This window comes from Roseateles sp. (genome assembly GCF_052436255.1).
GTDB lineage: Bacteria > Pseudomonadota > Gammaproteobacteria > Burkholderiales > Burkholderiaceae_C > Pelomonas.
The window spans coordinates 1-105,174 of record NZ_JBQVNP010000004.1; the positions used below are offsets into that span (position 1 = coordinate 1).

General features: G+C 68.8%; 97 protein-coding genes and 1 pseudogene. 59 read left to right on the forward strand and 39 right to left on the reverse strand.

What is annotated here, in order from left to right; genetic code table 11:
* The 3 genes from ACT6S0_RS01620 to ACT6S0_RS01630 form a co-directional block, all read right to left on the reverse strand.
* A partial coding sequence (locus ACT6S0_RS01620) for a transglutaminase family protein (RefSeq protein ID WP_444762170.1) occupies nt 1-1,844 on the reverse strand: 1,844 nt, incomplete at its 3' end.
* The gene (locus ACT6S0_RS01625; protein WP_444692185.1) at nt 1,841-2,827 is read right to left on the reverse strand and encodes a DUF58 domain-containing protein; all 987 of its coding nucleotides are present in this window, start codon (nt 2,825-2,827) and stop codon (nt 1,841-1,843) included. The genes ACT6S0_RS01625 and ACT6S0_RS01620, both read right to left, overlap by 4 nt.
* A 139-nt stretch (nt 2,828-2,966) precedes the next feature.
* The gene (locus tag ACT6S0_RS01630) at nt 2,967-3,914 is read right to left on the reverse strand and encodes an AAA family ATPase (protein ID WP_444762261.1); all 948 of its coding nucleotides are present in this window, start codon (nt 3,912-3,914) and stop codon (nt 2,967-2,969) included.
* Between the two features lie 10 nt (nt 3,915-3,924).
* Between ACT6S0_RS01630 and ACT6S0_RS01635 the strand changes: the two genes are divergently transcribed.
* Together ACT6S0_RS01635 and ACT6S0_RS01640 are read left to right on the forward strand one after the other, a co-directional pair.
* On the forward strand, nt 3,925-4,860 hold the full coding sequence (locus ACT6S0_RS01635) for a histone deacetylase family protein (protein WP_444762171.1): 936 nt from the start codon (nt 3,925-3,927) through the stop codon (nt 4,858-4,860).
* A 77-nt stretch (nt 4,861-4,937) separates the two neighbouring features.
* Complete coding sequence (locus ACT6S0_RS01640) at nt 4,938-6,248, forward strand: mechanosensitive ion channel family protein (protein ID WP_444762172.1); 1,311 nt, start codon at nt 4,938-4,940, stop codon at nt 6,246-6,248.
* Here the strand turns inward: ACT6S0_RS01640 and ahr are convergent.
* The 7 genes from ahr to ACT6S0_RS01675 all read right to left on the reverse strand — a co-directional run bounded on the left by ahr (nt 6,218) and on the right by ACT6S0_RS01675 (nt 15,459).
* Nucleotides 6,218-7,231 (reverse strand): NADPH-dependent aldehyde reductase Ahr, encoded by a 1,014-nt coding sequence (gene ahr, locus ACT6S0_RS01645; RefSeq protein ID WP_444762173.1) that lies wholly within the window; start codon nt 7,229-7,231, stop codon nt 6,218-6,220. The two genes, ACT6S0_RS01640 and ahr, sit on opposite strands and share 31 nt — an antisense overlap.
* Before the next feature lie 22 nt (nt 7,232-7,253).
* Complete coding sequence (locus ACT6S0_RS01650; protein ID WP_444762174.1) at nt 7,254-8,123, reverse strand: alpha/beta hydrolase family esterase; 870 nt, start codon at nt 8,121-8,123, stop codon at nt 7,254-7,256.
* Between the two features lie 79 nt (nt 8,124-8,202).
* Nucleotides 8,203-9,876, reverse strand: a complete 1,674-nt coding sequence (locus ACT6S0_RS01655; RefSeq protein ID WP_444762175.1) for an asparagine synthetase B family protein — start codon at nt 9,874-9,876, stop codon at nt 8,203-8,205.
* Between the two features lie 21 nt (nt 9,877-9,897).
* Nucleotides 9,898-12,081: a GNAT family N-acetyltransferase gene (locus ACT6S0_RS01660; RefSeq protein WP_444762176.1), complete on the reverse strand. Its 2,184-nt coding sequence runs from the start codon at nt 12,079-12,081 to the stop codon at nt 9,898-9,900.
* Nucleotides 12,078-13,025, reverse strand: a complete 948-nt coding sequence (locus ACT6S0_RS01665; protein ID WP_444762177.1) for a glycosyltransferase family 2 protein — start codon at nt 13,023-13,025, stop codon at nt 12,078-12,080. The genes ACT6S0_RS01660 and ACT6S0_RS01665 overlap by 4 nt, the downstream gene beginning before the upstream one ends.
* On the reverse strand, nt 13,022-14,482 hold the full coding sequence (locus ACT6S0_RS01670; protein ID WP_444762178.1) for a lipopolysaccharide biosynthesis protein: 1,461 nt from the start codon (nt 14,480-14,482) through the stop codon (nt 13,022-13,024). The genes ACT6S0_RS01665 and ACT6S0_RS01670 overlap by 4 nt, the downstream gene beginning before the upstream one ends.
* Entirely contained in the window at nt 14,482-15,459 is a 978-nt protein-coding gene (locus ACT6S0_RS01675; protein WP_444762179.1) for a glycosyltransferase, read from the reverse strand. Before ACT6S0_RS01675 ends, ACT6S0_RS01670 begins: the two co-directional genes overlap by 1 nt.
* Before the next feature lie 276 nt (nt 15,460-15,735).
* Here ACT6S0_RS01675 and ACT6S0_RS01680 point away from each other — a divergent pair, with 276 nt between their 5' ends.
* Genes ACT6S0_RS01680 through ACT6S0_RS01690 form a run of 3 tightly spaced genes read left to right on the forward strand, consistent with a single transcriptional unit; the run spans nt 15,736 to nt 19,327 of the window.
* Nucleotides 15,736-16,770, forward strand: a complete 1,035-nt coding sequence (locus tag ACT6S0_RS01680; protein ID WP_444762180.1) for an NAD-dependent epimerase/dehydratase family protein — start codon at nt 15,736-15,738, stop codon at nt 16,768-16,770.
* Between the two features lie 41 nt (nt 16,771-16,811).
* Nucleotides 16,812-18,203, forward strand: coding sequence for a GMC oxidoreductase (locus ACT6S0_RS01685; RefSeq protein WP_444762181.1), 1,392 nt, complete (start codon nt 16,812-16,814; stop codon nt 18,201-18,203).
* Complete coding sequence (locus ACT6S0_RS01690; protein WP_444762182.1) at nt 18,200-19,327, forward strand: glycosyltransferase family 4 protein; 1,128 nt, start codon at nt 18,200-18,202, stop codon at nt 19,325-19,327. The genes ACT6S0_RS01685 and ACT6S0_RS01690 overlap by 4 nt, the downstream gene beginning before the upstream one ends.
* Here ACT6S0_RS01690 and ACT6S0_RS01695 read toward each other — a convergent pair whose 3' ends face one another.
* The 5 genes from ACT6S0_RS01695 to ACT6S0_RS01715 are packed head-to-tail and all read right to left on the reverse strand — an operon-like array spanning nt 19,328 to nt 22,885.
* Nucleotides 19,328-20,254 carry a glycosyltransferase family 2 protein gene (locus tag ACT6S0_RS01695; protein ID WP_444762183.1) on the reverse strand — a complete coding sequence of 309 codons (927 nt, stop codon included), beginning with the start codon at nt 20,252-20,254 and terminating at the stop codon, nt 19,328-19,330. It lies immediately after the preceding gene.
* A gap of 12 nt (nt 20,255-20,266) precedes the next feature.
* Complete coding sequence (locus ACT6S0_RS01700; protein WP_444762264.1) at nt 20,267-21,016, reverse strand: tetratricopeptide repeat protein; 750 nt, start codon at nt 21,014-21,016, stop codon at nt 20,267-20,269.
* Nucleotides 20,962-21,819, reverse strand: a complete 858-nt coding sequence (locus ACT6S0_RS01705) for a hydrolase 1, exosortase A system-associated (protein ID WP_444762184.1) — start codon at nt 21,817-21,819, stop codon at nt 20,962-20,964. Before ACT6S0_RS01705 ends, ACT6S0_RS01700 begins: the two co-directional genes overlap by 55 nt.
* Nucleotides 21,816-22,631 (reverse strand): hydrolase 2, exosortase A system-associated, encoded by an 816-nt coding sequence (locus tag ACT6S0_RS01710; protein ID WP_444762185.1) that lies wholly within the window; start codon nt 22,629-22,631, stop codon nt 21,816-21,818. The genes ACT6S0_RS01705 and ACT6S0_RS01710 overlap by 4 nt, the downstream gene beginning before the upstream one ends.
* Nucleotides 22,628-22,885, reverse strand: coding sequence for an acyl carrier protein (locus ACT6S0_RS01715; RefSeq protein ID WP_444762186.1), 258 nt, complete (start codon nt 22,883-22,885; stop codon nt 22,628-22,630). Before ACT6S0_RS01715 ends, ACT6S0_RS01710 begins: the two co-directional genes overlap by 4 nt.
* 132 nt (nt 22,886-23,017) lie before the next feature.
* Here ACT6S0_RS01715 and ACT6S0_RS01720 point away from each other — a divergent pair, with 132 nt between their 5' ends.
* Nucleotides 23,018-24,607 carry an acyl-CoA ligase (AMP-forming), exosortase A system-associated gene (locus ACT6S0_RS01720; protein ID WP_444762187.1) on the forward strand — a complete coding sequence of 530 codons (1,590 nt, stop codon included), beginning with the start codon at nt 23,018-23,020 and terminating at the stop codon, nt 24,605-24,607.
* On the forward strand, nt 24,604-25,866 hold the full coding sequence (locus ACT6S0_RS01725; RefSeq protein WP_444762188.1) for a pyridoxal-dependent decarboxylase, exosortase A system-associated: 1,263 nt from the start codon (nt 24,604-24,606) through the stop codon (nt 25,864-25,866). Before ACT6S0_RS01720 ends, ACT6S0_RS01725 begins: the two co-directional genes overlap by 4 nt.
* Here ACT6S0_RS01725 and ACT6S0_RS01730 read toward each other — a convergent pair.
* On the reverse strand, nt 25,863-26,597 hold the full coding sequence (locus tag ACT6S0_RS01730) for an arginyltransferase (protein ID WP_444762189.1): 735 nt from the start codon (nt 26,595-26,597) through the stop codon (nt 25,863-25,865). The genes ACT6S0_RS01725 and ACT6S0_RS01730 overlap by 4 nt on opposite strands.
* On the reverse strand, nt 26,594-27,325 hold the full coding sequence (locus ACT6S0_RS01735) for a leucyl/phenylalanyl-tRNA--protein transferase (protein WP_444762190.1): 732 nt from the start codon (nt 27,323-27,325) through the stop codon (nt 26,594-26,596). Before ACT6S0_RS01735 ends, ACT6S0_RS01730 begins: the two co-directional genes overlap by 4 nt.
* 15 nt (nt 27,326-27,340) lie before the next feature.
* Here ACT6S0_RS01735 and ACT6S0_RS01740 point away from each other — a divergent pair, with 15 nt between their 5' ends.
* From ACT6S0_RS01740 to ACT6S0_RS01785, 10 genes are all read left to right on the forward strand, one after another.
* The gene (locus tag ACT6S0_RS01740; protein ID WP_444762191.1) at nt 27,341-27,706 is read left to right on the forward strand and encodes an arsenate reductase; all 366 of its coding nucleotides are present in this window, start codon (nt 27,341-27,343) and stop codon (nt 27,704-27,706) included.
* Nucleotides 27,706-28,410, forward strand: coding sequence for a riboflavin synthase subunit alpha (locus ACT6S0_RS01745; protein WP_444762192.1), 705 nt, complete (start codon nt 27,706-27,708; stop codon nt 28,408-28,410). The genes ACT6S0_RS01740 and ACT6S0_RS01745 overlap by 1 nt, the downstream gene beginning before the upstream one ends.
* 9 nt (nt 28,411-28,419) lie before the next feature.
* Nucleotides 28,420-29,388, forward strand: a complete 969-nt coding sequence (corA, locus tag ACT6S0_RS01750; RefSeq protein WP_444762193.1) for a magnesium/cobalt transporter CorA — start codon at nt 28,420-28,422, stop codon at nt 29,386-29,388.
* 141 nt (nt 29,389-29,529) lie between these two features.
* Nucleotides 29,530-30,081, forward strand: a complete 552-nt coding sequence (locus ACT6S0_RS01755) for a hypothetical protein (RefSeq protein ID WP_444762194.1) — start codon at nt 29,530-29,532, stop codon at nt 30,079-30,081.
* Nucleotides 30,082-30,096: 15 nt separating this feature from the next.
* Nucleotides 30,097-30,315: a DUF3820 family protein gene (locus ACT6S0_RS01760; RefSeq protein WP_444762195.1), complete on the forward strand. Its 219-nt coding sequence runs from the start codon at nt 30,097-30,099 to the stop codon at nt 30,313-30,315.
* A gap of 119 nt (nt 30,316-30,434) precedes the next feature.
* A complete protein-coding gene (locus ACT6S0_RS01765) occupies nt 30,435-31,301 on the forward strand; it encodes an ABC transporter ATP-binding protein (protein WP_444762196.1) in 867 nt (288 codons plus the stop codon).
* Nucleotides 31,298-32,878 carry a hypothetical protein gene (locus ACT6S0_RS01770; protein WP_444762197.1) on the forward strand — a complete coding sequence of 527 codons (1,581 nt, stop codon included), beginning with the start codon at nt 31,298-31,300 and terminating at the stop codon, nt 32,876-32,878. Before ACT6S0_RS01765 ends, ACT6S0_RS01770 begins: the two co-directional genes overlap by 4 nt.
* 56 nt (nt 32,879-32,934) lie before the next feature.
* Nucleotides 32,935-33,450 carry a hypothetical protein gene (locus ACT6S0_RS01775; RefSeq protein WP_444762198.1) on the forward strand — a complete coding sequence of 172 codons (516 nt, stop codon included), beginning with the start codon at nt 32,935-32,937 and terminating at the stop codon, nt 33,448-33,450.
* A 114-nt stretch (nt 33,451-33,564) separates the two neighbouring features.
* A complete protein-coding gene (gene sigJ, locus ACT6S0_RS01780) occupies nt 33,565-34,551 on the forward strand; it encodes an RNA polymerase sigma factor SigJ (protein WP_444762199.1) in 987 nt (328 codons plus the stop codon).
* 111 nt (nt 34,552-34,662) lie between these two features.
* Nucleotides 34,663-35,079 (forward strand): carboxymuconolactone decarboxylase family protein, encoded by a 417-nt coding sequence (locus ACT6S0_RS01785; protein WP_444762262.1) that lies wholly within the window; start codon nt 34,663-34,665, stop codon nt 35,077-35,079.
* Nucleotides 35,080-35,098: 19 nt separating this feature from the next.
* Here ACT6S0_RS01785 and ACT6S0_RS01790 read toward each other — a convergent pair whose 3' ends face one another.
* Together ACT6S0_RS01790 and ACT6S0_RS01795 are read right to left on the reverse strand one after the other, a co-directional pair.
* Entirely contained in the window at nt 35,099-35,770 is a 672-nt protein-coding gene (locus ACT6S0_RS01790) for a hypothetical protein (protein WP_056272553.1), read from the reverse strand.
* Between the two features lie 37 nt (nt 35,771-35,807).
* Nucleotides 35,808-36,596, reverse strand: coding sequence for a HEAT repeat domain-containing protein (locus tag ACT6S0_RS01795; protein ID WP_444762200.1), 789 nt, complete (start codon nt 36,594-36,596; stop codon nt 35,808-35,810).
* A gap of 374 nt (nt 36,597-36,970) precedes the next feature.
* Between ACT6S0_RS01795 and ACT6S0_RS01800 the strand changes: the two genes are divergently transcribed.
* The 4 genes from ACT6S0_RS01800 to ACT6S0_RS01815 all read left to right on the forward strand — a co-directional run bounded on the left by ACT6S0_RS01800 (nt 36,971) and on the right by ACT6S0_RS01815 (nt 41,528).
* A complete protein-coding gene (locus ACT6S0_RS01800) occupies nt 36,971-38,044 on the forward strand; it encodes an NAD(P)-dependent alcohol dehydrogenase (RefSeq protein WP_444762201.1) in 1,074 nt (357 codons plus the stop codon).
* Nucleotides 38,041-40,719, forward strand: coding sequence for a bifunctional acetate--CoA ligase family protein/GNAT family N-acetyltransferase (locus tag ACT6S0_RS01805; protein WP_444762202.1), 2,679 nt, complete (start codon nt 38,041-38,043; stop codon nt 40,717-40,719). Before ACT6S0_RS01800 ends, ACT6S0_RS01805 begins: the two co-directional genes overlap by 4 nt.
* 200 nt (nt 40,720-40,919) lie before the next feature.
* Nucleotides 40,920-41,270, forward strand: a complete 351-nt coding sequence (locus tag ACT6S0_RS01810; protein WP_444762203.1) for a hypothetical protein — start codon at nt 40,920-40,922, stop codon at nt 41,268-41,270.
* Nucleotides 41,271-41,279: 9 nt separating this feature from the next.
* Nucleotides 41,280-41,528, forward strand: coding sequence for a DUF2933 domain-containing protein (locus ACT6S0_RS01815; RefSeq protein WP_444762204.1), 249 nt, complete (start codon nt 41,280-41,282; stop codon nt 41,526-41,528).
* Between the two features lie 309 nt (nt 41,529-41,837).
* On the opposite strand, the gene ACT6S0_RS01820 is transcribed toward ACT6S0_RS01815, so the two are convergent.
* Complete coding sequence (locus ACT6S0_RS01820) at nt 41,838-43,310, reverse strand: hypothetical protein (protein ID WP_444762205.1); 1,473 nt, start codon at nt 43,308-43,310, stop codon at nt 41,838-41,840.
* A gap of 119 nt (nt 43,311-43,429) precedes the next feature.
* Between ACT6S0_RS01820 and ACT6S0_RS01825 the strand changes: the two genes are divergently transcribed.
* The 5 genes from ACT6S0_RS01825 to ACT6S0_RS01845 all read left to right on the forward strand — a co-directional run bounded on the left by ACT6S0_RS01825 (nt 43,430) and on the right by ACT6S0_RS01845 (nt 50,224).
* Nucleotides 43,430-45,361 (forward strand): winged helix-turn-helix domain-containing protein, encoded by a 1,932-nt coding sequence (locus ACT6S0_RS01825; protein ID WP_444762206.1) that lies wholly within the window; start codon nt 43,430-43,432, stop codon nt 45,359-45,361.
* Nucleotides 45,362-45,401: 40 nt separating this feature from the next.
* The gene (locus ACT6S0_RS01830) at nt 45,402-46,316 is read left to right on the forward strand and encodes a DUF6929 family protein (protein ID WP_444762207.1); all 915 of its coding nucleotides are present in this window, start codon (nt 45,402-45,404) and stop codon (nt 46,314-46,316) included.
* Between the two features lie 416 nt (nt 46,317-46,732).
* On the forward strand, nt 46,733-48,577 hold the full coding sequence (locus ACT6S0_RS01835) for a thiamine pyrophosphate-binding protein (RefSeq protein WP_444762208.1): 1,845 nt from the start codon (nt 46,733-46,735) through the stop codon (nt 48,575-48,577).
* The gene (locus ACT6S0_RS01840) at nt 48,574-49,368 is read left to right on the forward strand and encodes a citryl-CoA lyase (RefSeq protein WP_444762209.1); all 795 of its coding nucleotides are present in this window, start codon (nt 48,574-48,576) and stop codon (nt 49,366-49,368) included. Before ACT6S0_RS01835 ends, ACT6S0_RS01840 begins: the two co-directional genes overlap by 4 nt.
* Before the next feature lie 73 nt (nt 49,369-49,441).
* Nucleotides 49,442-50,224: a hypothetical protein gene (locus ACT6S0_RS01845; protein WP_444762210.1), complete on the forward strand. Its 783-nt coding sequence runs from the start codon at nt 49,442-49,444 to the stop codon at nt 50,222-50,224.
* Here ACT6S0_RS01845 and ACT6S0_RS01850 read toward each other — a convergent pair.
* Nucleotides 50,212-52,323, reverse strand: a complete 2,112-nt coding sequence (locus ACT6S0_RS01850) for a TonB-dependent receptor plug domain-containing protein (RefSeq protein WP_444762211.1) — start codon at nt 52,321-52,323, stop codon at nt 50,212-50,214. The two genes, ACT6S0_RS01845 and ACT6S0_RS01850, sit on opposite strands and share 13 nt — an antisense overlap.
* A 218-nt stretch (nt 52,324-52,541) precedes the next feature.
* On the opposite strand from ACT6S0_RS01850, the gene ACT6S0_RS01855 reads away from it, so the two are divergent.
* Nucleotides 52,542-53,516, forward strand: coding sequence for an ABC transporter substrate binding protein (locus ACT6S0_RS01855; RefSeq protein WP_444762212.1), 975 nt, complete (start codon nt 52,542-52,544; stop codon nt 53,514-53,516).
* A 10-nt stretch (nt 53,517-53,526) separates the two neighbouring features.
* Entirely contained in the window at nt 53,527-55,197 is a 1,671-nt protein-coding gene (locus tag ACT6S0_RS01860; RefSeq protein WP_444762213.1) for an ATP-binding protein, read from the forward strand.
* Between the two features lie 32 nt (nt 55,198-55,229).
* Here ACT6S0_RS01860 and ACT6S0_RS01865 read toward each other — a convergent pair whose 3' ends face one another.
* Nucleotides 55,230-56,483: a sensor histidine kinase gene (locus tag ACT6S0_RS01865; RefSeq protein WP_444762214.1), complete on the reverse strand. Its 1,254-nt coding sequence runs from the start codon at nt 56,481-56,483 to the stop codon at nt 55,230-55,232.
* Nucleotides 56,473-57,138 (reverse strand): response regulator, encoded by a 666-nt coding sequence (locus ACT6S0_RS01870; protein ID WP_444762215.1) that lies wholly within the window; start codon nt 57,136-57,138, stop codon nt 56,473-56,475. Before ACT6S0_RS01870 ends, ACT6S0_RS01865 begins: the two co-directional genes overlap by 11 nt.
* A 109-nt stretch (nt 57,139-57,247) precedes the next feature.
* Here ACT6S0_RS01870 and ACT6S0_RS01875 point away from each other — a divergent pair, with 109 nt between their 5' ends.
* Both ACT6S0_RS01875 and ACT6S0_RS01880 read left to right on the forward strand, forming a co-directional pair.
* On the forward strand, nt 57,248-58,891 hold the full coding sequence (locus ACT6S0_RS01875; protein ID WP_444762216.1) for a phosphoethanolamine transferase: 1,644 nt from the start codon (nt 57,248-57,250) through the stop codon (nt 58,889-58,891).
* On the forward strand, nt 58,879-59,598 hold the full coding sequence (locus ACT6S0_RS01880) for a phosphatase PAP2 family protein (RefSeq protein WP_444762217.1): 720 nt from the start codon (nt 58,879-58,881) through the stop codon (nt 59,596-59,598). The genes ACT6S0_RS01875 and ACT6S0_RS01880 overlap by 13 nt, the downstream gene beginning before the upstream one ends.
* A gap of 74 nt (nt 59,599-59,672) precedes the next feature.
* On the opposite strand, the gene ACT6S0_RS01885 is transcribed toward ACT6S0_RS01880, so the two are convergent.
* The 3 genes from ACT6S0_RS01885 to acnA all read right to left on the reverse strand — a co-directional run bounded on the left by ACT6S0_RS01885 (nt 59,673) and on the right by acnA (nt 65,629).
* A complete protein-coding gene (locus ACT6S0_RS01885; RefSeq protein ID WP_444762218.1) occupies nt 59,673-62,036 on the reverse strand; it encodes an ATP-binding cassette domain-containing protein in 2,364 nt (787 codons plus the stop codon).
* 97 nt (nt 62,037-62,133) lie between these two features.
* Nucleotides 62,134-62,865: an SDR family NAD(P)-dependent oxidoreductase gene (locus ACT6S0_RS01890; RefSeq protein WP_444762219.1), complete on the reverse strand. Its 732-nt coding sequence runs from the start codon at nt 62,863-62,865 to the stop codon at nt 62,134-62,136.
* Nucleotides 62,866-62,902: 37 nt separating this feature from the next.
* Nucleotides 62,903-65,629, reverse strand: coding sequence for an aconitate hydratase AcnA (gene acnA, locus ACT6S0_RS01895; RefSeq protein WP_444762220.1), 2,727 nt, complete (start codon nt 65,627-65,629; stop codon nt 62,903-62,905).
* A gap of 77 nt (nt 65,630-65,706) precedes the next feature.
* Between acnA and ACT6S0_RS01900 the strand changes: the two genes are divergently transcribed.
* From ACT6S0_RS01900 to dut, 12 genes are all read left to right on the forward strand, one after another.
* A complete protein-coding gene (locus ACT6S0_RS01900; protein ID WP_444762221.1) occupies nt 65,707-67,056 on the forward strand; it encodes an MATE family efflux transporter in 1,350 nt (449 codons plus the stop codon).
* 156 nt (nt 67,057-67,212) lie between these two features.
* A complete protein-coding gene (locus ACT6S0_RS01905) occupies nt 67,213-68,205 on the forward strand; it encodes a BMP family lipoprotein (RefSeq protein ID WP_444762222.1) in 993 nt (330 codons plus the stop codon).
* An 8-nt stretch (nt 68,206-68,213) separates the two neighbouring features.
* The gene (locus ACT6S0_RS01910) at nt 68,214-69,743 is read left to right on the forward strand and encodes an ABC transporter ATP-binding protein (RefSeq protein ID WP_444762223.1); all 1,530 of its coding nucleotides are present in this window, start codon (nt 68,214-68,216) and stop codon (nt 69,741-69,743) included.
* Between the two features lie 94 nt (nt 69,744-69,837).
* Nucleotides 69,838-70,941, forward strand: a complete 1,104-nt coding sequence (locus ACT6S0_RS01915) for an ABC transporter permease (protein ID WP_444762224.1) — start codon at nt 69,838-69,840, stop codon at nt 70,939-70,941.
* Nucleotides 70,941-71,915, forward strand: a complete 975-nt coding sequence (locus ACT6S0_RS01920) for an ABC transporter permease (protein ID WP_444762225.1) — start codon at nt 70,941-70,943, stop codon at nt 71,913-71,915. The genes ACT6S0_RS01915 and ACT6S0_RS01920 overlap by 1 nt, the downstream gene beginning before the upstream one ends.
* A gap of 1 nt (nt 71,916) precedes the next feature.
* Nucleotides 71,917-72,333, forward strand: coding sequence for a cytidine deaminase (cdd, locus tag ACT6S0_RS01925; protein WP_444762226.1), 417 nt, complete (start codon nt 71,917-71,919; stop codon nt 72,331-72,333).
* Nucleotides 72,334-72,341: 8 nt separating this feature from the next.
* Entirely contained in the window at nt 72,342-73,178 is an 837-nt protein-coding gene (locus ACT6S0_RS01930) for a purine-nucleoside phosphorylase (RefSeq protein ID WP_444762227.1), read from the forward strand.
* Nucleotides 73,175-73,939, forward strand: a complete 765-nt coding sequence (gene deoC / locus ACT6S0_RS01935) for a deoxyribose-phosphate aldolase (RefSeq protein ID WP_444762228.1) — start codon at nt 73,175-73,177, stop codon at nt 73,937-73,939. Before ACT6S0_RS01930 ends, deoC begins: the two co-directional genes overlap by 4 nt.
* Before the next feature lie 3 nt (nt 73,940-73,942).
* A complete protein-coding gene (gene deoA / locus ACT6S0_RS01940; RefSeq protein WP_444762229.1) occupies nt 73,943-75,253 on the forward strand; it encodes a thymidine phosphorylase in 1,311 nt (436 codons plus the stop codon).
* Nucleotides 75,253-75,951 (forward strand): tRNA (guanosine(46)-N7)-methyltransferase TrmB, encoded by a 699-nt coding sequence (gene trmB / locus ACT6S0_RS01945; protein ID WP_444762230.1) that lies wholly within the window; start codon nt 75,253-75,255, stop codon nt 75,949-75,951. Before deoA ends, trmB begins: the two co-directional genes overlap by 1 nt.
* Nucleotides 75,951-77,165, forward strand: coding sequence for a bifunctional phosphopantothenoylcysteine decarboxylase/phosphopantothenate--cysteine ligase CoaBC (coaBC, locus tag ACT6S0_RS01950; RefSeq protein WP_444762231.1), 1,215 nt, complete (start codon nt 75,951-75,953; stop codon nt 77,163-77,165). Before trmB ends, coaBC begins: the two co-directional genes overlap by 1 nt.
* Nucleotides 77,165-77,614, forward strand: coding sequence for a dUTP diphosphatase (gene dut, locus ACT6S0_RS01955; RefSeq protein ID WP_444762232.1), 450 nt, complete (start codon nt 77,165-77,167; stop codon nt 77,612-77,614). Before coaBC ends, dut begins: the two co-directional genes overlap by 1 nt.
* Nucleotides 77,615-77,641: 27 nt before the next feature.
* Here dut and ACT6S0_RS01960 read toward each other — a convergent pair whose 3' ends face one another.
* Nucleotides 77,642-78,163 (reverse strand): FKBP-type peptidyl-prolyl cis-trans isomerase, encoded by a 522-nt coding sequence (locus tag ACT6S0_RS01960; protein ID WP_444762233.1) that lies wholly within the window; start codon nt 78,161-78,163, stop codon nt 77,642-77,644.
* 40 nt (nt 78,164-78,203) lie between these two features.
* Here ACT6S0_RS01960 and ACT6S0_RS01965 point away from each other — a divergent pair, with 40 nt between their 5' ends.
* From ACT6S0_RS01965 to ACT6S0_RS01975, 3 genes are all read left to right on the forward strand, one after another.
* Complete coding sequence (locus ACT6S0_RS01965; RefSeq protein ID WP_444762234.1) at nt 78,204-79,319, forward strand: ribosomal protein uL16 3-hydroxylase; 1,116 nt, start codon at nt 78,204-78,206, stop codon at nt 79,317-79,319.
* Nucleotides 79,316-79,810 (forward strand): hypothetical protein, encoded by a 495-nt coding sequence (locus ACT6S0_RS01970; RefSeq protein WP_444762235.1) that lies wholly within the window; start codon nt 79,316-79,318, stop codon nt 79,808-79,810. The genes ACT6S0_RS01965 and ACT6S0_RS01970 overlap by 4 nt, the downstream gene beginning before the upstream one ends.
* A 163-nt stretch (nt 79,811-79,973) precedes the next feature.
* Entirely contained in the window at nt 79,974-80,171 is a 198-nt protein-coding gene (locus tag ACT6S0_RS01975; RefSeq protein ID WP_444762236.1) for a hypothetical protein, read from the forward strand.
* Between the two features lie 86 nt (nt 80,172-80,257).
* Here the strand turns inward: ACT6S0_RS01975 and ACT6S0_RS01980 are convergent, their stop codons facing one another.
* From ACT6S0_RS01980 to ACT6S0_RS02010, 7 genes are all read right to left on the reverse strand, one after another.
* The gene (locus tag ACT6S0_RS01980; protein ID WP_444762237.1) at nt 80,258-81,037 is read right to left on the reverse strand and encodes an MBL fold metallo-hydrolase; all 780 of its coding nucleotides are present in this window, start codon (nt 81,035-81,037) and stop codon (nt 80,258-80,260) included.
* A gap of 17 nt (nt 81,038-81,054) precedes the next feature.
* Nucleotides 81,055-82,254 carry an outer membrane protein assembly factor BamC gene (gene bamC, locus ACT6S0_RS01985; RefSeq protein ID WP_444762238.1) on the reverse strand — a complete coding sequence of 400 codons (1,200 nt, stop codon included), beginning with the start codon at nt 82,252-82,254 and terminating at the stop codon, nt 81,055-81,057.
* Nucleotides 82,255-82,322: 68 nt separating this feature from the next.
* Nucleotides 82,323-83,204: a 4-hydroxy-tetrahydrodipicolinate synthase gene (gene dapA / locus ACT6S0_RS01990; RefSeq protein ID WP_444762239.1), complete on the reverse strand. Its 882-nt coding sequence runs from the start codon at nt 83,202-83,204 to the stop codon at nt 82,323-82,325.
* Complete coding sequence (locus ACT6S0_RS01995; RefSeq protein WP_444762240.1) at nt 83,201-83,752, reverse strand: class I SAM-dependent methyltransferase; 552 nt, start codon at nt 83,750-83,752, stop codon at nt 83,201-83,203. Before ACT6S0_RS01995 ends, dapA begins: the two co-directional genes overlap by 4 nt.
* On the reverse strand, nt 83,749-83,874 hold the full coding sequence (locus ACT6S0_RS02000) for a hypothetical protein (RefSeq protein ID WP_444762241.1): 126 nt from the start codon (nt 83,872-83,874) through the stop codon (nt 83,749-83,751). Before ACT6S0_RS02000 ends, ACT6S0_RS01995 begins: the two co-directional genes overlap by 4 nt.
* Complete coding sequence (locus ACT6S0_RS02005; RefSeq protein WP_444762242.1) at nt 83,871-85,085, reverse strand: MFS transporter; 1,215 nt, start codon at nt 85,083-85,085, stop codon at nt 83,871-83,873. Before ACT6S0_RS02005 ends, ACT6S0_RS02000 begins: the two co-directional genes overlap by 4 nt.
* Before the next feature lie 13 nt (nt 85,086-85,098).
* Nucleotides 85,099-86,472, reverse strand: coding sequence for an amidohydrolase family protein (locus tag ACT6S0_RS02010; RefSeq protein ID WP_444762243.1), 1,374 nt, complete (start codon nt 86,470-86,472; stop codon nt 85,099-85,101).
* Between the two features lie 65 nt (nt 86,473-86,537).
* Between ACT6S0_RS02010 and ACT6S0_RS02015 the strand changes: the two genes are divergently transcribed.
* The 6 genes from ACT6S0_RS02015 to ACT6S0_RS02040 all read left to right on the forward strand — a co-directional run bounded on the left by ACT6S0_RS02015 (nt 86,538) and on the right by ACT6S0_RS02040 (nt 93,804).
* Entirely contained in the window at nt 86,538-88,520 is a 1,983-nt protein-coding gene (locus ACT6S0_RS02015; protein ID WP_444762244.1) for a DNA topoisomerase IV subunit B, read from the forward strand.
* On the forward strand, nt 88,520-89,551 hold the full coding sequence (locus ACT6S0_RS02020) for a histone deacetylase family protein (RefSeq protein WP_444762245.1): 1,032 nt from the start codon (nt 88,520-88,522) through the stop codon (nt 89,549-89,551). The genes ACT6S0_RS02015 and ACT6S0_RS02020 overlap by 1 nt, the downstream gene beginning before the upstream one ends.
* 76 nt (nt 89,552-89,627) lie before the next feature.
* Nucleotides 89,628-90,152: a GNAT family N-acetyltransferase gene (locus ACT6S0_RS02025; RefSeq protein ID WP_444762246.1), complete on the forward strand. Its 525-nt coding sequence runs from the start codon at nt 89,628-89,630 to the stop codon at nt 90,150-90,152.
* Entirely contained in the window at nt 90,149-90,802 is a 654-nt protein-coding gene (locus ACT6S0_RS02030; protein ID WP_444762247.1) for a lytic transglycosylase domain-containing protein, read from the forward strand. The genes ACT6S0_RS02025 and ACT6S0_RS02030 overlap by 4 nt, the downstream gene beginning before the upstream one ends.
* Nucleotides 90,799-93,132: a DNA topoisomerase IV subunit A gene (gene parC / locus ACT6S0_RS02035; RefSeq protein WP_444762248.1), complete on the forward strand. Its 2,334-nt coding sequence runs from the start codon at nt 90,799-90,801 to the stop codon at nt 93,130-93,132. The genes ACT6S0_RS02030 and parC overlap by 4 nt, the downstream gene beginning before the upstream one ends.
* 192 nt (nt 93,133-93,324) lie before the next feature.
* Nucleotides 93,325-93,804 carry an FxDxF family PEP-CTERM protein gene (locus tag ACT6S0_RS02040; protein ID WP_444762249.1) on the forward strand — a complete coding sequence of 160 codons (480 nt, stop codon included), beginning with the start codon at nt 93,325-93,327 and terminating at the stop codon, nt 93,802-93,804.
* 158 nt (nt 93,805-93,962) lie between these two features.
* Here ACT6S0_RS02040 and ACT6S0_RS02045 read toward each other — a convergent pair whose 3' ends face one another.
* From ACT6S0_RS02045 to ACT6S0_RS02055, 3 genes are read right to left on the reverse strand one after another with little or no spacing between them, the layout of a single operon-like run.
* Complete coding sequence (locus ACT6S0_RS02045; RefSeq protein ID WP_444762250.1) at nt 93,963-94,463, reverse strand: outer membrane protein assembly factor BamE; 501 nt, start codon at nt 94,461-94,463, stop codon at nt 93,963-93,965.
* Nucleotides 94,464-94,470: 7 nt separating this feature from the next.
* On the reverse strand, nt 94,471-95,511 hold the full coding sequence (locus ACT6S0_RS02050) for a quinone-dependent dihydroorotate dehydrogenase (protein ID WP_444762251.1): 1,041 nt from the start codon (nt 95,509-95,511) through the stop codon (nt 94,471-94,473).
* A 14-nt stretch (nt 95,512-95,525) separates the two neighbouring features.
* Nucleotides 95,526-95,804, reverse strand: a complete 279-nt coding sequence (locus tag ACT6S0_RS02055; RefSeq protein ID WP_444762252.1) for a LysR substrate-binding domain-containing protein — start codon at nt 95,802-95,804, stop codon at nt 95,526-95,528.
* A gap of 110 nt (nt 95,805-95,914) precedes the next feature.
* On the opposite strand from ACT6S0_RS02055, the gene ACT6S0_RS02060 reads away from it, so the two are divergent.
* The 8 genes from ACT6S0_RS02060 to rpiA all read left to right on the forward strand — a co-directional run bounded on the left by ACT6S0_RS02060 (nt 95,915) and on the right by rpiA (nt 103,447).
* Nucleotides 95,915-96,133 carry an EamA family transporter gene (locus ACT6S0_RS02060; protein ID WP_444762263.1) on the forward strand — a complete coding sequence of 73 codons (219 nt, stop codon included), beginning with the start codon at nt 95,915-95,917 and terminating at the stop codon, nt 96,131-96,133.
* Nucleotides 96,134-96,161: 28 nt separating this feature from the next.
* The gene (locus ACT6S0_RS02065; RefSeq protein WP_444762253.1) at nt 96,162-97,283 is read left to right on the forward strand and encodes a 3-deoxy-7-phosphoheptulonate synthase; all 1,122 of its coding nucleotides are present in this window, start codon (nt 96,162-96,164) and stop codon (nt 97,281-97,283) included.
* Between the two features lie 114 nt (nt 97,284-97,397).
* Nucleotides 97,398-97,829, forward strand: a complete 432-nt coding sequence (locus ACT6S0_RS02070) for a DUF2141 domain-containing protein (RefSeq protein ID WP_444762254.1) — start codon at nt 97,398-97,400, stop codon at nt 97,827-97,829.
* A gap of 84 nt (nt 97,830-97,913) precedes the next feature.
* Nucleotides 97,914-99,389, forward strand: a complete 1,476-nt coding sequence (locus tag ACT6S0_RS02075; RefSeq protein WP_444762255.1) for a carotenoid oxygenase family protein — start codon at nt 97,914-97,916, stop codon at nt 99,387-99,389.
* A gap of 250 nt (nt 99,390-99,639) precedes the next feature.
* Nucleotides 99,640-100,305, forward strand: a complete 666-nt coding sequence (locus ACT6S0_RS02080) for a PEP-CTERM sorting domain-containing protein (RefSeq protein WP_444762256.1) — start codon at nt 99,640-99,642, stop codon at nt 100,303-100,305.
* 15 nt (nt 100,306-100,320) lie between these two features.
* A complete protein-coding gene (locus tag ACT6S0_RS02085; protein WP_444762257.1) occupies nt 100,321-100,962 on the forward strand; it encodes a PEP-CTERM sorting domain-containing protein in 642 nt (213 codons plus the stop codon).
* 5 nt (nt 100,963-100,967) lie between these two features.
* Entirely contained in the window at nt 100,968-102,737 is a 1,770-nt protein-coding gene (locus tag ACT6S0_RS02090) for a glycoside hydrolase family 16 protein (RefSeq protein WP_444762258.1), read from the forward strand.
* 50 nt (nt 102,738-102,787) lie between these two features.
* A complete protein-coding gene (rpiA, locus tag ACT6S0_RS02095; protein ID WP_444762259.1) occupies nt 102,788-103,447 on the forward strand; it encodes a ribose-5-phosphate isomerase RpiA in 660 nt (219 codons plus the stop codon).
* Nucleotides 103,448-103,537: 90 nt separating this feature from the next.
* Here the strand turns inward: rpiA and ACT6S0_RS02100 are convergent, their stop codons facing one another.
* Complete coding sequence (locus tag ACT6S0_RS02100) at nt 103,538-104,887, reverse strand: methyl-accepting chemotaxis protein (RefSeq protein WP_444762260.1); 1,350 nt, start codon at nt 104,885-104,887, stop codon at nt 103,538-103,540.
* 83 nt (nt 104,888-104,970) lie between these two features.
* Nucleotides 104,971-105,174, reverse strand: a pseudogene (locus ACT6S0_RS02105) (tRNA U-34 5-methylaminomethyl-2-thiouridine biosynthesis protein); the annotation flags it as partial.

The window sequence follows — 105,174 nt, forward strand, 5'->3', positions numbered from 1 at the left end:
GCCACGCCGGCGCGCGCCAGCAGGGCCGTGATGCGCGCGCGCTGGCGGCTCCAGGCGTCGTGCGGGCGGCTGCTCCAGCGTATCCAGGCGGCGCCGGCCAGTGCGAACGCCAGGATGACGCCCGCCAGCGCCTGGCCCAGGCTCGTCCAGTCGGGCCGGGCGAAGCCGAGGCGCTTGAGCAGGTCGAACTGGTTCTGGCGCGAATAGTTCAGCACCAGCTGCTGCCAGCGGTTGTTGATGGTCTCCCAGCCGCTGCGCATGGCGCGCCACAGCGTCGGGTTGAACTGGCCCAGCACGCCGGGCTGCGGGCGCAAGGCCTGACCCTGGATGACACGGTCAGGGGCGACGGCGGCGGTCGGGTCGCTGCGCACCCAGCCACGGCCCTCGACCCAGAACTCGGCCCAGGCGTGGGCATTGGCGTTGCGCACGATGTAGTAGCCGTCCTGCGGCTCGGTGTCCCAGCCCTGGAAGCCGGTGACGATGCGCGCCGGAACGTCCATGGCACGCATCAGCACGACGAAGGCGGAGGCGAAGTGCTCGCAGAAGCCCAGGCGCCGGTCCAGCCAGAACTCGTCGATGACATGCGGCGAAGTCTCGCCATAGCGGCCGGGTGTCAGCGTGTAGGTGAAGTCCTCGGTGCGCACATGCGCCAGCAGGGCCGTGGCCAGGGCCTCGGCGCGCGGCCCCGGCGCGAGATCGGCGAAGCGCGGCTGGCTGGCCAGCTCTGCGGCCCAGGCCAGGCTGCGCGGGTTGAGGCTGGCGGGGAGCTCGCTGTCGGCCGCGCGCGCGATGCGGTCGCGGCGCACGCCGGCGGCCCAGGCAGGCTGGGCGCTGGCGTTGATCCTCAGCCGCTCGGTGATGGGGCGGGGGGAGATCCATTGCAGCTCCGGTCCGCGCACGATGTTCAGGTCGGGCAGGGCCATCTCGTCGCCGGCCGCAGGCGGGCTCATCTCCAGCAGCGGCAGTACCGACAGGCGCAGCGGCTCCAGCGTCATCTCATAGCGCAGCACCGGGCCGCTGGTGGTCACTTCGTCGCGGCTGCGCAGCCAGGTGCGGCTGGGCCGCGGGTCGGGCGTGCGCCAGGTCTTGCCGTCGAAGCGGGTCAGCACCGGGCCGCGGAAATAGCGCTGGTCCGGCGGCGGCAGGGCGCCGTCGAACTTTAGCCGCATCGCGATGCTCTCGTCGTTGGCGATCTCGTTCATCGCGCCGAACTCGAGCTGGTTGGACAGGCCGGTCTTGCCGATGGCCTCCGTCGGCACGCCCCACAGCGGCGCCACGCGCGGGAACAGCACGAACAGCAGCACCATGACCGGCAGGCCCAGCGCCGTCGTGCCGGCCGCGCGGCGGGCGGCGATGGCGATGCTGGGCACGCCCGAGGGCATCTGCGCCAGCACGACGGCCGCCAGCAGCCCCCACAGCGCGAACAGCGACCACAGGGCCGTCAGCAGCGACTGCGAGAACAGGAACTGCGTCAGCACGAGGAAGAAGCCGAGGAAGAAGACGACGAACGCGTCGCGACGCGCGCGCAGCTCCAGCGTCTTCAGCGCCATCAGCATGACCAGCAGCGTGATGCCGGCATCGCGCCCGATGACGGTGCGGTAGGTCAGCCAGGTCAGGCCGGTGTAGAGCACGATGACGGCCAGCAGCCACCAGCGGCCCGGCAGCAGGCGCTGCCGCCAGGCGAGCAGGCCGCGCCAGGCCAGCACGACGGTCGTCAGCGCCGTGCTCCACCAGGGCAGGTGGCCGGCATGCGGCGCGATGACGGCCGTGATGACGCCGAGCAGGAAGAAGCTGTCGCGCGTGTCGCGCGGCAGGCGGCCCCACCAAGTGGAGAAGGCCTTCATGCGTCGAACTCCGCCAGCAACTCCAGGCAGGCCAGCCGGTGCACCGCGCCGAGCGAAGGCGCGATCTCCCGCCCGGCCAGGCGCAGACCATAGGGCTGGCTCAGGCGCTCTGCCGCCAGCACCCAGGCGGCCAGGCGCGACAGCCGTGCCTCGACGTCGGGCCCCAAGGTGTCGCGCCAGTCCAGCCACAGGTCCTGGGCCAGCGGCGCCTCGGTCTCGCGCACCCACAGCGGCAGGCCCTGGTCCAGGGCCAGCGCCGACTTGCGCCACAGGATCTGCTTCATCGAGTCGCCACGGCGGTAGCTGCGCACGCCGGAGAAGTCGCTGCCGGTCTGCGCCAGCCGCATCGATGCGGCCTCGCCGGTGCCGGCCTCGGCCTGGGCGGGGAAGGGCGCCAGCACGTCCTCGGGTCGGGGGTAGACCCAGACCCTGGCGGCCGGCCGCCAGTAGCTCCAGGCACGGAAGAAGCCGAGCGGGAAACGCGTGGTGACGCTCAGGCGCGGCAACTCGCGCAGGCCACGCTTTTCGGCCGGCAGCCGCAGCTTGAGCACAGCATGGCCCAGCGCCGGCACATCGACCCAGGCCGGCTCGGTCGGGCCGCTGTCAAACTGGGCGCTGACGGCGATGCCGAAGCGCGCGTCGCCGCTGTTGTGCAGGCGCAGTTCCAGCACGTATTCATCACCGGCATGCACGCCATCGGGGGCGCGCAGGTCCATCTGCAGGCCGCGCAAGTTGGCGTGCGTCGTGTGCATGGAGGCCAGGCCCGCCCCCGTCAGGGCAAAGGTCAGCGCATAGCCCAGGCTGAGCTGCTCGTTGATGCTGGCCAGCAGCAGCACGGCCAGCGTGCCGCAGAAGGCCAGGCCGGCCAGCGTGGGCACGATGTAGACGTTGCGCTGCGTCGTCTGGTGGGTGTCGGCCAGGGGATGCCTGGCCTGCCACCAGGCCTGCCATCGACGAAACAATGCCGTGGTCGCAAGGCTCATCGCGGGCACCTGCCGGAGCGTGCCCATTTTCGCGATGGCGCCAGAGTGCCTTCCCAAGCGACTGCCGTGGAACCGGCTTTGCCGGGCCACTGGCGGTGCCCCCTCGAGGGGGCGGCCGCAGGCCGTAGGGGGTGGGCCATCACGGCAGGGGAATCGCCTCGATCATGGCCCGCACCTGTTCGCGCGCGCCGCGACCGGCGCCGGCCCGCGGCAGCAGGCGGTGGGCGATGGTCTGGGGCAGGATGGCCTGGATGTCGTCGGGCGACACGTAGTCGCGCCCCTGCAGCAGCGCCCGAGCCCGCGAGGCGCGCAGCACGGCCAGACCCGCGCGCGGTGACAGCCCTTCGACGAACCACTGGCCCGAACGGGTGGCGGCGATCAGGGCCTGCAGATAGTCCAGCAGCGGCGGCGCGGCGTGGATCTGGCGCACGGCCGCCTGCGCCTGGACCAGCTCAGGCGGCGTCATGACGGGCTTCAAGGCACGCAGCAGCTCGCGGCTGTCCTGGCCGGTCAGCAGCTCGCGTTCGGCGGCGGCGTCGGGGTAGCCGAGGGAAATGCACATCAGGAAACGGTCCAGCTGCGATTCCGGCAGCGGAAAGGTGCCGAGCTGCTCGCTGGGGTTCTGTGTGGCGATGACGAAGAAGGGCGCGGGCAGCGGATGGCTGACGCCCTCGATGCTGACCTGGTGCTCTTCCATGGCCTCCAGCAGCGCGCTCTGCGTCTTGGGGCCGGCGCGGTTGATCTCGTCGGCCAGCAGCACCTGGGCGAACACCGGGCCGGGGTGGAAGGCAAAGCCGTTCTTCTCGCGCTCGTAGACGGACACGCCGAGCAGGTCGCTGGGCAGCAGGTCGGCCGTGAACTGCAGGCGCGAGAACTTCAGGCCCAGCGAGATGGCCAGCGCATGGGCCAGCGTGGTCTTGCCAACGCCGGGCAGGTCTTCGATCAGCAGATGGCCGCCGGCAATCAGGCAGGCCAGGGAATCGGCGATCTGGGCGGGTTTGCCCTTGATGACCGTGCTAATCTGGTTTTGCAAGGCCTGCAGTTGCCCTGCCAGTGTTCGTGATGGCGTCGTCATGGACCTGACCATATCAAGAGACATGCCCACCGCCTACTTCAATCCCCCCGAGTGCCGCCGCCACGACATGGGCGAAGGCCACCCCGAATGCCCCGAACGCTTGGCCGCCATCGACGACTGGTTGATCGCCTCTGGCCTGAGCCAGGCGCTGGAACATTTTGACGCCCGGCCGGTGGACCTCAAGGACGTGGAGCTGGCGCACACGCATGGCTACGTCAGCGAGATCGGCACCATGCTGCGCGACTGTGCCGAGAAGGGCGAGCGCTGCGCGGTCGACCCCGACACCTCGGCCAATGCCCACACCTGGTCGGCGGCGCTGCACGCGGCGGGCGCGGCGGTGCAGGCGACCGACCTCGTCATCGACGGCCGCGCCGACAACGCCTTCTGCTCGGTGCGCCCGCCCGGCCATCACGCCACGCGTGACCAGAGCATGGGCTTTTGCTTCTTCAACAATGTGGCCATCGCGGCGCGGCATGCGCTGGATGTGCGTGGCTTGAAGCGCGTGGCCATCGTCGACTTCGACGTCCACCACGGCAACGGCACGGAAGACATCATTGCCGGCGACGACCGCGTGCTGATGGTCAGCATGTTCCAGCACCCGCTCTACCCCTACAGCGGCGCCGTTCCCAAGGGCACCAACATGGTCAACGTGCCGCTGCCCGCCTATACGCGCGGCGGCGAGGTGCGCGAGATCATCGAGGCGATGTGGCTGCCGGCGCTGGAGCGCTTCAAGCCGCAGATGATCTTCATCTCGGCCGGGTTCGACGCCCACCGCGACGACGAGCTCGGCCAGCTCGGCCTGGTCGAGGCCGACTACGAGTGGATCACCCTCAAGCTCAAGGCCATCGCCGAGCGCCATGCCCAAGGCCGCATCGTGTCGGTGCTGGAAGGCGGCTATAACCTGCATGCGTTGTCACGCAGTGTGGGCGTGCATCTGCGCGTGCTGGCGGACCTTTGAGTGCCCTTTCCTGAACCGCGGCCGCGTGCCGGCTGGCGCGTGCCTTTCCCATGAACCCGATGCGCCAACCCTTGAACATGAATGAACTGCAAGCCTTGCTGGGCCGTGCCTTCAGCGCCGATGCGCTGGCCGAATGGGCCGTGCTGCTGGGTTGCCTGCTACTGGCGGGACTGCTGAGCTGGGTGCTGTCGCGTGCGGTCAACAAGCGCGAGAGCAGCGTGCTGTTCGGCGAGCGTGTCATCGACGGCGCGCTCTTCCCGCTGCTGGCGCTGGCGCTGACCTTCGGCGCGGGCCGCCTGCTGCCGCTTTGGGGCCTGGCGCCAGCGCTGTTCAAGCTGGCTCTGCCGCTGCTGGTGTCGCTGGCGATCATCCGGGTCACCGCCCGCGTGCTGACGGCGGCCTGGCCCGATTCGGCACCGATCCGGCTCGTTGAGCGCATCGGCTCTTGGGTGGTATGGCTGGGCGCCGTGCTGTGGGTGACGGGCCTGCTGCCCATCATCCTCGACGAGCTGGACAACATCGGCTGGAAGTTCGGTGCCGTCAAGCTGACGCTGCGCAACGTCATCGAGGGCGGCCTGACGGCGGCCCTCGTGCTGGTGCTGGCCCTGTGGGTGTCGGCGGCCATCGAGGCCAGGCTGTTGCAGCGCGAGTCCATGCACCTGTCCATGCGCAAGATCGCGGCCAGCGCCATCCGCGCGCTGCTGCTTTTCGTCGGCCTGCTGTTTGCGCTGTCCGCCGCCGGCATCGACCTCACGGCGCTCGGCGTGCTGGGCGGCGCGCTTGGCGTGGGCATCGGTTTCGGCCTGCAGAAGCTGGCGGCCAACTATGTGAGCGGCTTCGTCATCCTGGCGGAGCGGTCATTGCGCATCGGCGACATGGTCAAGGTCGACGGCTTCGAGGGCCGCGTGACGGACATCAAGACGCGCTACACGGTGATTCGCTCGCTGGGCGGCCGCGAAGCCATCGTGCCCAACGAGATGCTGATCACGCAGCGGGTCGAGAACGCGTCGCTGGCGGATCCGCGCGTGCTGCTGTCCACGATCGTCCAGGTCAGCTATGGCTGCGACGTGGAACGCGTCATCGAGGCTTTGATCGCCGCCGTGACCGAGGTGCCGCGGGTGCTCAGCGACCCCGGCCCGGCAGTGCAACTGAGCAATTTCGCCAACGACGGCCTGGAGCTGACGGTGTTCTTCTGGATCATGGATCCGGAGAACGGCAGCGGCAACGTCCGCTCCATGGTCAACCTGGCGGTGCTGCGCACGCTCAATGGCCTGGGCGTGGAGATTCCATATCCGCAGCGGGTGTTGCACGGCCTCGGCCAGCCCACCGCGTCGCCAGTCGACGGCGCCGGCGATGCTCAGAAGTCCGCGTCCAGCACCACCCGGTAGCGCGCCTTGCCGCTGCGCAGGTGGTCCAGCGCCTCGTTCACGCGGCTCATGGGGAAGCGCTCCACCTGCGGCAGGATCTGGTGGCGGGCCGAGAACTCCAGCATCGTCGCCAGCACCGAGGGCGGCGGCGTGGGCGAGGCCGACAGGCCTTTCTGCCAGCTCAGCAGGCCGCCGCTCCTGACGCTCAGCGCGTCGGTCACCACGCCCACCAGGTGCATGCGGCCCTTGGGTGCCAGCGTGGCGACCAGCGCATCCCAGTTCAGCGCGGCGCCGACAGTGATGAGCAGGAAGTCCAGGCTGCCGGCGGCGGCCTTCAGTTCGGCCTTGTCGACGCTCGACAGGGTCTTGTGGGCGCCCAGCGCCAGCGCCTCGTCGCGCTTGGACGGCGACGATGTGAACGCCGTCACCTCGCAGCCCCAGGCGCGCGCGAACTTGACGGCCAGGTGGCCCAGCCCGCCGATGCCGACGACGCCCACGCGATCCGTCGGCTTCACGGCATGCAGCACGAAGGGCAGGAACACCGTGCCGCCGCCGCACATCAGTGGGCCGGCCGCGGCGGGGTCGAGCGCATCGGGCAGCGGGATGGCCCAGCTCCAGTGCGACCGCAGCCGGTCCGCAAAGCCGCCGTGGCGGCCGATCAGCGTCGGCTGGCGCTTGCCGCACAGGTGCTGCTCCCCGCCGATGCAGAAGTTGCAGTGCGTGCAGCTGCCGGTGTGCCAGCCCACGCCGACACGCTGGCCCAGCTGCCGCCCCTTGGCGCGCGGGCCCAGTGCGGTGATGCGACCGACAACCTCGTGGCCGGGCACGACCGGATAGCTGGCGGGAAACCACTCGCTGTCGATCATGGCCAGGTCGGAGTGGCAGACGCCGCAATGCTCGACGGTGATTTCCACATCCTCGTCGCCGAGCGGACCGGGGTCGAAGTCGAAGGGCTGCAAGGGGCCGCCCGCGGTATGGGCAGCGTAGGCGTGGATGTTTGACATGGGCGTGCCCTCTTGGGTGGACCTACTGCAGCGAGTGGTCCTTGAAGAACTGCCAGATTGTGTGGGTCGCGTCGATTTCTGTGCGGGGCCAGATGTGGCCCATGCCGTCGATGCGCAGCAGCCGCACTTCGGCGCCGCCCGCGCAGCCGGTGTAGCGCACGGTGTGCGAAGGTCCCGGCGGGTCTTCCTGCGCGAGCTTGGGCTGGCAGCGGTTGTGCGTGGCCCACCCGGCCAGGGCTTGCGGCACGCTGTCGACCCACTCGCCGCCGCGGTCGCCGCCGCCTTCGTAGGCGTTGGTCAGGTCGGCCAGGCCATGCACGCCGAGCACCGGCAGGGCACGCCCGGGGCAGGGACCGGTCCAGCGCAGCCCGCCGACCGGCGCAATCGCCGCGATGCGGTGGTTGAGCCGGCAGCCCAGCAGCGACGACATGCGCCCGCCGCCCGAGAAGCCGGTGGCATAGATGCGCGCGGAATCGATGCAACTGCGGCTGGCGATGTGGTCGAGGACGTCGGACACGTATTGCACGTCGTCGGCGCGCCCGGCCGTGACGGGTACGTTCCAGCGCGAGCCCTCGGCCTGCAGCGAGGCGACGGCAAAGCCTTCGCGGGCCGCCAGCGCCTCGAAGCCGCTGGTCCTGGCCTGACCGGCGGCGTCGCCGCCCGAGCCATGCAGGTCGAGGACCAAGGGCAGTGTGGCCCGGCGGCCGACGAGGGGCGGGACGAAGAGCCGATAGGTGCGCGTGCGGCCGCCCGAGGTCAGCTCACGCATCTCGCTGGCGACGGGCGACAGCGAACAGGCGCTTGCCGGTGCCTCGGTGTTGGCGTTGGCGTTGGCCAGTGGTGGCAGGGCGCACAGCGCCAGCAGGAGGGGCGTCAAGGAGGACAGGCGCATGGTCTTTTTGTTGGGGCGGGCGGCTTCTTGCGCAGCGACGATGTCGCCCAGGTGGTGATCGTGGCGAAAGCGCCGTGGTTCAGGCGAAGCGGTAGTCCGGCGCATGCCTGCGCAGCCACTGCTCCAGCATCATCAGGATCCAGACCATCTCGCCGTAGTAGCCGGCGTGCTCCTTGAGGCGCTGCGTCAGCAGGCGCTCGACGAAGTCGGCGCGCACGAGGCCGCGCGCTACCACGCCGCGCAAGGACTCCGCAGCCAGCGCGTTCAGCGCCGCATCCTTGACCGCCCAGGGACCGAAGGGCAGGCCGAAGCCGTGCTTCTTCTTCGTCAGGATTTCGTCCGGCAGGAAACCGCGCAGCGCCTCCTTGAAGAACCAGCGCAGCTTCAGGCCCTTGAGCTTGTAGCTGGTTGGCAGCTTGAGCGAGAAGTCCAGCAACCGCGTGTCCAGCAGCGGGAAGCCGACGTCGACGCCGGCCAGCGCCGTCGTGCCGACGACCTTGGGCAGGTCGTTCTCGGCCAGCGTGTAGCGCCAGTCGAAGGCCAGCATCTGGTTGACGAGGCTGGCCTCGTGCGGGCCAGCGGCCCAGGTGGCGCGCTGGTGCTCGCGCGGTACACCGGTGTCGACGGCGGCCAGGAAGGCAGGCGTCAGCACCTCGGCCATGCCGAGACGGTCCAGCAGGTTGTAGCTCTGCATGCGGTCGGGCATGGGCACCCGCGCCTGGCGGATGTAGCTGGTGCCCTTTTTCAGCAGCGGGATGTTGCCGGTGACCGGGTTCATGAACAGCGGGTTCAGCACGCCGCTGCGCAGCGGCGACGGGATCTGGCTGTAGACATGGAAGACGCGTTCCTTGGCGTAGCGCGTGTTGCCACCGAAGAGCTCGTCGCCGCCGTCGCCGGCCAGCATGCGGGTGTAGCCGTCGTCATGCGCCTTGCGGGCGCAATAGAAGGCCGGCACCGCCGAGGAGTTGCCGAAGGGCTGGTCGTAGTGCGCGGCGACGTCGGGGATGGCCTTGACGAGGTCGGCCGGCGTCACGTAGTACTCGTGATGGTCGGCGCCATAGGCCTTGGCGGCGATGCGCGCGTAGTCCATCTCGTCATAGCCCTCGGCCTCGAAGCCGATGGAATAACTCGCCGGCGCCTTGCCGGTGACCTCGCCGAGCAGGCCGGCCACGGTGGAGCTGTCGGTGCCACCGCTGAGGAAGCAGGCGGTGCGGCCGTCGGCATCCAGGCGGTCGCGCACGGCTGCGCGCAGGATGCCGCGAAACTCGTCGCGCAGCGCGTCGAAGCTGGGGCTGGCCTGCTCGTCGAAGCGCGCAACCCAGTAGGGCGCGACGGTCAGCTGGCCGTTCTCGAACAACGCATAGTGCGCCGGGGGCAGGCGGTGGATGCCGGCGTAGATGGTGCGCGGCGACGGGATGCAGTGATGGAACAGGTAGTTGAACAGCGCCTGCGGATCGAGCTCGCGAATGCCGAGCTGGCGGGCCAGCACGTCGGCGCGCGTCGCGAAGTGCAGGCGGCCGTCGCGCACGGCGTAGCACAGGCTGTGTATGGCAAAACGGTCGACGGCCAGGTAGGTCGCGCCGCTGGGCAGGTTCAGCGCGACGGCGAACTCGCCACCCACACCAGCGGCACAGGCGGCGCCGCGCGCGGCGTAGGCCTGCTGCCAGGCGGCGAGCGCATCGGTGGCCGGGGCGGCGAAACGGGGAGCGCCAGAGGCGAAGGGCGTGTCGGCAGGCAGGTCGTGGGCGTGCATCTCTTCTTGTCGCTCAGGGCTTCAGGCGGGCGGATTGTCGATGGGCGGCCCGGGATTGGGGCGCAGACGGCGCCACGCCGCGCCAATGGCTTGGCGCGCCAGGCCCAACAGGCCACGCAAGGTCAGCGGGTCGTAGGCCACGAGGCCGAAGCGCTCGCGGCGGTGGCTCATCCAGGTCTTCTTGTAGACGTCGTCGCCGATCAGGTAGTCCACTTCTGCGACCTTGTCGCGCTCGATGGCCTCCTCGAGCAGCAAGGCCGTGACCAGCGTGCCCGGTGCAATCGCCTTGAAGGCCTCGTCGTAGGCGACCTTGTAGATATGGGCGCGCCCGGCGTTGACGATCCACAACTGGGCGGCAATCGGCTTGTCGCCGATCCACGCCAGGCCCAGCCGCAGCCAGCCGCGCCGCGCGCACAGCCGGATCAGGCCTGGAATGAAATCGACATACGGCTCGGGCACCTTCCAGCTGGCGCCGTACACCGCCTCGTAGGCCGCGATGCCGCGCTCCGCGTCGGCTTCGTCGCGGATGATTTCCAGGCGGCCGCCGTCCTCGGCCGCCAGGCGCTTGGTCATGCGCTTGATGGTGCTGCGCAGCTGGCCGCTGCGGTTCTTGAGATAGCTCGCCCAGTCGCTGTCGACCTGCAGATACCAGTTGCCGAAGGCGAAGTACTCATGCGGCCGCAGCCCGGCCAGGCGCAGTGCGTCGCGCAGCAGTGCGAACTCGCGCGCCTTCGGGTCCATCGGCCAGAAGCGATACGCAGGCGCGCCGCGCTGGCCTTGACGCAGCGCCAGCATCAGCGGCAACAGGTCCTCGGGCGCGAGGTCGTCCGCCAGCGCCGGGGCGTAGAGCGTGGTGTAGTAGTTGGCCAGCGCGCCGACCTCCACGCCGGTGTCACCGGGCTGGATGCCGATGGGCAGCACCGCCAGCACGCGGCCTTGGCGGCGCAAGACGTAGAAGGCCGCCTGCGCCGCGTCGCGGAACACCGTGTCGGCCAGCAGCCCGAACCAGTCGGCGCCGAACTCCACATAGGCCTGCTCGCGCTGGCCCAGCAGGGCGAGCGCGTCATTGGGCATCTCGCGCGGGTGACTGAAGCGCTCCACCACCGCACCGCTGCGCTGCGCCATGACGCTGGCGTCGACCCGCGGGCGCTGCTGCGCACGTGCGCGCCACCCACGGCCGCGCCTGAGCAGGCCATAGACGGCGGCCACGCCCGGATGGCGGTAGACGCTGACATGGTTGATCCAGCGCTGGGAGGTCGACCAGGCCAGCAGGTCGGCGTCGGCGTTGGTGTAGAACTCGACGACGCCGCCTGGCAGACGCTTGAACAGGTCCTCAAGCGTGAGCTGCAGCAGAATCCGCCCGGGCGCGAGACGCTCGAACTGCTCGTCGAAGGCCGTCTTGAGCATCACGACCATGCCTCCTCGGGCCAGCAGCATGCGTGACGCAACCAACTGCTCGCCTAACCACAGCTCGTAGACGAGGGCTTCGCCGCGCGCGGCGAACGCACGCATGACCTCAGCGTAAAAACGTCCCTGTGGATTGCCGTTGCCCACAGCGGTGCCCTCGCGGCCCTTCCAGCCGCTACTTTCCAGCACCGCATATCGGTCCACGGCAGCCGCAATAGCGGCCGAATCACTGACCACATCCAAACGGGCGGCGCCAGCCTCCGACTGCAGGCGGCGCAGATAGCGGCGCATGTTCTGAATCAGCTTGCGCGGGCGTTGGGCCCAGTAGTCGTCGAAGCTTCCCTTGAGGCTGACGTTCATCGTCAACGCATGGGGCAAGGATTGCAGCGGCACGCGGGGCAGTTCGCGCAAGTCTCCGAAGCGCGGGTCATTGCACAGTAGGTCCAACTCGCTGGCGTAGCCTGGCAGCGCCGCCAGCAGGCCACCGACGTCCAGCTCTGTCGGTAGCAGGGATGGGCCGATCTGGCTCTGCGAGGGCAGGTAACTGGACCAAACGCCCAGGCCGCGCGGCTGTGCGGTGAGCAGTAGCATGGCCATGGGCGCGTCGCCTTGCCGCGCAAATGCGAGCCGCGCGCCGCCCGCGTCGAAATGACGCAGCAGCGCATCAACGAATATGCCGTCCAGCATCGGGTGCCTGCCCATCAACCGGTGGTTGAGCCGATCCCAAGATTGGCGATGCACGCCGAGACCTTGCTGTGCGTCGAGGAGGTCGACCTGCCAGTGCAGGTTGGATCTCATGGCGCGTCGAGATTCAGGAAATGCGCGCCGGGGCGAGCGCAGAGGCGGGTGTGCTGCCTGATGACGCCGAACTCGCCCAGGACGCGCAGGCTGGCCAGTAAGTGCGCCATGAACAGCTGGAGATCGTGGTTGGCGAGCAGGTCGGCCAGGGGATGCAGGATGCCGGTTGACAACAGCCGCAGCACCTGGCCCGACAAGCTGCCCCCGGGACGCTTCAGTTCTAGCAGCAGCGCCGAACGCAGCCGCTCGCTGCGGGCGTGGAGCTGCTGGCGCCAGGTTTGCTGTGGTCTCGGTGGTTTCGCGCGCAGGTGCACGATGCGCGCCGCCGGCAGCAGTGCTGTGCGTAGGCCGTGGTGCGCAAAGCGTTCGATCAGGTCGTCGTCTTCGCCGTACATGAAGAACAGCGGGTCGAAGCCGCCTACCCGGCGGAACACGTCGGCACGCAACAGCCAGGCGGCCGCGTTGATGCCGCGGATGGGGTAGTAGGACTGCACACGGCCCAGGCAGGCATCCGACAGATAGCTGGGCGCATGGCGTTGCAGGTAGGCGCTTTGCGTATTGGGATCGACGCGGCTCAGGTCGGGGCTGCAGTGCAGCGGACTGACAACGTCGAAATCTGGCTGCGCCTGCAGAAACGTGGCCAATTGGCCGACGGCCTCAGGAGTGACGTAGGCGTCCTGGTTCAGCAGCAGCACGGCGTCGGCGCCGGCTCGCAGTGCATGCGCAATTCCAAGGTTGTTGCCACGTCCGAAGCCGAAATTGGCGCCAGCCTCGATGAGCACGGCGTCAGGGAAGTCGCGGCGGACGATCGCACAGGTGTCGTCGCTGGACGCGTTGTCGACCACGATGGCTGTGCAGGCGTGGTTGCTGTCACGCAGCGACTGCAACGCACGGGCAATCCAGGTGGCACCGTTGTACGTGACGATGATGGAGAAGACGCTCATGAGCTCACCGCTGCGGCGCGACGCCGCCGAATGAAGCCGAGGATCTCGGCGTAAAGCGGATGGCCGAGCAGTCTCAGGCCGGCCAGCCAGAACAGCACCGTCAGGCCCGCGCAGGTCAGCCAGATGGGCAGGGCGAGTGCCCCGCCGGCCGGGCGCAGCCAGGCTGCGATGAGGGCGCTGGGCAGCAGGCAGACCAGCGCCAGCAGTGTGTTGCGCACCAGCTCGCGGGCAATGCCGCGGAAATCGCTTGGCAAGCAGCGCTGCTTGAAGGCGTAGAAGTAGGGCACGGCAACGATTGCCATCGCCAGCACGCCGAGGGCCAGCGGCTCCAGCGCACGCCAATGCCAGATGACGGCGACGAGCAACAGCGCCTTTACCGGCTGGATGATGAGATCAGCCAGCGCGACGAGCTGCGCGTGGCCAGCTGCAAGCATCAGCGTCGGGATGAGACTGTTCAGCACACTGACTGCACCGGCAGCGCAGAAGATGGGCACCAGTGGCGCCGAGGCGTCCCACTGGGGGCCGAACATCAGCCGCAATACCTCAAGAGCGAACAGACTGACGAAGCCGTAAAACGGCCATGCCACGGCGCTGGCGGCGGCCAGGCTTTGCACATAGCGCTGTTCAAGCTGGCTGCCCTCGCGGTGTGCCTGCGCAAAGGCCGGGTAGGCGACCGAGCGCACGGTGCCCATGATGTCGCGATGGAAGAGGTTCATCAGCCCCTGGGCGCGGCTGGCGATGGCGACCTGGCTGAAGTCCAGCAACTTGCCGACAGCGAGGTCGTTGATGTCCATGGACACAGACGTGACGACATTCGCCGCCGTGACCGGGCCGCCGAAATGCAGAATCTCACGCCAGCGCTTCAGCTGCGGGCGCGTCAAGCGGCCCCAAGCGCCTGCCAGGCTGACGCTCAGCGCGGTCGCCAGGCTGCCGGCGAGATCACCCCAGGCCAGGCTTGCCGCTCCGACGCCGGCCCAGGCCAAGGCCAGCGACGTAAAAGTGCCGACGACGGCGGCCGCCACGTTGACGCGCATCAGCACGTCGAAACGCATGTCACGGCGCAGCAGCGCGATGGAGATCGAGTTGAAGGGCAAGATCAGGAAGTTGAACGAGATGACGCGCACGATTTGGACGAGGCTGGCATCGCCGTAGAAATCGCCGATCCAGGGCGCCGCAGCTTGAGCGAGCACGAACAGGCCGCCGCCCAGCAGCAGCGAGGTGCCCAGCGCGCTGCCGATGTCGTCTGGACCGAGGTCCTTTCGCTGGATCAAATAGTTCGCAAGTCCGAAGTCCCGCACGACCTGAGCGATGCTGATCAGAGCCATCGACACCGAGTAAAGGCCGATCTGCGCCGGTGTCAACAAGCGCGCGAGCAGCGTGAACGACAGCAACTGCAACGCGATCAACAGATAGCGCTCCAGGAATGCGAAACCAAGCGAGCGGCGGACGGTGGCCATCAGTAGATGTTTTGCCTCTTCTGCGACCGCCGTTTCACCCAGGCGGGATACGCGGCAGGCCGCAGCTTCGACATCCAGCGGCTAGCGACGGTTCCCCAGGCGCGCCAGATTCGAAGTTCTCGGAGGAAGCGGGCCGCCGAATTTTCGCCACGGGCCGGCGCCACCAGCCAGGCAAGCATGTCCTGCAAAAGCTGTCGATACAGCCATGCCGGCACGCACGCGATGTGCCGGACGCCTGGCTGCATGTCCTGCCATGGCGAGATGCCGGCCTTCAAGGACCAGCGCCTGAAATAGCGCTTAGTCAACAGGTGCGGATCGACAGGCGCCCTGACGACCCAGTCGGCTTCGTAGACGACGTGCACGCCACGGCGCATGCAACGCTGGCCGAACTCGTAGTCCATGTGGCGAAAGTGAGTCTCGGAGAAGCCGCCCACTAGATCGAAAAGCTCAGCGCGTGCGGCCATGTTGGAGCCCGCCGGCGCGTAGGTTGGGTCCGGGCGGTCCAGCCGCGCGTCGCCCAGGTCTACGCCTGCCAGGATGGCGCTCATGTTGCGATGGAACCAGACAGGCGGACCAGCCGGGGACCAGTCGAGCAGGGTCTTCCCACCGACGAGCATGACAGTAGGGTCGGCAAAGAACCGCGCCGACTGCTGGCACCAGTGCGCCGGGAACAGAATGTCATCGTCCGAGAACAGCAGCAGGCTGCAGCCCAGTGATCGTGCAAATGAGATGCCGCTGTTCAGCGCGAACTGCTTGCCTTGGCGGTCTTCGAACCTGTAGTGAAGACGGCCGACAGGCCACGTTGCTTGGGCTGCTTCGACGGTCTGCCTTGTTGAGTCCGCCGAGTTGTTGTCCATGACGATGAACTCGACATCCGTGCCGGCGGCGAGTTCCTGACCGCGCAATGACTGCAATGTCACACCGAGACTTTCGGCGCGGTTCCAGGTACAGATGATGACGGCGATGTGAACAGGCATGGCGAATGGTTCGATAGGCCCCGGAATGCCGCGCTGCAGGAGAAGCGCCGTTGGCGGCACCGCCGACCGGCGGGCCCGGCAGTGTAGTGCGCGTGTTGTCGCGTAGCAGGGACTGGACAACCCCGCGATTGAGCAGCCCGTCACGCTGGATTGCCCCTGGACCGCCGATATGATCGCGCCCGACCCGACGGTCAGCGGTGGAGCGGAAGATCCTCGACGCTTGTGAGCACAATGCATCAGACCGCCTACTCTTCCCCCATTCCTCGAGTCAACAAGATGCCTACGCTCGTTTCGCGTCCGTCGCGCTGCCTGATCACTGGTGCTGCCGGCTTCATCGGTTCTCGGCTGCGCCAGCACTTCGACCAGGCCGAGCATTCCTATGTAGCCATGCTCAGAAGTGCTGCGGCTGCAGCTAGGCTGCAGGCACAAGGCAGTCAGACGGTCGTCGCCGACCTGCTCCAGGCAGCCGCCGTGACAGAGGCGCTCCAAGGTTGCGACGCCGTCGTCCACCTCGCCCACGGTGACCGCGGGCCCGAGGCGACACGGCGCCTCGTCGACGCGGCCGTGGCGCAGAAGGTGCGCCGTTTCGTGCATATCAGCACGATGTCGGTCCATGGGCCTCGACCCGGCGCCGAGGCGGCGCGCGAAGACACCGCGCGCATTGGGCGGTACGGTGAGGGCTACTCTGACTCCAAGGCCGAGCAGGAGGAGATCGTCCAGGCGGCCATCAACCGTGGCGACCTGCATGCGGTCATCCTGCGCCCCACCGTCGTCTATGGCTTGGGCGGTCATTTCGAACGCCAGGTCATCCGCCAGGCCCAGGCCGGCGAAGTGACGCTGTTTGACGAGGGTCGCGGGGTCTGCAACGTCGTGTTCGTCGACGATGTCTGCGACGCCATCGAAGCCGCCCTGGTGAGCGACGCGGCTCTGGGGCAGGCGATGTTCATCAATGCGGATCGACCGGTGAGCTGGGGCGAGTTCATCCGTGGATTTGCCTCAATGGTGGAGCCGGCGCCCCGGTTTGTCAGCCTGTCGTCTGCAGATGCCGAGGCTTACTGGGCCGCGCATCCCCCCGAGCCGGTCGGCGGGTTGCCGACGCGCCTGTTCCGCAAGCTGCGGCGCTTGGCCGGCTGGCGGTCGCCGGTAGCGCCTTGGCCGCCGCTGGGTCGTGTGCAGCGCGAAACCTTCCCGATCACTTTTGCCAATGAAAAGGCCAAGCGCCTGCTGGACTGGTCGCCACGCGTCGATTTCGCCCAGGGCTTGCGCCTGAGCCGGGACTGGCTGTGCGCCGAGGGTGTCCTGCCGCGATGAGGCCCAGGGCGGTCATCGTCGGCGCCGGCCTAGGCGGGTGCGTGCTGGCACATGCATTGTTGGATTCGCATGAGGTCGTGCTGGTGGAGCGTGGCCGGGAGGCGGATGACCGCCGCTATCCCGTCGTCGACGCGGGCCTGCCGGCCGGCACCGATCCCCATGTCGGCGCCGGCCTCGGCGGCACGACGCAGCTCTGGCACAACGGCCTGATCGAGATCGACGAAGAGATCTTCGCCGCGCACTGGCCGTTCCCAAAGGCGACGCTGGACGCTTACTACGAGCAGGCGTTCTTGCTGCTGGCCGGCGTCGGCCTGGCGCCGGTCCAGGCGGCCATTGAAGAACTGCGCCGCAAGTATCGCCAGCTTGGCCTTCCGGAGGGCTTGCTCCAGGGCCTTTACTACCCACGCTGGCCGCGCAATGTCTGGGACAGTCTCGGGCTGCAGGGGCGGGTGCAACTGGTTTCGGGCGATGTCGTCGACTTCGCATTGAACGATTCGACGTCGCGCATCGCCAGCATCACCGTGGCGGACGGCACCCAGCGCAGCCAGATCGAGGGCGACGTCTTTGTGCTGTGTGCTGGCGGGCTTGGTTCTCCCGTGCTGCTGCAGAAGTTGCGTCACCGCGTACCGCTTCCGGCGCTGCGCCATGCCGGCGCTCATTACGAGGACCATCCGATGGGCTTCGTCGGCGAGGTCGAGGTGACCGTGCCGCTGTATCGGCTGTGGAACTACCGTGTGCCGGGGACGGATGGCAATCTGCGCCTGCCCATGGTGGTGAAGCGGGCCGGGCTGCACATGTCGTTTCAGTTGCGGCCGGCGGCCAACTACTACCGCAACAGCCGCCGCGAGCGTGTCGGCAGCGTGCTCAACGAGCTGCGCCGCAACCTCTGGAACCCGCTTCACTACCTCAGGCTGCTCAGGCACTGGGACGACATCCTGGACATCCTGTCGTTCAAGTTCGGCATTCACCTGCCGACCAAGCACTACACGCTGTTGATGTGTGCCCAGATGCCGACGGCAGCCGACCTGTCGATCTGGAATGAGCTGGATGCACAAACCGGCGCCGACGTCCGGGTGCGCCGCTGGCAACTGTCCGAGGCGTTCTTGAAGGAGCTCGATGCATCCGTGGAGGACGTGCTGGCCTGGCTTGCGCCGGTGACCAAGCGGGCCCGCGTGTTCAGTGGCTGGCAGAGCGACCTGCGCTCCGCGGCCCACCATTCAGGTACCGCCCGCCTGTCGGTCGATGCGCATAGCGGGGTCTGCGACATCAATGCACGCGTTCACGGCCTGTCCAACCTGCATGTCTGCGACGGGTCCTTGATCCCGGCCAGCGGCATCGCCAATACCGGCCTGACGATCGCGGCCCTGGCCTTGCGCTTGGCCGCTCATCTTCGGCAGCCCCTCACTTCAGACCCTCGACCGACGATCTCATGAACCTGCATGTCGCCATGGCCGCCCGCACCTTGAACGTACCGCACCTGCGCGGTACCGGGCGCTATGTGCAGGAGTTGCTGCGCAATACCCGCACCAGCGACGACCTGAGCTGGACCGCTTACGGGCACAACCCGGCACTGCCCTTCCGTGTGCCTGAGAAGTTGTTGGGGCGCACCGACGTTTTCGAGTTCCGCGGTGACCGCTTCCACCTGTGGGAGCAGTTGGGGCTGCCGATGAAGCTGCGGCAGCAGGGCGGGCCGCAGTTGCTGCATTGCGCCGAGAACACCGCCCCCATCTGGCAGCCGGTACCCACCATCGTGACCATCCATGACACGGTGCCGTGGGATGAGCCCACCCAGGGGCTGGAGCGCTTCCATCTTCATGACGTGCAGCGGGTGGCGCTGCGGCGTTGTGCGGCCGTCATCACAATCAGCGAGTCATCACGGCGAGACATCGTCAAGCGTTGGCCGTTCTTGGCCGACCGGCTGACGATCATCCCGCACGGGATCGCGGATGAATTCTTCAGCGCGGCGCGCGCGCCGCTGCCGCCAGCCTTGGAGCAGGCGCTGGCCGGCTCGCCCTATCTGCTGTACCTGGGAGGTGCGCAGGCGCGCAAGCGTTTCGACTGGGCGCTGGAATTGCTGGCTCGCTGCGGGCGCGACGATCTGCACCTCGTGGGTTGCGGCTTTGGCGCGGGGACGGCGCCGTTGGAGCGCATTCCCGAAAGCCTGCGTGGCCGCGTGCATTTCGCGCCCTTCCTGGAAGACAGCGAACTGGTCACGCTGTACCGTGGGGCCGAAGCAGCGATCTATCCGACGCTCTACGAGGGCTTCGGCTTTCCGGCCGTTGAGGCACAGGCGGCCGGCACGCCGGTGCTTTTCAGCCCCGTGAGCAGCTTGGTCGACCTTGTCGGCCCGCTAACCTGGACCAATGAACCGCAGGACTTTGATGCCTGGCTGGGCGCCTTGCGGGAGGTGCTGATGCTGCCGGCCGAGGCGCGCGCGCAGCGCGCGGCAGAAGCTGCAGCCTGGGCGCGGCAGTTTTCCTGGCGGCGCAGCGTGGAGCGGCACTTCGAGGTCTACCGCGATGTGGTCGAACGCAGCCGGCATCGCTTGCCGGCCTGACTAGCGTGGGCTGTCGGCCTTCGGAATCCAGCGGCGCACCAGGGACTTGCCCATCTTGGCGAGCGTGCGCCCGCGGTAGGGGCCACGGGCGAGCAGGCCGGCGAATGTCTTGAGCCCCAATCCGAGGTCGCCCTTGGCGCAATGCGTATCGGCGAAGTTGCACCAGCCGCGGTGCTGGAAGCCTTCCAGCGCCTTGAGGTCGATCGCGTGACCTGCCGGTGAGCTTAGGCCGAAGCGCCGGATCAGGTCGGCCCGCATCAGCTCGGTCGTATTGGTGGCCGGAATGCGCCGCGACAGCGAGACCGGATGCTGCCGGTAGAGCACGAAGGGCTCGGCCAGGCGCACGAAGCGGTGCTGCGTGCTTGCGCGCACCAGATATTCCCAGTCATCCGTCTGCTGGTTGTCCGTCACGAAACCACCCATGCTGTCCCAGGCGCTGCGTCGCCACAGCACCGAGGAGGGCAGCGCATGGTTGTCCAGGATGAGGCGGGGGTAGATCCAGCCGGACAGCGTCTCGTCGATCCGCCCGCTGCGCGGCTCGTCGAAAAACCCCGGGCGGGGCTCGCCGTGCCAGACCTGGAAGCCCGTGTAGCAAAAGTCGTGGTCGGGGCGGCTCTGCAGCGCTTCGAGTTGGAGGCGCAGCTTCTCGGGGTGCCACAAATCGTCCGCATCGAGCAGAGCGACGAACTCCGAATCTACCTCCGCCATGCCGCGATTGCGCGAGCGCGACATGCCACGGTTCTCCTGCGAGATGACGCGCACGCGGGCGTCATCCAACGCGGCGTTTGCCGCGGTGGCGTCCTTGGAGCCGTCGTCGATGACGGTGAGTTGCAGATCGGGGAAGGACTGGTTCAGCGCCGAGCGGAGCGTGTCGGCAATGAAGGCTTCGGCGTTGTAGGCAGGGATGACGATGTTGACGCGCGGCATGGGGCGTCAAAGTCAGCGCGGGGTCGACGAGGCCGTGTCCGAAGCTGCAGCCGCGGCTGCTTCGATCTCGGGCTCAGTCCACCGACCGGCGGACTCAAGGCGCTTTCGCAGCTCCGTTCGCGTCATGCCCATGGCCATCACGCGGTGTGCCTGGGCAAGGGCCTTGGCGTAATCCTTCATGTCGGCGTACAGCATGCCCGCATTGAAATGCGTCAACGGGTTGTCGCCAGCTTGCGTAACCACATAGTCCAGAAAGCGCTGCGCGTCGCTGAGCCGGTTGCGGCGGATCAGGGAGTCGACGTACAGCATCCGGAACACCAGGTCGTCCGGTGCGAACGCCATGCCTCGGGCGAAATAGCATTCGATGGTCATGTCGGCCCCCTTCGGAGGGTCGGATTTTTCTTTCTGTGTGAGGCGGTCCATCGAAATGATGGCGCGTGCATGGTTGGGAAACACGGCCAGCGTGTAGCCGATGTCGCCGCCGAACGGCCCGGTCTCGCCCTTGGTCAGCGTTTCCACGCCGCGCGTGAAGTGGGCGTTCTCGACGATGGAGCGCTGCTGGGCGTTGGCGGTCCGGTAGTCAAACGGGCCGTAGACGTTGCGTGTTTCACCGCAGCCCTCCGGCGAAGGCGCCCGCCGCCCCTGCGCGTCGGCAGGCATGGCCACGAGCGCCATGCTGAAAGCCAGTGCCAAGGTGGCTCGTTTCATCAGGTGTACTTCGCTAGGCATCGTGTCCTCAACCAATCCAAACAGATGCGGCATTGGGCGTCATGGTCCGGCAGGGCCGAAAACGTGTGATCGGCTGTCGGGATCTCGTGCAGGTCCAGCGCGGGCCGCTTCAGCAGCCCTGCCCAGGCGGGCGAGGCTGCGGCGCAACTTGCGAACTCGCTGGCAGTGTAGTCATCGCCACTCAGCACCAGCAGCGTCGGCCCGCCGAAGCCGCGCAGCCCCGCCGCCATGCGGTCCTGGAAGCTGCGGGAGTCGGTCTTATGGCCAGCGCCGCGCGCCAGCCGCAGATTGCTCGCCAGCCCGCGCAAGGCCGCGCCGCCCACGCCGCCCTTCAGCAACTTCAGCCAGAACCCACGCTCCCGCAGGCGGCGCCAGTAGTAGTGCTTGACGTGGGTCTGCGCCAGCGTAGCGGCGGACCGAACCCAGGGGTTGAGAAGTGCGACCCCGGCCACGCGGTCGTCACGGGTCGATTCAAGGTAGAGCAGGGCGGCCGAGGCGGCGTCGCACAGACCCCAGAGCGCGACGCGTTTGAGCGTGGGGCGGGCCGCCAGCAGCGCGCTGATGGCGGCGGCGATGTCGGCCTCGACACCGAGGAAGTCACGCGCTTCGCCCGGGCTGTCGCCCATGCCCCGGTAGTCGAAGCGCAATGCGGCGAAGCCGTTGGCCGCGAGGTGGCGGGCCAGCAGCGTGAACTGGCGGTGGCTGCCGGCGCGGTATTGGGGGCCGCCGACGATGATGAGCAGGCCCACTTCGGCAGCCGCACCGTCGGACGGCTCGGCCAGGATGCCCACCAGCGGTGTGCCCTCGCAAGCCAAGCGCAGTACCGACTCTTTCACGACAGTGCCTCCAACGTGCGGGCAATCAGCGCTGGCGCCAGTTCGATCTCGCTGGTCGACCAGAAGCCCGGCCCTGAAACGATCTGCGGCCGCACCGCCCAGCCGGCCTCCTGCCAGCCCTTGATGGCCTGCGCGCTGACGGGCGTCAGCGCGGCGTCGTCGCGCGTGCTGACCTCCAGCCATTCGACGCGGCCCGCCGCGCCCGTGGGCGCAAGCTTCGCTGCCTCCAGGCCCGACGCCAGCCCGGCACCCAGGCGGTAGCCGGCGATCTCGACCGGCCGGCCGGCCGCCAGTTCGGCCTTCATTTGCTCCATCAGCCCCTTGCTGGCACCGCTGACCATCTCGGCGGCCAGCTTCAGGCGCAGGAACTGCTGCAGCGCGACCTTGCCGCTCGTCATCGGCTGCCAGAACAGGTGGTTGACCGGCCGGCCCCAGTCCGCCGGCGCCAGCAGGCAGCCAGCGCGCAGGCCCCAGAGCCACAGCGGCGCATCGGGTACATGGGCGTCCAGCCATTCAAGGCCCAGGCGCACATCGGCCCGCCAGTCGGCCCAGCTCGCGTCGCCGAAGTCGGCCGACGAATCGCCGCAACCGCGCAGGTCGATCTGCAACACCGCATGCCCGGCCTCGGCCAGCGCGCGGCAGGCCAGCGCCGCCATGCGGCGCGACTTGTTCATTTCCTCTGCAAACGGGTGCAGGTAGAGGACTTTGCTGCGCGCCGCGCCCCGAGACGCTGACGACGGGGCGTGGAACAGGCAGAGCCGCTGCTCGCCGCCAGCGGCGGGCAGGAAGAAGACGTCGGCGTGAGGGATCAATCCAGACGGGCGGCGACAAAGTCCGCCAGCGAGCCCACGGTGGCGAACGTGTCGCCGTCGATGTCGTCGTCATCGACGACAAGGCCGAGTTGCTCTTCCATTGCGGTGATCAGGCTGACCACGGCCATCGAGTCCAGCTCCGGCAATGCGCCGAGCAGGGCGGTGTCGCGGTTGAAGGTTTGGGCGCGGCCGTTGAGGCTCAGCACGTCGTCGAGAAGCCTCAGCACATGGCCGAGGACCTGATCTTTTTCCATTCGCGGGCGTCCAAAAATGCAGCCGCGCAGTTTAGCGGGCCGCCCCCTCGGCCCAGGGGCGGCCACCCCTTGGCCTCGGGGGCGCATGCGATACTTTTTTCCCGCTTATTGACCTCCTGCCGGCCGCGCTTCATGCCCGAATCGACCCTGTTGAACGAGTTGGTGGCCGTTGCCGCCGAGCGCACGCCTGAGGCGCCGGCCCTGACCTATGGCGGCGTGACCCTCGGTTATGGCGAACTCGACACGGCCGTGCGGGGCTTTGCCAGCGGACTGATGCAACTGGGTCTGGCGCGTGGCGAGCGGGTTGCCATCTACCTGGAAAAGCGTTTCGAGACCGTCGTCGCCAGCTTCGGTGCCCCGGCGGCAGGCGGCGTCTTCGTGCCGCTGAACCCGCTGCTCAAGCCGGAGCAGGTCGGCTTCATCCTCCAGGACTGCGATGTGCGCGTGCTGGTCACCTCGCCCGAGCGCCTGGCGCAGCTGGGTGACGTGCTGACGCAGTGCCCGTCGCTGCGCCATGTTGTGCTGACCCGCGGCTCGGGCGGTGCGCCGGTGCCGGTGCACGACTGGCTCGAACTGCTGGCTTCGCCGGCGCGGGCTGGCCACCGCGTCATCGATACCGACATGACGGCCATCCTATACACCTCGGGCTCGACCGGCCGGCCCAAGGGCGTCGTGCTGTCCCACCGCAACATGGTGGCCGGCGGCAAGAGCGTGGCGAGCTACCTGGGCAACCGCGCCAGCGACACGCTGCTGGCTGCCTTGCCACTGTCTTTCGATGCCGGCTTCAGCCAGTTGACGACGGCCTTCCACAGCGGCGCGCGCGTCGTGCTGCTGAACTACCTGCTGCCCAAGGACGTGCTCAAGGCCATGGAGCGTGAGAAGGTCACAGGCCTGACCGCCGTGCCGCCGCTCTACATCCAGCTGACGCAACTGGAATGGCCGGCCGCCATCGATGCCAACTTGCGCTATTTCGCCAACACCGGCGGCCGCATGCCGCGCGCGACGCTGGACCTGCTGCGCGCCAAGGCGCCGTCGGCCCAGCCCTTCCTGATGTATGGCCTGACCGAAGCCTTTCGCTCGACCTATCTGCCGCCCGAGGAGGTGGACCGCCGCCCCGACTCCATCGGCAAGGCCGTCCCCAACGCCGAGATCCTGGTACTGCGCGAGGACGGCAGTGAATGTGGCCCGGACGAGCCGGGCGAGCTGGTGCACCGGGGCGCCCTCGTCGGCCTGGGCTACTGGAACGATGCCGAGAAGACGGCTGAGCGCTACAAGCCCTTGCCCGTGGGCGTGGGCGGGCGCGAGGGCGGGCTGCAGTTGCCGGAGTTCGCCGTGTTCTCGGGCGACACGGTCAGGCGCGATGCCGAGGGCTTTCTCTACTTCGTCGGCCGCCGTGACGAGATGATGAAGACCTCGGGCTATCGGGTCAGCCCGACCGAGGTCGAGGAAGTCCTGTACGCCACCGGCCTGGTGGGTGAATGCGTGGCCTTCGGCGTCTATCACGACGCGCTCGGCCAGGCCATCCAGGTCATCGCGACGCCGCCCGAAGGTGCCGCCGAGCTGGACCTGGCCGCGCTGACCGCTGCCTGCAAGGCGCGCATGCCGGCCTACATGGTGCCGCACGGCATCCTCGCCCGCCAGGGCCCGCTGCCGCGCAATCCGAATGGCAAGATCGACCGCAAGACCCTTTCGACCGACTGGCTTGAGCGCAATGCTGCATGACTGATTCCGTCCCGACCAAGCGCGTCCTCGGGCATGCGCCCGTGCTTTTTCCCCGCGACGCCAACGGCGAGCTGCTGGTCGGCGGGCAGCGCCTGTCGGTGCTGGCGGAGCGGGTCGGCCAGACCCCCTTCTATGCCTATGACCGCGGGCTGTTGAAGGCCCGCGTGGCCGAGTTGCGCGCAGCGCTGCCGCAAGGCGTCGAGCTGCATTACGCGATGAAGGCCAACCCGATGCCGGCCCTGGTCGGGTTGATGGCCGAGTTGGTGGATGGCATAGACGTGGCCTCGGCCGGCGAGTTGCAGGTCGCCTTGAACTGCGGCGCGGACCCGCACGAGATCAGCTTCGCCGGCCCCGGCAAGCGCGACATCGAGCTGGGCCAGGCCGTGGCCGCCGGCGTGCTGGTCAACGTGGAATCGGCGCGTGAGCTGGTTCCCCTGGCGCGTGCTTCGCAGCGCCTGGGCCTGCCCGCGCGGGTGGCGCTGCGCGTGAACCCGGACTTCGAGCTCAAGGGCTCGGGCATGCGCATGAGCGGTGGCCCCAAGCAGTTCGGCATCGACGCCGAGACCGTGCCCGAGGTGCTGGCCGAGGTCGGCCGCCTGGCGGGCGACGGCATTGCCTTCGAGGGCTTCCACCTGTTCGCCGGCTCGCAGAATTTGAAGGCCGAGGCCATCTGCGAGGCGCAGCTCAAGAGCTTCGAGCTGGCCCTGCGGCTGGCCGAAGGCGCACCGTCGCCGGTTCGGTTCCTGAACCTGGGCGGCGGTTTTGGCATTCCCTATTTCCCGGGTGAGTCGCGGCTGGAGCTGTCCGCCATCGCCGACAACCTGGGCGCCTTGCAGGCGCGTGCCAAGGCGGATCTGCCGCTGGCCAAGCTGGTCATCGAGCTGGGCCGTTATTTCGTCGGCGAGGCGGGCATCTACGTCAGCCGCATCGTCGACCGCAAGCTCTCGCGCGGCCAGGTCTTCCTGGTCGCCGATGGCGGCCTGCACCATCACCTGTCGGCGTCCGGCAACTTCGGCCAAGTGCTGCGCAAGAACTACCCGGCGTCCATCGAGCCGCAGGGCCGCCGGGAAGCAGCGACCGAAGCCGCCAGCGTCGTCGGCCCCTTGTGCACTCCGCTTGACCTGCTCGCCGACCGCATGGAGATGGCGCGGGGCGAGATCGGCGACCTGGCCGTCGTCTATCAAAGCGGCGCCTACGGCCGCAGCGCCAGCCCGGAGGGCTTTCTGGGGCACCCGGCCTGCGTCGAGGTGCTGGTTTAGGCCGCGTCTTCCCAGGCGCCGTTCTGCAGGATCTGGTAGGGCCTGAACCCGGCCTTGTAGGCCATCTTCGGGCTCTCCGCGATCCAGTAACCCAGGTAGAGGTGGCTGAGCTTGAGCTCGCGCGCCTGGCCGATCTGCCACAGCACGCCGTAGGTCCCGAAGCTGCCCGGCACATCCGGGTCGTAGAAGGTGTAGACCGCCGACAGGCCGTCGTTGAGGATGTCGAGGATCGACACCATGCGCAATGGCGCGCTGCCGTCGGGCAGGGTTTCGCGGAACTCCACCAGGCGGGAGTTGATGCGCGACTGCAGCAGGAACTGCGTGTACTGGTCGACGCTGTCATGGTCCATGCCGCCGCCGGAATGCCGGCCCGCCTGATAGCGCAGGTAGAGCGCATAGTGCTCGGGCGAATAGCCCAGGCGCATGACCTTGGCCTGCAGGTGCTGGTGGGTCTTCCAGGCGCGGCGCTGGGACCGCGTCGGCTTGAAGCGTGTCACCGGCACGCGCAGCGCGATGCAGGCGCGGCACTGGTCGCAATAGGGGCGGTAGGTGAACAGGCCGCTGCGGCGGAAACCCGCGGCGACGAGGTTGGAATAGGCGTCGGCGTGGATCAGGTGGCTGGGCGTGGCGACCTGGGAGCGCGCCTGGCGGCCCGCCACATAACTGCACGGATAGGCGGCCGTGGCATAGAACTGGATCTGCGCAAGGGGCAGTTCTTTGGGGTGGGTCACGTGGTGTGCAGGAGCCGGTGCCAGTAGCCTGGATGATAGGTCCACGCTTGCGGCGAGGGCTCGCTGACATGGGCCGCAAGATGGGCTTCGAACACGTTTCGCGGCACTTCGGCGGCGCCCAGCGAGGCCAGGTGGGGGGTGTTCTGCTGGCAGTCGATCCACGGGATGCCGAACTCGCGACACAGGCAGACCAGCGCGCACAGCGCGATCTTGGAGGCGTCGGTGCGGCGCATGAACATGGACTCGCCATAGAACATGCGCCCGAGGTTGACGCCATAGAGCCCGCCCGCGAGTTCGCCGTCCACCCAGGTCTCGACGCTGTGCATGGCGCCCCAAGCCAGGTAGGCGGCCTGCAGCTCGGGCACGATCCAGGTGCCCGACTGCCCCTCGCGCGGCGCGCTGGCGCAGGCCTGCAGCACCGCCGCGCGGTCATGGTCGATGCGGATCTCGCAGCCGGGCGCGGCGGCGAAGCGCTGCACCGCCTTGCGCAGCGAGCGCGACAGCTTGAAGTCGGCCGTCTGCAGCACCATGCGCGGGTCGGGCGCCCACCACAGCGGCGGCTGGCCGGGGCCGTACCAGGGAAAGATGCCGCGGCTGTAGGCCGCCTGCAGGCGCTGCGGTGTCAGCGTGCCGCCGGCAGCGAGCAGACCCGGTGCGTCGGTGTCGGCGCCGAGCGCCCGGTGGCTGGGCGGGAAGTCGAGGGTCGCGTCGTCGAGCCAGTCGATCATGGCCGTCAACTTAACATGGCGCCCATGATCACCGTCTACGGCATCCCCAACTGCGACACCGTCAAGCGCGCCCGCGCCTGGCTGGCCGAACAAGGCCTGCCAACCGTCTTCCACGACTTCAAGAAGCAGGGCGTTCCCGCGCACCAGCTGCCCGAGTGGCTGAAGGCCTTCGGCCGCGACAAGCTGGTCAACCGCGCCGGCACGACCTGGCGCAAGCTCGATGAGGCCACCAGGGCGGCCGTCGTCGACGATGCCTCGGCCACCGCGCTGATGCTGGCCGAGCCCAGCGTCATCAAGCGCCCGGTGGTGCGCTGGGCGGATGGCAGCCTGAGCCTGAGCTTCACGCCGGAGGCCTTTGCGGCCAGGAAGGAGGCGCGCTGATGTTCACCGGCATCGTCCAAGGCGTGGCTCGCGTGCAGGCCATTGAAGCGCGCGAGGGCTTGCACACGCTGCACCTGAAGTTTCCGGAAGGTTTCGACGCGGAACTGGCCGTTGGCGCCAGCGTGTCCTGCGACGGCGTCTGCCTGACGGTCACGGAGCGGCCGGAGCCCGGGGTCGCGCGGTTCGACGTGATGGGTCAGACGATGAGCCTGACGACGCTGGGCGGGCTGCAGCCGGGCTCGGGCCTGAACGTCGAGCGCGCCGCCAGGGACGGCGCCGAGATTGGCGGCCATCCGCTGTCCGGCCATGTCGACGTGTCCGCCCGCATCGCCGAGATCCGCCGGCCCGACAACAACCACGTCATCCGCTTCGCCGTGCCGGCGCCGTGGATGCGCTATGTGTTCGCCAAGGGCTATATCGGCGTCAACGGCTGCAGCCTGACCGTGGCAGAAGCCCAGCGCGAACGCGATGGCTCGGGCTGGTTCGAGGTCTGGCTGATTCCCGAGACATTGCGCGTGACGACCTTTGGCGACAAGGGGGTGGGCGACGCCATCCACATCGAGATCGACCGCAGCACGCAGGTCGTCGTCGACACGGTGCGCGACGCGCTGGACGAGAAGCTGGGCCCGCTGCTGCCGGTGCTGGAAGCCATCGCGCGGGAGCGTGGCATCGACATCACCCAGCTTGCGCTGCCGCGCAGCTGAGAGCGCGCCATGCTGATCAACAGCGCGGTCTATGAAGATGGCCGCATCGTGGCCGAGCCGGCGCTGGAGGGTGTCTCCGAAGCCCTTGAGACGACGTCCGGCTTCATCTGGATCGCCTTGCGCGACCCGGGCGATGAGGAGCTCGACCTGCTGCAGTACGAGCTGGACCTGCCGCCTCTGGCTGTCGAGGACGCCCGCAAGGGCCTGCAGCGGCCCAAGCTGGAGGAGTACGGCGACATCCTGTTCGCCGCCATGCACCTGTTGGAGGCCGGCCCCGACGGCCTGGAGGTCGGCGAGGTGCATGTGTTCGTCGGCAACCGCTTCGTGGTGTCGGTGCGGCACCGCAGCGCCCAGGGTTTTCTTGGCGTGCGCGACCGCGCCGAGCGCGAGCCCGAGCTGCTGCGCCAGGGGCCGGGTTTTGTCTTTTATGCCTTGATGGACGCGGTGGTGGACCGCTACTTCCCGCTCATCGAGGCCATCGAGGCCGAGCTGGACCAACTGGAAGAGACGATGTTCCAGCCGCGTCAGGACCGCCAGGCCGTCGTCGAGCGGCTGTTCGGCCTCAAGCAGCGGCTCACCACACTGCGCCACGCCGTCACGCCGCTGCTGGACGTGGCCTCCAAGCTGCACGGTGGGCGCGTGCCGGTGGTCTGCAAGTCCATGCAGGACTATTTCCGTGACGTCTACGACCACCTGCTGCGCATCCAGGCCAGCATCGACGCCGCGCGCGAAACCATCATTGCGGCCACCCAGGTCAACCTGACGCTGGTCTCCATCGACGAGTCGCTGGTCACCAAGCGGCTGGCCGCCTGGGCCGCCATCTTTGCGGCGTCCACAGCGCTGGCCGGCATCTGGGGCATGAACTTCGAGAGGATGCCCGAGCTGAGATGGGCCTTCGGCTACCCGATGGCGCTGGGCATCATCGCCGTTGTCAGCGGGGCGTTGTACTGGCGCTTCAAGCGCCTGAAATGGCTTTGAAGTGAAAAGAGCGTCCGGCCCCACAGACACAGGCGCGCGGCGAGAGGAGCGTCACCTGACGACCATCGGGTTGGCCTTGCTGCAGGGCGTGGGTTGCCGGCTCAGGGCCTGATGCGCTGGCGGCCTTCGCGTGCCGCGGGCATGTTGCTGGTGCTGGCGGTGCACGGCCTGGCGGTCTGGCTCATCTGGCGCTCGCTGGCCAGCCGTGAGCCGGCGCACGCGCAGCGATGGACGGTGATTCGATGGCTGCCGCTGCCATTGCAGCCCGCTGCCGAGAAACCCGCGCCGCCGGTGGCGCGACGCGCCGATGTCAGGCCCGCGATCACGGGGGCAGCGCCGGCGCCGGTCTCGCAGGGCGAGGCGGCGCAAGGTGACGCGCCGGCCCAGCCGAGCGTTGGCGCGGGCGCAGCGCGCGCCGGTGCGCCGGTCGCGGTGCCGCTGGTGTTGCTGCCCTCCAAGGAGGTATTGCGCGGCGCGCTGGCCAATCCGGCGACGCAGGATCCCCGCGCCAACTCGCCGCGACCGACGGCCGAGGAGCGCATGGCCATGGCCATCGACAACCAACTGTGTGTGCGCGAGGAGCGCTTGCCCGACGGCTCGGTGCGCCGCTGGATGGGGCGCCTCAAGCGCACGGCCAGCGCCATCGAGACGCGGACGGGGCACCGGGGGATCGACCTCTCCGTGTGCGAGTAGGCGGACACTGCCGCGATGAACCCGGAAGACCTCCTCAAGCTCGTCACCACCGAGATGCCCTTCGGCAAGCACCAGGGAACGCAGATCGCCGATTTGCCCGCCAACTACCTCCACTGGTTCGCCCGCGAAGGATTCCCCAAGGGCGAAATCGGGCGGCTGCTGGCGCTGATGCAGGAGATCGATCACAACGGCCTGGGCGAGCTGCTCAAGCCCCTGCGCGGCCGGCGCTGCTGAACCGGCTCAAGCCGCGCTTCCTTCCGTTTAAGGCGCCGCCTCTGCGGCCCGTCGGATGGCCGTTTGAATCGGCAAGGACCCTCCCTAGCCTGCGAGCCATCACAGATCAGGAGGCGGCCATGCTGCAGATACAGGACGTCGTCAAGACCTTCGGAAAACTCAAGGCCGTCGATGGCGTGTCGCTCGACCTTCAGCCCGGTGTCGTCGGTCTCATCGGCCACAACGGCGCGGGCAAGAGCACGCTGATGCAGATGCTGGCCACGCTGTGCAAGCCCAGCAGCGGCCGCATCCTGCTCGACGGCCAGGACATCGTCGCGAGACCTGAGCTGATGCGCCGCCGCCTGGGCTATCTGCCGCAGGACTTCGGCGTCTACCCGCACCTGACGGCGCTGGAGTTCCTGCAGTACTTCGCCGCGCTCAAGGGCGTGCGCGACCCGCGCCGCCTGCAGGCCCTGCTGCAGCTCGTCAACCTGCATGAACAGGCCCACCGCCCCGCTGCGGGTTTCTCGGGCGGCATGCGTCAGCGCCTGGGCATTGCGCAGGCGCTGCTGAACGACCCCGATGTGCTCATCGTCGACGAGCCCACCGCCGGTCTGGACCCCGAGGAGAGGCTGCGCTTTCGGCATCTGCTCGGCGACCTGGGGCGCCAGCGCCTGGTCATCGTGTCGACCCACATCGTCTCGGATGTGGAGAACATGGCCTCCCACCTGGCCGTCATGCGCAATGGCCGGCTGGTGGCGTTCGAGACACCCGACGCCGTGCTGGCGCGTGCGGCGGGCCAGGTGTGGACGGCGCTGCTCGAGCCCGCCGACTACGAGGCGCTGCGCGCCCATCTGCATGTGCTGCAGGCCCAGCCCCAGGGCGGGCGCATGCAGGTGCGCATTGCCCACCCGACGCGGCCGTTCGCCGAGGCGCAGCCGGCGCAGGCCAGCCTGGAAGAAGCGCTGATGGCGCAGCGCTATGCCGATGCGCGGGTGGCCGCATGAACTGGGGGTTGCACAACGCGCTGGTGCTCAATGAATGGCGGCTGCGCAGCCGCCGTGTCAGCAGCCTGGTGATCCTGCTTGCCGTCGTGGCCTTGAGCTGGCTGATGGTGCTGGACCCGCAAAGCGGCATGGCCATGATGGTCACGGGCAAGCAGCGCGTGGCCTACGAAAGCGAAGCGCTGGCCTTCGCCACCACGCTGATCGCATCGCTGCTGTTCGGGCTGGCCGGCTTTTATCTGGCGCGCGGGCGCAGCCAGGAGGACCTGCGTACCGGCACCGCCGCCGTGCTGGCCGCCACGCCGGTGTCCAACGCGCAGTGGCTGGGCGCGCGCTGGCTGGGCGCCTTCGGTTTTTTGATGACGCTGGGCATCGTCGTCATGCTGACCATCTGGGTGCTGCAGCTGGTGCGTGGCGAAGGTCCGCTGCAGCCGCTGCCCTATCTGCAGATGCTGGTGCTGGGTCTGGCGCCGGGGTTGATGCTGTGCGCCAGCCTGGCCGTGCTGTCGGACGCCTGGGCGCCGCTGATGGGCAAGCGCGGTGACGCGCTGTACTGGGTCCTGTGGATGCTGCAGTTCGCCTTCATCCCGGTCTTCTTGGGGCCGGGTGGCGCGGTGGGCTTGAGCGGCTGGCAGCTGTTCGACATCAACGGCGTGTCGCCGCTGCTGGTGAGCATCAGCCGGTTGATGGAGGTCAGCAGCATGAGCGTGGGCGGCGGGCCTTTCGATGCCTCGCTGCCGCTTCTGCACATGCCCGAGGGGCTGTGGACCCGGGAACTGGTGGCGCTGCGACTGGGCTCGATGCTGCTGGCGCTGCTGCCGCTGTGGCCCGCAGCGCTGCTGTTCCACCGTTATGCGCCCGACCGCGTCAGGTTGCGCCAGGCCGGCGGTCGCTGGCAACTGGTGCGGGCCCTGCTGTGGTTGCTGCAGCCGGTGATGCGGCCCTTCAGCCGCGTACTGGGGCGCCTGATGCGCGTTGCCGCGCGGCTGCCGGGCTGGCCCGGCCGCTGGCTGGCGGACGTCGGCCTGGTGCTGCTCAGCCAGCCCCTGCTGGCGCTGGGGATGCTGGGCTGCGCGGTGGCGTCGGCCTTCGTGCCTGTTGAGGATCTGCCCGGCCTGCTGGCGGTGGTGCTTTGCGCCTGGGGCATGGCGATGGCGGACGTCAGCTCACGGGACCCGCAGAGCGGCACGCTAGCCCTGGCCAGTGCTACGCCGGGCGGTGCGCTGGAGCGCGGCTGGCGGCAGGCGCTAGTGGCCTTCGGCTTGGGGCTGCTGGTGGCGGCACCCGCCATGCTGCGCTGGTCCGCCGAGGCCCCGCTGCGCGCGCTGGCCTGCGGCACCGGCCTGCTGTTCCTCAGCGCGGCGGCCGCGCTGTTGGGCCGGCTGACGCAGGGGTCGCGCACCTTCCTGGCCCTGTTCCTGTTCGGGCTCTACCTGAACCTGCAGAAGACCGGCATCGGCGCGCTGGACCTGCTGGGGCTCAGCGGCGACGCTCACTGGGGCAGCGTGGCCGGCTTTGCACTCGCGGGCTTGCTGGGCTTTGCCAGCCTGCTGGTGCTGCCCCGGTGGCGTCGGACCTGAGGCGCAGGCGGTGACCTACAGCAGCACCGCGCCGGCTGGCGCACCATTGGCTGGCCATGACCGCACGTTTGAACGTCCTCTCCCTGCTGGTGGCCGGCCTGCTCGGCATGCCCGCCAGCGCCGAGGAACTGCCGCGCTCGCCCGGTTGCCGCACGGCGTTGCAAGCGCTGGAGCAGGCCGAGGAGGCCATCGCCGCCACGGCCGCAGCCTCGGCCGCCACCGTGCCCGATCGTGAGCGCCAGCGCAGCGTGGCCGCGCGTCTGCAACCGCTGCGCCAACGTGTGGCCGACGCCTGCCTGGGCGGGCTGACCACGTCGCCGCCGCCGTCGCAGCGCACCTGGACGCCGCCCTCGCCGGCCCGGCCCTCGGCAGCGGTACCGCGACCGCCAGCCTCACCGCCGCCCTTGCCACCCGTGCACATCCCGCGCGTCGAGGCGCCGGTGACCGTCAGCAACTGCAATGCCGCCACCTGCATCGCCAGCGATGGCTCGACGCTGACCCGGGTGGGCCCCAACCTTGTCGGCCCGCGCGGGCTGTGCACCGTCCAGGGCAACTTCCTGCACTGCCCCTGAGGTCTTGCCCTGACGCCTTCCCCCGGCGCATGCCGCAGCGGCGCCGTGACGCATGGCAACATCGGCCGGCGCCGGGCGATGTCACAAAGACCGGGGCTGTTTCGTCTGTCGGGCATGAACGCCGAAAACCCTCTCGCCGCGGCAACGACCGCCCCCGCCGACCTGTCGCCGCCCGCCCGCGCGCGCCGTTTCGACCAGGAGCACGCCCGCCGCCTGCGCGCGCTGGCCTATCGCATGCTCGGCTCGCGTGCCGAGGCCGAGGACATCGTGCAGGAGGCCTGGCTGCGCTGGGCCGACGTGGACGAAGCCACCGTCGAGCACGCCGGCGCTTTCCTGTCCCGGCTGGTCACCCACCTCTGCCTGGACAAGCTGCGTTCCGCCGCCCATCAGCGCGAGCACTACGTGGGCGTCTGGCTGCCCGAGCCGCTGCTGGAGGACGAAACCCTGTTCGGCTGGGCGCCGGGCCCCGACAAGCAGGCCGAGTTCGCGCAGGACGTGTCCATCGCCTTCATGCTGGCGCTGGAGCGCCTGTCGCCGCTGGAGCGTGCGGCCTTCCTGCTGCACGACGTGTTCGACCTGGACTACGACGAGATCGCGCGGCATCTGGACCGCAGCGAGCCCGCCTGCCGCCAGCTCATCAGCCGCGCGCGCAAGAACGTCAAGGTCGACTACGCGCGCCGTGAAGTGGCGAAAGAGGAGGGCGAGCGACTGGTGGCCGCCTTCATGCACGCGGTGCGCAGCCAGGACGTGTCGGCGCTGGCGCAACTGCTGGCCGAGGACGCCGTGATGCTGGCGGACGGTGGCGGCAAGGTCAGCGCCGTGCCGCGGCCGCTGCACGGCGGTGCGCAGATCGCGCGCGTCTTCATCGGCTTTGCGCAGATGCCCACCAGCCGCGCCTGGCGCATGGTGCCGGCACTCGTCAACGGCCTGCCCGGGTTGCTCATCATCGACACCGCCGCAGGCGGGCGCCTGGTGCAGACGATTGCGCTCGCGCCGGCACAGGCCGACGGCCAGGTCGGCGCGCTCTACATCCAGCGCAACCCCGAAAAGCTGGCCGCCCTCGCAGCGCGTGTCACAAGCGCCACGGCTGATCCGTCTTGAGGATGAGGCCGGCAATCTCGCAGGCCGCCACAGCCCAAGGACATCGCCATGAGCACACACGCCCCCCGCCTCGACTACTTCCGCCAGTCCGCCGACCTGTCCAGGAAGTACATGGACTTCGGCATGGCCTTCCGCATGGACAAGACGCTGGCCCTGCTGGTGGACATCCGCGCCTCCCAGCTCAACGGCTGCGCCTTCTGCCTGGACATGCACGTCAAGCAGGCCAAGATCCACGGCGAGCGCGAGCTGCGCCTGCACCACGTGGCCATCTGGCACGAGTCGCCGCTGTTCACGCCCAAGGAGCGTGCCGGGCTGGCCTGGACGGAACTGCTGACGCACATCCCGCGCGAAGGCATCTCCGACGCCGCCTATGCCGAGGTGCGCGAGCACTTCCCCGACGAGGAGCTGTCGGAGCTGACCTGGCGCGTTGCCGCCATCAACGGCTGGAACCGCATGAATGTGGCCTTCCGCAACGTGCCCGGCTCGCTGGACAAGATGTTCGGGTTGGAGAAGGCCGGACTGAGCTGACGCGGCGCACCGCGCCGGCTCAGATGCTGTAGCCGGGGTGGGTGGCGAAGGCGTTGTCGATGACGAGGTTGCCGCGCTGGCGGGCGCGTTCACGCATTGCCGAGGTGGTGCGCGCGCCGGCGGCATAGAACCACCACAGGTAGAGCGCGCCATACATCCACGCGCCTTCGTGGCCCCAGCTGGAGTCGGCGCCATCCTTGCCCGCACCGAACACGGAGCCGGCCGGGAACTTGGCGTTGTGCGACTTGCCGCCGGCGTGACGCGCCTCGTGGATCAGCGTCTCGGCACGGCCGGGCACGTCCTTGGTGTAGAAGAAGCCGAGGTAGACCTCGACCGTGTCGCCGCTCGCTCGCGCAATGGCCGAACCGTCGCCGCATTTGCTGCGCAGGTCGTCGATGTTGTTGCGCACATAGCGCCGGCCCCAGTTGAGGATGGGCGAGTTCCAGCTTTCGTTCTGGTAGTCCTGGGCCGAGTAGGTGAGCAAATAGCAGCCGTTGAAGGCGCGCGCCAGCGGCTTGCTGGTATTGCAGGGGTCTTCCCAGCCGAAGCCGTCGTCCCAGTAATTCTTGTTGCCCTGGAAGCCGTAGGCGTTCCAGAAGTAGTCGATGTAGGCCTGGTTGCAGATGACGGCACCGTAGAGGTTGTCGCCGGAGGCATTCTTGTCAGGCACAGAGTAGGTGCACGTGGCCATGGAGGGCTCCTGTTGCGGGGTCAGAGGGCGGCTGCTGTCAGTGCTTGCAGTCGCAATCGCCGTCACCGTCCTTGCCGCCGCCATTGCCCTCGGTGCCGCAGCCGCTGCTGGGGTTGAGGTCATGGGCCGGCACATCGCGCTCTTTGGCCTTGAGATACAGGCCGCCCTGCGCCTGCGGCGCCTGGCGCACGTCGATGCGGCGGATGCCGAGGATGAAGTGGTCGCGCTCGGGCAGGGTCTGGCGCAGCGTCTCTTCGGCCTTCTCGCCGCCGTGTGTCAGATAGCCCTGGACGGCGGCGCGCCGCACGGAGAAGTTCTCGTGACCTGTGTGGCGCAGCAGCAGTTCGCAGGCGCGCTGGCTGCCGTCGGCGGCCAGCCGCGTCACGGCCTCGACCGCAGTGGTGCGGATCATGACCTCCTCGCCCGCCGTGGTGAAGCCGTGCGGGTCGGCCGAGCGCTCTTCAGGGATGCGGCTGCTGAGCAGCCGGTCCAGTGGGTCGAGCGCGCTTTCGTGCTTGAGCTCGGCCATCAGCTGCACCAGCGCCCAGCGGTCGAGGTAGCGGTCCTCGGCCAGGCGGCCGACCTCTTCGGCCAGGGCGTGCACGACTTCCTTGCCGCGCCGCGCCAGCCCGTCGAGCGCCTGCTGGTAGCAGCGCTCGGCAACCTCGCCCGCGCCGCCCATGCGGTTGATGGTTTCGACGATGCGCGCCGCTAATTCGGCATCGACGCTGCGTTCGAAGTGGAAGGGGTTGGCCATCGCCTGCACCTCCAGCCGGTCGTCGGCCGTGAGGCCTGGAGTATCTGCGGCGCGCAGTGTCGGTTCCATCGCGGTCCCTTCTGTGCCATCAGGCTGGCACGGGCATGCATTGCTTCGCTGCAAAACGCAGCGAATGACCCCGGGGCCCACCCGTCGGGCAAGTCCTCCAAGGTGTGGTCCGGGTGAAGCCAATTTAGTAGGCATACCGCGCCAAGTCTTCCTTTCGATAGGGGACGCGGTGGGTTCTAGGGGCAGGGTCCACCTGCCCTGTTGCAACTGACACAGCCATGCGCGTCCTTTGAGCTAGCGCAAGCTGCAACGCGGCGTGGGGGCCTACCCTCTCGCGGCGCTTCCACCCTCGATACCCCGGCAAGCCTGGGGCTGGGGGCGGGCCGACGTCATGGAACCCTTCCAGGCGCGCTGCGCCTTTTGGAGAACTCACCATGGCCATGATGAAAGCCGCCGTCTTCGTCGAACCCGGCCGCATCGTGCTCGACGACAAGCGCATCCCCGATGTCGGCCCTCAGGACGCGCTGATCCGCATCACGACGACGACCATCTGCGGCACCGACATCCACATCCTCAAGGGCGAGTACCCGGTCGAGCGCGGCCTGACCATCGGCCACGAGCCGGTGGGCGTCATCGAGAAGCTCGGCTCGGGCGTGCGCGGCTACCGCGAAGGCCAGCGCGTCATTGCCGGCGCCATCACGCCCAGCGGCTGGAGCGCGGCCTGCCTGTGCGGCTGCGGCTCGCAGGACGGCGCCGGCACGGTGCATGGCTGGAAGGCCATGGGCGGCTGGCGCTTCGGCAACACCATCGACGGCTGCCAGGCCGAGTACGTGCTGGTGCCCGACGCCATGGTCAACCTGGCACCCGTGCCCGACTCGCTGAGCGACGAGCAGGTGCTGATGTGCCCCGACATCATGTCCACCGGCTTCAGCGGCGCCGAGAGCGCGGGCGTGCGCATCGGCGACACGGTGGCCGTGTTCGCGCAAGGCCCCATCGGCCTGTGCGCGACGGCCGGCGCCAAGCTCAGCGGCGCCTCGATGGTGATCGGCGTCGACCGCCTCGCCAACCGCCTGCACATCGCCACGCAGATGGGCGCGGACCATGTCATCGACGCCAGCAAGGCCGACCCCATCGAGGAAATCATGCGGCTCACCGACGGCCGGGGCGTGGACGTCGCCATCGAGGCGCTGGGCACGCAGCAGACCTTCGAGGCCTGTTTGCGCGTGCTGCGGCCGGGCGGCACGCTGTCCAGCCTGGGCGTCTATTCCACCGACCTGACCATCCCACTGGGCGCCTTTGCGGCCGGCCTGGGCGACCACCGGATCGTCACCACCCTCTGCCCCGGCGGCAAGGAGCGCATGCGTCGGCTGATGGCCATGATCGCCTCGCGGCGCGTCAACCTGGAGGCGATGGTGACCCACCGCTTCAAGCTCGACGACATCGAGACCGCCTACGAGCTCTTCGGCCACCAGCGCGACGGCGTGCTGAAAGTGGCCATCACGCCGTGAGCATCCGCCACCTCGACCAACTTCTCTCGCCGCGCTCGGTCGTCGTGGTCGGCGCCTCCAACCGCCCCGGCAGCGTCGGTGCGACCGTCTGGCGCAACCTGTGCGCCGGCACGTTTGCCGGCCCCGTTTTCGGCGTGAATCGCAAGCACGCTGAGCTGGACGGCGTGGCGCTGGCCGCCCGTGTCGGCGACCTGCCCGAGGCGCCCGACCTGGCCGTGCTGTGCACCCCGCCCGACACCGTGGCCGGCCTCATCGCCGAGCTGGGCGAACTGGGCACGCGCGCCGCCATCGTCATGACTGCCGGCCTGAGCGTCGCGCAGAAGCAGGCCGCGCTCGACGCTGCACGGCCGCACCTGCTGCGCCTGCTCGGCCCCAACTGCCTGGGCCTGCTGTCGCCGCGCATTGGGCTGAACGCCAGCTTCGCCCACATTGATGCGCTGCCCGGCGACATCGCCTTCGTGTCGCAGTCGGGCGCGTTGGTCACGGCAGTGCTGGACTGGGCGCGCTCGCGGCACATCGGCTTCTCGCACATGGTGTCGCTCGGCGAGCGCGCCGACGTCGATTTCGGCGACCTGCTGGACCATTTCGCCAGCGACCCCCATACCCGCGCCATCCTGCTCTACATGGAATCCATCGAGCACCCGCGCAAGTTCATGTCGGCGGCGCGTGCGGCGGCACGTAACAAGCCGGTCATCGTGGTGAAGGCCGGCCGCGCCGGCAACGGCTTGCAGGCGGCCGCGTCGCACACCGGCGCACTCGCGGGGTCGGACGTCGTCATCGACGCTGCCATCCGCCGTGCCGGCATGCTGCGCGTGGAGACGCTGCAGGACCTGTTCATGGCAGCCGAGACGCTGGCGCATTTCCGAGGCAGCCCGCAGAAGGGGCTCACGCTGATGACCAATGGCGGCGGTGCCGGCGTCATGGCGGCGGACGCAGCGGCGCTCGCCGGCGTCGAGCTGCCGCCCCTGAGCCAGGCGTTGCACACCAGGCTCGACGCCGTGCTGCCGCCCACCTGGTCGCGCGGCAACCCCGTCGACATCATTGGCGACGCGCCGGTCGAGCGCTACACGGCGACGCTGCGTGCGCTGCTTGACGCCCCCGACGCCGGCGCGGTGCTGTTCATGCACGCGCCGACGGCCATCGTGCGCAGCGAGGACATCGCTCGCGCCTGCGCCCCGCTGGCGCGCGAGGCGGCGGGCCGGCTGATGAGCTGCTGGCTCGGCGACGCCGGCGTGGCCGAGGCGCGGCGCGTCTTCAAGGCCGCAGGTGTGGCCACCTACGACACGCCCGAGGAAGCCGTGCGCGCCTTCGCCATGCTGGCCCGCTACGCCAGCAACCAGGCCCTGCTCACCGAGGCGCCCACCGCCAGCGAGGCCGGACCCGCGGACCGCGCGGCGGCCCGCGCCGTCGTGGAGGCCGCACTCGCCGACGGCCGCGACATGCTGGACGAGCTGGAGGCCAAGGCGGTGCTGCAGGCCTATGGCATGCCGGTCGTGCCGACGGTCGCGGTCGGCGCCTCGGCCGATGAAGCGGTCGCGGCCGCGGTCGCCATCGGGTATCCCGTCGCGCTGAAGATCCTGTCGCCCGACATCAGCCACAAGTCCGATGTCGGTGGCGTCGTGCTGGCGCTGGCGGACGCCGCGGCGCTGCGGCTGGCCGCCGCGCAGATGCTGGCGCGTGTCCGCTCGGTCAGGCCGTCAGCCCGCGTCACCGGCTTCACCGTGCAGGCCATGGTGCGCCGCCCGCATGCGCAGGAGCTGATCGTCGGCGCCAGCGTGGACCCGGTGTTCGGCCCGGTCATCCTGTTCGGGCAGGGCGGCACGGCCGTCGAGGTGGTGGTCGACCGCGCCATCGGCCTGCCGCCGCTGAACCGCGTGCTGGCGCGCGAGCTGGTGGCCACCACGCGTGTGTCCAGGCTGCTGGCCGGCTACCGCGACCATGCGCCCGCACGCATGGACGCCATCTGCGATGTGCTCGTGAGCGTGTCGCAGATGCTGGCCGACCTGCCCGAGCTCGCTGAGCTGGACATCAACCCGCTGCTGGCCGACGGCGACGGCGTCATCGCGCTGGACGCCCGCCTGCGCGTCACCCCCGCGGCCAGCGCGGGCACTGCGCGCTTCGCCATTCAGCCTTATCCGGCCGAACTCGCCGAGACCTGGGCCTGGCAGGGCCGGCAGCTGCTGGTGCGGCCGATCCGCCCCGATGACGAGGCGCGCCACCTCGCGTTTGCCGGGCAGCTCGCGCCCGAAGACATCCGCCTGCGCTTCTTCAGCACGCGGCGCGAATTGCCGCGCAGCGAGCTGGCCCGGCTGGTGCAGATCGACTACGACCGCGAGATGGCCTTCGTCGTCATCGAGACGCAGCCCGATGGCACGCAGCGCACGCTGGGCGTCGTGCGGGCCATGGCCGACCCCGACAACATCGAGGCCGAGTTCGCCATCATCCTGGCCACCGAGTTGCAGGGGCAGGGCCTGGGCCAGCGGCTGCTGGACAAGATGGTGGCCTACCTGCGCGGCCACGGCACGCAGCGCCTGGTGGCGCTGGTGCTGCGCGAGAACACGGGCATGCGCGAGCTGGCAATGCAGGGCGGCTTCGCTCTGGACACGGCGGGGTCGGATCGCGACGCCTTTCGCTATGTGCTGGACCTGAAATTGACAACCAAACAAGGCCACTGAGGCACCGAGGGAGCGGGATGAAGGCGCCGCTGATCTCTGTGTCTCAGAGGCCGTGTGAGGCCTCACCGCTGCTGGTGCTGTGGGTGCTGTGGGTGCTACCACAGGGCCGGTGCGGTGCGGTGTGGGTGTTCCATTGATTTGCATCAAGCATTGGCCCGTCTGCCAGTGCAATGCTCTGTCCATCCCAACAGGAGGTTCTGATGCATACCGTGTTCGCCCTGATGACTGCCGCTGTGCTGGCGGCTTCCGCGTCCCTCGCCATCGCCCAGTCGGACAAGGACCACGCCGCCCACCATGCTGAGGGCGCGTCCGCCCCGTCCCCCGCAGGGAAGAATCTCACCGCTCCTGCCTTGGCGCCCAAAGCCAAGCCGCGGGCCGCCGTTGCGGCAGCGTCTGCCGCTTCCGGCGCGAAGGGCATGGGCATGGGCGGCTCGGACAAGAAGCAGATGCACGCCGACATGCACAAAGAAGGTGGCATGCATGATCAGATGCATGGCAAGGGCGGCAAGAAGATGAGCGCCATGCCGGCCGCATCTGCGGCGAGCAGGTGATGACCGGTCATGAATGACCTCGTCGCCACTCCATCGCGCTGGCGCTCTCCCCTGGGTGCCTTCATGCTCGTTGCCGGCGCAGTCGGCCTGTACTACCTGTTGACGGAACACGTCGCCCACTTCCGTCAGGCGCTGCCGTTCTTGTTCCTGCTGGCCTGTCCGCTGATGCACCTGTTCCATGGGCATGGGCACGATGGCCATCATGGCCACGGGCAAGGCAAGAGCGGCGCCCAGCCTGAGGATGGCTCTGAGCGCTGATGAAGCGACAAGCTCCCTCGCCGGTCGGTCACGGCGACGGGGCTGAGCGTCGGCCTGGGCGCATCGCGGCCGGCGCCGCGAAGGCTGCAGCGCCAGCAGTGCGACGCCTGCCTTGGGCACTGGCCTGCGTTGTCCGAGCCGGCTCGGCAGTCCTGGTTGGGTTGGCGCTGCGCGGCCGGCCGCTCGGTGCGGGCGGCGCAGCCGCGGTTCGTGATTGCCAATGACAAGCAGGCGCTGGCAATCCGACGGCCTCCTGGCGCTGGCCCGTCTGCCACCCTGGCCGGCCTGTTCGCAGGCCACCTGCCGGCCTCACAGCTTGCGCAGATAGGCCAGCAGCGCCGGCGTCTCGGCGTCGGTGAACGGCCGGTCGATGACCGGTGGCGTGACGCCCGGCTGCGTGGTTAGCAGCGGCGCTGCGGGGTTCTGCACCTGCACGCGCTTGTAGAACTGCTTGTAGTGCTCCAGCATCTCTTCCAGCGTGGCGGCGGTGTTGTTCGAGAAGTAGGGCGCCGTCTGGGCGATGCCGCGCAGGCTGGGGATGTCCATCTTCTGGATGTCTCCCGGCCCGCCCGCCGCGGGGTAGCCGGTGAGCAGCAGCCGGCCGGGGTCGGAGGTGGTGACGCGGGTCACGCACGCGGGCTGCGGTGCGGGGCCGCCGCAAGGGGTGCCCGAGGGCGCGGTGCCGCTGTTGGTGATCTGGTAGGTGCGCACATTGCGCATCTGGCTGGGGCTGCAGGCCGCGAACAGGAAGCGCGCCGGGCTCACGCTGTCCACCGGGCGCGGGCAGGCGGTGATGATGTCGTGATACCGCACCAGCGCGGTGGGTGTACCCATGATGCCCTGGCGTATGGGAGCGCTGCCGCTGGGGTGCGCGCCCAGGTTGCCGTGGCACTGGGCACACGCGCGGTTGAAGACGGTTTTGCCGACGCGCTCCAGATCGCTGAGCACGGGGTCGGGGTCGGGCAGCGCGCTGGCCCCCGCGCTCATGGCCTGGGCAAGCAGCTTCACGCCGGGGCTGGAGAACATCGCGTTCTGGAATGCCGCGAGGTCGTCCAGAAACGAGGTTGGCGCATCCACCGCGGTGGACGCATGGCTGCGCAGCGCGCTTTGGGCCTGGTTCTGCAGCGTGTCGATGCGGCCGTCCAGTTGGTAGCCGCCGCTCGGGTTGGCGCCGCGCGGCCAGGCCGGCGCCTGGCCGTCGGGGCCGGTCAGGCGGGCGTCCAGGATGGAGGGCACGGCGCGCCAGACGTCGACCTGCGTCTCGTCGGTGGCCCGTGCCGAGGCCGGGCAGGGTACGCTGGCGCCGCAGTCCAGCAGCTTGATGTTGGCCGGCAGCGGCAAGGTCACCCGCACCAGGCCATTGACGGTGAGATTGGTGAAATCGCGCGCGGCGGCGCCCAGCACCCGGAAATCGTCCGCGTCGATGGCGCGGAACAAGGGGTCGTCGACGCCGCTGGCGAGCATGGCGGCCAGGCGCTCCTGGGCCCTGGCCGGGCTGAGCTGGAAGCGCTCGGTGGGTGAATGGCAATCGGCGCAGGCCCGGCCATTGCCGGCCATGCCCACCAGCTGGCGGTCGTTGAAGTTGGCCTTGCCGCGGCAGACGGCGCTGGTCTGGTGGGAGGCCAGCGTGGCCGCAGGCGTGAGCAGGCAGCCGTCTTCATCCAGGGCGGCGACGTCGCCCCCGCCACCGCCGCCGCAGGCGGACAGCGTGATCGCCGCCAGCAGCAGCGCCTTCAACGGGTGGCGGTGGCGGGTGAGGAGGGCAGGGCGGATGTCGTTCATGGGGGTGCGGCTCCGTGGGGTCCGCAAGGCGTGGACCGGCACGCCACAATCGCCGGCACCCCGCCGCGCTGTCTTGAACGGCAGTTGAATAATCCCTGAAACCTCCCTGAAGCCGCGCCATGCCCGCGCCCGAACTGCTTGCGTTTGGCGAATTCGTGTTGCAACGCTCCCAGCAGCGGGTGCTGCGGCATGACGGCAGCGAGCTCAGCCTGACGCCGCGCCTGTTCGACGCACTGCTGCTGTTCGTCGACAACCCCGACACGCTGCTGGACAAGGACCGGCTGATGCGCGCGCTGTGGCCGGGCCTGGTGGTCGAGGAGAACAACCTCAGCCAGACCGTGTCCAGCCTGAGGCGCGCGCTGGGCGACGAGCCGGCGGGCAGCCGCTACATCCAGACCGTGCCGCGGCGCGGCTTTCGCTTCATTGCGCCGGTGACGGTGCCCGGCGAGACAGCGCCGCCGGCCGAGCCGGTACCCGAGCCGGTACCCGAGCCGGTGATGACGCCACCCACGCGCGCCACGGCCAGCCACCCGGGCCGGCGCTGGGCCCTGGTCGGCGGCGCTGCCGTGGCGCTGGGCGGCGCATGGCTGTGGCTGCGCAAGCCGGAACCGGCCGCCGACAGCCCGCCCGGCAGCGTCACGCTGGCCGTGCTGCCCTTCAAACCGCTGGCCGCCGAGGGCCGCGACGAATTGCTGGAGCTGGGCATGGCCGACAGCCTCATCACGCGGCTGTCGCTGGTGCCGGGGCTGGTGGTGCGCTCGGTGGGATCGGTGCGGCGCTACGCCGGCAGTGACCAGGACCCGGTGCGCGCCGCGCGCGAGCTGGACGTGGACTGGATCGTCGACGGCTCGCTGCAGCGGCGTGGCGACCAGCTGCGCGTCAGCGCGCGCCTGCTGCGCACCAGTGACGGCAGCGCGGGCTGGAGTGACAGCTTCGATGCGCAGTTCACCGGCGTCTTCGACATGCAGGACCAGATCTCGGCACGGGTGCTGCAGGCGCTGGCGCCGCGCCTGCAGGCCAGCGGCGGCGCGGCCACCGGCCTGCCCGGAAAACCGCTGGGCGGCACGCGCAATACCGACGCCTACGAGTTCTACCTGGCCGCCACCCGCCATGCCCAGGCCCGGCGCGGCGACAGCCTGCGCAAGAGCATCGCGCTGTTCCGCCAGGCGCTGGACGCCGACCCCGGCTACGCGCTGGCCCACGTCGGTCTGGCCGAGGCGCTGCGCGAAACCCTGCTGGCCGCCGACGCCCCGGCCAGCGACGTCTTCCAGCCCGCCAAGCAGGCCGTGCAGCGTGCGCTGGCACTGGCGCCCGACCTGGCCGCCGCGCTGTCGGAGCAGGGCTTCAGCCTCTATTACTTCGACTTCGACTGGCCGGGCGCCGAGCGCGGCTTTCGGCGCGCGCTGGCGGTCAACCCCAATGTGGCGATGGCGCACTTCGGCCTGGCCCAGCTGCTGCTGACGCAGGACCGGCCCGACGAGGGCATGCAGCACCTGCGCCTGGCGCGCGAGCTGGACCCGATGTCGCCCTTCCTCAACACGCTGGAGGCTGGCTACCTGCTGGCGCGCGGCCAGCGCGAGGCGGCCCGCCTGCGGCTGCAAAGGGCCTTCGACATCACGCCGGATTTCTACCTCGCCCACCGCACGCAGGCGCTGCTGCACCTGGCCGACGGCCAGCCCGACCTGGCGCTGGCGGCATTGCGGCGCACGGTGGAACAGGCCGGCGGCAACAGCCGGCCGCAGGCGCTGCTGGGCATGCACCTGGCCCGGCTGGGCCACCAGGCCGAGGCCCGCGCGATCCTTGACCGGTTGCTGCAACGCTCCCAACAGCAATTCGTGCCGCCCATCTCCCTGGCCGTGCTGCACAACGCACTCGGGGAAACGACACAGGCGCTCGACGCGCTGGAGCGCGCCCATGTGGCGCGGGACACCCAGCTGGTGTTTCTGAAAGACGACCCGCGCTGGGCCGGCCTGCGCGAGCAGCCGCGCTTTGTGGCGCTGCTGCGCCAACTCAAGCTCGACCGCTACGGGCCGGGGCTGTCGCCCAGCTGAAGCGGGCGGCTCGCATCATCCGCACCTTTGAAGGATTGGCATGCTCGACGTCAGGGTCCTTCGCACACTGCAGGTGCAAACCGACGGTGGACTGGCTCCCCTGAGCGCCGCCAGCGGACTGGTCAGGGTGGGGCAGCGGCTGTATGTCATTGCCGACGACGAACAGCAGCTCGCCCTGTTCAATCGGGAAGACGACCGCCCCGGCCGCCTGCATCGCCTCTTCAACGGCGAGCTGCCGGCCGCGCCCGAGCCGCGCAAAGCCGCCAAGCCCGACCTGGAGGCGCTGGTGCAGTTGCCGGCGTTGCGGGGTTGCCCCGGCGGAGCGCTGCTGGCGCTGGGCTCCGGCTCGCGCGCGCAGCGACAACGCGCGGCGTTGATGGGCCTGGGCAAGGGCGGCGCGCTGGCGGGGCCGGTCCGGGAGGTCGACCTGTCGCCGCTGTACGGACCGCTGCAGGCCCGGCATGAGCGCTTGAACATCGAGGGCGCCTTTGTCGGCGCTGGTCAGCTTCACCTGCTGCAGCGCGGGAACCAGGCCACGCCCGTCAATGAGCGCATCGGTTTCGATTGGGCCGCGGTGCAAGGCTGGTTGGATGGCGCAGCGCAGACGCCCGAACCGGTATCGAGCACGCGCTACGAACTCGGCGACATCGACGGCGTGCCGCTGTGCTTCACCGACGGCGCCACGCTGCCGGACGGCGGCTGGGTGTTCTGTGCAGCGGCGGAGGCAACCGACGACAACTATGCGGACGGGCCCTGCCGCGGCTCGGCTGTCGGCATCGTGGCCGCCGACGGCCGGCTGCGCGCCATGCTGCCGCTGTCGCTGCGGTGCAAGGCCGAGGGCATTGCCGTGACTGTGGAGAACGGCGCGCTGCAGCTGCTGCTGGTGACCGACCCGGACGATCGCGTCCAGCCGGCCTTGCTGCTGTCGGCATGCCTGGCGGAACCGCGCGCCTAGGATGCGTGGCACCCGGACTTCACGCTCCCACGCTGGCCGCCGTGGGGAAGCTCGCTGGCGCGCCAGGCAAGCCCTGACCCCATCGACCTGCGCAGTAGTTCACGAACTGCACACCACGATCCCGTGTTTTCCCGCATTCGCGGGGATGTGGGCAAGTTTCACTTCGATACAGTTGCGTCCACTGCGCGGTGCTAACGGCTTCATGCGCAGGCCAGAGATGACGCGGGGCTAGTCAGGCCCACAGCGCACGCAGGGGGAGCAAGGCCGTCGGGCAGGGTGTCCCGCGGTGTTCAAGGGTCCACCTTTTTTCGGTGGGCCTATCCAGTTCCCGATGCCGTGCGGACCCGCAGGTGCCCTTGCCCACGCAAGGGTTCCGCAGCCCGCTGCGGTGTCCTATTGCCTGCCGCTGCCGCACCGTGGAATCAAACACTGCTCTTGCCCCGTTCTATGCCGCCGCGCCCGACCCGGCGCGCGAGCCCGCCACCCGTGACGCCGCCGACATGCTCGTCGAAGCGCTGGAGGCGCTGGGGGTGGAGTACGTCTTCGGCGTGCCCGGCGGCGCCATTGAGCCGCTGTACAACGCCCTGGCGCGCAGCGGCCGGCGCGGCGGCCCGCAGGCCGTCGTGGCGCGCAACGAGCAAGGTGCCGCCTACATGGCCGACGGCTATGCCCGCGAGACCGGCAAGATCGGCGTGTGCATCGCCACCTCGGGGCCGGGCGCCACCAACCTGATCACCGGCGTGGCCTGCGCCTATGACAACAACGTGCCCATGCTGGTGATCACCGGCCAGCCGCCGATCAAGAACTTCGGCAAGGGCGCGTTGCAGGAGTCGAGCTGCACGGGCATCAACACGATGGCGATGTTCCGCCCCTGCACGCGCTACAACTCGCTCGTCTCGCATGCCGAGCAGCTGCCGATCAAGCTGTTCAACGCGCTGATGCACGCCCAGCGCGCGCCGAGCGGGCCGAGCCACCTGTCCATCCCGGTCGACATCCTGCGCCAGCCATTGCCGCATGACCTGGAGACGCCCGATTTCTCGGGCTTGCTGCGCCGTGCGCCAGCCCTGGTGGACCTGCCTGCCGTGCGCCAACTGGCCCGCCTGCTGTTCTCGGCGCGCGCGCCCGTCTGGCTGATCGGCGACGGTTGCGGCGATGCCGCCAACGAGCTGATGCAACTGGTGCAGCTCACCGACGGCCACTTCATTGCCACGCCCGATGGCAAGGGCTTCATCAACCCGCGCCACCCGCGCTTTCGCGGCGTGTTCGGCTTTGGCGGCCATGCCAGCGCGGCCGAGCTGCTTTCCAGCGAGCCCGATTTTGTCGTCGCGCTGGGCACGGGCTTCGGCGAGTTCAACAGCGGTGGCTGGTCCACGAACCTGCTGAACAGCCGCCTCGTGCACGTGGACGACAGCGACGAGAACCTGATGCGCTCGCCCACGGCGCGGCTGCATGTGCGCGGCCATATCAAGTCGGTGTGCGAGCAGCTGATCGCGCTGCTGACGCCTTCGAACCACGGGCAGGACGCGACCGTGTTGCCCTTCCAGCATCCGCAGCTGGCACGCCAGGCCTATGAGGCCATGGTGGACAGCCCGGCCGCCATCCACAGCGACAGCGCACCGGTGAAGCCGCAGCGCCTGCTCGCCACGCTGTCCGAGCGCTGCCCGCCGCAGACGCGCTTCGTTGCCGACGCCGGCAACAGCGCTGCCTGGGCCGTGCATTACCTCGCGCCGCACGATCAGCGCGGCGGCCGCCTGCCCGGCGGTCCCTTCCTGCCGGCGGGGCAGGAGCGGCGCACGCGCCCGTCGAGCTGGCTGCGCGTGACGATGGACTTCGCGCCCATGGGCTGGGCCATCGGCTCGGCCGTGGGCATCGCGCTGGCCAACCGCCGCTGCCCGGTCGTGTGCCTGACGGGCGACGGCAGCTATCTGATGAACGGGCAGGAGATCACCGTGGCGGCCGAACTCGGCCTGCCGGTGCTCTACATCGTGCTCAACGATGGCGCGCTCGGCATGGTCAAGCACGGCCAGCGCCTGGCCGGCGCGGAGCCCATCGGCTTTGCACTGCCCAAGGTGGACTTCGCCATGATGGCCGCCGCCATGGGCATTCCCGGCCACGTGATCCGCTCGCCCAAGGACCTGGATGCGCTGGACTTCAACGCGATCCTGTCGCGTGCCGGGCCGTCGCTGCTGGACGTGCGCATCGACGGCGAGGAGGTGCCGCCGATGAATCTGCGCATGAAGACGCTGGGCACGGCGCGATGAGCAGCCAGGTCCACACTCGCATCTGGCTGGAGGAGGCCGAACCTGGCAACGCCTTCGCCCCGCAGGCGGCCTTCTGCCATGGCTACGACGTGTATGGCGACATGCTGGGCCGCGCGCGCTGGGTGGACATGCTCTTTCTGCTGTTCCGCGGCGAGGCGCCCAGCGCGGCCCAGGCGGCGGCGCTGGAAGACCTGGCGCTGGCGCTGGCCAACCCCGGGCCGCGTGACCCCAGCGTGCATGCGGCCATGTGCGCGGGCACCGGCGGCTCCACGGCCGCGGCCGCGCTGATGGCCGCGCTGGCCGTGGGCGCGGGCGGGCAGGGCGGGGCGCGCGAGGTTTTCCATGCGATGGGCCTGTGGCAACGCTGCGGGACCGACATGCAGCGCTGGACCGACGCCGTCGAGCCTGCCCGCGCCGGCGTGGCCGGCATCTGGCCGGCGTGCGATCACGCCCCGGGCTTCGACCCGCAGGCCGATCGCATCGCGCCGCTGGCCGGCCGCTTGCTCGCTCACCTGGAAAGCCACCCCGAAAGCCACCTGCTGGCCTGGCTGGCCCAGCGGCGCGCCGAACTGGAGGCCCTGGCCGGCATGCCGCTGGCGCTGACCGGCATCGTCGCTGCCGCGCTGGCCGACCTGGGCTTCACGCCCGAGCAGGGCGAGATGCTCTGCCTGCTGCTGCGCCTGCCGGGCGCCGCCGCGCATGCGCTGGAGCAGCGCGCGCTCGGGCCCAAACACTTTCCCTTCTTCGAGCTGGAACTGTTGAACGATCCGGCCGCGCGGGAGGCGGCATGAGCGCAGCGCTGGGCCGCCCCAAGCAAGCTCGCTCCCGCTTGGCGGGACAGGCCGCAGGCCGAAGGGTGCAGTCATGATCGCAGCGCCGCTGCCCACCCGCGCCGGCAAGGCCTTTGTCGGCACGCGCGCGGTCTTCCTCGGCCATGACCTGCATGCCGACCTGCGCCATGCCGACTGGGTCGAGCTCTACCTGCTGTCCATCACCGGCCGGCGCTTCGCGGCGAACCAGCTCAAGCTGCTGCATGCGATGTGGGTCTGCACCAGCTATCCGGATGCGCGGCTGTGGAACAACCGTGTCGCCGCGCTGGCCGGCAGCGCGCGCAGCACGCCGGCGCTGGGCATTGCCGCCGCCCTTGGCATGTCCGAGGCCACCGTCTACGGCGGCCACCCCTGCGTGCGCGCGATCGACTTCCTCATCGCCACGCAGCGTCGCGTCGCCGGCGGCGCGGTGCTGGCGGAACTCGTCGAGCAGGAGCTGGCCGAGCGCCGCATCTACGGCTACGGCCGGCCCATCCACTCGACCGATGAGCGCCTGCCCTGGCTGCTGGGCATCGCCCGCGAGCACGGGCTGGACGGCGGGCCGCACGTGGCGCTGGCGCATGCGGTCGAGGTCCTGCTGGTGGCGCGCGATGCGCGGCTGAAGATGAACTACGCGGCGCTCACGGCCGGCCTGGCCGCCGACCTGGGCCTGTCGGTGACGGAGTTCCACCACTTCCAGGTGCCGATGCTGCTGGCCGGCATGACGCCCTGCTTCATCGTGGCGGCCGAGCGGCCGGCGGGCCGCCTCTTCCCGCTGTCCTGCGATGACATCGCCTACGCGGGTGCACCCAAGCGGCGCTGGGTTCAGAACCGGTAGCTGGCCTGGGCCGACAACGAGCGCCCCGCCATCGGCAGGTCGTTGGCGATGCCGGCGCTGGGCACGCTGGGCTCGCGCACATCGGCGTCGAAGGCGTTCAGCAGCGCGAAGGCCAACTCCCAGCCGGTGGCGGCCAGGGTCGTGCGCAGGCTGAGGTCCAGCGTTGTGTAGTCGGCCACGGCCGGGCGGTTGTCACCGAAGGCGCGCTGCCGGCCGGCCACGTGGTTGAGCTTGCCGCTGAGCATGGCGCCGTTGGTGAAGGACCAGTCCAGCCGCGCGTTCAGCTGGCGGCGCGGCGCGTAGCCGGCGTCGCTGCGGTTGGTTTGGTCGGTTGAACGCTGGTAGGCATAGCTCCCGGTCAGGCGCAGGTCGCGCCGCGGGTCCCAGATCCACTCGACCTCGGCGCCGCTGCCGTGCTGCGAGCCGGCGTTGCGGAAGGTCGCACCGGGCGCGGGCGCCGGGTTGGGCGTGGTCTTGATGATGTCGTCCATCGCGTAGCGGAAGACATTGAAGTTCAGCTGCAGCGCCTTGCCGGCATGCCATTGCAGGGCGGCCTCGACGGTGCGGATGGTCTCGGGCTGAATGCCGGCATTGCCGCTGGCCACCGGGTTGACGCCGTACTGCTCGTTGAAGGACGGTGCCCGGAAGGCGCTGCCGTAGAGCAGCTTGGCGGTGAGGTCGAGGCTGGCGTCCCACACCAGCGCGACGCGCGGGTTGGTGGTCGAGCCGAAGTCGGCATAGCGGTCGTGCCGCACGCCGGCGGTCAGCGTCCAGTCGCGCGCAAAGCTCCACGCATCCTGCACATAGGCGTAGTCGACGCGGCGCCGGTGCGGCGCGAGGAAGGAGTCGGCCACCGGCGCCTCGATCAGCTGACCGCCGGGCGTGGGCACCGGCACGCCGGTGAGGGGGCCGGACGTGATGACGTTGAAATTGCGGAGCTCGCGAGTGCGGTAGAGGTCGAGGTCGTCATGGCCGATGCCGATGCGCCATTGGTGGCCGGCCCAGCCGCTGTAGGTGAGGGCGGCAGACAGGCGCAGCTGACGCTCCCAGGTGTTGGGCGAGCCGATCGCGCCGTTCGGGAAGGCGCCGCCGAAGGCGCCCGGCGGGAACAGCTGGACCGGCACCGACAGCTCTTGCACATAGCCCAGGTGGCTGACGTTGGCGTTGAGCCGCCATCCCGGTGCGAGGTTGACATCGTTGACGCTGGCGTCCAGCACCGTGCGTCGCGAGCCCAGGCGGCCCACGGGATCGAGCGCGCCGGCGATGCCCGCGCCCGCGCCGACGTCGCGGCGGTCCTTGTAGCCGGCATGCAGGCGCCAGGGGCCCCAGCCCAGCGTCAGGCCGCCGTCGACGGCGCGATGGCCGGTGTTGACCGGCCCTGGCGCCAGGCTGGCGCGGGTGCCGAAGACGGCGTCCAGGCCGGTCTGGGCGTCCGACGCGATGATCTCCCGAAAGCCGTCGCTGCGCCCGGCGCGCAGGAAGGCGGCCACGGTCAGCGGGCCCACCTTGCCGCCGTGCTGCAGCCAGGCCTCGTGCGTGTTGAACGAGGCGGCGCGCACGCCGACCTCGGTGCCCGCGATGTCCTGCGCGCCCTTGGTGACGATGTTGATCACGGCCGCATAGGCATCGGCGCCGTACAACGCCGAGCCGGGCCCGCGGATGACCTCGATGCGCGCGATGTTCTGCACCGGCAGCCCGCCCCAGACGACCCCCCGGCTGCCGACATACAGCGTCGTCATCGGCACGCCGTTTTGCAGCATCAGCACCTGCGGGTTGAAGTCGCTGGCGACGCCGCGGATGAAGTACTGCGGCGTGTAGGCGCCGTGGCTGCGGCTGACGTGCAGGCCGGGCACGGTCTCCAGCACCTCGTCGAGGTCGGCCGCGCCCATGTTGGCGATGTCCTGCGCCGTGATCACCGTGGCCACCGCGGGTGCGCGGCGCAGCGACTGCGAGGCGCCGGTGGCGATGCTGATGGTGGTCTTGTCGCCGTAGATCTGCGCGAGCTCCTCCTCCTCGCTCGGCGCTTGTGCGAAGGCAGTCGATGCGCCCGCGGCCCAGCAAAGGCCGCTCAGAATCACCAAGCCAAAGAAAGGTCGCATTGCTGGCTTCTCCGAGGTGGAAGGTGGTGGGCGCGTATTGTGCTGTCGCCGCCGTGGTGCGCGAGGAAGGTGGCGGCGCGACTGCGGCGCCGTCGTGAACTCCGTCCGGGCAGCCTTCGCATTTCAGACACCACGTTGCGAACCGCCGTTAGGCGGCCTGGCGCCTTTGCATAATGCCGCCCACCCTTGCAGACCCTGCCATCCAGCGCGCCTTCCACTTGACCGAGCCCCGTAGCCCCGCCCAAGCCACGCGCCGCGCTGCATTGCGACAGGGCCTGGGCGCCGCCGTGGCGCTGGCCGCCGGCGCCGCGCCGGCGGCGGAGCTGGGGCGTTCGGTGATGGTCGTCTACCCGGAGCTGGGCGAACCCTTCCGGCAGATCTTCACTGCCATCATCGGCGGCATCGAGGACAAGCTCGGCGGTGCGGTGACCAGCCTGGCCGTCACCAACAATGCCAACCCGGCGCAGATTGCCGACGACATGCGCAAGCGCGAGGCCAAGGTGCTGATCGGCCTGGGCCGCGGCGGCATGCGCGTCGCGGCGGCGCTGGCCGACGAGTTGGCGGTGCTGGTCGGCTGCGTCGTGTCGGTGCAGGAGTCCGAGGCCCGCAGCTTCCCCATCCATACACTGGCGCCCGACCCGGCCCTGCTGCTGGCGCGCCTGAAGCGGCTCAAGCCGGGCACCCGACGCGTGCATCTGGTCTACGACCCCAAGCTCAATGCCTGGCTCGTGAAGCTGGCGCGCGAGGCTGCCCGTGCCGAGGGGCTGGAGCTGCTGGCCCAGGAGGCCGCCAGCCAGGCCGAAGCCCTGCGCGCCTACACCCAGCTGCTGGCCGCGGCCGACCCCGCGCGCGACGCGCTGTGGCTGCCACAGGACCTGACTTCGGTAGACGACAACGCCGTGCTGCCGCTGGTGCTCAAGGAGGGCTGGAACCGCAACATGGCCGTGTTCTCCAGCCACCTGGCCCATGTAAGGCGCGGTGCGTTGTTCTCGCTCTACCCCGACAACCACGAGCTCGGCCGCACGCTGGCCCTGTCTGCGCAACGCCTGGCCGCCGGTGCCAGGGGCAGCGCCGGCGGCGTGCTGCCGCTGCGCCAGGCCCGGGCCGCCATCAACATCCGCACTGCCGCGCATCTGGGCATCGATGTCGCGGCGGTGCAGTCCGGGTTCGACCTGGTCTACCCCACAAGCTAAGGGTTCAAGAGTGACGCCACCGCTTCCACTGGACTCCCAGCCGCCCGCACTGCTGCGCGACGAGCGCACCGTGCCCGTGGCGCGGCAACGCCCCTGGCCACTGAGCGTGTATGCCCGCTGGCTGCGTGAATCCTCCTTCCGTCGCCATCTCAGCATGGCCGTCACGCTGGGTGCGCTGTGCCTGGCCCTGCTCGTGGCCGCCGTCAACGCCTGGCAGGGCGGCCGGCAAGTGCGGGCGATGCTGATGGACCAGGGTGGGCGCGTGGCGGCCAACCTCGCATCCAACAGCTCGCTGGCCCTGCTGTACGCGGCGGCCGACAACGCCGAGGAAGCCGTGCGCGCCTCGCTGGCTTTTCCGGACGTGATGGCCATCGAGATCCGTGACACCGCCGGCCGCCTGCTGCTGGCGCTCGGTGCCGAGCGCGACCGCCTGCCCGTGACCGGCGCGGCCGCCGCGGCGGTGGACCCGGCAGCCAGCGAGCCCTGGCTGGCCGAGGAGACCGAAGCCAGCTGGGCCTTCGCCGCGCCGGTCTGGACGCGCCCCGAAGCGTCGCCCTTCGACGCGACATTGCGTCCGCCGCAACTGCTGGGGCATGTGCGCGTCATCCTGAGCAAGGCGACGTTGCACCGTACCCAGACCTCGCTCTTCCTTGCCAACTTCGGCGTGGCCCTGCTGTTCGCGACGCTGTTCCTGTTCGCGGTGCGCTTCCTGGCGCTGCGGCTGACGCGCCCGCTGGTCGCGCTGTCCGACGCGATGGAGCGGGTCGAGCGCGGCGAGGTCGACGTGCGCGCGCCCGCCGGCGGCCCGCGCGACATCGCCGCCATGGCCCACAGCTTCAACCGCATGCTCGCGGTGCTGCAGGACCGCGAGACCGAGCTGGGGGCCCACCGCGACCACCTGGAAGACCTGGTGCGCGAGCGCACGCTGGAACTCAGCCATGCCAAGGAGCGCGCCGAGATAGCCAACCGCGCCAAGAGCCAGTTCCTGGCGCGCATGAGCCACGAGTTGCGCACGCCGCTGAACGCCGTCATGGGCTATGCGCAGATCCTGAAGCTCGACGACAGCCTCAGCCCCAAGCAGCGCAACGGGCTGGACATCATCCACAGCAGCGGCCAGCACCTGCTGACGCTGATCGTCGACATCCTGGACCTGTCGCGCATCGAGGCCGGCAAGGCCGAGCTGCGCGTCGGCCCCGTCGACTTGGTCACGCGGCTGCAGGCGGTCGTGGACATCGTGCGCGTGATGGCCGAGGACAAGCACATCACACTCGACCTGCAGCTCGACCCGCAGCTGCCGGCCGTCGTGCTGGCCGACGAGAAGCGCCTGAACCAGATCCTGCTCAACTTGCTGGGCAATGCGGTCAAGTTCACTCACGTGGGCGGCGTGACCCTGCGTGCGCGCACCTTGCCTTCAGCCGGCGAGGCGGGGGCTCATGTCAGGCTGTGCTTCGAGGTGCAGGACACCGGTGTCGGTATCGCCGAAGACCAGGTGGCGCGCCTGTTCGAGCCCTTCGAGCAGGCTGGCAATGCCGAGCAGCGCGTCGGCGGTACCGGCCTGGGCCTGACCATCAGCCGGCAGCTGGTTCGCATGATGGGCGGCGAGATCCAGCTGGAGAGCCGGCTGGCGCAAGGCAGCCGCTTCTGGTTCGAGATCAGCGTGGCGCTGCCGCACTCGGTCTGAAGTCTCTTTGAGCCCTGGCGCGGTGCGTGGGCTCACGCCATCAGGTGGAGTTCGATCGCAAAGCCCGGTTCAACGCGCGCGATTTCGATCCGGCCGCCATGGGCGCTTGCGACCAGCAGCGCCAGCCGCAGGCCGAGGCCGGGCGCCTGCTGGTTGGGCTGCAGGCTCGCCCGCAGCGCTTCCAGTTGTTCGGGCGCCAGGCCCTGGCCGTTGTCGGCGAGGCGCAGCCCCCCGGGTATGGCCGTCAAGCTCAGACGCGTCGCGCCGTGGCGCTGCGCGTTGTCCACCAAATTCAGCAGTGCCGCAGCCAGCAGTTCCGCGTCGGCATCCAGCAGGCAGGGCGGGCCAGCGTCGAGTTGCAGGTCGCCGAGCGGCAGGCCGGCGAGCAGCGACCGCACCTCCACGGGCTTGCGCCGCAGCTCCGGCTCGGGGCGGAACAGCCGCAGCAGCGCGACCACCAGATGCTGCAGGCGCTGGTTGGCCTGACGCACGCGTTGCAGGCGCAACTGCTGGGGCTGCTCGCGCAGCGCGACCGCGAGCTGCGCGTCCATGCCGGCCAACGGCGTGCGCAGCAGATGCGCCGCCTGGGCGCTGAACTCGCGTTCGAAATCCAAGCGCTCGCCGAGCCGCTGGGCGATGGTGGCCAGCGCCTCGTGCACGGGCAACAGCTCGCCGCGCTGCGCCGCGCCGAGCGCCGCCGGCAGGCCGCGCGGATCGGCCCGGTCGGCATCGAAGCTCGCCAGCCGTTCGCCCAGGCGCTGCAGAGGTTGCAACTCCTGCTGGGCACGCCAGGCCAGCAGCGGCAGGCCAAGCAAAGTCAGGGCCATCGCCGCGAGCAGCGCGTGGCTGATGACCTCGCGCCGTGCTTCACTGCGCTCTGCGCGCGTCTGCGCGACCACCAGCAGGCCCAGCTCGCCGCGCAGCGGCAGGCCGTAGAGCCGCCAATGAGCACGGTCGGCAAAGCCGCTGCCGGCCCCTTGCCAGGCCGCCGGCTCTGCGCCGGGGCTGGCGCGCACGGTGCGCCCGGCGCTGTCGTACCAGGCCCAGGCGAAACGCACTTCGCCTTCCGGGTCGGGTGGCGGGGTATGGGGCGCAGCGCCGGATTGGAGCAGCAAAGGCGCGAGCTGGGCGGCACTGGCCTGCAGGACGTCATCCAGCAACTCATCCACTTCGGCGTCGACCGTCAGCCCGGCCGAGGCCGTGACCGCCAGCGCGATCAGCAGGCTGCCGACCGCTGTGACCCACAGCAGGCGCCGCGCGATGGTGGGCAGCCGACTAGTGCTCATGGCGCACCCGATACCCCACGCCCCGCAGCGTTTCGATGCAGCCGCGGCCGAGCTTGCGGCGCAGATTGGCCACATGAACCTCCAGCGCGTTGCTCACGGCCGGCTCGCCGTCGAAGCCGTGCATCAGACGTTCCAGATCGGGCTTGCTGACCCAGCGCTCGGCCCGCAGGCACAGCGCCTCGAACAGCATCCATTCGCGCGCGGTCAGCTCGACAGGCAGCCCGTCCCACCAGACGCGACGCTCCGCCAGGCTGACCTGGAGCTGGGCCTGCAGCCGCAGCCCCTTGGGCTGGACCTGCAGGCGGCGCAGGCAGACCCGGATGCGGGCGGCCAGCTCCTCGGGGGCGAAGGGCTTGACCAGGTAGTCGTCGGCGCCGGCGTCCAGCCCGTCGATGCGGTCCGCCAGCGCGTCGCGGGCGGTCAGCAGCAGCGCCGGTGTCTGCCGGTTGCCGTGCCGCAGCTCGGCGAGCAACTGCCGGCCGGAGCCGTCCGGCAGCTGCCAGTCCAGCAACCAGAGGTCGAAGGGCTCGCCGCTGAGTGCGGCACGCGCCTGCGCCACGGTGCAGCACCAGTCCACCACATGACCTTCGGTGCGCAAAAAGTCGCTCAGGCCTTCGCCGAGCAGGCGGTCGTCTTCGAGCAGCAGCAGTCGCATGCGATCACCGTATCACGGGGGCGGCGTGCGCCATCACCGACGTACGCGCCGCCGGGGCCGCCGGTCGGCACTTCAGTTTGGCTTCAGGCCCGGGCTCTTCAATGCGCGCATGCAAACCCTCTTGCCCGCCGTTGTCCGGCGCCCCTTGCTCCTGCGGCCGCGGCTGAGCACCGATGGCCTGCTGGCCTTGTTGTGCCTGTACTGGGCGATGGCCGCCAACCGCCCGTTTCTTGCCGCGGCCGACCATGCGTGGACGGGTCAGCCGGGCGGCCTGGCCCTGCTGGTCCTGCTGGTCGCGTTGCTCCACTTCGTGTTGCTGGCGCCATTGGTGCATCGGCGCTGGGCCAAGCCGGCGCTGCTGCTGCTCAGCGTGATCGCGGCCGTCGGTGGCCATTTCACGCAGGCCTATGGGACGGCCTTCGATCCCGCCATGCTGCGCAACGCGATGCGCACCGACTGGCCGGAGGCCCGCGAACTTCTCAGCGGCGGGTTGCTGCTCCACGTGCTGGTGATCCTGGTGCCCGCCTGGTGGTTCATCCTGCAGACTGAACTGGCGCCGGTGGTCGGGCGCCGGCGTGCGAGCCTGCTGGCCGTCGGGCGCTGGTTGCTGGCCGTCGTGGCGGCAGCGGCGTTGCTGGTGTATGCCTATCAGCCGCTGTCGGGGCTGATGCGCGAGCGGCGTGAACTGCGCTACCAGCTCCTGCCGGCTGCGCCGATCTGGTCGCTGCCCCGCAGCCTGGTGGCGGCCCGGACACCGCCCGGCAAGCGCGAGCCCATCGGCGTGGATGCGAAGCCGGGGGCCAGTTGGTCCGCCACGGCCAAGCCGCGACTGCTGGTGCTGGTGGTCGGAGAGACGGTGAGGGCGGCGAACTGGGGGCGGCGCGACATGGAAGGCGGCGGCGTGCGTGACACCACGCCCCTGCTGCGCCAGCAAAGCGGGCTCTTGAGCTGGGCGCGCGTCAGCACCTGTGGCAGCGACACGGAGACGTCCCTGCCCTGCATGTTCGCCCCCGTGGGCCGCCGGGACTACGACGAGTCGCGCATCCGGCGGCAGGAATCGCTGCTGCAGGTGCTGGCGCGCGCCGGCGTGCAGGTGCAATGGCTGGACAACCAGAGTGGCTGCAAGGGCGTCTGCGACGCAGCGACCGAGCAAGCGCTGGCCTGCGAGGGCGGGCGATGCCTGGACGGTGCGCTGTTCGACCGCGTGCAGGCGGTGCTGCGCGAGGCCCGCCCGGGGACCACCCGGCTGCTGGTGCTGCACATGCTGGGCAACCACGGCCCGGCCTACCACCGGCGCGTGCCGCCGCAGTTCGGCCCGTACGGCCCGGCGTGCAGCGAGGAGGGCCTGGGCGGGTGCGAGCGGGCCGCCATCGTCAACGCCTATGACAACGCGCTGCGCTACACCGACGAGTTGCTGGCCACGCTCTGGCAGCGCCTGCAGGCCGCCCAGGGGCAGGTGGACACGGCGTTGATCTTCCTGCCGGACCACGGCGAATCCCTGGGCGAGCGCGGGCTTTACCTGCATGGCCTGCCCTATGCGATTGCCCCGAAGGAACAGATCGAGGTGCCGATGCTGATGGGGATCGCGCCGTCCTGGGCAGCGACGCGCGGCTGGGGGCCGGGCTGCCTGGCAAGGCTGCCCGAGCAGCCTGCGTCGCATGAGCATCTCTTTCACACGGTGCTGGATCTGCTGGACGTGCGCACGGGCCTGATGGATGCCCGCTGGGACCTGCTGGCTGCATGTCGGGCATGAGCGGGCGGCGCCAGGAGTTGCGCTTGCTGGCGATGCTGTTGCTCGCGGTGCTGGCCTGGGACCTCGGCGGGCTGGACCTGGCGGCGGCGCACCGGCTGGGCGATGTCCGCGGCTTTGCGGCGCGGGACGCGTTCTGGGCCAAGACCGTCATGCACGATGCCCTGCGATGGCTGGAAGGGGCGGCATGGATGCTGCTCGGCGCGGACGCGATGCGGCGCCGCGAGGCGCCCTGGGGGCCGTCGCGCGGCCTGCGCCGTCGGGCGCTGCTGGCCGGCGTCCTGACGCTGCTGCTGGTGCCGGCCTTGAAAACCTTCAGCACCACCAGCTGCCCCTGGAGCCTGCTGCCGTTTGGCGGCACCGCACCCTGGGTGTCGCACTGGCACTGGCTGTTGTCCGACGGCGGCCCTGGGCGCTGCTTTCCCTCGGGTCATAGTGCGGGCGTGTTCGCATTCAGCAGTTGGCTGTGGCTGTGGCGCCCCTGGCGGCATGGCCTGGGCGCGCGCTGGCCCGCCGCATGCGTGGCGCTGTTGGGCATCGGCCTGCTGGCGTCGTACGCGCAATGGGCCCGGGGCGCCCACTTCGTGAGCCACAGCTTGTGGGCGGCCTGGCTGTGCGCCGCTTGCAGCTGGGTCTCGCTGCGGGTGCCCCTGCCGAGATTGCTGACGCTTCAAGCCCGCCGACAGGCGCGCTGCACAGCGCGCCTTTGAACCTGGCTCCGGCAGTTGACCGCTCTACGCCACGAAAGTCTTGGCGTATCAACACCGTGCTCACTTCGTGTTGGTCATCGCTTCGGGTGAACAGCGCTGCACGCCACATAGGCGGCCAGGTGCTCGCCGGTCAGCGTCGAGCGCGTCTTGACCAGGTTGGCCGGCCGGCCCTCGAAGACCACGCGCCCGCCATCGTGGCCGGCACCGGGGCCGAGGTCGATGAGCCAGTCGGCATGGGCCATGACGGCCTGGTGGTGCTCGATGACGATGACGGATTTGCCCGCGTCCACCAGCCGGTCCAGCAGGCCGAGCAACTGCGCCACGTCGGCCAGGTGCAGGCCGGCGGTGGGTTCGTCCAGCACATAGATGTCGCCCTTCTCGGCCATCTGCGTGGCGAGCTTGAGGCGCTGGCGTTCGCCGCCCGACAAGGTGGTCAGCGGCTGGCCGAGGCAGAGATAGCCCAGGCCGACGTCGGCGAGCCTGGCCAGGATCGCGTGCGCGGCCGGCGTCAGCGCGGCGAAGAAGCCCGTTGCTTCGGTGACCGACATCGCCAGCACTTCGCTGATGTCGCGCCCGCCGAGCTTGTGGTCGAGCACCGCGGCCTGGAAGCGCTTGCCGCCGCAGTCCTCGCAGACGGTCGACACGGTAGCCATGGGAGCGAGGTCCGTGAAGATCAAACCGTTGCCATTGCAGGTCGGGCAGGCGCCTTCCGAGTTGGCGCTGAACAGCGCGGGCTTGACGCCGTTGGCCTTGGCGAAGGCGCTGCGGATGGGGTCGAGCAGGCCGGTGTAGGTGGCCGGGTTGCTGCGCCGCGAACCGCGGATGGCAGCCTGGTCGATGGCGACGACGCCGTCGAGCTTGGCGACAGACCCGTGCATCAGCGAGCTTTTGCCCGAGCCGGCCACGCCGGTGACGACGCAGAGCACGCCCAGCGGAATGTCGACGTCGACCTTGCGCAGGTTGTGCGTGCTGGCGCCGCGCACCCTGAGCTGGCCTTTGGGCTTGCGCACTGCGGGCTTGAGCCGGGCGCGGTCGTCCAGATGCCGGCCGGTCAGCGTGCCGCTCTTGCGCAGGCCCGCGACGTCGCCTTGATAGACGATCTCGCCGCCCGCGGAACCCGCGCCGGGCCCGAGGTCGACGACATGGTCGGCAATCGCGATGACCTCGGGCTTGTGCTCGACGACCAGGACGGTGTTGCCCTTGTCGCGCAGCCGGCCCAGCAGCTCGTTCATGCGCTGGATGTCGTGCGGGTGCAGGCCGGTCGTCGGCTCGTCGAAGACATAGCTGACGTCGGTCAGCGAGGAGCCGAGGTGGCGGATCATCTTCACCCGCTGGGCCTCGCCGCCCGACAGCGTGCCGGTCGGCCGGTCCAGCGACAGATAGCCCAGGCCGATCTCGGTGAAGGCATCGAGCAGCTGGCCCAGCGCCTTCAGCAGCGGTGCTACTTCCGCGCCCTTGAGCCCGCGCACCCAGTCGGCCAGGTCGCTGATCTGCATGGCGCAGGCGTCGGCAATGCTGTGCTTGCCGATCTTGCAGTTGCGCGCCGCCTCGCTGAGCCGCGTGCCACGGCATTCGGGGCAGGTCTGGAAGGTGATGACGCGGTCGACAAAGGCGCGGATATGCGGCTGCAGCGCGTCGACGTCCTTGGACAAAAAGGACTTCTGGATCGACGGGATCAGGCCGGCATAGGTCAGGTTGATGCCGTCGACCTTGATCTTGGTGGCGGCCTTGTGCAGCAGGTCGTGCAGCTCGCGCTTGGTGAACTTGGCAATCGGCTTGTCGGGGTCGAAGAAGCCGCAGCCGCGGAAGATGCGGCCGTACCAGCCCTCCATGCTGTAGCCGGGGATGTTGATGGCGCCGCCGTTGAGCGACTTGCTGGCGTCATAGAGCTGGCCGAGGTCGAAGTCGCTGACCGAGCCCATGCCCTCGCAGCGCGGGCACATGCCCCCGGTGCGCGAGAAGGTCTGCTTGACGGCCTGGCTGGCACCGCCCTTGTCGACGGTGATGACGCCGGTGGCCTGCACCGACGGCACATTGAAGGCGAAGGCGCTGGGCGGGCCGATGTGCGGCTTGCCGACGCGGCTGAACAGGATGCGCAGCATCGCGTTAGCGTCGGTCGCCGTGCCGACCGTGGAGCGGGCGTTGGCGACCAGGCGCTCCTGGTCCACGATGATGGCCGTGGTGATGCCTTCCAGCACATCCACCTCGGGCCGCGCCAGCGTCGGCATGAAGCCCTGCACGAAGGCGCTGTAGGTCTCGTTGATGAGGCGCTGCGACTCGGCCGCGATGGTGCCGAACACGAGCGAACTCTTGCCCGAGCCCGATACGCCGGTGAACACCGTCAGGCGGCGCTTCGGGATGTCGACGCTGACATCCTTGAGGTTGTTCTCGCGCGCGCCTTGCACGCGGATGCGGTCGTGGTTGTCAGCTTGGCTCATTCAGTTGTCGATTGGTCGTATGAAATAGGCGGGCCGAGCGCAGGGCGGCTCCCAAGCTGCCCCTTCCCCGCAGGGCAAGGCAGAACTCGATGGGCGGTCAGAACTGCACGTGACTGATGGACCCGCCATCGACGTACCAGTTCGCACCTGCGACGAAGCTGGCCGCGGGGCTGGAGATGAATGCAGCCACCCGTGCAATTTCATCGGGCGTGGCAAGCCGCTTCATGGGATTTCTGCCCACGACCTTCGCGTAGGCCTCAGGGTCTTCAACACGAACCTTGTCCCAGAAGCCGCGATCAGCCAACGTGTCGCCCGGGGATACCGTGTTGACGCGCACCGAAGGCAGCAGGCGCGCGGACAAGGATTTCATGTAATGGGCCATGGCAGCCTTGGTGGCGCCGTAGGGTGCGGACCCCGGAGCGGCTAAGGAACCCGCCTTCGACCCGATGTAGGTGATGGCCGCGTGCGGAGAGCTTTGCAAGCAGGGAATGGCGGTCTCAGTGGCATGGAGGGTGGCCCGCAGGTCGGTCGCTATGGCGTCGGCCCAGTTGCCCGAGAGCGCGCTGACGTTGGCCAAGAATATGTCGAAGCTCCCAATCCTTTGGAGCCAGGCGTCGACGCCCGCCTGATCGGTGACATCGACAGCCGCGCCCGAAACCTTGCCGGGCAAGTGGAGAGTCGAGGCCAGCATCGCTTCGATCCGCTGCACGTCGCGGGCACAGAAGTAGACATGGCATCCCTCTTCGGCAAGTGTCCGAACGATGGCTGCGCCGATACCCGAGGAGCCTCCGGTGACGACGGCTGTAAGGCCGGACAGGTTGAGATTCATGGCTTTGAGCGGCTTGAACGACCTGATGGTTCGGGCTTTAGGCAGCGAGCAGCTGCCTGAGCACAAAGGGCAGGATGCCGCCGTGCTTGTAGAAGTCCACCTCGATGGCCGTGTCGATGCGCAGCGTCAGCACCACCGTCTGCTGGCTGCCGTCAGGCTGGGTGATCGTCATCACCGCGTCGCCCTGGGGCTTGATGTCGCCGGCCAGCGTGATGTCAATGGTCTCGGCGCCGGTCAGGCCCAGGCCTTCCCAGCTCACGCCGGGCTTGAACTGCAGCGGCAGCACGCCCATGCCGATGAGGTTGCTGCGGTGGATGCGCTCGAAGCTCTTGGCGATGACGGCCTTGATGCCCAGCAGCTGCGTGCCCTTGGCGGCCCAGTCGCGGCTGGAGCCGGTGCCGTATTCCTCGCCGGCAAAGATGACGGTGGGCCTGCCTTCGCGGATGTAGTCCATCGCGGCGTCGTAGATGGTCGTCTGCACGCCGTCCTTGAGCGTATAGCCGCCTTCCTCGCGCGAGCCGTCGGGCCGTGCGGGCAGCATCAGGTTCTTCACGCGCACGTTGGCGAAGGTCCCGCGCATCATCACGTCGTGGTTGCCACGGCGGGCGCCGTAGGAGTTGAAGTCGGCCTTGTGCACGCCGTGGGCGACGAGGAACTTGCCGGCTGGCGTGGTCTCCTTGAAGGAGCCGGCCGGGCTGATGTGGTCGGTGGTGATGGAGTCGCCGAACAGCGCCATGATCTTGGCGCCCTGCACGCCGCTGACGAGCTGCCTGGGCACCATCGTGAAATCCTTGAAGAAGGGCGGCTGGGCGATGTAGGTGCTCTTGGGCCAGGTGTAGACCTGACCCCCATCTTTGCCCCACTGGCCCTTGATCGCATCCCAGAGCTTGCCGGGCTGGCTGGCCACCTTGTCATAGTTGGCCTTGAAAGCCTGCGGGTCCATCGCGTACTTCATCAGCGCGTAGATCTCGTCGCTGCTGGGCCAGATGTCGCCCAGGAATACCGGGTGCCCTTGGAGGTTGTGGCCCACGGGCTCGGTCATCAGGTCGCGCGTGACATTGCCGGCAATCGCATAGGCCACGACCAGCGGCGGGCTGGCCAGGAAGTTGGCCTTCAGGTTGGGATGGATGCGCGCCTCGAAGTTGCGGTTGCCCGACAGCACCGCGGCACAGACCAGGTCGTTGTCCTGGATGAGCTTGTTGAGCTCGGGTGTCAGGTCGCCGGCGTTGCCGATGCAGGTCGTGCAGCCATAGGCGGCCACATTGAAGCCGAGCGTTTCCAGGTAGGGCAGCAGGCCGGCCTTCTCCAGGTATTCGGTGACGATGCGTGAGCCCGGGGCGAGTGACGTCTTGATGTGCGGTGCGACGCTGAGGCCCGCCTGCACGGCCTTCTTGGCCAGCAGGCCGGCGGCCAGCAGCACGCCGGGGTTGCTGGTGTTGGTGCAGGAGGTGATGGCGGCGATCAGCACGTCGCCGTTCTTGACCGGGATACCGGACTCGGTGACGAAGTTGCGGGTCAGCTTCTCGGCCGGCTGGTTGAAGCCGTTGTCGGCAATGGGTTTGCTGAAGAGCTGCGCGAACGTCGATGCCAGGTGGGTGATCTCGATGCGGTCCTGCGGGCGCTTCGGGCCGGCCAGGCTGGGCACGACGCTGCCAAGGTCCAGCGAGACCACCGAGGTGAAGTCGATGTCGCCAGCCCTGGGCACGCCGAACATGCCTTGTGCGCGCCAGTAGGCCTCGAAGGCCTCGATCTCGCTGGCAGTCCGCCCGGTGCCCTTGAAATACTCGACCGTCTTCTCGTCGACGGGGAAGAAGCCCATCGTCGCCCCGTACTCCGGCGCCATGTTGGCAATCGTCGCGCGGTCGGGCAGGGCCAGCGTGCGCGTGCCCTCGCCGAAGAACTCGACGAACTTGCCGACCACCTTGTGCTTGCGCAGGATCTCGGTGACGGTCAGCACCAGATCGGTGGCCGTGACGCCTTCGCGCAATTGGCCGGTCAGCTCGAAGCCGACGACGTCGGGCGTCAGCAGGTAGACCGGCTGGCCCAGCATGCCGGCCTCGGCCTCGATGCCGCCCACGCCCCAGCCGACGACGCCGATGCCGTTGATCATGGTCGTGTGGCTGTCGGTGCCGACGAGGGTGTCGGGGTAGTAGACGCCGTCCTTGCCCCGGTGCACACCGCGCGCCAGGTACTCCAGGTTGACCTGGTGGACGATGCCGAAGCCCGGCGGCACGACGCCGAAGGTGTCGAAGGCCTGCATGCCCCACTTCATGAATTCGTAGCGCTCACGGTTGCGCTCGAACTCCAGCTTCATGTTCAGGTCCAGGGCGTGCTCGGTGCCGTAGTGGTCGATCATGACCGAGTGGTCGACGACCAGGTCCACCGGCACCAGCGGCTCGATGGCTTTGGGGTTCTTGCCCATCGCGGCCGCTACGTTGCGCATCGCGGCCAGGTCGGCCAGCAGCGGCACGCCGGTGAAGTCCTGCAGCACGACGCGCGCGACGACGAAGGGGATCTCGTCGACGCGGGCGGCGCTGGGCTTCCAGTTGGCGAGCTGTGCCACATGCTCGGCCGTGACCTTCTTGCCGTCGCAGTTGCGCAGCACGCTCTCCAGCTCGATGCGCAGCGACACGGGCATGCGCGCCACGTTCGGGTGCGTTTCGGCCAGCTTGGGCAGCGAGAAGAACTGGCCGGGTGTGCCGGATGCCGTCTTGAAATCGGCTCGGGTGTTGGCAAACGCATGGGTGGCGACGGGTTTCGGCATGGTTACTCCTTTACGATTCCCGGCCATTCTGGCGAGCTTGTCGTGACTTGTGTGAATCCTGCGTTTAGGCCTTTGTCATGACCGCCTTGTCGGCTCGCCCGCGCCTGTTTGCGCTGACCTGGCCCATGTTGCTGGAGCTGCTGCTGGGCATCGGCATCGGCATCATCGGCACCGGGCTTGCCGCGCGGCTGTCCGACAACGCCGGCGCCGCCTTCGGGCTGGCCAACCAGGTGTTTGCGGCCCTCTTCGTGCTGTTCCGCGTCATCGGCGCGGGCGTGAGCGTGGCCGTCACGCAGGCCCTGGGCGCCGGCCGGCGCGACCAGGCCGACGCGGTGGCCCGTGCGGTGGTCGGCGCGAGCACCTGGCTGGGCCTGGGTGCTGCGGTGGCGGCACTGATCGCCGCCGGCCCGCTGCTGGCGCTGGTGAACGCGCCGCCCGAGGTGGCGCCGCTGGCCAGCGCGCTGCTGCAGGCATTGGCGCCGGCGCTGATGCTGGATGCCTGGAACGCCAACATGTCCAGCGTCATGCGCTCGCACCTGCGTAGCCGGGAGGCGCTGGCCGTCGTCGTCGTCATCCAGGTCGTCACGCTGGTCGTCGCCCTGCTGGCCATGCCGCGCATGGGGCTGGCGGGATATGCACTGGCCTGCGCGCTGGGGCGCGGCGTGGGCCTGGTGGCGCACATCCTGCTGTGGCGCGCGCGGCTGGACCTGCGCCTGCGCGCGGGCGACTGGTGGCGGCTGGTGCGCGCGCCGCTGGCGACGGTGCTGCACATCGGCATCCCGGGCGCCGCCGAGAACATCTCGTGGCGTCTGGCCTTCATGACCAGTCTGGCCGCCGTGGCCCAGCTGGGTGCCCACTCGCTCGCCACACACGCCTACACGATGCAGTTCCTGCACGTGATCCTGATGTTCAGCCTTGCCATCAGTTTCGCGGTGGAGATCATGGTCGGCCACATGATCGGCGCGGGCCGGCTGCATGCGGCCAATCGGCTGGTGCGGCGCTCGCTGGCGCTGGGCATCGTGTTGGCGCTGGTGGTCTCATGCGCCTTTGCACTGGCTGGGCCCTGGCTGCTGACCCGTTTCACGTCCGACCCGGGGATCATTGCGCTGGGCTGCACGCTGTTGTGGTGGACAGTGCTCGTCGAGCCCGGGCGCAGCTTCAACCTCGTCGTCATCAACGCGCTGCGCGCGGCCGGGGACGCCCGCTATCCGGTGGTGGTGGGCTCGGCGTCCATGGCCATCGTGCTGGCCGGCGGCAGCTGGTTCCTGGGTGTGCACCTCGGCTGGGGTCTGGTTGGCGTGTGGATTGCTTATGCTGCCGACGAATGGATTCGAGGCCTTTTGATGTGGCGGCGTTGGGCGACACTCGGCTGGCTGCCGCACGCCCGCGCGGCGCACCGGCGGCTGCGGCTCGGCCGGGCCCACTGAGTTGCGGGAGTCAGTAAGGAGCGCCGGGCCGCCCCAAGCCGGCCTGCGTCCCCGCGGGGGCGAACGCCGAAAGGCGAGCGAGGGGTCAGTGTTTTCCTATCCAGTAAAACTTGAGGGATGTTTTCTACAATGCGGCCCTTTCGCCTTGCCCACCCCATGCCCATGACGACCTCTTTGTTCCGTCTTGCTGCCCTGACCCTGCTGGTCGCCTCGGCCGTGGCCCAGGCCCAGTCCAAGGGTCAGCCTGCGGTGATCTTCGACATGGGCGGCAAGTTCGACAAATCCTTCAACCAGGCCGGCTACCAGGGCGCCGAGCAGTGGAAGAAGGAGACCGGCAAGACCTATCTCGAGTTCGAGATCAGCAACGACACCCAACGCGTGCAGGCCATCCGCCGCATGGCCGAGCGCGGCGCCAGCCCCATCATCAGCATCGGCTTCGCCCAGGCGTCGGCGCTGCAACAGGTGGCCAAGGACTTTCCCAAGACCCAGTTCGCCATCATCGACGCCAAGGTCGACCTGCCTAATGTGCAGTCGCTGCTTTTCAAGGAGCACGAGGGCAGTTATGTGGTCGGCGCCATGGCGGCCCTGGTCAGCAAGACCGGCAAGGTCGGCTTCGTCGGCGGCATGGATATCCCGCTGATCCGCAAGTTCCAGTGCGGCTACGAGCAGGGCGCCAAGGTCACGAACCCCAAGATCGAGGTCTTCTCCAACATGACGGGGACCACGTCCACCGCCTGGAACGACCCGACCCGCGGCGGTGAGCTGGCCAAGGCGCAGTTCGCCAAGGGCTCGGATGTCGTCTTCGCCGCCGCCGGCGGCACCGGCGTGGGCGTGTATCAGGCCGCCAAGGACGCCGGCAAGCTGGCCATCGGCGTCGACAGCAACCAGAACCACCTCCAGCCCGGCACCATGCTGACCTCCATGGTCAAGCGCGTGGACGTGGCCGTCTACAACGTACTCAAGGGCTGGAAGCCCGGCGTCAGCGTGCTGGGCCTGAAGGAAGGTGGCGTGGACTACGCCGCCGACGACAACAACGCCAAGCTGTTGAACCCGGCGCTCAAGGCCAAGGTTGACGCGGTCAAGGCCGACATCATCGCCGGCAAGGTGAAGGTGGCCGACTACATGGCGGACAACGCTTGTAAGTTCTGAGGCGCGCCATGACGCCCGCCGTTCGCCTGCGGGCGATCTCCAAGCGCTTCGGCGCGGTCCAAGCCAATCGCGAGGTGTCCTTCGACATCGCCGCGGGCAGCGTGCATGGCCTCGTCGGCGAGAACGGCGCCGGCAAGAGCACGCTGATGGCCATCCTGTATGGCTACTACCACGCGGATTCCGGCCACATCGAGGTCAACGGCCAGCGAGTGGAGATCGGCAACTCCCAGCAGGCGATTGCGCTGGGCATCGGCATGGTCCACCAGCACTTCATGCTGGTCGAGACGCTGACCTGCCTGGAAAACATCATGCTGGGCGCGGAGGGCGGCTTTTTCCTGGCGCCGTCCAAGGCCAAGGTGCGCGCGAAGTTGCAGGCGCTGATGCAGGAGACCGGCCTGACGGTCCAGCTGGACGCCATCTTGGCCGACCTGCCGGTGGGCGAGGTGCAGCGGCTGGAAATCCTGAAGGCCCTCTACCGCGGCGCCAAGATTCTGATCCTGGACGAACCCACGGCGGTGCTGACGCCGCAGGAGACCGACCAGCTCTTCATCACGCTGCGCCGCCTGAAGGAGCGCGGCACGACGCTGATCCTCATCACGCACAAGCTGCGCGAAGTCATGAGTCTGTGCGATGCCGTTACGGTCATGCGCGCCGGCCAGGTCGTCGAGACGCGCCCCATCACCCAGTGGAGCGAAGAGGCCTTGGCAGAGTCGATGGTCGGCCGCAAGGTCACGCTGGGGCGGCCCGACGGCCTGGACGTGAAGGCCGGTGAGGTGCGGCTTCAGGCGTCGGGCTTGAGGCTCAAGCATGCCAACGGCGTGCCCGCGCTGAAGGACGTCAGCCTGACGCTGAAGGCCGGCGAGATCGTCGGCGTGGCCGGCGTGTCGGGCAACGGCCAAAGCGAGCTGCTGGAAGTGCTGTCCGGCCTGCGCGCGCCCGAAGGCGGTCGCATGGATCTGGGCGGCGTGTCGTTCACCCCGGATGCCTGGCTGGACACCGCCCGCGCCCGCCCGCTGCGCCTGGCCCATGTGCCCGAGGACCGGCATGCAGTCGGCCTGGTCATGAGCTTCCCGGCCTGGGAATCCGCCGTGCTGGGCTACCAGAACCTGCCCAAGTACCGCAAGGGCGCGGCGATGAACCACGCGGCCATGCGCGACGCGACCCGCGCGCTGCAGGAACGCTTCGATGTGCGCCCGCGCGACGAGAACCTGGGCTCGTCCAAGTTCTCCGGCGGCAACCAGCAAAAGCTCATCCTGGCCCGCGAGATCGGCGAGCAGCCGATGGTGCTGCTGGTGGGCCAGCCCACCCGCGGCGTTGACATCGGCGCCATTGAATTCATCCACGGCCAGCTGCGCGCGCTGCGTGATGCCGGCTGCGCGGTGCTGCTGGTCAGCAGCGAGCTCGACGAAATTTTGGCGCTGGCGGACCGCGTCGTCGTCATGAACTGCGGCCGAATCACTGGGGAGCTGGCGATTGATGAGTGCGACGAGCGTCGCTTGGGGCTGTTGATGGCTGCACAGGAAGAGATCGCCGCATGAAATGCAACCACAGCGGCACAGAGGCACTGAGCAAATGCGGAGGTATTGACTCTGTGTCTCTGTGCCTCTGTGGTTGCCTTTTTGTCTTCTTCCAATGAGCCAGCCCCTCCAACTCCCTCGGTGGATCGACATCGGCCTGCTGCCGCTGTGGAACCTGGCCATCGCCCTCGTCGTCGCTGGCCTGGTCGTCATGCTCATCGGCCACAGCCCCTGGCAGGCGCTGAGCGTGCTGCTCAACGGCGCCCTGGGCAGCGTGCGCGGACTGGGCTATTCGCTCTATTACGCGACCACCTTCATCTTCACTGGCCTCGCCGTGGCGGTGGCCATCCACGCCGGCCTGTTCAACATCGGCGGCGAGGGCCAGGCGACGCTGGGCGGCGTGGGTGTGGCGCTGGTCGCGCTGTGGCTGGGCGCCTCGCTGCCGGCCCTCGTGCTGCTGCCGTTGCTGGTCGTCGCTGCGGCTTGCTTCGGCATGCTGTGGGCGGCGCTGCCGGGCTACCTGCAGGCCTGGCGTGGCAGCCACATCGTCATCACGACGATCATGTTCAACTTCCTCGCCGCGGCGCTGAACGCCTATCTGCTGGTGAACTGGCTGCGCCCGGCGGGCAGCATGTCGGTCGAGTCGGCCGAGTTCAGCGAGTCGGCCCGCATGCCGGCTCTGCACCAGATCGCCGCAGCCCTGGGCTATGAACTGCCGTCGTCCCCGCTCAACCTCAGCCTTGTCATCGCGCTGGTGGCCTGCGTCTTTGTCGGCTGGTTCCTGTGGACGAGCGCCGCCGGCTATGCCGTGCGTTCGGTCGGCAGCGCGCCGCGTGCGGCGCACTACGCCGGCATCCGCCCGCGTGCCCAGGTCATGGTTGCGATGGCGATTTCCGGCGCACTGGCCGGCATGGTCGGCATCAACGAGATCTCCGGCGTGCAGGGCAAGCTGACGCTGGACTTCGTGGCCGGCGCCGGCTTCACCGGCATCGCCGTGTCGCTGATGGGCCGCAATCATCCGGTCGGCATCGTGCTGGCGTCGCTGCTGTTCGGCGTGCTCTACCAGGGCGGCGTGGAGGTGTCGTTCGAACTGCCCGGGTTCAGCCGCGAGATGGTCGTCACCGCGCAAGGCCTGATCGTGCTGTTCTCCGGCGCGATGGCCACCGTGAGCGCGCCGCTGTTCGCGCGCATCTACGGCAAGTTCAAGGGAGGCCGCTGATGGATGAGGTCCTGATCGCCTCGGTGCTGGCGTCCACCTTGCGTGTCAGCGCGCCGCTGCTGCTGTGCGCGATGGCGGGGGTGCTGTCCGAGCGTGCCGGCGTCGTCGACCTGGGCCTGGAAGGCAAGATGCTTTTCGCCGCGTTCGCCGCCGCGGCGACGGCCTCGGTCACGCATTCCACCGCTTTCGGCTTGATGGCCGCCATCGTCGTGGCCTGCTCCGCTTCCTTGGTCCACGGCTTTGCCTGCGTGACCAACCGCGGCGACCAGGTCGTCTCCGGCGTCGCGCTGAACATGATTGCCGCCGGCCTGACGGTGGTGTTGGGCATCGCCTGGTTCCAGCAGGGCGGCCAGACCCCGCCCATCGAGGCCGACGTGCGCCTGACCGCTCTCGCCACGGGTTTTGCCGAGCCGCAGCCGGGCCACTGGTTCGCCGCCGTCTTCGGCCACGGCCTGCTGAGCCACAACGTGCTGGTCTACGTCGCCTTCCTGATGGTCGCGGCCGTCTGGTTCTTCCTGGAGCGCACCCGCCCGGGTCTGCGCCTGCGTGCCGTCGGTGAGAACCCCGCGATGGTCGAGGCCGCCGGCATGTCGGTGCAGGGCCTGCGCTACCAGGCGCTGCTGATGAACGGCGTGCTCTGCGGCCTGGCGGGCGCCTATCTGACGCTGGCGCAGAACGCGTCCTTCTCGCCCAACATGACCGCGGGCCGCGGCTTCATCGCGCTGGCCGCGATGATCTTCGGCAAGTGGAAGCCCCTGCCCACCATGGCCGCCTGCCTGCTGTTCGGCTTCCTGGATGCGGTGGCCATCCGCATGCAGGGTGCGCAGTTGCCCGCTGCACTGGGCGGCGGGGAAGTGCCGGTGCAGCTGATCCAGGCGCTGCCCTATATCTTGACGGTGGTGCTGCTGGCCGGCTTCATCGGCTCGGCGATCGCACCCAAGGCGCTTGGCAAGCCGTACGTGAAGGAGCGCTGAAATGGAACTGACCCAAGACCTGCTGGACCGCCTGCTCGCCGAATCCCTGCGCGCCCGGGAGTTCTCGCATTCGCCCTACTCCAATTACAAGGTCGGCGTGGCGCTGCTGGACGAACAGGGCCGCATCCACATCGGCGCCAACATGGAGAACGCATCCTACCCGCAGGGCTGGTGCGCCGAGCCCTCGGCGCTGACGGCCATGATCATGGCCGGCGGCAAGCGGGCCAGGGCCGTGCTCGTGACCGGCCCCGGCCCCGACGTCATCACCCCCTGCGGTGGCTGCCGCCAGAAGCTGCGGGAGTTTTCCATTCCCGACGAACTCATCATCATTGCCGGCGATCCTGGCGGCATCCGCCAACGCTGGACCCTGGCCGAACTGCTGCCCCACAGCTTCGGGCCAGCCCACTTGCATTTCTGAGGTTTCCCATGATCGACAACAAAAACCTCGACGTCGCCATCACCGCGAGCGTCGAGAAGCTGCAATCCCTGTTCGGCAATGCCCCCGAGGTCGCCGTCGTGCTCGGCTCCGGCTGGGCCGGCGCGGTCAGCCAGGTGCAGGACGCCAAACATCTGTCCTACGCCGAACTGTCGGCCTTTCCTCAGCCCAAGGTCGAAGGCCATGTCAACGAGATCGTTGTCGGCAGGATCGGCGAGCAGCGTGTCATCTTTCTGCGCGGCCGCGCCCACACCTACGAGAGCGGCGACTGCACCGGCATGGCGGGCGCACTGCGCACCCTCAAACGCTGGGGCGTCAGGCTTCTCCTGCAGACCAATGCTTCCGGCTCCCTGCGCGGCCACATGCCGCCCGGCAGCCTGATGCTGATCGCCGACCACATCAACGCACCGCAGCGCAGCCCGCTGGTGGGTGAGCAGGGCAGCCATCGCTTCGTCGACATGAGCACGGCCTATGACCCCGAGCTGCGCAAGCACGCGCTCCTCATTGCCAAGCGCGAGAACCTGATGCTGGGCGAGGGCACCTACTGCTGGGCGCTGGGCCCGCAGTTCGAGACGCCGGCCGAGATCCGCATGTTTGCCGCCTGGGGCGCGGACGCCGTCGGCATGAGCACCGTGCCCGAGACCATCCTGGCCCGCCATGCCGGCCTCAAGGTGATGGGCGTGGCGCTGATGACCAACATGGCCGCCGGCCTGTCCGCCGAGGCGCTGACACATGACCTGACCCTGAAGCAGGCGCAGATTTCTGGCGAGCGCGCGTCGGCCTTCCTGGCGGCGCTGGTGTCCAGCTTCGCGGACCTGGAGCTATGACTGCCGATCTCAAGGCTGCGGCCCGCACGGCGCTGGCCTGCCTGGATCTGACCAGCCTGAATGACGCCGACTCGGCCGAGGACATCGCCGCGCTCTGCCGCCGTGCGCAGACCGTTCATGGCCCGGTGGCCGCCGTCTGCGTGTGGCCGCGCTTCGTCGCCCAGGCGCGTGCGGCATTGCCGGCGGCGATCAAGGTCGCCGCCGTCGCCAATTTTCCGGATGGTTCCATCGATCTGGCCGCCGCACTGGCCGACGTGGCCGAGATCGCCCAGGCCGGCGGCAACGAGGTCGACGTCGTGCTGCCCTGGCACGCGCTGCTGGCCGGCCACAGCAACGACGTGGGCGACTTCCTGTCTGAGATTCGCTTCGCCAGCCGCCCGCTGACGCTCAAGGTCATCATCGAATCGGGTGAGTTGCAGACGCCGGAACGCATCGCCCAGGCCACGCGTCTGGCGCTGGCGGCGGGTGCCGACTTCGTGAAGACCAGCACCGGCAAGACCCGGGTCGGCGCCACGCCCGCCGCTGCCGCCGTCATGCTCAAGGAGATTGCCGCTAGCGGCTTGTCTTCGGCCGGCTTCAAGGCCTCGGGTGGCGTGCGTTCCGTGGCCGACGCTGCGGGCTATATCGCCCAGACCGAAGCCGCCCTCGGCGCTTCGGCGCTCAATCCGCAACGCCTGCGCTTCGGCGCCAGCGGCCTGCTCACCGATATCGAATCCGTTCTCTCTGGCGCTGAATCCGCCGCGGTCACCGCCGCCTACTGAACCATGCTCGCTCAAGAAATCATCCGCGCCAAGCGCGACGGCCGGGCGCTCGACGAAGCGCAGATCAACCATTTCGTCCGCGGCCTCGTCGACAACTCCTGGAGCGAAGGCCAGGTGGCCGCCCTCGGCATGGCCGTTTTCCTGCGCGGCATGGGTCGCGACGAAGCGGTGCTGTTGACGCGCGCCATGATGAACTCCGGCCGCGTCATGCGTTGGCCCGACATGCCCGGCCCGGTGCTCGACAAGCACAGCAGCGGCGGCGTGGGCGACAAGGTCAGCCTGATGCTGGCGCCGATGGTGGCGGCCTGCGGCGGCTATGTGCCGATGATTGCCGGGCGGGGGCTTGGCCACACCGGTGGCACCGTCGACAAACTGGAAGCGATTCCCGGCTACACGACCACGCCCGACCCGGCACGCTTCGATCAGATCGTGCGCTCGCTGGGCTGCGCCATCATTGGCCAGACGGCCGACCTCGCGCCTGCCGACAAGCGCTTCTACGCGACGCGCGACGTGACGGCCACGGTCGAGAGCGTGCCGCTGATCACCGCCAGCATCCTGTCCAAGAAGCTGGCCGCCGGCCTCGAAGGGCTGGTCATGGACATCAAGTGCGGCAACGGCGCTTTTGCTGCCACACCCGAGTTCGCGCGTGAGCTGGCCGAGAGCATCGTCGCGGTCGCCGGCGGCGCGGGCCTGAAGACGCGCGCGCTGATCACCGACATGAACCAGATCCTCGGCAGCGACGTCGGCAACTCCCTGGAAGTCATCGAGACGATCCGCTATCTGAAGGGCGAGTACCGCGAGCCGCGCCTGCACGATGTGACGCTGGCGCTGTGCGCCGAGATGCTGGTGCTGGGCGGCCTGGCTGCCAGCACGACGGCAGCACGCGTGAAGCTGCAGGCTGCGCTGGACTCCGGCGCCGCCGCCGAGAAGTTCGCGAAGATGGTCGTTGCGCTGGGCGGCCCGGTCGATCTGATGGAGCGCCCCGCGGCCTATCTCACAGCCGCACCCGTCGTGAAGCCCGTGCCCGCACCGCGCGCCGGCGTGCTGACGACCATGTCGACCCGCGATCTGGGCGTCGCCATCGTCGAGCTGGGCGGCGGCCGCCGCAAGGCCGGCGATGCGATCGACATGCGCGTCGGCTTCTCCGAGGTGTTGCCTGTCGGCACCCGTGTTGCCACCGGCGAGCCTCTGGCGTTGATCCACGCCGCCGATGATGCCGCTGCTGACCGCGCCATCGCGTCCTACCTCGCCGCCTGCATGCTGGGCGATGCCGACGTCGCCGCCACGCCCATGGTCATGGCCGAGGTCGGCTGATGGACGATGACGAGGTCAAGCAGGACGCGCGACCGCGCCGCGAAATCAAGAGCTTCGTGACCCGGCCGGGCCGCATGGGCACGGGCCAGATCAAGGCGCTGGCCGAGCTGGGGCCCAAGTTCGTGCTGCCCTACAAGGTCGAGCGGCTCGACCCAGCCGCGACCTTTGGCCGCAGCGCGCCGCTGGTGCTGGAGATCGGCTTCGGCATGGGCGGCGCCACTGCCGACATCGCCGCCACGCTGCCCGACCATGATTTCATCGGCTGCGAAGTGCACGAGCCCGGTGTTGGTGCGCTGCTCAAGCTCATCGGCGAGCGAGAGATCAGCAATATCCGCATCGTCCAGCACGACGCCGTCGAGGTGCTGCGCGACATGGTGGGCGACGCCGCACTTGACGGCGTGCATATCTTCTTTCCCGACCCTTGGCACAAGACGCGCCACAACAAGCGACGCCTGATCCAGGCGCCCTTCGTCGCCAAGCTGGTGCAGCACATCAAGCCCGGCGGCTACCTTCATTGCGCGACCGACTGGCAGCCCTACGCCGAGCAGATGCTCGAAGTCCTGTCTGCCGAACCCGCGCTGGAAAACACCGCCAGCGGTTACGCTGACAAGCCCGCCTACCGCCCGCTGACCAAGTTCGAGGCCCGCGGCCTGAAGCTGGGGCATGGCGTCTGGGACCTGGTGTTCAGGAAGCGTTGATGACAAGTCCACTGCACGGCAAACACATCCTCCTCGCGATGACCGGCGGTATCGCCGGCTACAAGATCGCCGAGCTGACGCGCCTGTTCGTGAAGGGCGGCGCGACGGTGCAGGTCATGATGACCGAGGCGGCCGAGCAGTTCATCACCGCCGTGACCATGCAGGCCCTGTCCGGCCGCGCTGTCTATACAAGCCAGTGGGACGCGCGGCCCGACAACAACATGGCCCACATCAACTTGAGCCGCGAAGCCGATGTGATGCTGGTGGCGCCGGCCAGCGCCGATGCCATCGCCGCGCTGGCACAGGGCAGGGCGGACGACCTCATCAGCCTGACCGCGCTGGCCCGCCGCATCCATGAATGCCCGCTGCTGGTCGTGCCGGCGATGAACCGCGAGATGTGGGCTCACCCGGCCACGCAGCGCAACGTCGCGCAGATCAAGGTCGACGGCGCGACCGTCATCGGCCCGGCCAGCGGCGACCAGGCCTGCGGCGAAATCGGCGACGGCCGCATGCTCGAAGCTCACGAGATCTTCGACGACGTTGAGGCCCTCCTTGCGCCCAAGACGCTGAGCGGCAAGAAGCTGCTGGTCACTGCCGGCCCGACCTTCGAGCCCATCGACCCGGTACGCGGCATCACCAACCACAGCAGCGGCAAGATGGGTTTTGCCATCGCCCGCGCAGCCGTCGAGGCGGGTGCTGAGGTGACGCTGGTGGCCGGCCCTGTGCACCTGCCCACGCCGCGTGGTGTGCAGCGCATCGACGTGCAGAGCGCGCAGCAGATGTTCGACGCCGTGCTGCCGCTGGCGGCTCACCAGCACGCCTTCATCGCGACGGCCGCGGTGGCCGATTGGCGCCCTGCGCAGACCCACGAGCACAAGCTGAAGAAGACCGAGGGCGGCGCGACAGCCCCGACCATCGCAATGGCCGAGAACCCGGACATCCTGGCGGCCGTCGCCAAGTTGCCCAAGCCACCTTATTGCGTCGGCTTCGCCGCCGAGAGCCAGAAGCTCGCTGAACACGCCGACGCCAAGCGTCGCCGCAAGGGCATTCCGCTGATCGTCGCCAACCTCGGCCCGGCCACCTTCGGCCGCGACGACAACGCGCTGTTGCTCATCGACGAGCAGGGCCAGCGCGAACTGCCTGAAACGGGAGGTCGGGCCGACAAGCTCAGCCTCGCCCGCGAGCTGATCCAAGAACTCTCCACACGACTCTGATGCACGCTATCGACCTGCAAGTGCTCGACGCCCGCATGGCCGAGCAGATCCCCGCCTACGCCACACCCGGCAGCGCCGGCCTCGACCTGCGCGCCTGCCTTGACGAAGCTATTCAGCTGGCCCCGGGCCAGACGACGCTGATCCCGACGGGCCTGGCCATCCACATCGCCGACCCCGGCCTGGCGGCCATCATCCTGCCGCGCTCGGGTCTGGGGCACAAACATGGCATCGTGCTGGGCAACCTGGTCGGCCTGATCGACAGCGACTACCAGGGCCAGCTCATGGTCAGCTGCTGGAACCGCGGCCAGACCGAGTTCACCATCCAGCCCTTCGAGCGCATTGCCCAGCTCGTCATCGTGCCAGTCGTGCAGGCGAGCTTTCGCCGCGTCGACAGTTTCGACTCGTCCGAACGGGGAGCCGGCGGCTTCGGCTCCACCGGCAAGGTATAGAAAAGGCGCCGGGAGGCGCCTGTTGCTTCAGTGGATCGGTTCGTCCGGCGGCGCGCCGGTCTGCACCATGAAGATGGGCTCGCCGACCGAGCCAGCCTCGATTTCCTGCTCCGTCGCCGCGCGCACATCGAGCAGCGTCAGGTGCATGCGCAGGCCGATGCCCGCCAAGGGGTGGTTGCCGTCGAGCACCACATGCGCCGGGTAGACCTCGGTCACGGTGTAGACCACCTGCTCGGGCATGCCTTCGGTGACGGCGCCTTCCGGCAGGCCCTCGATCTGCAGGCCGGGTTCCACCCCTTCGGGGAAGAGGCTGCGCGCCTCGAAGCAGACGAGGTTGGAGTCATAGTCGCCAAAGGCCTCCTCCGGCTGCAGTGCGAGATCGGTCTCGAAGCCGACCTCCTGTCCCTCCAGCGCGGCCTCCACCTTGGCAAACAGGTCTTCCCCGCCAAGCAGGAACTCCATCGGTTCGGCCAGCTCGTCGATGAGCTGGCCCTGGGCATCTTCGAGTCTCCAACGCAGGGAGACGACACAGGGGCGGGTCGCTTGCATGGGCGAGATTTTCGCACGCGGCCCTCGGCACAATGACCGTATGCAGATAGACCTCCCGACCTCGATGCTCGCCGGCCTGAGCCCGGCCCAGTTCATGCGCAAGCACTGGCAGAAGAAGCCGCTGCTGGTGCGCCAGGCTTTCACCGCCGTGGCGCTGCCGGCGTCACTGAAGGAGCTGGCGGCGCTGGCCGCTCGCGACGATGTCGAATCCCGCCTCGTGACCGCCTTCGAGGGCGAATGGAGGCTCAAGCAGGGCCCCATCGCGCGCCTGCCGGCCATGAGCAAGTCCGGTTGGACCCTGCTGGTCCAAGGGCTCGATCAACACCTGCCCGAGGCGCGAGCGCTGCTGGATCAGTTCCGCTTTGTGCCCGACGCGCGCCTGGATGACCTGATGCTGTCCATCGCCAGCGACGGTGGTGGCGTGGGCCCGCATTTCGATTCCTATGACGTCTTCCTGATCCAGCTTGCCGGCCGGCGCCGCTGGCGCATCGGCGCGCAGCGTGATGCGGTGCTGCACGACGATGTGCCGCTGAAGATCATCGCGAACTTCAAACCCGAGGAGGAGTTCGTCCTCGAGCCGGGTGACATGCTCTACCTGCCGCCCGGCTGGGCGCATGACGGCGTCGCTGTCGGCGCTGGGTGCATCACCGGCTCGGTGGGTTTTCGGGCGTCGACGGCCGAGGGCCTGGCCGCCGAGCTGCTGCCGCGCCTGATGGACGAGATCGGTGAGACCGGCAAGCTCTACGCGGACCCGCGCCAGGAGGCTGTCACCGAGCCGGGCTGCGTGCCGGCGGCGCTGTCGGACTTTGCGCGCCGCGCCGTCGAGGCAGCGCTGCAACGGCCGCAGGCGCTCGAGCGGGCCTTGGGAGAGGCGTTGACGGAACCCAAGGCTACCGTGTGGTTCGAGCCCGGTGAGCCGCTGCCGCTGGGGCAGGGCGCCGTTCTTGACCGCCGCAGCCGCATGCTCTACGACGCGGCTCATGTCTTCCTCAACGGTGAGAGTTTTCGCGCCGGCGGCCGGGACGCAGCGCTGATGCGTTGTCTGGCCAACCAGCGCCTGCTCAGCGCGGCCGAGGTTGCGCGTTTGTCGCCGGAGGCGCGCGAACTGCTCGACCAGTGGACCGAGGACGGCTGGGTGCAGCCGATGACACCATGAATGCTCAGAGCTTCGCCGGCCGCCCGGACTTCCAGCGCCTGTTGATCGAAAGCCTGGCCTGGGCCGCCGAACAGGGTTGTCGCGAGTTGCATGCATGGGATGCGAGCTTCGTCGATTGGCCACTTTCGGATGCGCAAGCCCTCGCTGCGCTGGTGGCCTGGGCCAGGTCGGGGCGCCAGCTGCATCTGCTGGCATTGCACTACGACGACATCGTGCGGCGTCACCCCCGCTTTGTCCGCTGGCGGCGTGAATACGCGCACTGCGTGACGGCGCGAGCGGTCGACCCGGAGGTCCGCGTGGAGGCCGCCCCCCAGAGCCTGCTGCTCGCTGCTGGTGCCGAGTCCACGCTGACACTGCGTCTCTTTGACCGCCGTCTGTGGCGGGGCGAGATCAGCGTGGATACCGCCCAGCGATTGCGTGGACTGGAATGGTTTGATGCCCTGGCGCAACGCTCCAGCGATTCATTTGCGCCTACAACTTTGGGGCTCTGAACGTTCGTGACATATGCACCCCTATAATTGCTGGCTAGGCGAGGGAAGCGCTCGAGGTTTTCCGCGTCTTGTCTGTCGGGGGTCGCCCGTTGGTGCATGAATACACCGGCGCTCGACCCCAAAGTTATGGTGTGCACCGTCGTTTAAACGTTTGAGGACAAGTATGAATAAGTCGATCCTGTTGGCTTCCCTGCTGGCTGCCGTTGCTCTGAGCGCTTGCAGCAAGAAGGAAGAACCCAAGGTTGAGGCCCCGGCCGCCGTGGTGACCCCGGCTCCGGAAGCCGCTTCGGAAGCTGCCAGCGCCGTTGCTGAAGCTGCATCGTCGGTTGCCGATGCTGCCGCGTCCGCCGCTTCGCAGTAAATCGCTTCGTCCCCAGAAAGAGCCGTCGCTGCGCAAGCAGCGACGGCTCTTTTCTTTTTGCCCGGTGTTTTGAACGCGAACTGGTTTCAGTTCAATGCCAACCAATCCAGGCCGAGATTGGGATGAGCGACTCGAATATCCGGGTGCGAGCCGCCGAGGACTTCGGCCAGGGCAGCACAGGCAAGTGCCGGCGTGTTGTTGTGCTCGCTCAGATGTGCTGCGGCGACTAGACCCAGACCCGTGTGCAGGCACCGGGCCAGCCGGTCGGCCGCGGCCGCATTGGACAGGTGGCCATGGCTGCCGAGGATGCGCTTCTTCAATGCGGGGTGATAGGGCCCCGCGCGCAGCATGCTCTCGTCGTGGTTGCATTCCAGCAGTAGCGCTCGGCAGCCCGCCAGTGCCGTTGCGACGCCGGCTGGCGCGCAACCCAGGTCGGTGACGATGCCCAGCCGCAGCGCGCCATCGTCGAGCCGTAACTGCAGTGGCTCGTTGGCATCGTGGGGCACCGAGAAGGGTTGCAGTTCCATGTCGCCCAGAGCCATGGCCTGACCGCCCTTCACGATGTGCAGCAGGGCGGGATCGAACTCCGCGTTGCCCACGGCCTGCCAGGTGCCGCGGCTCGTGATCAGCGGGATGCGATAGCGCATTGCGAAGGCGAGTGCGCAGCCGATGTGGTCGCCGTGCTCATGCGTGATGAAGATCGCATCGACGTCCTCAGGCATGCAGCCGGCGCGCGCCAGGCGTTTGACGAGTTCGCGAACGCTGAAGCCGGCATCGACGAGCAACCGTGTGCTCGTGATGCCCTGGCTGGCTTCCACCAGCGTCGAATTGCCCCCGCTGCCGCTGCCGAGGCTGCAAAAGCGCATCACGGCAGGCGCTGCCCTTACTTCAGGTCATCCATCAGCAGGCTGAGGATGCGCTTGGCGTTGTCGTCGGCAATGGCCTGGCCACGGTCGTCCAGGATGCGCACCGTGCTCTTGGCGCCGTCAGCCTTGACCGAGACGCGGTAGCGCACCGGCGATGCCGACTTGGCGCCGAGCAGGCGCTGGAAGAAGTTGGGCTCTTCCTTGCCGGCTTGCTCCGGGTCGGCGTAGCGCAGGTAGAAGAGGCCGGCGGCGCGGTCGCGGTCTTCGATGGTGAAGCCGTGACGGTCCAGCGACAGGCCGACACGGCGCCAGGCGCGGTCGAAGCCGTCATTGACACTGAGGCTGTCGGGCACTTCGGACAGCGCGCGGCGTACCGGACGCTGGGCCGCGCCGCCGACGGCCAAGGGGCTGGGCGTGGCCGCCGGCGCGGGCTTGGCAGCTTGGGCGACAACGGTCCTGGCGGCCTCTTCCTTGCCGCCGAGCTTGAGCATCAGGCGCGACAGCATCTCAGCTTCGAGCGTCGGGTCGCTCGGGCGGTTCTGCCAGGAGGTCGAATCACGGCTTTGAGAGGTGTAGACCTCCTGCATGCCGCGGTGGCTGATGAAGATGTCGGTGCCCGTGGCGCTGCGTTCGACACGGGTGCGGTACATGTCGCGCTCACCGGTCGAGTACAGGCCGTCAAAAACCTTGCCGATGGTGGAGCGGATGATGTCTTGCGGCAGCTTGGCCCGGTTCTCGGCCCAGTTGGTTTCCATGATGCCGACTTCGGGCTGATCCTTGGTGAGATCCAGGCCGCGTTCCTGCCAGAAAGCGCGTAGTTGTGGCCAGACCTGCTCGGGGGCGGCGGTCGTGTGCAACCAGCGCTCGCTGCCGCTGCGCTCCAGGCGCACGTCTGCGGCGGTGTTCGGCGCGACGCTGTTGGCCGCCATTGTCTGGCCGGGCGCCGTGGGTGTGGCGGGGCGCGCGGCGGACAGCGCGGAAGCGGTGATGGCGCCGTCCTGAACCTGGGCGCGGTTGTCCTTGGCCAGCTGGGTCAGGTCGGGCGGGATGTCCAGGCCCTGGGTCTGGCGCGAGGCGGCGCGGTAGTCGACCTTGTCCGTCGAGAAGAGGCCGTCGATGGTGCTGCAGCCGGCGAGCGACAGGACAAAGGCCGTGCAGGCCAGGCGGGTCGCCGATAGGCGAAGAGAGCGAATCGGGCGAATCGGCAGAAGGGACATCACGCTGGAAATCTCCGAGGGAACTGTTTGCCCGCCTTGAACGGGCAGCCGCGCATTAGACCAGAGGCTCAGAGGAGTCCGGCTTCAGTCATGGCCTGGCTGACCAGGGCCTGGCCGCCCGCCGTCAGCGGTGTGATGGGCAGGCGCAGCGTAGCGCCGCACCGGCCCAGGCGGGACAGCGCCCACTTGGCCGGGCCGGGGCTCGATTCGCAGAACAGCTGCTTGTGCAGGTTCAACAAATTGAGGTGGATCTTGCGGGCTTCGACGGCATCGCCTTGCAGCGCCAGGCGACACATTTCGGCCATCGCGCCGGGCGCGACGTTGGCCGTCACACTGACATTGCCGTGGCCGCCCAGCAGCATCAGCGCCACTGCGGTGCCGTCGTCGCCCGAGTAGATGTGGAAGCCAGCCGGCGCGTGCTTGATCAGGAAGGCGGCGCGCTCGATGTTGCCGGTGGCTTCCTTGATGCCGAAGACGCCGGGCAGGCTGGCGCAGCGCAGGGTGGTCTCGGGCGCCATATCGGCCACCGTCCGACCCGGCACGTTGTAGAGCATCATGGGGATGTCCACGGCCTCGGCAATCGCCTTGAAGTGCTGGTAGATGCCTTCCTGCGACGGCTGGTTGTAGTAGGGCACGACGGACAGCGTGCAGTCCGCACCGACTTCCTTGGCGTAGCGGCTCAGCTCGATGGCCTCGGCGGTGGAATTGGCACCGGTGCCGGCCAGGATGGGAATCCGGCCCTTGGCATGCTCGACCGCGACACGGATGATTTCGCGGTTCTCTTCCATGCTGACCGTGGGCGATTCGCCGGTGGTGCCGACGACGCCGACGCAGGCGGTGCCTTCCTCGACATGCCAGTCAATCAGGCGGCGCAGGGCCGGGTAGTCGATGCTGCCGTCCTCGTTCATGGGCGTGACGAGGGCGACGATGCTGCCGAGGATGGGCTTCATGGTGTGACGATGCTGTGAATGGCCGCGATTTTAGGCTGCCGCTGAAGGGGATTCAGGGGTCGACTGGCCGCAACGCGCTGGACGAAGCGCGGGTTGACGTTCGTCTCGAACACGTCCTCGTAAGCCACGATGCGCCAGCCTTCGCAGATGCGCAGCAGCTCGCCGCGCTGCAGCAGGAAGTCGGGTCGTGATGGCCGGCCGATGGTCTGCTGGCCATCGGCAAAGGTTTCCCAGACCAGCCAGCCACCGGGCTTGACGGCAGCCTTGACGGTGTCGAACAGCGGACGCCACAGGTAGTTGCAGACGACGACCAGGTCAAAGGTCCGGTCGGGCAGGGGCCAGGGGCCGCCCTCGATGTCGGCGTCGACGATCTCGGCCAGCCCACGCAGCGGCGCGGTGGCCGCCATGTCCCGGTCGACGCCGGTGACGCGCCAGCCGGCGTCCGCCAGCCAGCGTAGATTGCGGCCCGAACCGCAGGCCACATCCAGCGCCGTGCCCGCCGGTCGGGGCGCAAAGCGCTGCAGCCAGGGCGAGGGCGCTCCCGTCATCCGAAGCAGGACCAGAGCTGCTCGCTGAGCTGGATCATGACCGCCGGGTGGCGGTAGGCCAGCACCGTGACCACCAAGGCGGCGATCGCCAAGGCCGGCAGGATCCAGCGGCGCGGCTTCATGCCGGCTGCGCCCGCGTGATGGGGGTTTCGCGCACCGGCAGATTGGCCAGCATGGCCATGATGCCGAGCGCAATGGACAGCCACCAGACGACGTCGTAGCTGCCGGTCGAGTCATAGAGCTTGCCGCCCAGCCAGACGCCCAGGAAGCTGCCGACCTGGTGGCTCAGGAAGACGAAGCCGCCCAGCATCGACAGGTGCTGAGCGCCGAAGATCTGCGCAACCACGGCATTTGTCGGCGGGACCGTGGACAGCCACAGGAAGCCGATGACGGCGGCGAAGATGTAGACGCTCAGCGGCGTCAGCGGCACCGAGATGAAGATCACGATGGCCACGGCGCGCAGGCCGTAGATGGCCGACAGCAGATAGCGCTTGGGGAAGCGCTGGCCCAGCATGCCGGCCGTGTAGGTGCCGAAGATATTGAACAGGCCGATCAGCATCAGCGCGCCGGTCGAGACGCCGATCCCCAGGCCGTGATCCTTCAGGTAGCTGGGCAGGTGCACGCCGATGAAGACGACCTGGAAGCCGCAGACGAAATAGCCCAGCATCAGGAGCTGGAAGCTGCGGTAGCCGAAGGCCTCGCGCAAGGCCTGGCCGATGCTCTGGTGCACGCCGTTGAAGGCGGCCACACGGCGCTCGCGAACGCCCAGCGCCAGCGGCACGATCAGCAGTGCCGCCCCGGCCAGCAGCCACAGGGCGCCTTGCCAGCCGAGATGGCTGATCAGCCAGGTCTCGATGGGGATCATGACGAACTGGCCGAAGGAGCCGGCCGCTGCCGCGACGCCGAAGGCCCAGGAACGCTTCTCGGGCGACACAGTGCGGCCCAGCACGCCGTAGATGACTGCATAGGTCGAGCCCGACTGGGCGATGCCGATGAGCACGCCGGCGCCCAGCGTGAAGCTCAGCGGGTGGCTGGTCACGGCCATCAGCACCAGGCCCAGCGCATAGGCCAGGCCGCCACCGATGAGCACCTTCCAGGCGCCGAAACGGTCGGCCAGCATGCCCGCGATCGGACCGGCGATACCCCAGGCCAGGTTCTGGATGGCCATCGCGAAGGAGAAGGTCTCGCGCGTCCAGCCCCGCTCCGTGATGATGGGTTGCAGCCAGAAGCCGAAGCCATGCCGGATGCCCATCGACAGCGTGACGATGAGGGCGCCGCAGAGCAGCACTTGTTGGACGGACAGGCCGGTCGAAGCGGGGCGGGGGGTGTTCATCGGGCGACTTTAATCAGCGCCGCCTGGGCTTGCTGGCCGTCCTGCTTTGAGCCTTGGCCTTGCCGGTCTTCTTCTTTTTCACCTCGGCCATCTTCTTCGGTGGCTCGGCGGTTGACGTGCTGGCCTGGGAGCTGGACGCCGCCACATCCGCCAGGCGGGTCAGCAGCCGGCCCTGCTTGACGCGCAGCAGCGGCAGGTCGAGGTGGGCCAGATCGGCCAGTGGATCGCCGCCCAACAGCAGGAAGCTCGCCTCGCAGCCGGGTTCGAAGCAGCCGAGCTTGCGGTCCGGGAAGAGGGCGCGCGGCGTGTCCTGGGTGGCCAGGCGCAGCAGCATGGCGCGGTCCAGGCCGAGTTCGTTCAGCGAGTGCACTTCCGCGCGCGCGGTGCCGATGAAGACATCGGATCCCAGCAGCAACTGAACGCCGGCCGCCTGCAGCCGGGCCAGGTTGGTGCGCTGTACCTCGCGCATGGCCGCCAGCGGCTGGGCATCGAGCTTGAAGAGGGCGGTGGCCGCGGTCGTGGTGATGACGGCTGTGCGCTGGCGTGCGGCTTGGACCGCGGCGCTCTCGCTGATGACGAAGCGCTCGGGCGCCTGGTCCAGCGTGTTGGCGTAGCCAGGCAGGTGGGCGATGGCGTCGACGCCGGCGGCCAGCGCCGCATCGAAGTCGGCGGCAGTCTCCACATGGGCGACGACGCGCCGCCCGTCGGCCTGGGCCAGCCGTGTCAGTGCGCGGGCGGTGTCGGGGCGCAGGCCCAGGCGGCCGAAGCTTTCGGGCCGGCCGCGCAGCTCGGGCCGTTCACTGTGCGCCAGCACGATGCGCAGCCAGCGGCCGCCGCGCGCCTGGATGGCGGGCCATTGGGCGTGGACCTGGTCGGGGCCGTCGACCAGCACGATCCGCTGTTGCGCCGCGGCGGCCTCCGCCGTGGGCTCGGGCAGCACGGCGGCCAGCGGGTAGCCGTCGGGCGAGGTGATGCAGGCGGTGACGAAGCTGACGTCCGGCGCGGCGGGCATGGCGGCCAGCGGCAGAACCTCGGCAACGCTGGCGGGGTCGCCGCAGAGCATGGCGGCGTAGAAGACGCCCTCGTCGATGTACTTGTCCGCGAACTGGCCCCAGCCCCAGGCTGTCTGCAGGTTGTGGTTGTGGGCCTCGGCCAGCGGGTTGATGAGGATCTGCTGGCCGCGCAGGTCCATCTTGCGGTTGACCTTGGCGGGCTTGCTGGCCACAAACACGCCGTTGTCTACATAGAGATTGCCGCGCTGAAGCTGGCGGCCGTCGAACCAGCGGGCGTTCTTAAGCTCCCAGGACAGCGGGTCGCTGGCCTGGTAGGGGGCGTCGGCCTGCGCGAGTCCGCAGGCGAGCAGCAAAAAGGCGGTCAGGAATCTCAAGCGGATCACTCGAACTTCGGGGGCCGCGAATCCTAGCCGGAGCGTCTTCATAGAATCGCGCCCCTATGTCGAGCCGTCCGCCTTCCTCTGCCGCCTCCTACGGCGAAGCCTCCATCCGCGTGCTGAAGGGCCTGGAGCCCGTCAAACAGCGACCGGGCATGTACACCCGCACCGAGAACCCGCTGCACTGCATCCAGGAGGTCATTGACAACGCCGCTGACGAGGCGCTGGGCGGCTTCGGCAAGCGCATCGACGTGGTGCTGCATGTCGACGGCTCGGTGTCTGTCGCGGACGATGGCCGCGGCATTCCCTTCGGCCTGCATCCCGAGGAAGGTGTGCCGGTCGTCGAGATCGTCTTCACGCGCCTGCACGCCGGTGGCAAGTTCGACAAGGGCTCGGGCGGCGCCTACAGCTTCTCGGGCGGCCTGCACGGTGTGGGCGTGTCGGTGACCAATGCGCTGGCCAGGCGGCTGGAAGTGGCCGTCTGGCGCGACAAGCAGGTGGCCGGCATCGCCTTCGAGCACGGCGACGTGGTGCAGCAGGTGGTCACCCGCCCGGCCGCCAGCGGCGACCGCAAGCAGGGCACGACGGTGCGGGTCTGGCCGGAGGCCAAGTATTTCGAAAGCGCCGAGCTGCCCAGGCACGAGCTGGTGCATCTGCTGCGTTCCAAGGCCGTGCTGATGCCGGGCGTGACGGTCACGCTGAAGATCGAGAAGACCGGCGAGACGACCACCTGGCTCTACAAGGCCGGCCTGCGTGACTACCTGGCGCAGTCGCTGCAGAGCGACCCGCTGATTCCGCTGTTCGAGGGCGAGGGCTTTGCCACCGCCGGCGAGAGCGAGAACTTCGCCGAAGGCGAGGGCGCCAGCTGGTGCGTCGCGTTCACCGAAGACGGCGCGCCCCTGCGCGAGAGTTACGTGAACCTGATCCCGACGGTCGCCGGCGGCACGCACGACTCGGGCCTGAAGGATGGCCTGTTCGGCGCGGTCAAGGGCTTCATCGAGATGCATTCCCTGCTGCCCAAGGGCGTCAAGCTGATGCCCGACGACGTTTTCTCGCGCGCCAGCTTCGTGCTGAGTGCCAAGGTGCTGGACCCGCAGTTCCAGGGTCAGACCAAGGAGCGCCTGAACTCGCGCGACGCGCTGCGGCTGGTTTCTGCCTTTGTGAAGCCGGCGCTGGAGCTGTGGCTCAACCACCATGTGGACCACGGCAAGAAGCTGGCCGAGCTGGTCATCAAGCAGGCCCAGACCCGCCAGCGCGCCAGCCAGAAGGTCGAGAAGCGCAAGGGCTCGGGCGTGGCGGTGCTGCCCGGCAAGCTGACCGACTGCGAAAGCCGCGACCTGCTGCATAACGAGGTCTTCCTCGTCGAGGGCGACTCGGCCGGCGGCAGCGCCAAGATGGGCCGCGACAAGGAAACCCAGGCCATCCTGCCGCTGCGCGGCAAGGTGCTGAACTCCTGGGAGGTCGACCGCGACCTGCTGTTCAAGAACAACGAGATCCACGACATCTCGGTCGCTCTGGGCGTGGACCCGCACGGGCCCAACGACACGCCCGACCTCAGCGGTCTGCGCTACGGCAAGGTCTGCATCCTGTCGGACGCCGATGTCGACGGCTCGCACATCCAGGTGCTGCTGCTGACCCTCTTCTTCCGCCATTTTCCCAAGCTGGTCGAGACCGGCCATGTCTTCGTCGCCCGCCCGCCGCTGTACCGCGTGGACGCGCCGGCCCGCGGCAAGAAGCCCGCGGCCAAGCTCTATGCGCTCGACGAGGGCGAGCTGACCGCGACGCTGGACAAGCTACGCAAGGAGGGGGCGCGCGAAGGCTCTTGGAGCATCAGCCGCTTCAAGGGCCTGGGCGAGATGAATGCCGAGCAGTTGTGGGACACGACGCTGAACCCGGAGACGCGGCGCCTGTCGCGCGTCGAATACGGCCAGCTCGACTTCGGCGCCACGGTGGAGGCCTTCAACAAGCTGATGGGCAAGGGCGAGGCGGCGTCGCGCCGCGAGCTGATGGAGCTGCACGGCGACACCGTCGAGGTGGATGTCTGATGCAGACGGTCTACAACGCCGGCCATGCGGTGCATGCGGCAACGCATGAGTTCTTCCGCGGCCGCCTCGTGCCCGCGTTCGAGGTCCCGGCGCGCGCCGACTACATCCTGCAGGCGCTGCAGACGGCGGGTCTCGGCGAGGTGCTCGCGCCGGTCGATCATGGCCGCGCTCCGCTGGAGCGCGTGCATGCGGCCCGCTACCTGAACTTCATCGAGGGCGCACACGCCGAGTGGCTGGCCACGGGAGGCGAGGGCGATGCCTTTCCCGCAGTGTGGCCGGTGCGCTCGTTGCGCAGCGACGTCGAGCCGGCCAGCTTCGCGGCCCGCATGGGCCTGTACTCGATGGACAGCGGCACGCCGCTGACGGCTGGCAGCTGGGCCGCGGCCTACGCCGGCGCGCAGGCGTCGCTGACGGCGCTGGACCTGGTGCTCGGCGGTCAGCGTTCTGCCTATGTGCTGACCCGGCCGCCTGGCCACCATGCCGGCGCGGACTTCTTCGGCGGCTACTGCTTCATCAACAACGCAGCCGTCGCAGCGCAGGCCGCGCGCGACGCCGGCCTGGCGCGCGTGGCCATCCTCGACGTGGACTACCACCACGGCAATGGCACCCAGGCCATCTTCTACGACCGCGCCGACGTCTTCTACGCCAGCATCCATGGCGACCCGTGCACCGAATTCCCCTTCTTCCTCGGCCATGCCGATGAGACGGGGGCGGATCAGGGTGCGGGCTGCAACGCCAACTTCCCGTTGCCCGTGGGCGTGGCCAACGATGACTGGTTTGCCGCGCTGGAGCAGGCGCTGTCGAAGCTGTCAGCGTACCGCCCGGACCTGCTGGTCGTCTCGCTGGGCGTCGATACCTACGGCGGCGATCCGATTTCGCATTTCAAGCTCGACGAGCCAGAGTTCCGTCGGCTGGGACAGCGCCTGGCGGCTTTCGGCGCGCCGACGCTGTTCATCCAGGAAGGCGGCTATGCCACCGAGGCCATCGGTCGCAATGTCTTCGCTGTGCTGGGTGGGTTCGAACAAGCATGACGACCGCAACGCTCGCTTCATCCACTGCCCGCCGATGGGGCATGGCCTCCCGTGCGACGGACCGGCGGGAGGCCGCATGAGCCTGAGGCTGCGCCCCACGATGCTGTCCGACCTGGACTGGGTCGTTTCGCTCGAGCGCGACGGCGCCAACCTGCCTTTCATCACGCCGTGGGAGCGGCCGCAACACGAAGGCGCGATCCGCTTTCCCGATTCGCGCCATTTCATCCTTGAAGAGGGCGACGCGCTCGAGCGCATCGGTTTCGTCATCCTGCAGGGCTGCCGCAATCCGAACGGTTCGGTCGAGCTCAAGCGCCTGGTGCTGCAGGCAAAGGGCCGGGGACTGGGCAGGGCCGCTGTGCGGCAGCTCAAGGCCATGGCCTTCACGCAGCTGAAGTCGCACCGCTTCTGGCTGGACGTGAAAGGGCTGAACACGCGCGCTTTCGAGCTGTACCGCAGCGAGGGCTTCGTCGAGGAAGGCCGGCTGCGCGAAAGCGTGCGCGTGACGACCGATGGCGCTGACGGCTACGACTCGCTGATCGTCATGTCGCTGCTCGACCGTGAGTACCAGGCGCGCGTGGCGCTCGGGCTGGAGGCGACATGAAGGCGTGGTGGCTGGTGTTGCTGGCCTGCCTTGCGCTGCCCGTGCGCGCCGAGCTCTGGGGCTTTGTCGACCCGTCCGGCGTGGCTCATTTCGCGCCCCGCCAGATCGACGCGCGCTACAAGCCCGTGCTGGGTAGCGTCGGCATGCAGCGCGTGCCCGGCAAGACCGACGCCGGATTGGCCTTGCTGCACTGGCTGGATATCGCGCCCGAAGTGAAGGCCGTCCAACCCTGGGTGCGCGAGGCCGCCGTGCAGCATGGCGTCGACGCCGAATTGCTGAAGGCCGTCATCGCCGTCGAGTCGGGTTACCAGAAGGCCGCCGTGTCGCCCCGCGGGGCCATGGGCCTGATGCAGATCACGCCCGAGACGGCGGCTCGCTATGCCACGCCGGCCGACGCCGCGCGGCTGATCGAGCCGCGCATCAACATCCACACGGGCGCGCGCATGCTGGCCGACCTGTTGCGCCGCTTCCCCATCGACGCGGCCCTCGCCGCCTGGAATGCCGGCGAGGGCGCGGTGCGCCGCGCCGGCAACCGCGTGCCCGACATCGATGAAACCCAGGCCCATGTGCAGCTCGTCCTTGAGCTGTACTGGGCCTTGCTGCAGCAGAGCCAGCCGGCCCGCGCGCAGCGTTTGACCTTGCACCCATGAGTTCCCAGACCCCCATCGATTTCGACTTGCCGACCGAGGGCGACGACGCCAACGCGCTGACGCTGGCCGCCTACGCCCAGCAGGCCTACCTCGAATACGCGCTCAGCGTCGTCAAGGGCCGCGCGCTGCCGTCCTATGCCGACGGGCAGAAGCCCGTGCAACGCCGCATCCTCTACTCCATGCACCGCCTTGGCCTGGGCTGGAGCGGCAATGCCGGCGCCAAGCCGGTCAAGGGCGCCAAGGTTGTCGGCGACGTGCTCGGCAGCTTCCACCCGCACGGCGACCAGTCGGTCTACGACGCGCTGGTGCGCATGGCGCAGGATTTCTCGCTGCGCTACCCGCTCATCGACGGCCACGGCAACTTCGGCAGCCGCGACGGCGACGGCGCCGCGGCGATGCGCTACACGGAAGCGCGTCTGGCTCCCATAGCTCGCCTGGTGATGGACGAGATCGACGAAGGCACGGTCGACTTCCGTCCCAACTACGACGGCACGACGCAAGAGCCGGTCGAGCTGCCGGCGCGCCTGCCCTTCGTGCTGCTGAACGGCGCCAGTGGCATTGCGGTCGGCCTGGCCACCGAGATACCCAGCCACAACCTGCGCGAAGTCGCTGCTGCCGCCGTCGCTCTGCTCAGGGACGACAAGCTCGGCGACGACGCGCTCTACGACCTGATCCCGGGGCCGGATTTCCCCGGCGGGGGCCAGTTGATCAGCGCGCAGGAGGAAATCCGTGCGGCCTACGCCTCCGGCCGCGGCAGCCTCAAGCTGCGGGCGCGCTGGAAGATCGAGGACCTCGCCCGCGGCCAATGGCAGCTCGTCGTCACCGAGCTGCCGCACGGCACCAGCGCGCAGAAGGTGCTGGAGGAGATCGAGGAGCTGTCCAACCCCAAGGTCAAGGCGGGCAAGAAGACACTGTCGGCCGACCAGCTGCAGCTCAAGGCTGGCCTGTTGGCGGTGCTGGACGGCGTGCGCGACGAGTCCAGCAAGGACGCGGCCGTGCGCATCGTCTTCGAGCCCAAGAGCCGCACCGTCGAGCAGCAGGACCTGATCAACACGCTGCTGGCCCACACCAGCCTGGAAAGCAGCGTGTCGGTCAACCTGACCATGATCGGCGCCGACGGCAGGCCGACGCAGAAGAGCCTGCACGCGGTGCTGGCCGAATGGGTGGGCTTCCGCCAGGTGACGGTGCGCCGCCGCACGGAGCACCGCCTGGCGCATGTCAACGACCGCATCCATGTGCTCGAAGGCCGGCAGTTGGTGCTGCTGAATATCGACGAGGTGATCCGCATCATCCGGGAGTCGGACGAACCCAAGCCGGCGCTGATTGCCCGTTTCAACCTGAGCGATCGCCAGGCCGAAGACATCCTTGAAATCCGCTTGCGCCAGCTTGCGCGGCTGGAGGCGATCAAGATCGAGCAGGAGCTGTCCAAGCTGCGCGACGAGCGCGCCAGGCTGGAAGACATCCTCGCGTCGCCCAGCGCACTGCGCCGCACCGTCATCAAGGAAATCGAGGCCGATGCCAAGCAGTACGGCGACGAGCGCCGCACGCTGATCCAGGCAGAGAAGCGCGTCACCGCCGAGGTCAAGATCGTCGACGAGCCCGTCACCGTCATCGTCAGCCAGAAGGGCTGGGTCAGGGCGCTCAAGGGCCACGAAGTCGATGTCGCGGCCCAGACCTTCAAGGCCGGAGACGCACTCTGGGGTGCATTCCGCTGTCGCAGCGTCGACCCGCTCGTCGTCATTGGCAGCAATGGACGCGTGTACTCGGTGCCGGTCTCAACGCTGCCCGGCGGGCGCGGCGACGGCCAGCCCATCACGACGCTGGTCGAGCTCGAAAGCGGCTCTCAGATCGCGCACTACATGGCCGCGGCAGCTTCACAACGCCTCGTCATGGCCGGATCAAGCGGTTACGGCTTCATCGCGCAGGTGGGCGATCTGGTGGGCCGGCAGAGGGCTGGCAAGACCTTCCTTGCGCTCGATGAAGGCGAGCAGCCGCTGGTCGCGGCGGTGCCCGCGACAGCGGTGGCACTCCAGCTCGGCGTGCTAAGCACTCAGGGACGCTTGCTAACCTTTGCTCTGGACGAACTCAAGCATCAGCCCAAGGGCGGCAAGGGATTGATGCTGATGGACCTGGAAGCGAAAGACGCGCTGACCTCCATCGCCTGTTTCACAACCCAGCTGCGCGTGCTCGGCAGCGGCCGTGGCGGCAAGCCGCGGGAAGAACTGCTGAAGAACCAGTCCCTGGCGGCTCACGCGTCCAAACGGGCTCGCAAGGGCAAGGCCGTCGATGGTTTGCAAAAGGTCGCGCGGCTCGCGCCCGAATTTCCGTGATCAAACTTGGTGACAAGTCGCGCCCGACTGGTGCCAAAGTGACAAAGCCGGGGCCTGTACTTACAACAGGCTACAAGTAAAAGAGGGTGTACCCCTAGGCCAAGGGATGTTTGAGACTTTCTACCGCTTCGTTGCACCGCACAATCGTTTCCGGCGGTTGTGCTTGACCGTCCCAAGTCAGGAGCTACGCATATGAAATTGAAAACCATCGTCGCCGCAGTGGCGGCGTTCACCGCCCTCAGCAGCCAAGCAGCGTCTTGGGATTGGGGTAGCCATGGCGCGCTTGAGCTGGGTGGCAACACCGTCAGCGGCGCCATTTTCGACACCTTCTCCTTCTCGCTGGGCACCGCGTCCAACGTGGAGAGCGGTGTTCTGTCCTTCGGTACCATCGTGGGCGGCGCTTACAGCCTGTACTCCGCGGGTGGCGACGGCATGATCGGCGGCGGTGACGACGTCGGCATCGGTGCCTGGACCTTTGGCGGCACGAACTCCGTGTCCCTGAGCGCTGGCAGCTACTACTACTCGGTCCTGGGCGGCGCGGCCGGCACGGCTTCCTACGCCATCGCTTCGGCCGCCACGCCGGTGCCGGAACCCGAAACCTATGCCCTGCTGGGTGCCGGTCTCGGCATCATCGGCTTCGTGGCTTCGCGTCGCCGCCGCGACGACCGTTAATCGGAGATTCGTCTCCAGCAAACGCCGGCCATGGTGTTTTGCTGGCACTGACGATTTATGCAAAGCCTTGGCAGCAGCTGCTGCCAAGGCTTTTCTTATGTCTGCGGGCCGCGAGACATTTGAGCTTGCGGCGCAAGAGCCTCTTCCGTCCTGGAGGATCAGTCTTCCAGGCCAGGAAACAGCCGGCTCGGGAACACCATGCTCTGGCCGGCGCGAACGACGAACCCGTCCTTGAAGTGGACGTTGAAGCGCATGCCATAGCCGGATTGGTCAGGCTCGATGGTCCAGTCCCAGACGTCCTCGCCGCTGTTCCGGTAGCGCACGCGGCTCCGCTCGATGCCGAGGATGCGGCTGACCTGCTCCGGCGTCATGCCCGGCACGATGCGCGCGCGGTTGGCGGGCGAGAGGCCGTCATGAATGCCCATGAGCCGACCGTCGGCGGCGATGCGCACCATGTAGGCGTGCCGACCCATGGGCTGGCTTGAATACTCCAGCGTGCGACCGCCATCGGCTTCAGGCCAGACGCGGCGCGGTTGGCCGTAGATTGCGGCGACCTCAGCCTCGCTGCTGACCCCGGGCTGCAGGCGTGCATCACGGTCCAGAGTCGCGCAGCTGGTGAGAACGGTTGCGCAAAAGGCGGCGAGGATGACGAGGCGCATGGGGATTTCAACCTTGTGCGAGGGCCCTCGCGCACTGGCTGACAAGGGCCGGGCCCTTGTAGATAAGACCGGTGTAGACCTGCACAAGATCCGCGCCGGCCTGGATCTTGGCGCGCGCATCGGCGCCGCTCATGACGCCGCCCACGCCGATGATCGGGTAGTGCGCCGGCAGCGCGGCACGAAGCAGGCGGATGACGCGGTTGCTGGCCTCGAAGACCGGCGCGCCGGACAGCCCGCCCAACTCGTCGGCATGCTGCAGGCCTTGCACGGCGTCGCGCGCGATCGTGGTGTTCGTCGCGATGACGCCGTCGATGTCGTTGGCCTTCAAGGTCTGAGCGATGACGGCCACCTGCGCTTCCTCCAGGTCGGGCGCGATCTTGACGAACATCGGCACCGTGCGGCCGCTCTGACTTTGCAACTGCAGCTTGCGCTGCTGCAGGCGCGACAACAGCGCGTCCAGCGCCTCGTCGCTCTGCAACGCGCGCAAGTTCTTGGTGTTGGGGCTGGAGATGTTGACGGTGACGTAGTCGGCGTGCGGGAACACGCCTTCCAGGCCGAGCAGGTAGTCGTCTGCCGCGTTTTCGATGGGCGTGGCGGCGTTTTTGCCGATGTTCAGGCCCAGGATGCCGCCGGCCTTGCGGAAGCTGTGGGCGCGCTGCACGTTGGCGATGAAGCTTTGCAGGCCTTCGTTGTTGAAGCCAAGCCGGTTGATCAGCGCGTTCGCGTCGGGCAGGCGGAACATGCGCGGCTTGTCGTTGCCGGGTTGACCTTTGGGCGTGACGGTGCCCACCTCGATGAAGCCGAAGCCCATGGCGCCCAGGCCGTCGATGCAGCGGCCGTTCTTGTCCAGGCCGGCGGCCAGGCCGACGCGGTTGGGGAAGCGCAGGCCTGCAATCGTCACCGGGTCGCTGATGCGTTCACCGCACCACAGCACTTGTGCGGGCGTGTTCTGCAGTTTGGCGATGCTGCCCAGCGTCAGTTCGTGGGCATGCTCGGCATCAAGGCCGAACAGGAAGGGGCGGGCAAGGGCGTAGGGGATCAGCGGCATAGCCTGCAATTCTCTCAGTCGCGCTCCCAAGGCGGCACGTCGCCCATCTTCTCCAGCATGAATTCAATGAGCGCGCGCACCTTGGGCGCGGGGTGGCGGCTGGGCAGGTAGACGGCGTAGAGCGTGTCGGCATCCGCCAGCCCACCGATGGGTTGCCAGCCGGGCAGCACGGCGTGCAGGCGCCCCGCGCGCAGGTCGGCGCCGATGGCATAGGTAGGCAGCACGGCCAGGCCCATGCCGGCCAGCGCGGCCACGCGCAGCGACTCGCTGCTGTTGGCTGTCAGCCCGCTCACGAAGCGGAGCGCGCCGCGGGTCTCCGAGCACGGCTTGTGGCTCGCCGTGCGCGGCAAGATAGGCTGGCGCCGCGCACAGCACGTGGACGCCCGAACTGATCGGCGCCTGGCTGTGGCTCGGCCGCGTGAACTCCATCGGGGCCTTCAGCCTGATGTTCATCATGATCCGGCGTGGCCAGGCGGGGCATGTGGCGCGGCTGTTCTTCCTGATCCCGGGCGTGTCGGCGCTGATGGGCTTCGTGCTGCTGGGCGAGCGGCTGGCGCCGCTGGCGGTGGCGGGTTTTGCGCTATCGGCACTGGCGGTGAGCGTCGCAGCGGGCAAGAAGTGACAATGTCGGGCTTGCCCCGGAGCCCGACATGAAACCCCTCGACGACCCAAGCCACGACCGTGAAGTTGGCTCCCGCGACGAAACGCGCGACACCACGCGCACCGACGACACCCGCATCGGCGCCGTGCGCGCATTGATCAGCCCGGCGTTGCTGCTGGAAGAGCTGCCCATCCCGGACGCGACGCTGGAACTCGTCGAGAAGGCGCGCCAGGAGATCAGTGATGTGCTGCATGGCCGCGACGACCGCCTGCTCGTCATCGTCGGGCCCTGCTCCATCCACGACCACGACCAGGCGTTGCAGTACGCGCATCTGCTGAAGGCCGCGCGTGAGGAACTGAGCCGCGACCTGCTGATCGTCATGCGCGTGTATTTCGAGAAACCGCGCACCACGGTGGGCTGGAAGGGCTACATCAACGACCCGCGCCTGGACGGCAGCTTCCACATGAACGAGGGCCTGCGCCTGGCGCGCCAGCTGCTGCTGGACGTCAACGGGCTGGGCCTGCCGGCGGGCACGGAGTTCCTGGATCTGCTGTCCCCGCAGTACATCTCCGACCTGATCGCCTGGGGCGCCATCGGCGCGCGCACGACCGAGAGCCAGAGCCATCGCCAGCTCGCCTCGGGCCTGAGCTGCCCGGTCGGCTTTAAAAACGGTACGGACGGCGGCATCAAGGTCGCCAGCGATGCCGTGCTGGCCGCCAGCAGTGCGCATGCCTTCATGGGCATGACCAAGATGGGCACGGCCGCCATCTTCGAGACGCGTGGCAACGAGGACTGCCACGTCATCCTGCGCGGCGGCAAGGCGCCGAACTATGACGCGGCTTCGGTCGATGCCGCCTGCGACGCGCTGAAAGGCTCGGGCCTGCGCGAACAGGTCATGATCGACTTCTCGCACGCGAACTCCAGCAAGAAGTACGAGCGCCAGATCGACGTGGGCCAGGACGTGGCGGGGCAGATCGCCGGGGGTGACCCGCGCATCACCGGCGTCATGATCGAGAGCCATCTGCTGCCCGGCCGGCAGGACCTGGGCGAGGGCCAGACCAAGGCCGACCTCAAGCCCGGCGTCTCCATCACCGACGCCTGCCTGGGCTGGGCCCAGACCGAGCCGCTGCTGCGCGAACTGGCGGCTGCCGTGCGCACGCGGCGCGGCTGACGGCGCCCGGCCGCCGTTCGCACCGGCCAGACGCCAACCGTCGCAGCGCGCTCGCGCTGTGACGGCGCGGTTTCCAGAATTCAGTCATTCCCACTGCTGAACCTGGAGACCACCATGTTGAAGAGAGCCCTGGCCACCGCCGCCCTGATCGCCTTGCTGCCGCTGAGCGGGCAGGCCGCCGACATCACCCTGGAAGTCGAGGGCCTGGTTGCCAGCCCGACGGCCGGCGCGGCGCTGCTGGTCGGCATCTACACAGAAGCCGGCCAGTGGCTGAACAACGCGGCCTCCGGCCAGCGCTTTCCCCTCGATGCAGCGGTCGGCGGCAAGGTGACCGTCGTGTTGAAGAACCTGCCCCAGGGTCCGCTGGCCTTGAGCCTGTACCAGGATGCCAACGGCAACGGCAAGCTGGACATCAATGGCATGGGCGTCCCGACCGAGCCTTATGGCTTTTCCAACAACGCCAGCGGCCAGTACGGCCCGCCCAAGTTCGAGCAGGCCGTGCTGACGCCGGCCGCCGGCGCGCCGCTCAAGGTTCGGCTGAACTGAGGCGGTCATGAGCGCCGCGACGGGCCGCCTCAAGCAAGCTCGCTCCCGCCTGGCGGGCCAGGCCGCAGGCCGAAAGGTGCAGCCATGAGCACGACGCGCCGCTCCCTGCTGACTGCGTTGTTGGCCGGTGGCCTCAGCCCTGAACTGATGGCGCTCGGCCTGCCGGGCTTTGCCGCCGATGCGCCGGAGCTGGCACCGCTGCGCGGTTTGAGCGGTGAGAGGCTGGATGCACCGCACGTCGCCATCGAAGGCCGCCTCCCGGCAGGGCTCAGCGGTCGGTACTTCCGCAACGGCCCCGGCCTGATGCAACGGGCCGGCAAGCGCTACCGGCACTGGTTCGACGGCGACGGGTTGCTGCAGGCCTGGGCGCTGCAGGACGGCCGCGTGAGCCACCGCGCCCGCTTCGTGCAGACCGAGAAATTCCGCGCCGAGCAAGAGGCGGGCCGCTTCCTGCTGCCCGCCTTCGGCACCGCCATTGCGGCCGAGCGCCCGGTGCGCGGGCCGGACAGCGTCAATGTCGCCAACACCAGCGTGCTGCTGCAAGGCAACTCGCTTTACGCGTTGTGGGAGGGCGGCAGTGCCTACGAGCTGGACCCCGCCACGCTGGCCACCCGTGGCGTCAAGACCTGGTCACCCGAGCTCCGCGGCATGCCGTTCTCGGCCCACCCGAAGGTGGAAGCGGACGGCACGGTCTGGAACTTCGGCACTGCCAACGGCAGGCTCGCGGTCTACGAAATCGGCGCCGACGGGCAGGTGCGCCGCCACGCGGTACTGGACGTGGGCGCACCGGCGATGCTGCATGACTTCGTCGTGTCGCGGCGGTATCTGGTCTTCTTGCTGGCACCGATCACGATGGACATGGCGGCGGTTCGCGCCGGGGCGTCCATGGTGGGTGCGATGGGCTGGAACCCGGGCGGGTCGACCCGCGTCCTCGTCGTCGACAAGGCCGACTTCAGCAGGCAGCGCGTCATCGAGATGCCCGCCGCCCTCGTTTTTCACTTCGGCAATGCCTGGGACGATGGCCGCATGCTGCGCCTGGACTATGTCGAGAGCGTGCCGCTGCCGCAGTTCAACGGTGCCGCCGAGCAGATCATGCGCGGCGAGCGGCCGGCACGCGAGGTGTCCACGCTGCGCGTGTTGGAGATCGATCTGCAGACCGGTCGCCTGCGCGTCGCAGCGCGCGACGAGGCCGTCGAGTTCCCGGTGGTCGACGCGCGCGTCGTCGCGCAGCGGTATCGCTTCGTCTGGTATCCGACGGCTGTTGACACCGGCGCGCGTTGGGGCTTCAACGGGCTGATGCGGTTGAACATTGAGACTGGGGCGCGGGAGCGTTTCAGCTTCGGCGCTGATACGGTGGTCGAGGAGCATGTGCTGGTGCCGCGGCCCGGCAGCACCAAAGAAGGCGAGGGCTGGCTGGTCGGCATGGGCTACGACGTCAAGCGCCAGCGCAGCTTCTTGAGCGTCTTCGACGCGATGGCGCTGGCCGTGGGGCCCATCGCGCGCGCCTGGTTGCCCTACTGGGTGCCCTACGGCTTTCACGGCAGGTTCTACGCAGCCTGAAGCGCTGCGACAGGTCGCACCCGCAAGCCGCTCAGCAGCCGTGCCGAGCGGCTTTTTCGCATCGGCCGCGGCTCCTGACTAACCCGCAGAGCAAGGGCACTCGGCATTGACAGGCCGCACCCTTGACCCTATGGTCCGCCGCATGAAAGCGCTTTCAGAAAGCGGTTTCATGATTGGCGTTCGACCTGGCAGGTCGTCGCCGCCCGTTTTTGGATCGATTCCGAACTTCACTGAAAAACAAGGAGACGACATGTTGAACTTGAAGACCTACACGGCCTTGGCCACTCTGTTGCTGGCCGGCGCCGCCGGCGCGGACACGACCAACGGCTTTGCCAATGGCGGATTCGAGACGCCCGGCGGCGCCGTAGCGGCGGGCTGGCTGACGGCCCCCACCGGCAACCCGGTCATGCCCACCGCCCACGCGCACAGCGGCAGCGCCGCCGTGCTGTTGACCGTGCCCAACGGCTTCGGCGCGTCGACGCTGTTCCAGGACTCGTTCGCCCACGGCGGCCTGCCCGCATTGACGGCCGCCAACGTCGGCGACACCCCGGTGCTCAGCTTCTGGGTCAAGGGCGATGTCAGCCCCACCGGCAACATCATGTTCTCGTTGAGCTACATGGGCGACAACGGCAGTCTGTGGAGCAGCGGCAACCGCTTCTTCCAGGACGACATCAACGGTAGCAGCTGGACGCGGATCAGCTTCCAGGCCGCGGCCATTCCCGCCGACACGAAGTCGCTATTCCTGGAAATCAACACCGCCGTCGGCCCGCTGCTGGATGGTCGCGTCAATGCCGTCTACCTCGACGACGTGCAGTTCATGCTGACCACCGCCCCTGTCCCCGAGCCCGAGACCTACGCGCTGCTGATCGCCGGCCTCGGCATCGTGGGCGCCATCGCGCGCCGCCGCCGCGCCTGAAACCGGGAGACCGCCATGACACGCCATACCCACGCCGTCACCAAGATCGCCGCTGTCCTGTTGCTGTGCGGCTTGACCGCCCATGCCCATGCGTCCGGCACCGTCGTGCTCGACACCTATCAGTCCGACATCAGCTGGCTGGACGGGTGGCCCAACCCGCTGGCCCAGGGCCAGGACATTGCCATCCCGTTCGCGCTTGCCGATGCCACCTCCATCCAGTCCATCCTGACCTCCATCGAGCGCACCGATGGCAGCGGTGGTGTCACGGTGGGCATCCTCGCGCGCGGCGGGGCGCTGCCCACCGGCACCACCTGGCTCTACAGCACCCATCTCGCCGACCCCGTTGTCAACACCTGGCTGACCCCCTCGGGCTGGGCGCTCGACGCCGGGAACTACTGGCTGGTCGCCATGCCCGACAGCGGCTTCATCGGCCAATGGCAAAGCGCCACCAGCGACGCGACGGCCAACTGGGCCCGCAGCACCAGCACCGGCGCGTGGGTGACGGTTGACTCGCCCTTCATCGGCATGCCCGCCGCCCGCATCACCGTCACCAGCGCCGTGCCCGAGCCCTCGACCTACGGCCTGATGCTCGCAGGTGGCCTGCTGCTGGCTGCCGCCGCCCGCCGCCGCCCCTTCAACGCCAGCCAGCAAGGATGATCCCCATGAAGCCTCAACAATTCGTGCGCGCCGCGACCGGTGGCCTGCTGCTGGCTGCCAGCATCGCGGCCTCGGCCAGCGTCACCAGCCCGGTCATCGGCAAGCTGCTCTGGTCCGAGGAATTCAACGGCCCCGCGCTGGACACCGCCGTCTGGACCGCCACCACCGGCAACGGCTGCCAGATCGGCCTGTGCGGCTATGGCAACCAGGAGCTGCAGTACTACAGCCCTAACAACCTCAGCATCACCAACGTGCCCTTCGAGCCGGCCACGCGCGCACTCGCCATCACGGCCAAGCGCGAGACCGTGGGCAGCAACCAGTTCACCTCCGGCAAGGTCGACACGTCCGGCAAGGTGCAGGTGAAGTACGGCCTGGTCGAAGTCCGCATGGCCACGCCCAAGGTCGGCGTGGGCCTGTGGCCGGCCGCCTGGATGCTGGGCACCAGCCCGCAAGTCTGGCCGCGCAAGGGCGAGATCGACCTCATGGAAATGGGCGGCCGCCAGCCGGCCGGCCTGCCGCCGATCTCGCCGGACCAGTTTGTCGGCGCCAACGTCATCACCTTCAACGAGGCGGCCTGCGTGCCCGGCAATGAAAGCTGCGCGGCCTCTACCGCCTGGCAGACCAAGAACTGGTACACGCCCAGTCGCTCGCTGGCCAACCGGTTCGTCACCTACCGCCTTTACTGGACCGACACGCAGATCCGCTTTAGCGTGCTCGACAACGGCCGCGAGGTCGACATGTACAAGGCGCCGATCTCCACGGTCGGTTCGCCCGCGCTGCAGGCGCCGTTCTACCTGCTGCTGAACCTGGCCGTGGGCGGCAACTTCACGCCCGCCGCCACGCCCGAGCAGATCACTGCGCCGCTGCCCGGCACGGCCTACGTCGACTACGTGCGCGTCTACGAACTCGACGGCAAGGGCGAGGTCAAGCTGGGGCTGGGTATCGAGCCCGAGGTCGGCAGGTTCGGTGTCTTCACCGACAACACGCCCGTGGACAACAAGCAGGTGCCGGGTGTGTCGTCGGACGTCTACATCTGGAACCAGGGCTCGATGACCGCCGGTGACATCCCGCCGTACGAGGGCACGGGCGTGCTGGCCTTCCGCTACTTCGCGCCGGGGCAGTGGTTCGGCGGCAGCATCCAGTCGCGCCAGGTGCGCGACATGAGCGGTTTCCGCAATGGCCACATCAAGCTCAAGATCAAGGCGCCGGCCAACGTCGCCTTCCGCATCGGCATGCAGGACACCTACACCAACCAGAACGCGGTGACCTTCCCGGCGAACACCACCGCCTACGGCCTGGTGCGCAACGGCGAATGGGGCACGGCCACCATCCCCGTGGCCGAGATCGCCGGCCCCAGGATCGCGCTGCAGTCGATGCTGGACATGTTCCAGTTCTTCAGCGTCGACGGTGCCTTGCCGAACGCACAGTTCCAGATCGCCTTCGACGACATCATTTGGGACTCGGGCGTTGCCGGCACACCGCAGCTCGCGGTCAAGCCGGCCATGGCGAAGGCGGCATCGGTAGCGGACGAATCGGCCCAGACCGGCGCCAGCACGCTGGAGTTCGCGGCTGCGGCCTCGGGCTGGGTGGATGTCCACTACAGCGTCAACGCCGGCGAAACGCAGACGGTGCGCATGCGCCAGGACGGCAAGGCCAGCCGTTACACGGCGGGCGGCCTCAAGAAGGGCGACGTCGTCGAGTACCGCTTCACCGCCTGGGATGCAGCGCGCGGCGTCGCCGTTGATTCAGCACCCAGCAAGGCGGTCATCAAGTAGGCCGACGCGATCGGTGCGGCCTGGGCACCGATCCCGGCAAAATCGGCGGCATGAACCAAGACCAGCTCAAGCAACTCGTCGGCCGCGCCGCCCTTGACTACGTCACACCCGGCCAGATCGTCGGGGTCGGGACCGGCTCCACGGTCGACTGCTTCATCGACGCCCTGGCCGCCAGCGGCATGGCCGTGGCCGGCGCCGTGTCCAGTTCCGAGCGCTCCACGCGGCGCCTGGCCAAGCACGGCATCCGCGTGCTGGAAGCCGCCGAGGTGACCGGCCTGACCGTCTACATCGACGGTGCCGACGAGATCGACGGCCAGGGACACATGATCAAGGGCGGCGGCGCGGCCTTGACGCGCGAGAAGATCGTCGCCGACCTGGCCGAGCGCTTCGTCTGCATTGCCGACGATTCCAAGCTGGTGCAAGCCTTGGGCAAGTTCCCGCTGCCGGTCGAGATCATTCCGATGGCCGCCGCCCAGCTGACGCGGCGCTTTGCCAGCATCGGCGGTACCGCCCGGCTGCGCCCGGGTGTGGTCACCGACAACGGCGGCCACATCCTCGATGTGACCGGCCTGTCCATCGCCGACCCGTTGGCTTTCGAGACCGAGGTCAACCAATGGCCCGGCGTCGTCACTGTCGGCGTGTTTGCTCGCCACAAGGCCCAGGTCTGTCTGCTCGGCGGTGCCGGGGGCGTGAGGACGCTGACCTTCTGAGTGCACTGACCGCAAAGCAAAAGAGCCGGGCGGGACCCGGCTCTTTCATCGCGACGCAGGCGCGCCCCTTGGAAGGTTGACCGAACCTTCCTAGAACGTTTCCCAATCGCCGTCGGCCGCCGGAGCGGCTGCGGGGGCTGCAGGGGCTGCGGCCCGCGGCGCGGGGGCAGACGCCGGCTCCGCCTTGCGCACCGGAGCGGCCGGCTTGGCGCCGCCACTGCCGCTGCCGCTGCCGCTACCCGTTGGCTTGGACGCCATGGTGGGCTTGGGTGCTGGCTTCGTGTTCGTGTTGGAGACCGGCTTCGCGACCGGCTTGTGCGCCGCCTTGGCGCCCCCCGCCCGCGATGCCGAGCCGCCCAGCTTGAACACCGCGATGGCCTCGGCCATGCGGGCCGACTGCTCGCGCAGGCTCTCCGCCGCAGCGGCGGATTCCTCGACCAGGGCTGCGTTCTGCTGCGTCATCTGGTCGAGCTGCACGACCGAGCCGTTGACCACGCCGATGCCCTCGCTCTGCTCGCGCGCCGCGGCGCTGATCTCGCCAATGATGTCGGTCACGCGCTGCACGCTGGCGACGATCTCGGTCATCGTGCTGCCGGCCGCCTGCACCTGCTGGGTGCCGGAGTCGACGCGCTCGACGCTGGCGCTGATCAGCGTCTTGATTTCCTTGGCCGCGCCGGCCGAGCGCTGTGCCAGCGAGCGCACTTCGGCGGCCACCACCGCGAAGCCGCGGCCCTGCTCACCGGCCCGGGCCGCTTCCACTGCGGCGTTCAGCGCCAGGATGTTGGTTTGGAAGGCGATGCCGTCGATGGTGCCGATGATGTCGTTGATCTTGCGCGAGCTTTGGCTGATTTCCTCCATCGTCGAGACGACCTGCGACACCGCTTCGCCACCGCGCCGGGCCACCGTGGCGGCGGAGCTGGCGAGCTGGTTGGCGGTCATCGCCGCATCGGCCGTCTGCTTGACGGTGCCGGTCAGCTCGGACATCGAGGACGCCGCGTTCTGCAGGTTGCTGGCCGTCTGCTCGGTGCGCTGGCTGAGGTCGAAGTTGCCGGTTGCGATCTCGGAGCTGGCCGTGCTGATACTGTCGGCGGCGCTGCGCACGTCGGTGATGATCTTCTGCAGCGCCGACTGCGTGTCCTGCAGGGCCGACATCAGGCGGCGCATCTCGCCGCTGCCGCCGCTGCTGATCGGCTGGGTCAGGTCGAAGCGAGCCAGCGCCTCGGCCGCCTCGGCCGCTTTGGCCAGACCGGAGCCGCCGCCGCCGGAGGTCAACACGGCAGCGATGCCGGCCACCCAGGCCAGTCCGAGGCTGACGCCCAGCCACAGCTTGGTCGCCCCGGTGTCCGCCAATGCTGAATAGGCCATCAGTCCGCCGATGGTCGTGAGGATCAGCACCAGGCCCAGGGCCAGGGTCAGACGTTGCGCGGGGCTGTTGGGCATGGCGGTCTCCGTGATTGGGCGCTTCAGGGAAGCCTGAAGTAAACGGGGCAGTTTGCCTCGCCAGGCCGCCTCGCGGGCCGCGATCAGCCGCCTAAACCGGGATTAGTTGCGCGGCGCGCCCGCCGTAGCGCGAAGCGCAGCGGATCCACCGCATCCAGCAGTTCGGCCTCCAGCGGGCGCGGCGAGCCCAGCGCCAGCGCCGCCGTGAGCTGGCCGGCCAAGGCCGCCCAGCCGATGCCGCGCGACGCGAAGGCGGTGCAGACGACCAGGCCGGCGCGGCGTGGCTG

Bases quoted from the DNA above. Each gene is read 5' to 3' on its own strand.
- ACT6S0_RS01625 (WP_444692185.1), bottom strand. From the start codon at position 2,827: ATGAGCCTTGCGACCACGGCATTGTTTCGTCGATGGCAGGCCTGGTGG.
- ACT6S0_RS01630 (WP_444762261.1), bottom strand. From the start codon at position 3,914: ATGGTCAGGTCCATGACGACGCCATCACGAACACTGGCAGGGCAACTG.
- ACT6S0_RS01635 (WP_444762171.1), top strand. From the start codon at position 3,925: ATGCCCACCGCCTACTTCAATCCCCCCGAGTGCCGCCGCCACGACATG.
- ACT6S0_RS01640 (WP_444762172.1), top strand. From the start codon at position 4,938: ATGAATGAACTGCAAGCCTTGCTGGGCCGTGCCTTCAGCGCCGATGCG.
- ahr (WP_444762173.1), bottom strand. From the start codon at position 7,231: ATGTCAAACATCCACGCCTACGCTGCCCATACCGCGGGCGGCCCCTTG.
- ACT6S0_RS01650 (WP_444762174.1), bottom strand. From the start codon at position 8,123: ATGCGCCTGTCCTCCTTGACGCCCCTCCTGCTGGCGCTGTGCGCCCTG.
- ACT6S0_RS01655 (WP_444762175.1), bottom strand. From the start codon at position 9,876: ATGCACGCCCACGACCTGCCTGCCGACACGCCCTTCGCCTCTGGCGCT.
- ACT6S0_RS01660 (WP_444762176.1), bottom strand. From the start codon at position 12,081: ATGAGATCCAACCTGCACTGGCAGGTCGACCTCCTCGACGCACAGCAA.
- ACT6S0_RS01665 (WP_444762177.1), bottom strand. From the start codon at position 13,025: ATGAGCGTCTTCTCCATCATCGTCACGTACAACGGTGCCACCTGGATT.
- ACT6S0_RS01670 (WP_444762178.1), bottom strand. From the start codon at position 14,482: ATGGCCACCGTCCGCCGCTCGCTTGGTTTCGCATTCCTGGAGCGCTAT.
- ACT6S0_RS01675 (WP_444762179.1), bottom strand. From the start codon at position 15,459: ATGCCTGTTCACATCGCCGTCATCATCTGTACCTGGAACCGCGCCGAA.
- ACT6S0_RS01680 (WP_444762180.1), top strand. From the start codon at position 15,736: ATGCCTACGCTCGTTTCGCGTCCGTCGCGCTGCCTGATCACTGGTGCT.
- ACT6S0_RS01690 (WP_444762182.1), top strand. From the start codon at position 18,200: ATGAACCTGCATGTCGCCATGGCCGCCCGCACCTTGAACGTACCGCAC.
- ACT6S0_RS01695 (WP_444762183.1), bottom strand. From the start codon at position 20,254: ATGCCGCGCGTCAACATCGTCATCCCTGCCTACAACGCCGAAGCCTTC.
- ACT6S0_RS01700 (WP_444762264.1), bottom strand. From the start codon at position 21,016: ATGCCGCATCTGTTTGGATTGGTTGAGGACACGATGCCTAGCGAAGTA.
- ACT6S0_RS01715 (WP_444762186.1), bottom strand. From the start codon at position 22,885: ATGGAAAAAGATCAGGTCCTCGGCCATGTGCTGAGGCTTCTCGACGAC.
- ACT6S0_RS01720 (WP_444762187.1), top strand. From the start codon at position 23,018: ATGCCCGAATCGACCCTGTTGAACGAGTTGGTGGCCGTTGCCGCCGAG.
- ACT6S0_RS01725 (WP_444762188.1), top strand. From the start codon at position 24,604: ATGACTGATTCCGTCCCGACCAAGCGCGTCCTCGGGCATGCGCCCGTG.
- ACT6S0_RS01735 (WP_444762190.1), bottom strand. From the start codon at position 27,325: ATGATCGACTGGCTCGACGACGCGACCCTCGACTTCCCGCCCAGCCAC.
- ACT6S0_RS01740 (WP_444762191.1), top strand. From the start codon at position 27,341: ATGGCGCCCATGATCACCGTCTACGGCATCCCCAACTGCGACACCGTC.
- ACT6S0_RS01745 (WP_444762192.1), top strand. From the start codon at position 27,706: ATGTTCACCGGCATCGTCCAAGGCGTGGCTCGCGTGCAGGCCATTGAA.
- corA (WP_444762193.1), top strand. From the start codon at position 28,420: ATGCTGATCAACAGCGCGGTCTATGAAGATGGCCGCATCGTGGCCGAG.
- ACT6S0_RS01755 (WP_444762194.1), top strand. From the start codon at position 29,530: ATGTTGCTGGTGCTGGCGGTGCACGGCCTGGCGGTCTGGCTCATCTGG.
- ACT6S0_RS01760 (WP_444762195.1), top strand. From the start codon at position 30,097: ATGAACCCGGAAGACCTCCTCAAGCTCGTCACCACCGAGATGCCCTTC.
- ACT6S0_RS01765 (WP_444762196.1), top strand. From the start codon at position 30,435: ATGCTGCAGATACAGGACGTCGTCAAGACCTTCGGAAAACTCAAGGCC.
- ACT6S0_RS01770 (WP_444762197.1), top strand. From the start codon at position 31,298: ATGAACTGGGGGTTGCACAACGCGCTGGTGCTCAATGAATGGCGGCTG.
- ACT6S0_RS01775 (WP_444762198.1), top strand. From the start codon at position 32,935: ATGACCGCACGTTTGAACGTCCTCTCCCTGCTGGTGGCCGGCCTGCTC.
- sigJ (WP_444762199.1), top strand. From the start codon at position 33,565: ATGAACGCCGAAAACCCTCTCGCCGCGGCAACGACCGCCCCCGCCGAC.
- ACT6S0_RS01785 (WP_444762262.1), top strand. From the start codon at position 34,663: ATGGACTTCGGCATGGCCTTCCGCATGGACAAGACGCTGGCCCTGCTG.
- ACT6S0_RS01790 (WP_056272553.1), bottom strand. From the start codon at position 35,770: ATGGCCACGTGCACCTACTCTGTGCCTGACAAGAATGCCTCCGGCGAC.
- ACT6S0_RS01795 (WP_444762200.1), bottom strand. From the start codon at position 36,596: ATGGAACCGACACTGCGCGCCGCAGATACTCCAGGCCTCACGGCCGAC.
- ACT6S0_RS01800 (WP_444762201.1), top strand. From the start codon at position 36,971: ATGGCCATGATGAAAGCCGCCGTCTTCGTCGAACCCGGCCGCATCGTG.
- ACT6S0_RS01810 (WP_444762203.1), top strand. From the start codon at position 40,920: ATGCATACCGTGTTCGCCCTGATGACTGCCGCTGTGCTGGCGGCTTCC.
- ACT6S0_RS01815 (WP_444762204.1), top strand. From the start codon at position 41,280: ATGAATGACCTCGTCGCCACTCCATCGCGCTGGCGCTCTCCCCTGGGT.
- ACT6S0_RS01820 (WP_444762205.1), bottom strand. From the start codon at position 43,310: ATGAACGACATCCGCCCTGCCCTCCTCACCCGCCACCGCCACCCGTTG.
- ACT6S0_RS01825 (WP_444762206.1), top strand. From the start codon at position 43,430: ATGCCCGCGCCCGAACTGCTTGCGTTTGGCGAATTCGTGTTGCAACGC.
- ACT6S0_RS01830 (WP_444762207.1), top strand. From the start codon at position 45,402: ATGCTCGACGTCAGGGTCCTTCGCACACTGCAGGTGCAAACCGACGGT.
- ACT6S0_RS01840 (WP_444762209.1), top strand. From the start codon at position 48,574: ATGAGCAGCCAGGTCCACACTCGCATCTGGCTGGAGGAGGCCGAACCT.
- ACT6S0_RS01845 (WP_444762210.1), top strand. From the start codon at position 49,442: ATGATCGCAGCGCCGCTGCCCACCCGCGCCGGCAAGGCCTTTGTCGGC.
- ACT6S0_RS01850 (WP_444762211.1), bottom strand. From the start codon at position 52,323: ATGCGACCTTTCTTTGGCTTGGTGATTCTGAGCGGCCTTTGCTGGGCC.
- ACT6S0_RS01865 (WP_444762214.1), bottom strand. From the start codon at position 56,483: ATGAGCACTAGTCGGCTGCCCACCATCGCGCGGCGCCTGCTGTGGGTC.
- ACT6S0_RS01870 (WP_444762215.1), bottom strand. From the start codon at position 57,138: ATGCGACTGCTGCTGCTCGAAGACGACCGCCTGCTCGGCGAAGGCCTG.
- ACT6S0_RS01875 (WP_444762216.1), top strand. From the start codon at position 57,248: ATGCAAACCCTCTTGCCCGCCGTTGTCCGGCGCCCCTTGCTCCTGCGG.
- ACT6S0_RS01880 (WP_444762217.1), top strand. From the start codon at position 58,879: ATGTCGGGCATGAGCGGGCGGCGCCAGGAGTTGCGCTTGCTGGCGATG.
- ACT6S0_RS01885 (WP_444762218.1), bottom strand. From the start codon at position 62,036: ATGAGCCAAGCTGACAACCACGACCGCATCCGCGTGCAAGGCGCGCGC.
- ACT6S0_RS01890 (WP_444762219.1), bottom strand. From the start codon at position 62,865: ATGAATCTCAACCTGTCCGGCCTTACAGCCGTCGTCACCGGAGGCTCC.
- acnA (WP_444762220.1), bottom strand. From the start codon at position 65,629: ATGCCGAAACCCGTCGCCACCCATGCGTTTGCCAACACCCGAGCCGAT.
- ACT6S0_RS01900 (WP_444762221.1), top strand. From the start codon at position 65,707: ATGACCGCCTTGTCGGCTCGCCCGCGCCTGTTTGCGCTGACCTGGCCC.
- ACT6S0_RS01905 (WP_444762222.1), top strand. From the start codon at position 67,213: ATGCCCATGACGACCTCTTTGTTCCGTCTTGCTGCCCTGACCCTGCTG.
- ACT6S0_RS01910 (WP_444762223.1), top strand. From the start codon at position 68,214: ATGACGCCCGCCGTTCGCCTGCGGGCGATCTCCAAGCGCTTCGGCGCG.
- ACT6S0_RS01915 (WP_444762224.1), top strand. From the start codon at position 69,838: ATGAGCCAGCCCCTCCAACTCCCTCGGTGGATCGACATCGGCCTGCTG.
- ACT6S0_RS01920 (WP_444762225.1), top strand. From the start codon at position 70,941: ATGGATGAGGTCCTGATCGCCTCGGTGCTGGCGTCCACCTTGCGTGTC.
- cdd (WP_444762226.1), top strand. From the start codon at position 71,917: ATGGAACTGACCCAAGACCTGCTGGACCGCCTGCTCGCCGAATCCCTG.
- ACT6S0_RS01930 (WP_444762227.1), top strand. From the start codon at position 72,342: ATGATCGACAACAAAAACCTCGACGTCGCCATCACCGCGAGCGTCGAG.
- deoC (WP_444762228.1), top strand. From the start codon at position 73,175: ATGACTGCCGATCTCAAGGCTGCGGCCCGCACGGCGCTGGCCTGCCTG.
- deoA (WP_444762229.1), top strand. From the start codon at position 73,943: ATGCTCGCTCAAGAAATCATCCGCGCCAAGCGCGACGGCCGGGCGCTC.
- trmB (WP_444762230.1), top strand. From the start codon at position 75,253: ATGGACGATGACGAGGTCAAGCAGGACGCGCGACCGCGCCGCGAAATC.
- coaBC (WP_444762231.1), top strand. From the start codon at position 75,951: ATGACAAGTCCACTGCACGGCAAACACATCCTCCTCGCGATGACCGGC.
- dut (WP_444762232.1), top strand. From the start codon at position 77,165: ATGCACGCTATCGACCTGCAAGTGCTCGACGCCCGCATGGCCGAGCAG.
- ACT6S0_RS01960 (WP_444762233.1), bottom strand. From the start codon at position 78,163: ATGCAAGCGACCCGCCCCTGTGTCGTCTCCCTGCGTTGGAGACTCGAA.
- ACT6S0_RS01965 (WP_444762234.1), top strand. From the start codon at position 78,204: ATGCAGATAGACCTCCCGACCTCGATGCTCGCCGGCCTGAGCCCGGCC.
- ACT6S0_RS01970 (WP_444762235.1), top strand. From the start codon at position 79,316: ATGAATGCTCAGAGCTTCGCCGGCCGCCCGGACTTCCAGCGCCTGTTG.
- ACT6S0_RS01975 (WP_444762236.1), top strand. From the start codon at position 79,974: ATGAATAAGTCGATCCTGTTGGCTTCCCTGCTGGCTGCCGTTGCTCTG.
- ACT6S0_RS01980 (WP_444762237.1), bottom strand. From the start codon at position 81,037: ATGCGCTTTTGCAGCCTCGGCAGCGGCAGCGGGGGCAATTCGACGCTG.
- bamC (WP_444762238.1), bottom strand. From the start codon at position 82,254: ATGTCCCTTCTGCCGATTCGCCCGATTCGCTCTCTTCGCCTATCGGCG.
- dapA (WP_444762239.1), bottom strand. From the start codon at position 83,204: ATGAAGCCCATCCTCGGCAGCATCGTCGCCCTCGTCACGCCCATGAAC.
- ACT6S0_RS01995 (WP_444762240.1), bottom strand. From the start codon at position 83,752: ATGACGGGAGCGCCCTCGCCCTGGCTGCAGCGCTTTGCGCCCCGACCG.
- ACT6S0_RS02000 (WP_444762241.1), bottom strand. From the start codon at position 83,874: ATGAAGCCGCGCCGCTGGATCCTGCCGGCCTTGGCGATCGCCGCCTTG.
- ACT6S0_RS02005 (WP_444762242.1), bottom strand. From the start codon at position 85,085: ATGAACACCCCCCGCCCCGCTTCGACCGGCCTGTCCGTCCAACAAGTG.
- ACT6S0_RS02015 (WP_444762244.1), top strand. From the start codon at position 86,538: ATGTCGAGCCGTCCGCCTTCCTCTGCCGCCTCCTACGGCGAAGCCTCC.
- ACT6S0_RS02020 (WP_444762245.1), top strand. From the start codon at position 88,520: ATGCAGACGGTCTACAACGCCGGCCATGCGGTGCATGCGGCAACGCAT.
- ACT6S0_RS02025 (WP_444762246.1), top strand. From the start codon at position 89,628: ATGAGCCTGAGGCTGCGCCCCACGATGCTGTCCGACCTGGACTGGGTC.
- ACT6S0_RS02030 (WP_444762247.1), top strand. From the start codon at position 90,149: ATGAAGGCGTGGTGGCTGGTGTTGCTGGCCTGCCTTGCGCTGCCCGTG.
- parC (WP_444762248.1), top strand. From the start codon at position 90,799: ATGAGTTCCCAGACCCCCATCGATTTCGACTTGCCGACCGAGGGCGAC.
- ACT6S0_RS02040 (WP_444762249.1), top strand. From the start codon at position 93,325: ATGAAATTGAAAACCATCGTCGCCGCAGTGGCGGCGTTCACCGCCCTC.
- ACT6S0_RS02045 (WP_444762250.1), bottom strand. From the start codon at position 94,463: ATGCGCCTCGTCATCCTCGCCGCCTTTTGCGCAACCGTTCTCACCAGC.
- ACT6S0_RS02050 (WP_444762251.1), bottom strand. From the start codon at position 95,511: ATGCCGCTGATCCCCTACGCCCTTGCCCGCCCCTTCCTGTTCGGCCTT.
- ACT6S0_RS02065 (WP_444762253.1), top strand. From the start codon at position 96,162: ATGAAACCCCTCGACGACCCAAGCCACGACCGTGAAGTTGGCTCCCGC.
- ACT6S0_RS02070 (WP_444762254.1), top strand. From the start codon at position 97,398: ATGTTGAAGAGAGCCCTGGCCACCGCCGCCCTGATCGCCTTGCTGCCG.
- ACT6S0_RS02075 (WP_444762255.1), top strand. From the start codon at position 97,914: ATGAGCACGACGCGCCGCTCCCTGCTGACTGCGTTGTTGGCCGGTGGC.
- ACT6S0_RS02080 (WP_444762256.1), top strand. From the start codon at position 99,640: ATGTTGAACTTGAAGACCTACACGGCCTTGGCCACTCTGTTGCTGGCC.
- ACT6S0_RS02085 (WP_444762257.1), top strand. From the start codon at position 100,321: ATGACACGCCATACCCACGCCGTCACCAAGATCGCCGCTGTCCTGTTG.
- ACT6S0_RS02090 (WP_444762258.1), top strand. From the start codon at position 100,968: ATGAAGCCTCAACAATTCGTGCGCGCCGCGACCGGTGGCCTGCTGCTG.
- rpiA (WP_444762259.1), top strand. From the start codon at position 102,788: ATGAACCAAGACCAGCTCAAGCAACTCGTCGGCCGCGCCGCCCTTGAC.
- ACT6S0_RS02100 (WP_444762260.1), bottom strand. From the start codon at position 104,887: ATGCCCAACAGCCCCGCGCAACGTCTGACCCTGGCCCTGGGCCTGGTG.